This window comes from Arthrobacter sp. zg-Y895 (assembly GCF_020731025.1).
In the GTDB taxonomy this organism is placed as follows: Bacteria; Actinomycetota; Actinomycetes; order Actinomycetales; family Micrococcaceae; genus Arthrobacter_B.
In genome coordinates this window covers 1-113,977 of sequence record NZ_JAJFZY010000005.1, presented here as the reverse complement: position 1 = coordinate 113,977, position 113,977 = coordinate 1, and the positions used below count along the sequence as shown (strand labels likewise).

General features: G+C 65.7%; 107 protein-coding genes, 2 tRNA genes, 1 rRNA gene, 1 pseudogene and 2 riboswitches (1 of these 113 cut by a window edge). Of the genes and pseudogenes, 55 read left to right on the top strand and 56 right to left on the bottom strand.

Features of this window, described 5'->3' with window-relative positions; translation table 11 throughout:
• Positions 1-534 carry the start of a long-chain-fatty-acid--CoA ligase gene (locus tag LJ760_RS11475; RefSeq protein ID WP_227923071.1) on the bottom strand. Its footprint begins 1,278 nt before the window's first position, so 534 of the gene's 1,812 nt are visible here — the first part of the coding sequence; its start codon is at positions 532-534; its stop codon lies beyond the left edge, outside the window.
• Positions 535-867: 333 nt separating this feature from the next.
• On the opposite strand from LJ760_RS11475, the gene LJ760_RS11470 reads away from it, so the two are divergent.
• The 7 genes from LJ760_RS11470 to LJ760_RS11440 all read left to right on the top strand — a co-directional run bounded on the left by LJ760_RS11470 (position 868) and on the right by LJ760_RS11440 (position 10,180).
• Positions 868-1,998: a VIT1/CCC1 transporter family protein gene (locus LJ760_RS11470; protein ID WP_227923069.1), complete on the top strand. Its 1,131-nt coding sequence runs from the start codon at positions 868-870 to the stop codon at positions 1,996-1,998.
• Positions 1,999-2,154: 156 nt separating this feature from the next.
• Positions 2,155-3,444, top strand: a complete 1,290-nt coding sequence (locus tag LJ760_RS11465; protein WP_227923067.1) for a DUF6507 family protein — start codon at positions 2,155-2,157, stop codon at positions 3,442-3,444.
• Positions 3,441-5,303 (top strand): alpha/beta hydrolase, encoded by a 1,863-nt coding sequence (locus LJ760_RS17500; protein WP_227923065.1) that lies wholly within the window; start codon positions 3,441-3,443, stop codon positions 5,301-5,303. The genes LJ760_RS11465 and LJ760_RS17500 overlap by 4 nt, the downstream gene beginning before the upstream one ends.
• The gene (locus tag LJ760_RS11455) at positions 5,300-5,884 is read left to right on the top strand and encodes a hypothetical protein (protein ID WP_227923062.1); all 585 of its coding nucleotides are present in this window, start codon (positions 5,300-5,302) and stop codon (positions 5,882-5,884) included. Before LJ760_RS17500 ends, LJ760_RS11455 begins: the two co-directional genes overlap by 4 nt.
• Before the next feature lie 11 nt (positions 5,885-5,895).
• A complete protein-coding gene (locus LJ760_RS11450) occupies positions 5,896-6,078 on the top strand; it encodes a hypothetical protein (protein ID WP_227923060.1) in 183 nt (60 codons plus the stop codon).
• A gap of 368 nt (positions 6,079-6,446) precedes the next feature.
• Entirely contained in the window at positions 6,447-8,354 is a 1,908-nt protein-coding gene (locus LJ760_RS11445; protein WP_227923057.1) for a BCCT family transporter, read from the top strand.
• 263 nt (positions 8,355-8,617) lie between these two features.
• On the top strand, positions 8,618-10,180 hold the full coding sequence (locus tag LJ760_RS11440) for an alpha/beta hydrolase (RefSeq protein ID WP_227923056.1): 1,563 nt from the start codon (positions 8,618-8,620) through the stop codon (positions 10,178-10,180).
• Positions 10,181-10,245: 65 nt separating this feature from the next.
• Here LJ760_RS11440 and LJ760_RS11435 read toward each other — a convergent pair whose 3' ends face one another.
• The 5 genes from LJ760_RS11435 to LJ760_RS11415 all read right to left on the bottom strand — a co-directional run bounded on the left by LJ760_RS11435 (position 10,246) and on the right by LJ760_RS11415 (position 17,378).
• Positions 10,246-11,649 (bottom strand): sugar porter family MFS transporter, encoded by a 1,404-nt coding sequence (locus tag LJ760_RS11435; RefSeq protein ID WP_227923053.1) that lies wholly within the window; start codon positions 11,647-11,649, stop codon positions 10,246-10,248.
• 79 nt (positions 11,650-11,728) lie between these two features.
• On the bottom strand, positions 11,729-12,631 hold the full coding sequence (gene sucD / locus LJ760_RS11430) for a succinate--CoA ligase subunit alpha (protein WP_227923050.1): 903 nt from the start codon (positions 12,629-12,631) through the stop codon (positions 11,729-11,731).
• 36 nt (positions 12,632-12,667) lie between these two features.
• Positions 12,668-13,837, bottom strand: coding sequence for an ADP-forming succinate--CoA ligase subunit beta (sucC, locus tag LJ760_RS11425; RefSeq protein WP_227923048.1), 1,170 nt, complete (start codon positions 13,835-13,837; stop codon positions 12,668-12,670).
• A gap of 202 nt (positions 13,838-14,039) precedes the next feature.
• Positions 14,040-16,487 (bottom strand): DNA helicase PcrA, encoded by a 2,448-nt coding sequence (pcrA, locus tag LJ760_RS11420; RefSeq protein ID WP_227923046.1) that lies wholly within the window; start codon positions 16,485-16,487, stop codon positions 14,040-14,042.
• Between the two features lie 87 nt (positions 16,488-16,574).
• Positions 16,575-17,378: an inositol monophosphatase family protein gene (locus tag LJ760_RS11415; RefSeq protein WP_227923043.1), complete on the bottom strand. Its 804-nt coding sequence runs from the start codon at positions 17,376-17,378 to the stop codon at positions 16,575-16,577.
• 91 nt (positions 17,379-17,469) lie between these two features.
• On the opposite strand from LJ760_RS11415, the gene LJ760_RS11410 reads away from it, so the two are divergent.
• Complete coding sequence (locus LJ760_RS11410; RefSeq protein ID WP_227923041.1) at positions 17,470-18,102, top strand: hypothetical protein; 633 nt, start codon at positions 17,470-17,472, stop codon at positions 18,100-18,102.
• Positions 18,103-18,123: 21 nt separating this feature from the next.
• Here LJ760_RS11410 and LJ760_RS11405 read toward each other — a convergent pair.
• Positions 18,124-20,085: pseudogene (locus LJ760_RS11405) on the bottom strand (MMPL family transporter); the annotation flags it as partial.
• Between the two features lie 84 nt (positions 20,086-20,169).
• On the opposite strand from LJ760_RS11405, the gene LJ760_RS11400 reads away from it, so the two are divergent.
• The gene (locus LJ760_RS11400) at positions 20,170-20,706 is read left to right on the top strand and encodes a MarR family winged helix-turn-helix transcriptional regulator (RefSeq protein ID WP_227923038.1); all 537 of its coding nucleotides are present in this window, start codon (positions 20,170-20,172) and stop codon (positions 20,704-20,706) included.
• A 32-nt stretch (positions 20,707-20,738) separates the two neighbouring features.
• A tRNA-Arg gene (locus LJ760_RS11395) sits at positions 20,739-20,812 on the top strand.
• Between the two features lie 27 nt (positions 20,813-20,839).
• Here the strand turns inward: LJ760_RS11395 and LJ760_RS11390 are convergent.
• The 3 genes from LJ760_RS11390 to LJ760_RS11380 all read right to left on the bottom strand — a co-directional run bounded on the left by LJ760_RS11390 (position 20,840) and on the right by LJ760_RS11380 (position 23,972).
• A complete protein-coding gene (locus LJ760_RS11390; protein WP_227923031.1) occupies positions 20,840-21,745 on the bottom strand; it encodes a carbohydrate ABC transporter permease in 906 nt (301 codons plus the stop codon).
• Between the two features lies 1 nt (position 21,746).
• The gene (locus tag LJ760_RS11385) at positions 21,747-22,670 is read right to left on the bottom strand and encodes a carbohydrate ABC transporter permease (RefSeq protein WP_227923028.1); all 924 of its coding nucleotides are present in this window, start codon (positions 22,668-22,670) and stop codon (positions 21,747-21,749) included.
• Between the two features lie 63 nt (positions 22,671-22,733).
• Positions 22,734-23,972, bottom strand: coding sequence for an extracellular solute-binding protein (locus LJ760_RS11380; RefSeq protein WP_227923026.1), 1,239 nt, complete (start codon positions 23,970-23,972; stop codon positions 22,734-22,736).
• Positions 23,973-24,327: 355 nt separating this feature from the next.
• Here LJ760_RS11380 and LJ760_RS11375 point away from each other — a divergent pair, with 355 nt between their 5' ends.
• The 5 genes from LJ760_RS11375 to LJ760_RS11355 are packed head-to-tail and all read left to right on the top strand — an operon-like array spanning position 24,328 to position 28,815.
• Positions 24,328-25,251, top strand: a complete 924-nt coding sequence (locus LJ760_RS11375) for an SIS domain-containing protein (RefSeq protein WP_227923023.1) — start codon at positions 24,328-24,330, stop codon at positions 25,249-25,251.
• Positions 25,252-25,259: 8 nt separating this feature from the next.
• A complete protein-coding gene (locus LJ760_RS11370; protein ID WP_227923021.1) occupies positions 25,260-26,204 on the top strand; it encodes an ROK family protein in 945 nt (314 codons plus the stop codon).
• Positions 26,201-27,154, top strand: coding sequence for a 1-phosphofructokinase family hexose kinase (locus tag LJ760_RS11365; RefSeq protein ID WP_227923018.1), 954 nt, complete (start codon positions 26,201-26,203; stop codon positions 27,152-27,154). Before LJ760_RS11370 ends, LJ760_RS11365 begins: the two co-directional genes overlap by 4 nt.
• Entirely contained in the window at positions 27,151-28,005 is an 855-nt protein-coding gene (locus LJ760_RS11360) for a class II fructose-bisphosphate aldolase (protein ID WP_227923016.1), read from the top strand. The genes LJ760_RS11365 and LJ760_RS11360 overlap by 4 nt, the downstream gene beginning before the upstream one ends.
• A gap of 6 nt (positions 28,006-28,011) precedes the next feature.
• Positions 28,012-28,815: a DeoR/GlpR family DNA-binding transcription regulator gene (locus LJ760_RS11355; protein ID WP_227923014.1), complete on the top strand. Its 804-nt coding sequence runs from the start codon at positions 28,012-28,014 to the stop codon at positions 28,813-28,815.
• 3 nt (positions 28,816-28,818) lie between these two features.
• Here LJ760_RS11355 and LJ760_RS11350 read toward each other — a convergent pair whose 3' ends face one another.
• Positions 28,819-30,714 (bottom strand): ABC transporter ATP-binding protein, encoded by a 1,896-nt coding sequence (locus LJ760_RS11350; protein WP_227923011.1) that lies wholly within the window; start codon positions 30,712-30,714, stop codon positions 28,819-28,821.
• A 196-nt stretch (positions 30,715-30,910) separates the two neighbouring features.
• Here LJ760_RS11350 and LJ760_RS11345 point away from each other — a divergent pair, with 196 nt between their 5' ends.
• Positions 30,911-32,623 (top strand): ATP-binding response regulator, encoded by a 1,713-nt coding sequence (locus tag LJ760_RS11345; protein ID WP_227923009.1) that lies wholly within the window; start codon positions 30,911-30,913, stop codon positions 32,621-32,623.
• A gap of 17 nt (positions 32,624-32,640) precedes the next feature.
• Here LJ760_RS11345 and fdhD read toward each other — a convergent pair whose 3' ends face one another.
• From fdhD to LJ760_RS11300, 9 genes are all read right to left on the bottom strand, one after another.
• Complete coding sequence (gene fdhD, locus LJ760_RS11340; RefSeq protein WP_227923007.1) at positions 32,641-33,486, bottom strand: formate dehydrogenase accessory sulfurtransferase FdhD; 846 nt, start codon at positions 33,484-33,486, stop codon at positions 32,641-32,643.
• A 93-nt stretch (positions 33,487-33,579) separates the two neighbouring features.
• The gene (locus tag LJ760_RS11335; protein ID WP_227923003.1) at positions 33,580-34,875 is read right to left on the bottom strand and encodes a molybdopterin molybdotransferase MoeA; all 1,296 of its coding nucleotides are present in this window, start codon (positions 34,873-34,875) and stop codon (positions 33,580-33,582) included.
• Complete coding sequence (locus tag LJ760_RS11330; protein ID WP_227923001.1) at positions 34,872-35,156, bottom strand: DUF6457 domain-containing protein; 285 nt, start codon at positions 35,154-35,156, stop codon at positions 34,872-34,874. Before LJ760_RS11330 ends, LJ760_RS11335 begins: the two co-directional genes overlap by 4 nt.
• A 36-nt stretch (positions 35,157-35,192) precedes the next feature.
• Positions 35,193-35,882, bottom strand: a complete 690-nt coding sequence (mobA, locus tag LJ760_RS11325) for a molybdenum cofactor guanylyltransferase (protein ID WP_227922999.1) — start codon at positions 35,880-35,882, stop codon at positions 35,193-35,195.
• Positions 35,882-36,382, bottom strand: coding sequence for an HNH endonuclease (locus LJ760_RS11320; protein ID WP_227922996.1), 501 nt, complete (start codon positions 36,380-36,382; stop codon positions 35,882-35,884). Before LJ760_RS11320 ends, mobA begins: the two co-directional genes overlap by 1 nt.
• A 245-nt stretch (positions 36,383-36,627) precedes the next feature.
• Positions 36,628-37,428: an NlpC/P60 family protein gene (locus LJ760_RS11315; RefSeq protein ID WP_227922994.1), complete on the bottom strand. Its 801-nt coding sequence runs from the start codon at positions 37,426-37,428 to the stop codon at positions 36,628-36,630.
• Positions 37,429-37,454: 26 nt separating this feature from the next.
• On the bottom strand, positions 37,455-38,255 hold the full coding sequence (locus LJ760_RS17495; RefSeq protein ID WP_227922992.1) for an NlpC/P60 family protein: 801 nt from the start codon (positions 38,253-38,255) through the stop codon (positions 37,455-37,457).
• A gap of 3 nt (positions 38,256-38,258) precedes the next feature.
• A riboswitch (cyclic di-AMP (ydaO/yuaA leader) is annotated at positions 38,259-38,417 on the bottom strand.
• 148 nt (positions 38,418-38,565) lie between these two features.
• Positions 38,566-39,330, bottom strand: coding sequence for a M23 family metallopeptidase (locus tag LJ760_RS11305; protein ID WP_227922990.1), 765 nt, complete (start codon positions 39,328-39,330; stop codon positions 38,566-38,568).
• A gap of 3 nt (positions 39,331-39,333) precedes the next feature.
• A riboswitch (cyclic di-AMP (ydaO/yuaA leader) is annotated at positions 39,334-39,530 on the bottom strand.
• 90 nt (positions 39,531-39,620) lie between these two features.
• Complete coding sequence (locus LJ760_RS11300) at positions 39,621-40,319, bottom strand: metal-dependent transcriptional regulator (RefSeq protein WP_227922988.1); 699 nt, start codon at positions 40,317-40,319, stop codon at positions 39,621-39,623.
• Positions 40,320-40,536: 217 nt separating this feature from the next.
• Here LJ760_RS11300 and serC point away from each other — a divergent pair, with 217 nt between their 5' ends.
• Positions 40,537-41,664, top strand: a complete 1,128-nt coding sequence (serC, locus tag LJ760_RS11295; RefSeq protein WP_227922986.1) for a phosphoserine transaminase — start codon at positions 40,537-40,539, stop codon at positions 41,662-41,664.
• A gap of 45 nt (positions 41,665-41,709) precedes the next feature.
• On the opposite strand, the gene LJ760_RS11290 is transcribed toward serC, so the two are convergent.
• From LJ760_RS11290 to LJ760_RS11280, 3 genes are read right to left on the bottom strand one after another with little or no spacing between them, the layout of a single operon-like run.
• Positions 41,710-42,990 (bottom strand): MFS transporter, encoded by a 1,281-nt coding sequence (locus LJ760_RS11290; protein WP_227922983.1) that lies wholly within the window; start codon positions 42,988-42,990, stop codon positions 41,710-41,712.
• A 54-nt stretch (positions 42,991-43,044) separates the two neighbouring features.
• Positions 43,045-43,617 carry a DUF3027 domain-containing protein gene (locus LJ760_RS11285; protein ID WP_227923276.1) on the bottom strand — a complete coding sequence of 191 codons (573 nt, stop codon included), beginning with the start codon at positions 43,615-43,617 and terminating at the stop codon, positions 43,045-43,047.
• Positions 43,618-43,638: 21 nt separating this feature from the next.
• Positions 43,639-44,022: a cold-shock protein gene (locus LJ760_RS11280; protein ID WP_227922981.1), complete on the bottom strand. Its 384-nt coding sequence runs from the start codon at positions 44,020-44,022 to the stop codon at positions 43,639-43,641.
• Between the two features lie 211 nt (positions 44,023-44,233).
• Between LJ760_RS11280 and LJ760_RS11275 the strand changes: the two genes are divergently transcribed.
• The 11 genes from LJ760_RS11275 (at position 44,234) to LJ760_RS11225 (ending at position 55,060) form a co-directional block, all read left to right on the top strand.
• Positions 44,234-44,545, top strand: a complete 312-nt coding sequence (locus tag LJ760_RS11275; RefSeq protein WP_227922978.1) for a hypothetical protein — start codon at positions 44,234-44,236, stop codon at positions 44,543-44,545.
• A 39-nt stretch (positions 44,546-44,584) separates the two neighbouring features.
• Entirely contained in the window at positions 44,585-47,020 is a 2,436-nt protein-coding gene (locus tag LJ760_RS11270; protein WP_227922976.1) for a helicase-associated domain-containing protein, read from the top strand.
• Positions 47,013-48,659: a DNA repair helicase XPB gene (locus LJ760_RS11265; protein WP_227922974.1), complete on the top strand. Its 1,647-nt coding sequence runs from the start codon at positions 47,013-47,015 to the stop codon at positions 48,657-48,659. The genes LJ760_RS11270 and LJ760_RS11265 overlap by 8 nt, the downstream gene beginning before the upstream one ends.
• A gap of 267 nt (positions 48,660-48,926) precedes the next feature.
• The gene (locus LJ760_RS11260; RefSeq protein WP_227922967.1) at positions 48,927-49,274 is read left to right on the top strand and encodes a DUF6507 family protein; all 348 of its coding nucleotides are present in this window, start codon (positions 48,927-48,929) and stop codon (positions 49,272-49,274) included.
• Positions 49,271-50,419 carry a hypothetical protein gene (locus tag LJ760_RS11255; RefSeq protein WP_227922964.1) on the top strand — a complete coding sequence of 383 codons (1,149 nt, stop codon included), beginning with the start codon at positions 49,271-49,273 and terminating at the stop codon, positions 50,417-50,419. Before LJ760_RS11260 ends, LJ760_RS11255 begins: the two co-directional genes overlap by 4 nt.
• Positions 50,419-50,835, top strand: coding sequence for a hypothetical protein (locus LJ760_RS11250; protein ID WP_227922962.1), 417 nt, complete (start codon positions 50,419-50,421; stop codon positions 50,833-50,835). The genes LJ760_RS11255 and LJ760_RS11250 overlap by 1 nt, the downstream gene beginning before the upstream one ends.
• Before the next feature lie 19 nt (positions 50,836-50,854).
• Positions 50,855-51,295: a hypothetical protein gene (locus LJ760_RS11245; protein WP_227922960.1), complete on the top strand. Its 441-nt coding sequence runs from the start codon at positions 50,855-50,857 to the stop codon at positions 51,293-51,295.
• Entirely contained in the window at positions 51,292-52,143 is an 852-nt protein-coding gene (locus tag LJ760_RS11240; protein ID WP_227922958.1) for a hypothetical protein, read from the top strand. Before LJ760_RS11245 ends, LJ760_RS11240 begins: the two co-directional genes overlap by 4 nt.
• A 261-nt stretch (positions 52,144-52,404) precedes the next feature.
• Positions 52,405-53,118, top strand: coding sequence for a response regulator transcription factor (locus LJ760_RS11235; protein WP_227922956.1), 714 nt, complete (start codon positions 52,405-52,407; stop codon positions 53,116-53,118).
• Positions 53,119-53,197: 79 nt separating this feature from the next.
• Entirely contained in the window at positions 53,198-54,589 is a 1,392-nt protein-coding gene (locus LJ760_RS11230) for a sensor histidine kinase (RefSeq protein ID WP_308036407.1), read from the top strand.
• A 180-nt stretch (positions 54,590-54,769) separates the two neighbouring features.
• Entirely contained in the window at positions 54,770-55,060 is a 291-nt protein-coding gene (locus LJ760_RS11225) for a WXG100 family type VII secretion target (protein WP_227922954.1), read from the top strand.
• A gap of 145 nt (positions 55,061-55,205) precedes the next feature.
• Here LJ760_RS11225 and groL read toward each other — a convergent pair whose 3' ends face one another.
• From groL to LJ760_RS11205, 4 genes are all read right to left on the bottom strand, one after another.
• Positions 55,206-56,843: a chaperonin GroEL gene (groL, locus tag LJ760_RS11220; protein ID WP_227922944.1), complete on the bottom strand. Its 1,638-nt coding sequence runs from the start codon at positions 56,841-56,843 to the stop codon at positions 55,206-55,208.
• Positions 56,844-57,199: 356 nt separating this feature from the next.
• A complete protein-coding gene (locus LJ760_RS11215; protein ID WP_227922942.1) occupies positions 57,200-57,403 on the bottom strand; it encodes a cold-shock protein in 204 nt (67 codons plus the stop codon).
• Positions 57,404-57,603: 200 nt separating this feature from the next.
• Positions 57,604-58,245, bottom strand: a complete 642-nt coding sequence (locus LJ760_RS11210; protein ID WP_227922938.1) for a LytR C-terminal domain-containing protein — start codon at positions 58,243-58,245, stop codon at positions 57,604-57,606.
• A gap of 67 nt (positions 58,246-58,312) precedes the next feature.
• The gene (locus LJ760_RS11205; protein WP_227922936.1) at positions 58,313-58,621 is read right to left on the bottom strand and encodes a DUF3263 domain-containing protein; all 309 of its coding nucleotides are present in this window, start codon (positions 58,619-58,621) and stop codon (positions 58,313-58,315) included.
• A gap of 121 nt (positions 58,622-58,742) precedes the next feature.
• Here LJ760_RS11205 and LJ760_RS11200 point away from each other — a divergent pair, with 121 nt between their 5' ends.
• Positions 58,743-59,522, top strand: coding sequence for a uracil-DNA glycosylase (locus LJ760_RS11200; protein ID WP_227922934.1), 780 nt, complete (start codon positions 58,743-58,745; stop codon positions 59,520-59,522).
• Positions 59,523-59,568: 46 nt separating this feature from the next.
• A complete protein-coding gene (locus LJ760_RS11195) occupies positions 59,569-60,432 on the top strand; it encodes a siderophore-interacting protein (RefSeq protein ID WP_227922932.1) in 864 nt (287 codons plus the stop codon).
• A gap of 64 nt (positions 60,433-60,496) precedes the next feature.
• Here the strand turns inward: LJ760_RS11195 and LJ760_RS11190 are convergent, their stop codons facing one another.
• The 4 genes from LJ760_RS11190 to LJ760_RS11175 form a co-directional block, all read right to left on the bottom strand.
• Positions 60,497-62,173 (bottom strand): threonine/serine ThrE exporter family protein, encoded by a 1,677-nt coding sequence (locus tag LJ760_RS11190; protein ID WP_227922929.1) that lies wholly within the window; start codon positions 62,171-62,173, stop codon positions 60,497-60,499.
• Positions 62,174-62,506: 333 nt separating this feature from the next.
• Complete coding sequence (locus LJ760_RS11185; RefSeq protein WP_227922927.1) at positions 62,507-63,580, bottom strand: lipid II:glycine glycyltransferase FemX; 1,074 nt, start codon at positions 63,578-63,580, stop codon at positions 62,507-62,509.
• Positions 63,581-63,709: 129 nt separating this feature from the next.
• Positions 63,710-65,275, bottom strand: coding sequence for an MFS transporter (locus LJ760_RS11180; protein ID WP_227922925.1), 1,566 nt, complete (start codon positions 65,273-65,275; stop codon positions 63,710-63,712).
• A 13-nt stretch (positions 65,276-65,288) separates the two neighbouring features.
• Positions 65,289-66,806 (bottom strand): CHAD domain-containing protein, encoded by a 1,518-nt coding sequence (locus LJ760_RS11175; RefSeq protein WP_227922922.1) that lies wholly within the window; start codon positions 66,804-66,806, stop codon positions 65,289-65,291.
• 136 nt (positions 66,807-66,942) lie between these two features.
• Between LJ760_RS11175 and LJ760_RS11170 the strand changes: the two genes are divergently transcribed.
• The 3 genes from LJ760_RS11170 (at position 66,943) to LJ760_RS11160 (ending at position 69,421) form a co-directional block, all read left to right on the top strand.
• Entirely contained in the window at positions 66,943-67,920 is a 978-nt protein-coding gene (locus LJ760_RS11170; protein ID WP_227923273.1) for an aldo/keto reductase, read from the top strand.
• 155 nt (positions 67,921-68,075) lie between these two features.
• Positions 68,076-68,447, top strand: a complete 372-nt coding sequence (locus tag LJ760_RS11165; protein WP_227922920.1) for a DoxX family protein — start codon at positions 68,076-68,078, stop codon at positions 68,445-68,447.
• Positions 68,444-69,421, top strand: a complete 978-nt coding sequence (locus tag LJ760_RS11160; RefSeq protein WP_227922917.1) for a hypothetical protein — start codon at positions 68,444-68,446, stop codon at positions 69,419-69,421. The genes LJ760_RS11165 and LJ760_RS11160 overlap by 4 nt, the downstream gene beginning before the upstream one ends.
• Here LJ760_RS11160 and zapE read toward each other — a convergent pair whose 3' ends face one another.
• A complete protein-coding gene (gene zapE, locus LJ760_RS11155; protein WP_227922915.1) occupies positions 69,422-70,492 on the bottom strand; it encodes a cell division protein ZapE in 1,071 nt (356 codons plus the stop codon).
• Between the two features lie 136 nt (positions 70,493-70,628).
• On the opposite strand from zapE, the gene LJ760_RS11150 reads away from it, so the two are divergent.
• Genes LJ760_RS11150 through LJ760_RS11140 form a run of 3 tightly spaced genes read left to right on the top strand, consistent with a single transcriptional unit; the run spans position 70,629 to position 72,187 of the window.
• Positions 70,629-70,919, top strand: coding sequence for a DUF1540 domain-containing protein (locus LJ760_RS11150; RefSeq protein ID WP_227922913.1), 291 nt, complete (start codon positions 70,629-70,631; stop codon positions 70,917-70,919).
• A gap of 3 nt (positions 70,920-70,922) precedes the next feature.
• Complete coding sequence (locus tag LJ760_RS11145; protein WP_227922911.1) at positions 70,923-71,792, top strand: HNH endonuclease; 870 nt, start codon at positions 70,923-70,925, stop codon at positions 71,790-71,792.
• 14 nt (positions 71,793-71,806) lie between these two features.
• Positions 71,807-72,187, top strand: coding sequence for an RNA-binding S4 domain-containing protein (locus LJ760_RS11140; protein WP_227922909.1), 381 nt, complete (start codon positions 71,807-71,809; stop codon positions 72,185-72,187).
• Between the two features lie 22 nt (positions 72,188-72,209).
• Here the strand turns inward: LJ760_RS11140 and LJ760_RS11135 are convergent, their stop codons facing one another.
• Positions 72,210-73,736, bottom strand: a complete 1,527-nt coding sequence (locus tag LJ760_RS11135) for an acetyl-CoA hydrolase/transferase family protein (protein ID WP_227922906.1) — start codon at positions 73,734-73,736, stop codon at positions 72,210-72,212.
• A 160-nt stretch (positions 73,737-73,896) separates the two neighbouring features.
• On the opposite strand from LJ760_RS11135, the gene LJ760_RS11130 reads away from it, so the two are divergent.
• Genes LJ760_RS11130 through LJ760_RS11120 form a run of 3 tightly spaced genes read left to right on the top strand, consistent with a single transcriptional unit; the run spans position 73,897 to position 77,274 of the window.
• Complete coding sequence (locus LJ760_RS11130; RefSeq protein WP_227922904.1) at positions 73,897-74,664, top strand: tyrosine-protein phosphatase; 768 nt, start codon at positions 73,897-73,899, stop codon at positions 74,662-74,664.
• 2 nt (positions 74,665-74,666) lie between these two features.
• Positions 74,667-76,493: a Na+/H+ antiporter NhaA gene (gene nhaA / locus LJ760_RS11125; RefSeq protein ID WP_227922902.1), complete on the top strand. Its 1,827-nt coding sequence runs from the start codon at positions 74,667-74,669 to the stop codon at positions 76,491-76,493.
• Between the two features lie 22 nt (positions 76,494-76,515).
• Entirely contained in the window at positions 76,516-77,274 is a 759-nt protein-coding gene (locus tag LJ760_RS11120; RefSeq protein ID WP_227922900.1) for an SDR family NAD(P)-dependent oxidoreductase, read from the top strand.
• A gap of 33 nt (positions 77,275-77,307) precedes the next feature.
• On the opposite strand, the gene LJ760_RS11115 is transcribed toward LJ760_RS11120, so the two are convergent.
• Complete coding sequence (locus LJ760_RS11115; RefSeq protein ID WP_227922897.1) at positions 77,308-78,567, bottom strand: MFS transporter; 1,260 nt, start codon at positions 78,565-78,567, stop codon at positions 77,308-77,310.
• Between the two features lie 42 nt (positions 78,568-78,609).
• Positions 78,610-79,275 (bottom strand): peptidyl-tRNA hydrolase, encoded by a 666-nt coding sequence (locus LJ760_RS11110; protein ID WP_227922895.1) that lies wholly within the window; start codon positions 79,273-79,275, stop codon positions 78,610-78,612.
• 133 nt (positions 79,276-79,408) lie between these two features.
• On the opposite strand from LJ760_RS11110, the gene LJ760_RS11105 reads away from it, so the two are divergent.
• Positions 79,409-79,885, top strand: coding sequence for a hypothetical protein (locus LJ760_RS11105; RefSeq protein ID WP_227922893.1), 477 nt, complete (start codon positions 79,409-79,411; stop codon positions 79,883-79,885).
• A gap of 28 nt (positions 79,886-79,913) precedes the next feature.
• On the opposite strand, the gene LJ760_RS11100 is transcribed toward LJ760_RS11105, so the two are convergent.
• The 3 genes from LJ760_RS11100 to LJ760_RS11090 form a co-directional block, all read right to left on the bottom strand.
• Positions 79,914-80,333, bottom strand: a complete 420-nt coding sequence (locus LJ760_RS11100; protein WP_227922892.1) for a hypothetical protein — start codon at positions 80,331-80,333, stop codon at positions 79,914-79,916.
• A 94-nt stretch (positions 80,334-80,427) separates the two neighbouring features.
• Complete coding sequence (locus LJ760_RS11095) at positions 80,428-80,964, bottom strand: hypothetical protein (RefSeq protein WP_227922889.1); 537 nt, start codon at positions 80,962-80,964, stop codon at positions 80,428-80,430.
• Entirely contained in the window at positions 80,964-81,509 is a 546-nt protein-coding gene (locus LJ760_RS11090; protein WP_227922887.1) for a hypothetical protein, read from the bottom strand. The genes LJ760_RS11095 and LJ760_RS11090 overlap by 1 nt, the downstream gene beginning before the upstream one ends.
• Positions 81,510-81,712: 203 nt before the next feature.
• Between LJ760_RS11090 and LJ760_RS11085 the strand changes: the two genes are divergently transcribed.
• A complete protein-coding gene (locus tag LJ760_RS11085; protein WP_227922885.1) occupies positions 81,713-82,216 on the top strand; it encodes a GNAT family N-acetyltransferase in 504 nt (167 codons plus the stop codon).
• Positions 82,217-82,296: 80 nt separating this feature from the next.
• Positions 82,297-82,917, top strand: coding sequence for a GNAT family N-acetyltransferase (locus LJ760_RS11080; protein ID WP_331460719.1), 621 nt, complete (start codon positions 82,297-82,299; stop codon positions 82,915-82,917).
• Here LJ760_RS11080 and ligK read toward each other — a convergent pair.
• From ligK to LJ760_RS11060, 4 genes are all read right to left on the bottom strand, one after another.
• Complete coding sequence (ligK, locus tag LJ760_RS11075; protein ID WP_227922880.1) at positions 82,914-83,597, bottom strand: 4-carboxy-4-hydroxy-2-oxoadipate aldolase/oxaloacetate decarboxylase; 684 nt, start codon at positions 83,595-83,597, stop codon at positions 82,914-82,916. The two genes, LJ760_RS11080 and ligK, sit on opposite strands and share 4 nt — an antisense overlap.
• Complete coding sequence (locus tag LJ760_RS11070) at positions 83,590-84,645, bottom strand: amidohydrolase family protein (protein ID WP_227922878.1); 1,056 nt, start codon at positions 84,643-84,645, stop codon at positions 83,590-83,592. The genes ligK and LJ760_RS11070 overlap by 8 nt, the downstream gene beginning before the upstream one ends.
• On the bottom strand, positions 84,642-85,835 hold the full coding sequence (locus tag LJ760_RS11065) for a 4-oxalomesaconate tautomerase (RefSeq protein ID WP_227922876.1): 1,194 nt from the start codon (positions 85,833-85,835) through the stop codon (positions 84,642-84,644). The genes LJ760_RS11070 and LJ760_RS11065 overlap by 4 nt, the downstream gene beginning before the upstream one ends.
• 98 nt (positions 85,836-85,933) lie before the next feature.
• Entirely contained in the window at positions 85,934-86,599 is a 666-nt protein-coding gene (locus LJ760_RS11060) for a GntR family transcriptional regulator (protein WP_227922874.1), read from the bottom strand.
• Positions 86,600-86,760: 161 nt separating this feature from the next.
• Here LJ760_RS11060 and LJ760_RS11055 point away from each other — a divergent pair, with 161 nt between their 5' ends.
• Positions 86,761-87,543, top strand: coding sequence for an NAD(P)-binding domain-containing protein (locus LJ760_RS11055; RefSeq protein WP_227922871.1), 783 nt, complete (start codon positions 86,761-86,763; stop codon positions 87,541-87,543).
• A gap of 125 nt (positions 87,544-87,668) precedes the next feature.
• Positions 87,669-88,631 (top strand): catechol 2,3-dioxygenase, encoded by a 963-nt coding sequence (locus LJ760_RS11050; RefSeq protein ID WP_227922869.1) that lies wholly within the window; start codon positions 87,669-87,671, stop codon positions 88,629-88,631.
• Positions 88,632-88,695: 64 nt separating this feature from the next.
• On the opposite strand, the gene LJ760_RS11045 is transcribed toward LJ760_RS11050, so the two are convergent.
• The 5 genes from LJ760_RS11045 to LJ760_RS11025 all read right to left on the bottom strand — a co-directional run bounded on the left by LJ760_RS11045 (position 88,696) and on the right by LJ760_RS11025 (position 93,368).
• On the bottom strand, positions 88,696-89,571 hold the full coding sequence (locus LJ760_RS11045; protein WP_227922867.1) for an ABC transporter ATP-binding protein: 876 nt from the start codon (positions 89,569-89,571) through the stop codon (positions 88,696-88,698).
• The gene (locus LJ760_RS11040; RefSeq protein ID WP_227922864.1) at positions 89,561-90,334 is read right to left on the bottom strand and encodes an ABC transporter permease; all 774 of its coding nucleotides are present in this window, start codon (positions 90,332-90,334) and stop codon (positions 89,561-89,563) included. The genes LJ760_RS11045 and LJ760_RS11040 overlap by 11 nt, the downstream gene beginning before the upstream one ends.
• Complete coding sequence (locus LJ760_RS11035) at positions 90,331-91,170, bottom strand: ABC transporter permease (RefSeq protein ID WP_227922862.1); 840 nt, start codon at positions 91,168-91,170, stop codon at positions 90,331-90,333. The genes LJ760_RS11040 and LJ760_RS11035 overlap by 4 nt, the downstream gene beginning before the upstream one ends.
• On the bottom strand, positions 91,170-92,147 hold the full coding sequence (locus LJ760_RS11030) for an ABC transporter substrate-binding protein (RefSeq protein WP_227922860.1): 978 nt from the start codon (positions 92,145-92,147) through the stop codon (positions 91,170-91,172). The genes LJ760_RS11035 and LJ760_RS11030 overlap by 1 nt, the downstream gene beginning before the upstream one ends.
• Before the next feature lie 138 nt (positions 92,148-92,285).
• On the bottom strand, positions 92,286-93,368 hold the full coding sequence (locus LJ760_RS11025; RefSeq protein WP_227922858.1) for a PLP-dependent cysteine synthase family protein: 1,083 nt from the start codon (positions 93,366-93,368) through the stop codon (positions 92,286-92,288).
• A 377-nt stretch (positions 93,369-93,745) separates the two neighbouring features.
• Between LJ760_RS11025 and LJ760_RS11020 the strand changes: the two genes are divergently transcribed.
• The 6 genes from LJ760_RS11020 (at position 93,746) to LJ760_RS10995 (ending at position 99,831) form a co-directional block, all read left to right on the top strand.
• On the top strand, positions 93,746-93,967 hold the full coding sequence (locus LJ760_RS11020) for a hypothetical protein (protein ID WP_227922855.1): 222 nt from the start codon (positions 93,746-93,748) through the stop codon (positions 93,965-93,967).
• 416 nt (positions 93,968-94,383) lie between these two features.
• Complete coding sequence (uriH, locus tag LJ760_RS11015; RefSeq protein WP_227922853.1) at positions 94,384-95,331, top strand: uridine-preferring nucleoside hydrolase UriH; 948 nt, start codon at positions 94,384-94,386, stop codon at positions 95,329-95,331.
• Positions 95,328-96,782, top strand: a complete 1,455-nt coding sequence (gene uriT, locus LJ760_RS11010) for a uridine transporter UriT (RefSeq protein WP_260554726.1) — start codon at positions 95,328-95,330, stop codon at positions 96,780-96,782. The genes uriH and uriT (LJ760_RS11010) overlap by 4 nt, the downstream gene beginning before the upstream one ends.
• Entirely contained in the window at positions 96,779-98,212 is a 1,434-nt protein-coding gene (uriT, locus tag LJ760_RS11005; protein ID WP_331460718.1) for a uridine transporter UriT, read from the top strand. Before uriT (LJ760_RS11010) ends, uriT (LJ760_RS11005) begins: the two co-directional genes overlap by 4 nt.
• A gap of 30 nt (positions 98,213-98,242) precedes the next feature.
• Positions 98,243-99,157: a ribokinase gene (locus LJ760_RS11000; RefSeq protein ID WP_227922851.1), complete on the top strand. Its 915-nt coding sequence runs from the start codon at positions 98,243-98,245 to the stop codon at positions 99,155-99,157.
• 164 nt (positions 99,158-99,321) lie between these two features.
• Positions 99,322-99,831, top strand: a complete 510-nt coding sequence (locus tag LJ760_RS10995; RefSeq protein WP_227922849.1) for a hypothetical protein — start codon at positions 99,322-99,324, stop codon at positions 99,829-99,831.
• A gap of 89 nt (positions 99,832-99,920) precedes the next feature.
• Here the strand turns inward: LJ760_RS10995 and LJ760_RS10990 are convergent, their stop codons facing one another.
• From LJ760_RS10990 to LJ760_RS10970, 5 genes are all read right to left on the bottom strand, one after another.
• Positions 99,921-100,727, bottom strand: coding sequence for a DUF4259 domain-containing protein (locus tag LJ760_RS10990; RefSeq protein WP_227922846.1), 807 nt, complete (start codon positions 100,725-100,727; stop codon positions 99,921-99,923).
• 54 nt (positions 100,728-100,781) lie between these two features.
• Entirely contained in the window at positions 100,782-101,606 is an 825-nt protein-coding gene (locus tag LJ760_RS10985) for a histidine phosphatase family protein (protein WP_227922844.1), read from the bottom strand.
• A gap of 212 nt (positions 101,607-101,818) precedes the next feature.
• On the bottom strand, positions 101,819-102,631 hold the full coding sequence (locus LJ760_RS10980; RefSeq protein WP_227922841.1) for a hypothetical protein: 813 nt from the start codon (positions 102,629-102,631) through the stop codon (positions 101,819-101,821).
• Positions 102,632-102,740: 109 nt separating this feature from the next.
• Positions 102,741-102,814 (bottom strand) — tRNA-Thr (locus LJ760_RS10975).
• A 157-nt stretch (positions 102,815-102,971) separates the two neighbouring features.
• Positions 102,972-103,841 (bottom strand): DsbA family protein, encoded by an 870-nt coding sequence (locus LJ760_RS10970; protein ID WP_227922839.1) that lies wholly within the window; start codon positions 103,839-103,841, stop codon positions 102,972-102,974.
• Between the two features lie 169 nt (positions 103,842-104,010).
• On the opposite strand from LJ760_RS10970, the gene LJ760_RS10965 reads away from it, so the two are divergent.
• The 4 genes from LJ760_RS10965 to LJ760_RS10950 all read left to right on the top strand — a co-directional run bounded on the left by LJ760_RS10965 (position 104,011) and on the right by LJ760_RS10950 (position 109,002).
• Entirely contained in the window at positions 104,011-105,492 is a 1,482-nt protein-coding gene (locus LJ760_RS10965; RefSeq protein ID WP_227922837.1) for an alpha,alpha-trehalose-phosphate synthase (UDP-forming), read from the top strand.
• Between the two features lie 2 nt (positions 105,493-105,494).
• Positions 105,495-106,280: a trehalose-phosphatase gene (otsB, locus tag LJ760_RS10960; RefSeq protein WP_227922835.1), complete on the top strand. Its 786-nt coding sequence runs from the start codon at positions 105,495-105,497 to the stop codon at positions 106,278-106,280.
• Positions 106,281-106,446: 166 nt separating this feature from the next.
• On the top strand, positions 106,447-107,535 hold the full coding sequence (locus LJ760_RS10955; RefSeq protein WP_227922833.1) for an ABC transporter ATP-binding protein: 1,089 nt from the start codon (positions 106,447-106,449) through the stop codon (positions 107,533-107,535).
• A 105-nt stretch (positions 107,536-107,640) separates the two neighbouring features.
• Positions 107,641-109,002: a DUF4032 domain-containing protein gene (locus tag LJ760_RS10950; RefSeq protein ID WP_227922831.1), complete on the top strand. Its 1,362-nt coding sequence runs from the start codon at positions 107,641-107,643 to the stop codon at positions 109,000-109,002.
• 32 nt (positions 109,003-109,034) lie between these two features.
• On the opposite strand, the gene LJ760_RS10945 is transcribed toward LJ760_RS10950, so the two are convergent.
• The gene (locus LJ760_RS10945; protein WP_227922828.1) at positions 109,035-109,553 is read right to left on the bottom strand and encodes a DUF4190 domain-containing protein; all 519 of its coding nucleotides are present in this window, start codon (positions 109,551-109,553) and stop codon (positions 109,035-109,037) included.
• A 278-nt stretch (positions 109,554-109,831) separates the two neighbouring features.
• Between LJ760_RS10945 and LJ760_RS10940 the strand changes: the two genes are divergently transcribed.
• A complete protein-coding gene (locus tag LJ760_RS10940) occupies positions 109,832-111,541 on the top strand; it encodes a glycoside hydrolase family 13 protein (RefSeq protein ID WP_227922826.1) in 1,710 nt (569 codons plus the stop codon).
• Here the strand turns inward: LJ760_RS10940 and LJ760_RS10935 are convergent.
• The 3 genes from LJ760_RS10935 to rrf form a co-directional block, all read right to left on the bottom strand.
• Positions 111,538-112,914: an FAD-binding oxidoreductase gene (locus tag LJ760_RS10935; RefSeq protein WP_227922824.1), complete on the bottom strand. Its 1,377-nt coding sequence runs from the start codon at positions 112,912-112,914 to the stop codon at positions 111,538-111,540. The genes LJ760_RS10940 and LJ760_RS10935 overlap by 4 nt on opposite strands.
• Positions 112,915-112,923: 9 nt before the next feature.
• The gene (locus LJ760_RS10930) at positions 112,924-113,415 is read right to left on the bottom strand and encodes an SRPBCC domain-containing protein (protein ID WP_227922822.1); all 492 of its coding nucleotides are present in this window, start codon (positions 113,413-113,415) and stop codon (positions 112,924-112,926) included.
• A gap of 208 nt (positions 113,416-113,623) precedes the next feature.
• Positions 113,624-113,740 (bottom strand): 5S ribosomal RNA (rrf, locus tag LJ760_RS10925).
• Positions 113,741-113,977 lie beyond the last annotated feature (237 nt).

Below are 113,977 nucleotides of genomic sequence, written 5' to 3'. Positions count from 1 at the left end.
GAGGGCGGGAACGGGAAGCTTCAGCGCCAGCCGGTTGATCAGCGGCATGGCCGGGATCAGTTCCACTGAAACGATGCTGCGCACCGGAATATCCGCCGGCAGCTTCTGGACATTCTCCACAACCTTGTCCCAGACCACGGCCACGGTGGCACCGTGATCCTCGAACTGGTGCCGCAGCTCCCGGTCCGTATAGAGGGGGTTGTGTTCCACCACCACGGCTCCCAAACGGAGGACGGCGTAGAACGCCACCACGTGCTGCGGCGAATTGGGCAGCACAAGCGCCACCCGGTCGCCCTTGCGCACGCCGAGTTTCATCAAGCCCGTCGCCGCACGACGGATCTGGTCCCCCAGTTCCTCGTAGGAAGTGGTGGCACCGAAGAACTGCAGGGCGGTCTTGGATCGGTATTTGCGGACCGAGCTCTCCACCACGTCAACGAGGGACTCATCCGGGAGGCTGAAGCCTTCCAGGACTCCCTCGCTGTAGTGGCGGGTCCAAGGGCGGGCAGGATCCGTAAGAGGGAAGTTTTTGCTCACAATCTGACTCTAGCGCCTGCCCGACACGGACAAGAAGTCAGGGTGCTTAGGGACGAAACCGGGCTCGGGCGTATCGCGCAGTTCCGGCCGGTTCAGCCGCCGGATTCGACTACACTTGGACACGCGAAGGGGAGTAGCTCCGGTGCGGACTTGATGGGTCATTCCAGACGGTTCAGTTTCCGCCGAGGCCTGTCGACATACTGGACGCCGCGGCGTCCCGGCAGTCCACCCGCCGGCATCACGCCGCGGGCGAGCGAGACCTTCGGTCAGAAGAGTTGTCTTTTACTTTGGACTGACCGGATCCCTCCGTTTCCGGTCCCTGTCAGGAGCACCGTGAATTCCCATTCCTCGCCGGAGCCCGCGTTCAGCGAATCCAGCGTTCCTTCCAACGCCGACAAAAAGCGATGGCGGCAGTATCTGGCCGATGAACAGGCCGAAGCAGCGACCTACCGGTATCTGGCTGAACGCCGGGACGGTGAGGAACGCGACATTCTCCTGGCACTGGCCGAGGCCGAGGGCCGCCATGAAGAACACTGGCGTACGCTGCTGGGCGACGACGCCGGGCGCAGGGCGCGTGCTTCCTTCCGCAACCGGGTCCTCGGCCTGCTGGCCCGCCGTTTCGGCTCGGTGTTTGTACTGGCATTGGCGCAGCGCGCCGAGGGCCGCTCCCCCTATGCGCAGGATCCAAATGCCACCAGCGCGATGGCCGCGGATGAACAGATTCATGAGGAAGTGATCCGCGGGCTGGCCACCCGGGGGCGGACCCGGTTGTCGGGGAACTTCCGGGCGGCAGTGTTCGGCGCCAATGACGGCCTGGTCAGCAACCTTGCCCTCATCATGGGCATCGGCGCCACCGGAGTGTCCAGCACGTTTATCCTTATCAGCGGTCTGGCCGGCCTACTTGCCGGAGCGTTGTCCATGGGCGCGGGAGAGTACGTCTCGGTCCGGTCCCAGCGTGAACTCCTGGAGGCCTCCCGGCCCACCCAGATCACACTGTCGGCCGCGAAGTCACTGGACATTGACGCCAACGAGCTGGTGCTGGTCTACCGGGCACGCGGTATGACCAAGGAAGCGGCCGAACACCGTGCGGCAGAACGGATGGGCCTCTACAGCTGCGACTGCGATCCGAGTTTCTCGCTGAACCCCGAGGCTGACGCCGAAGAAAAACGCGACGAGCACGAGTCCGTAGGGACAGGGCTGGGTGCTGCTGCTTCCAGCTTCTGCTTCTTCGCATCCGGTGCGGTGATTCCGGTACTCCCCTACCTGTTTGGCCTCACCGGAATGACCGCCGTCGTCCTCTCCTGCGTCCTGGTGGGTCTGGCGCTGCTGATGACCGGCGCCGTCGTCGGCCTGCTCTCCGGCGCCTCACCCCTGAAACGGGCCCTGCGGCAGCTGGCGATCGGGCTGGGTGCCGCAGGCGCCACCTATCTGCTGGGCATGGTTTTCGGGACGACCGCCCTCTAGGACACGGAGCATGGGTAGTTCTCCCCATGTACGGATTCCTTCCGGCGGGTTATGTTCTTCCTGACATTCAGGGGGAACTGTCATAGTGCGGCTCTCCTGCCGCCTCGCGACTGCAGCATTGTTACTGCGGTCGGGGGCCCGTACAAGGGGGAGAAAATGGGCGCCTATGACATAGACGCTGCAACAGTAGGCAGGATAATCACGGACAGCGAGTCCATCCTGTTGCAGAACGAGAGTCTTTACATCGACCTTCAAGACCGGATCGACGGTGTTGAAACCGCACTCGGCAAGAGTGGGGCACTCGCGGCGTTTTCGACGTTCGCTTCAGAGACGCTGATGCCGGGCGCCAAGACGGTAATCACCCGGAGCGATAACGCCGTCCTTGCAACCCGGCGGGCCCTGAACGCCTATGTCCAGGGTGACGAGGAGATGGTGGCGAATGCGCAGCAGGCGGCAGCGAGCATCGCGCCGCTTGCCCCTTCCCCGGCACCAGCCCCGGGGCCGGCTCCCGCTCCAGAACGTCCCCTGCCCGGGTCCATCCCCATCGTCCCGTTGTTGCCTGCTCCAGGAAACGTACTCCACCCGCTGCCGGCGCCCCTCCCCGAGGCCAACCCCGGCGGAAACGTACTCCACCCGCTGCCGGCGCCCCTCCCCGAAGCCAACCCCGGCGGAAACGTACTCCACCCGCTGCCGGCGCCCCTCCCCGAAGCCAACCCCGGCGGAAACGTACTCCACCCGCTGCCGGCGCCCCTCCCCGAAGCCAACCCCGGTGGACCCATCGCCGAGCCTGCCCCCTACTACCCGGCCAACCCCGGTGGAAACGTACTCCACCCGCTGCCGTCGCCCCTCCCCGAAGCCAACCCCGGTGGACCCATCGCCGAGCCTGCCCCCTACTACCCGAGCAACCCGGGCGACCCGGGCCGCGGCGCTATGTGGCCCGGACTGGACCCTGGATTCTGGATCGACCCTTCAGGTCCGGACTTCGAGCGCCTTCCCGGCGAAATGCCGCAGGAGATCACGAAGATGCCCGAAGTCATCCCCTGGATGCCGGAATTCATCGACATCGCACCAAAACCCGAAATCATCCCCTGGATGCCGGAATTCATCGACATCACACCAAAACCCGAAATCATCCCCTGGATGCCGGAATTCATCGACTTCGCGCCAAGGCCGGAAATCACCGCGTGGATGCCGGAAGTTATCCACTTCGAGCCAATGCCGCTGCCCGAGGTCATCGATATCAAGCCGATGCCGCTGCCGGAAGTCATCCATTTCGAGCCGATGCCGGATACGGCGCCCGGTGACTTTGGGGGCGCCGGCGTCACACCCGAACCCACCCCCGTGCCGCGGGAAATCAACGGCATTCCAGTAGCGACTCCCCTACCTGACCAGACGCCGTCCGACGCGGAGCCCAACAAGACCCGCGGAAGGTGGGGTTTGACGTGAGCATCAATGTTGATCTGAGTGGTACCGACAATCTGCCCAACGAGGCGGCGCTGCTGGCTGCTGCCGCGCGGCTGGACAGACGCGTTGAACGTATGGCTGATACCTTGGACGACGCCCAGGCCAAGTGGCAGACCGTCGATTCCTTCTACCGCGCCCCGGAAGCAAACCTCGTGTACACGGCGATGGACAAACCGCGCGACGACAGCGAGGAGATCCTGCTTGCGGTGCGCTCCTCAAAACAGGCGTTGGAGGTCTTCGCGGAAGAAATCACCGCAATCAAGGCAAAGCGCGCTGAGCTCAAGGCCAAAATCGCAACTGCCCAAGCGCAAGACAAGCGCGAAGCCGAAATCATCGATGGCATCGGAGAATTCGGCTTCCTCGGAGAGGCTGTCAGCAAAATCGGGTCCGTCATGGACTCCGCGGACGCTTTCATGGATCAGTTCATGCTCCAAAGGGAAGCGGACCAATTGGCAGCCGAACTTCAAAAGGCAGAGCAGGAGTGTAGCCGGGCGCACAGGGCCTTGGTCCGTCCTACTGCTGATGTTCCGCCAATCAGCAAGGAAGCCCTGAACGAATGGGCTATCCAGGATGTCACCCAGGCCTACAACCGGGTGCAGAACTCCATCGGTGACCCGACTGTAGCCATGCAGCAGTATCTTGCGCTCTTGGCCGGGCTCAGGCCCGACCAGATGGAACAGTTCCTGGCCCGTAACCCAGAGGCCGCGCTCTCGCCGCCGGCTCTCGGATCGGATCCCCAGAAAAATAAGGAAGCCTGGGAGAAGCTCACGCCGGAGCAGCGCGCTGTCATCAGCCAGAAGGTGCCGTCCCTCGTAGGCAATCTGGAGGGCATTCCTTACTCAGACCGAATTGCTGCGAACAACGTGGCGCTGGACCTGGCACTGGCCCAGGACCCGCTTCCGGATGCACAGCGGGATGTCCTGATGGAAATAAAACATGCCGCTGACCCCGGCCGCGACAACCGGACCGTCCGCGGACTGATTTCCTTTGATCCCACGCACCCGCCGCTGGCCGCTTTGGCTATCGGAAATATGGATACTGCTGACAACGTCACGTGGAATGTCCCGGGGATGGGAACGACCGCCGGGTCCATGGATGATTGGGCCAAGGGGTCACAGAACATTTACGATGCCCAACTGAAGCTTGGCGGCGGCGACCCGGCGGTAGTTGCCTGGATCGGTTACCACACACCAGCCATGCCGCCCTCCACCGAAGTCTTGGGCAACAAACATGCCCTAGACGGAGGTGAGCGGCTCGCCTCATCGCTGAATGGCTTCAACGCTGCCAGCGACGGCCGTGATACTTACGTTTCGGTGGCAGCGCACTCCTACGGCACCACTACCACCGCTCACGGCCTGACCGGGATTGATTTTGACGTGGACTCTGTGGCGTTTTATGGCTCCGCCGGCCTGGACAACACGGCCCTGGCGGACATGCGCATTAAAGATGGTCCCGGGGGGCAACCGGCGTTGTTTGCTACCCAAGCCACCCAAGACGACGTCGCATCGCTTGGTCGGTCCTCAGGTCGCACCGACCCGCTGGGGGACGGTTTCGGGGCACATGAATTCAGTTCGGAGGGGGACGCAGAGCGGGAGCTCAAGCAGACCCTGGGACACTCCGTCATCGGGGAAGACGATGACAAATGGAATCCCCTGCACACCTACGATAAACATGGGTATCTGGACGTTGGAACGCAGAGCCTGGATTCCATCGCCAAGATTACAACCGGAAACGGTGATGTGGTCCTACAGCGCGAGGAAGAATTAGCGGATACTTCGAGAGCCTTTGAAGAGAGACGGTCTGAGATGCCTTATTACCCGCACAGTTTTGGCAGACGATGAACCGGCTGACCCTGGCGGTTGGCTCGATCGCCCTTGCCCTAGCCCTAACGGTGGCCGGCTGCGCCACCCCGTTCGATTCAGAGGACACCATGAAAAGTGAAAACGGCCAAGCCGTGGATCAGTCCAGGCCTGCCTCGGAGCTGCTCGCCAGGATGCTGGAGCTGAGCGATGAAACCACCAAGGTCCACGGTGGACAGTGGACCTATTCCAATGACGCACGTTCAGCCTGGGACGGTACGAAAACGAGCGGGTATATCGCGGATACCTGTACGAGGCTGAAGCCCGGAAGCGGCGAGAAGCGCGCGTACCGCTACAGTTCGATGATCATGGGCCCCGCGGTGGAAGACCCGGAAGCCGCCATGGACAAGTATGTCTCGCATTTCGAACAGCAGGGATTCACCGAAACCAACCGTTACGATTCCCCAGTGCCCAAGTCCCTGGGACCGGGTTACTACATCATGGTTACCCTTCAGGACGAAGAGGGAAGCACATTGGTTTACCAGGCCGGCACCCATCTCAGCAGCCTGAGCTACGAAGGACCATGTTCCTACGACCCCGAGATGGAATTCCGGACCACCTAGAAGACGACCACATGACAATTCGAAGAGCCACCGCCCTCCTTCAGCGCATGATGGAACTGACTGAAGAGACTGTTCAGCTCCACGGCGGCCGGTGGGTCCATGGCGACCCCGAGGAGACTGTTTGGGATGCCAACGACCCCAGTGCGCTCGCACCGTCTCCGTCGAAGGTCCCTGCACGGATGATCCTGCGATGAAGATTCGCCCCAGCCGCGAACCGTAACAGCTTCACCTCAGCGTCCGTGGCCCGACGCACAGTGCAGGGTGGCCTATAGCACAGCCACCAGGTACGGCGCCGGGGACCAGTGCGCAAGCGCCCGTGCGGCGTCCTCCGGGGACGCTGTCCAATTTGACTTGACGCGTTGCAGGCCGCGAGTCTGGAACTAACACTTGCGAATTATGTAAAGGGACGCAGAAGCTAGGCAGCGTTACTTTATCGATTCCGGAGGACGGCGTACCGTCCGTCACACGCTCAAATAAAGAGTGACTGCCATTCTGCCTGCCCGGGTCCTTCAACGAGGGGCTCGGGCCCTTTTGCGCTGACATGCTGACATAAGGAAGGCCTATGGCTACCACAGAAGGTCCACCGCGCGACGCCGGGAGGCATGCGGCTGACCCCGTCGCCCCGGTTCCCGCCAACACCCACTCCTCCGTTGCCCCGGAGGATCCCTCCACTTCGTCGATGCCCATCGTGGAGCAGGAACACGAACTCGTCCAGCAGCTCATCGAGGGACAGCGCGAGCAGGAAGCGGCGCTCAGTCGCGGCGTGCCGGCGAAGCTCGACAAGGTGATCTTCGCGATCACCGGCGCCCTTGCGCTGGCGTTCATCGCGTGGGGCTTCTTCGGGACAGACAGCCTCTCCGCCGTCTCCTCGACGGCACTGGACTGGGTCATCACCAACGCGGGCTGGTTCTTCGTGCTCCTGGCCTCGTTCCTCGTGGTTTACGTGATCTGGCTGGCTGTGGGACGCTACGGCAAGATTCCCTTGGGCCAGGACGGCGAGGAACCGCAGTTCAAGACGATCTCCTGGATTTCCATGATGTTCGCCGCCGGCATGGGCATCGGCCTGATGTTCTACGGCGCGGCCGAGCCCCTGTTCTACTACATCTCCCCTCCCCCCGGCACCGTTGACGGCCAGACCCCCGAGGCCCTGCAGACCGCCATGGGCACGTCCCTGTTCCACTGGGGCCTGCACCCGTGGGCCATGTACGCCGTCGTCGGCATTGCCATGGCCTACGGCACCTACCGTCTCGGCCGCCGTCAGCTGATTTCGTCGGCCTTCACCTCACTCTTCGGCGTGAAGCGCGTGGAAGGCCCGCTGGGCAAGGTGCTGAACATCTTCGCCATCTTCGCTACCCTCTTCGGCACCGCGGCATCGCTGGGCCTCGGCGCCCTGCAGATCGGCAGCGGCCTGCAGTCGGTCGGGTTCCTCGGAACCGCCGGAACCACCGTCCTGGTCGCGATCGTCGCGATCCTCACCGGTTGCTTCGTGGCGTCCGCGGTTTCCGGTATTTCCCGCGGCATCCAGTGGCTGTCCAACATCAACATGGTCCTCGCGCTGGTGCTGGCCGCCATCGTTTTTGTTGTGGGGCCGACCCTGTTTATCCTCAACGTCATTCCGGCAGCGATCGGTGACTACGCCGCCAACCTGGCATCCATGGCTTCCCGCACCGAGGTGTCCGGCGACGAATCCATGCGCGCCTGGCTCTCCAGCTGGACCATCTTCTACTGGGCCTGGTGGCTGTCCTGGACGCCGTTCGTCGGTATGTTCATTGCCCGCATCAGCCGCGGCCGCACCATCCGCCAGTTCGTCACCGGCGTGCTGGTGGTTCCTTTCGTTGTCAGCGTGGCCTGGTTCTCCATTTTCGGCGGCGCCGCGATCGGTACGCAGCAGGAAGCGGCAGCCAACGGCACACCGGGGCTCACCACCATGGTCGACGGTGAACCCACCATTGATTTCGACGGCTCGCTGTTCGACCTGATTGCAGCCCTCCCCATGCCGAACCTCCTGGCCGCTGCGGTGGGTATCCTCGCCATGGTCCTGGTGGCCATCTTCTTCGTCACCGGAGCGGATTCGGCCTCCATCATCATGGCGTCGCTAAGCTCCAACGGAGCCGAGCACCCGTCCCGCGGCGTCGTTATCTTCTGGGGCGTCCTTACCGGCGCCGTGGGGGCGGTGATGCTGCTGGCCGGCGGCGATGACCCTGCCGAGGCGCTGGACGGCTTGCAGCGGATCACCATTGTGGCCGCGCTGCCCTTCGCCGTGGTTATGCTGCTGATGACCATCGCCTTGGCCAAGGACCTGGCCAAGGACCCGCTCTCACTGCGGCGCCGACTTGCCGTTTCCGTGGTGGACCGGGCCATCCAGGCCGGCGTGGACGAACATGGCTCCTCCTTCGATCTGCACACTACCGAGCACGACGACGGCCCGGACGCCGGCGCCCCGGTGAGCGCCGCGCCGGAACGCAAGTAGCCGACCCGCTCGCTACGTAATACGGAAGGTCCCCTAACATTTTCTGTGCGGGGACCTTCCGTTTTTTGAACCAATCCAACCTCATCCCGGGTCCACCGGGTGCATAAACCACAACACCGCACCGCACAATAGATGCCGCCGAAACAGGGCTCCCAACGGGTGAATTTGCCTGCTGGCCTTGTGCCCTCTTCCTCCTCCTCATAGTCTGCGGAAAGTTACCGCCCGGTAACCACTCGTGCTTTCCCGCAGACAATGAGGTCACTATGAGGAAACATCTGGGCATCTTGGCGGTGTCCGCCGCGCTTCTGGGTTCATCCCTGGCCGCCGCGCCCGCCGTCGCAGCGCCGGGGGCACCGGCTGTAGCTGCACCCGCGCCTGCCAGCCGCACCGACGTCGTTATTACCAGCTTCGACGGCACCCCGATCCACACGAACTTCTTCCCGGCCACCGGCCTGGCCGCCGGACAACAGGCACCCACCGTGATGGTGGGACCCGGATTCGGGCTGCCCGGCGGGCGCATCCCGTTGAGTACCACCAGCACGCTGATCGGCTCCATCGGTATCGCTCCCCTGCGGGACGCCGGCTACAACGTGGTGACCTGGGATCCACGCGGTTTCGGGCTCAGCGGCGGTGAGGCCTACGTCAACAACCCTGCCTATGAGGGCAGGGACGGTTCCGCGATCATCGACTACATTGCCACCCAGCCCGAAGCGCAACTGGAGTCCCCGGGAGATCCCGTCCTCGGCATGGCCGGCGCGTCCTACGGCGGCGGCATCCAGTTTGTCCTCGCCTCCCAGGACCAGCGCGTGGACGCCATCACCCCCACCATCGCCTGGAATGACCTGACCACCAGCCTGTACAAGGCCGGTTCCTTCAAGACCGGCTGGGGTGCCCTGCTCTGCGCCGAGGGGACGGCACTGGGACAGCTGGGCTCCCTCGTCGGCAACCAGGGCGCCCTCGCGGCCCCGGTCCGCAAGGCCTGCCAGGAAGGCCTGACCTACCCCAACCAGCTCAGCGCCGAGTCCATTGCATACTTCGAATCCCTGACCCCGGACTCCCTGTTCACCTCAATCACTGCCCCTACCCTGATCATCCAGGGCACCGCCGATACCCTTTTCACGCTGGACGAGGCCCGGCGCAACTATGACCTCATCCGCGGCACCGGCACGCCAACCAAGATGCTGCAGTTCTGCGGCGGCCACGGGTTGTGCAATTCCACTGCCGGACCGGACCGGATCACTCCCGCGGTGTTGAACTGGTTTGCCCGTTACCTCCGGAACGAACCCGTGGATACCGGCGCGGCCTTCCAGTTCATCGACCAGGCCGGCGTGACCCGCGGAGCGCCCGGATACCCGCAGGCCACCGGCGCGCTGACCGGTACCGGAAAGGGGTCGATCGTCCTCTCCCCCGCTGCCATCAGCGGGGCAGTCGTGGCGGCCGCCGTCGCTCCGGTGGCAGTCAACGTCCCCATCAGCGCCCCCACGGTGACGACGTCGGTCTTCGGCGCACCGCAGCTGACGCTGACCTACCGCGGCTCTGCCCGGCAGGTCAACACCCATGTCTACGCCCAGATCATTGACCGGTCCCGGTCCTCCCTCGTGCTGGGCAACCAGGTCACACCGATTCCGCTGATCCTGGACGGGAAGGAACACACCCTGACCATCCCCTTGGAAGAGGTTTCCTACACTGCCGATCCAAGCACCCGGCTGGTCCTGCAGGTCACGCCCGCCACCTCCGTCTACGCGCTGCCGAAGGCGACGGCGCTGACCAGCTTCAAGGCGTCAGTCACCGTGCCCACCGTGGCCGCCTACCCGGCGATCCCCTAGGGTCGACTAACGAAAAAGAAGGGAACCTGCCGGCGGCAGGTTCCCTTCTTTTTGCGCACGGGTTCCTATTTGGTACCGGCAATCCGGAGCTGTTCTTCCACCTGCTCCAGGCTCTGTCCCCGGGTCTCCGGGACGAAGCGGCGGACAAACATCAGCGCCAGCAGGCCCAGCACCACGAAGATGAAGAATGTCTTCGAGATGCCGATGGCGTCCATCAGGATCGGGAAGGAGAAGCCGACGGCGAAGTTGGTCATCCACTGCACGAAGACCGACAGGCCGATGCCCAGGCCGCGGACCTTCAACGGGAAGATTTCCGAGAGCATCAGCCACGTCACCGGCGAAACGGCGCCCTGCTGGAAGGCCAGGAACGTGACCGTCAGGGCCAGGATGATGTAACCGCGGACGCTGCCTTCCGTGACGAAGATGGATACCAGCCCGATCAGCAGCAGCGAGGACCCGGTACCGATCAGTCCGGTCATCAGCATTTGCCGACGGCGGACCCGGCCCAGCAGCCAGATGCCGAAGATAGCCGCTGCCACGGACACCACACCGTTGGCAATGTTGGCGGTGAGTGCCGCCTCGGTACCGAAACCGGCGTCGGCAAGGATCTGCGTGCCGTAGTACATAATCGCGTTCACGCCGGTGATCTGCTGAACGATGGACAGTCCCATACCGATCAGCAGCACCCGCAGCAGCCAAGGTTCCGCAAAGTCCCGCAGCGTGCCTGCCTGTGCCGATTCCTTCTCCGCCAGGCCACGCACTTCGTCGTGTTCGGCCAGCGCATCTTCCTCGCTGCGGATGCGGCGAAGGGCCGCTAGTGTTTCGGCGAAGCGCCCCTTGGACGCGAGCCAGCGCGGGCTTTCCGGAACAAAGCTGATTCCGATCCACAAGGCGATGGCCGGCAGCGTGGCCACCACGAGCATCCAGCGCCAGACGCCCTGGTCTTCGCCCCAGATGTTGCCGATCACCGCGTTGGCAACAAATGCGACCAGCTGTCCGGTGACAATCATCAGCTGGTCGCGGGTGACCATCTGGCCGCGGCGTTCCGCCGGTGCCAGTTCGGCCAGGAATACGGGCACCAGCGCCGAGGCGCCGCCCACGGCCAGGCCGAGCACAACCCGGGACAGCACCATCACGGCGATCGTTGGCGCCAGGGAGGTGCCGAGGGTTCCAATCAGGAAGACGACGGCGAGACCCATCAGGATCCGGCGCCGGCCGAACCGATCAGTCAGCTTCCCGGAGATAGCCCCGCCGAACGCCGCGCCAAAGAGCAGGCTGGAGGTGATCAGGCCTTCGGTGAAGGGGGTCAGGCCCAGATCGTCTTCCATGTAGGGCAGGGCGCCGTTGATGACGCCGGTGTCGTAGCCGAACAGGAATCCGCCAAGGGTGACGATCCAGGACGCACGGCGAAGCGCCCGTCTATGCGGGGAAGGAGCCCGGTCGGGACCGGCTGTTACTGTGGTGGACATTTGCGACTTTCTTGGCTGCGACGCACAAAACCCCCGTCCCGCGGAAAAATCCGTTGGACGGGGGCGTGCAGTTACTGAACTAGAGGGCTGCGTAGACTTCGCGCAGCAGCGTAGCGGTCTCGGACGGCGTCTTGCCGACCTTCACGCCCGCGGCCTCGAGGGCTTCCTTCTTGGCCTGTGCCGTTCCGGCGGAACCGGAAACGATGGCACCGGCGTGGCCCATGGTCTTACCTTCGGGAGCCGTGAAGCCGGCCACGTAGCCGACAACCGGCTTCGTGACGTTGGCCTTGATGAACTCAGCGGCACGCTCTTCGGCGTCGCCGCCGATTTCGCCGATCATCACGATGGCCTTGGTTTCGGGATCCGCTTCGAAGGCAGCGAGTGCATCGATGTGGGTGGTGCCGATGACCGGGTCGCCGCCGATGCCGATGGCGGTGGAGAAGCCAAGGTCACGCAGCTCGTACATCATCTGGTAGGTCAGGGTGCCGGACTTGGAGACCAGGCCGATGGGGCCCTTACCGGTGATGTTGGCGGGCGTGATGCCGACCAGTGCTTCGCCGGGGGTGATGATGCCGGGGCAGTTCGGGCCGATGATGCGGGTGACCTGGTTGCCGTCGGCGTCCACCTTGGACTGGGCGTGGGCCCAGAACTCGGCGGAATCCTGTACCGGAACACCTTCGGTGATGACGACGACGAGGCTGATGCCGGCGTCGATCGCTTCCATGACGGCGTCCTTGGTGAAGGCCGGCGGCACGAAGACGATGGAGACATCGGCGTCGGTCTTGTCGATGGCCTCGGCTACGGTGCCGAAGACGGGCAGTTCAACGTCGCCGTGGGTGACGGTGGTGCCGGCCTTGCGGGCGTTCACGCCGCCGACAACCTGGGTGCCGGCCTTGAGCATCAGGGCGGTGTGCTTGGTGCCTTCGCCGCCGGTGATGCCCTGAACGATGACCTTGGAGTCCTTGTTCAAGTAGATAGACATAGGTGGGTTCTCTCTTCTAGGTTTCGACAGGCTCAGTTAGCGAGCAGCGTGAGCGAGCTCGGCGGCCTTGTCGGCGCCTTCGTCCATGGTGGTGGCCAGGGTGACCAGCGGGTGGTTGGCCTCGGCAAGGATGCGGCGGCCTTCCTCGACGTTGTTGCCGTCGAGACGGACGACCAGCGGCTTGTTGGCTTCGTCGCCCAGGATTTCCAGGGCCTTGACGATGCCGTTGGCCACGGCGTCACAGGCGGTGATTCCGCCGAAGACATTCACGAACACGGACTTGACCTGGGAGTCATTCAGGATGACGTCCAGGCCGGCGGCCATGACGGAGGCAGAGGCGCCGCCGCCGATGTCCAGGAAGTTGGCCGGCTTCACGTTGCCGTGCTTTTCGCCGGCGTAGGCGACGACGTCGAGCGTGGACATAACCAGGCCTGCACCGTTGCCGATGATGCCCACTGCGCCGTCCAGCTTGACGTAGTTGAGGTCGTTTTCCTTGGCCTTGGCCTCGAGCGGATCCGCGGCGTCCTTGTCTTCCAGCGCGGCGTGGCCGGGCTGGCGGAAGTCGGCGTTTTCGTCGAGGGTGACCTTGCCGTCGAGGGCGAGGATCTCACCGTTGCCGGTCTTCACCAGCGGGTTGACCTCAACGAGGGTGGCGTCTTCCTTGGTGAAGACATCCCACAGCTTGATGATGGCGTTCATAACGCCCTCGCGCAGCTCGGGGGCGAACCCGGCGGCGTCGACGATCTCTGCGGCCTTGGTGGAGTCAATGCCGACGGCGGGATCAACGGCAATGCGGGCGAGTACGTCGGGACGCTCCACGGCCAGCTGCTCGATCTCCATGCCGCCTTCAACCGAGCACATGGCCAGGTAGTTGCGGTTTGCGCGGTCCAGCAGGACCGAGAAGTAGTATTCCTCGGCAATGTCGGCACCCTGGGCAATCATCACCGTGTTAACGGTGTGGCCCTTGATGTCCATGCCGAGGATGTTGGATGCGTGCTCGAAAGCTTCATCGGCGGTCTTGGCAACCTTCACGCCGCCGGCCTTGCCTCGGCCACCAACCTTGACCTGCGCCTTGACGACTACAACGCCGCCGATCTTCTCAGCAGCAGCTTTGGCTTCTTCAGGGGTGTGCGCCACGATTCCGGCGAGCACGGGTACTCCGTGCGCCTCAAACATATCGCGCGCCTGATATTCAAACAGGTCCACGGGCTAGTGTCCTTCTACGTCGAAGTAGGGGTTTACATGCGATCTGGCGATCGCAGAGCAGATGCATCCGGCCGGTCTGCCCCATCAGGAACTTTAGTCCCTTGGGGCAGAACGCCGATCCCAGACTACCCCTTTAGTGATAAAGCACACAGTTCTATCGTTTGTAGAAAATGCCTGGTCTGGGTTATGAAAAACTCCCCGCTCAACTCTCTTTGGTCAGCGGCGCGTAACGCAGCAGCAGGCGTTTTTCGCCGACGTCGAACTTCACCTTCGCTACCGTCTTGTCCCCTGCTCCTTCCACCGCGAGCACGGTGCCGGAACCGAAGGAGGTGTGGTTGACCCTGTCTCCGGCCGCCACGGACACGACTTCCTTCTGCGGCTGCACGCGGCCGATGGCCTTGGCCACCGGTGAATTGGCGGTGCTGCCGCCGGTCCCGCTCGGCGCTCCGGCGCCCCAGGACGATCCGCCGTAGCGGCTTGAGGTGATGCTGCCGCCGCCCCAGGTGGGACGGTCCATACCCTCCCGCTTCCACTCGATCAGCTCGGCCGGGACTTCGCTGACAAACTGGCTGGCGGGGTTGTACTGGCTCTGGCCCCACATGCTGCGGACCTCGGACCGGGTCAGGTACAGGCGCTGGCGTGCACGGGTCAGGCCCACGTAGGCCAGGCGCCGTTCCTCGGCCAGTTCGGCCGGATCCGTGGCCGAACGCTGGTGCGGGAACAGGCCCTGTTCCATCCCGGTGAGGAAGACGACCGGGAATTCCAGTCCCTTGGCGGTGTGCAGGGTCATCAGGGTCACCACGCCCTGCCGGCGGGATTCCTCGACGGCGGCCGCGACTTCCTCCGCCGAGCCGCCGGGGGCATCGGGGATGGAATCGGCGTCGGCCACCAGGGAGACCTGTTCCAGGAACTCGCCGAGGGAACCTTCGGGATTGTCCCGCTCATATTCGCGGACCACGGCCACCAGTTCGGCCAGGTTCTCCACCCGGGATTCGTCCTGCGGGTCATTGCTGGAGCGCAGCTGCGCCAGGTAGCCGGTCTGTTCCAGGACGGCTTCCAGGGCTGCGGACGCGCCGGAGCCGCTGGCCACCTCGGCGAGGTCGTCGATCAGCTTGACGAAGCCGTTGATGGAATTGAGTGACCGGGTGGCCAGGCCCGGAGCCTCCTCGGCACGCCGCAGGGCGGCCATGAAGGAGATCCGTTCGCGTTCGGCGAGGGCGGCTACTGAATACTCGGCGCGGTCGCCGATGCCCCGCTTGGGTTCGTTGAGGATCCGGCGCAGGTTCACGACGTCGTCCGAATTCACCAGCACGCGAAGGTAGGCCAGCGCGTCCTTGATTTCCTTGCGCTCGTAGAACCGCGTGCCGCCGACCACCTTGTAGGGCAGGCCCACCCGCACCAGGACGTCTTCCAAGGAACGGGACTGGGCGTTGGTCCGGTAGAAGACGGCGACGTCGCCGGGGCGCAGGTTTTCCTCATCCTGCAGGCGGTCGATCTCCTCGGCGATGAAGCGGGCTTCCTCGTGCTCGTTTTCGCCCACGTAGCCGATGATCTTTTCGCCGTCGCCCTCCGCGGTCCACAGCCGTTTCTCGGGGCGGTTGGGGTTGCGGGAGATGACTGCGTTGGCGGCGTTGAGGATGGTCTGCGTGGAGCGGTAGTTCTGTTCGAGCAGGATGGTCCGCGCGCTCGGGTAGTCCTTTTCGAAGTCATTGATGTTGCGGACATCGGCGCCGCGGAAGGCGTAAATGGACTGGTCGGAGTCGCCCACCACGGTGAGTTCGGCCGGCGGTACGTCCAGCGCGTCGTCGTCGCTGCCCACCAGTTCGCGGACCAGGGCGTACTGCGCGTGGTTGGTGTCCTGGTACTCGTCCACCAGGATGTGCCGGAAACGCCGCCGGTAGTACTCGGCGACGCCGGGGAACGCGCGGAACATAAACACGGTCTGCGCGATCAGGTCATCGAAGTCCATGGCGTTGGCCTGGCGCATCCGCTGCGCGTAGCCCTTGTAGACGTCTGCGACGGCCTGCTCGAAGGGATCGGAGTAGTTGGCCGATTCCGCATAGGACTCTTCGTCAATGAGTTCGTTCTTCAGGGCGGAGATCTTGTTCATGATCGACTTGGGCGTGAAACGCTTCGGGTCGAGGTCCAGCCCCTTGGCCACCAGCGTGATCAGGCGCAGCGAATCCGCTGAGTCATAGATGGAGAAGTTCGAGTTCATCCCCACGGTCTTGGCTTCCCGCCGCAGGATCCGCACGCACGAGGAGTGGAAGGTGGAGATCCACATGGTCTTCGCGACGCCGCCCACCAGGTTTTCGATCCGCTCGCGCATTTCGGCGGCTGCCTTGTTGGTGAAGGTGATGGCGAGGATCTGGCCGGGGTTGGACCGGCCGGTGGCGAGCAGGTAGGCGATCCGGTGGCTGAGCACCCGGGTCTTGCCCGAGCCGGCGCCGGCCACGATCAGCAGCGGGGAGCCGGCATGCTTCACCGCTTCCTCCTGCTGCGAATTCAACCCCTGCAGCAGGTCCGCGGCCCGGCTTTCATCCGCGTAGGAGGAGCCCCTTCGCTCGGTGCCGGAATGCGGCGCCTTTGTGGCAGGCGCCGGTTCAGCTTTGCGGGGTGCGGGAAAGAGTGGATCAAAGAGATAGTCCATGATGGCTTTAAGTCTAGGCGCTGCGGCCGACATTCCGGTGAGCACCCAAACCGCCCGCTGCGGCGGGAGCGTGCCGGGCCGAACCGGTCAGCCGGAGGTCAGGGCTGCGTGGATCTCGCGGACGGCGGTGGCGGTGCCGGCGATGTGCCACCGGAAGCCGTGGACTTCGACGACGGCGGTGCTGCCGCCGGCGGCTCGGACTATGGCCTTGCCCGGCAGCCAGTCCCATTCCGGGCAGCTGTGCTGGAACCAGGCGCCGGACTGGCCGGTGGCCACACGGGCGAGGTCGCAGGAGCCGGATCCCATCATCCGGATGGTCGCCGCCCGCGAGGCCGCCGCCGTCCAGGGACCGGTGACCTCGGGGCGCAGCAGCCAGGTGGGGTGGATGTAGGTTCCTGCGGACAGGCGGTCCAGCGGTTCGTCGTCGGGTGGAGCAATAACGGATCCGTTGAGCGTGGCCGGGACGCCCTTGCCGCCGATCCACAGCCGGTCTTCCTGCGGCTGGTAGATGGCGCCGAGCAGGACATCCGGATCTCCGGGAGATTCGTGCGGTCCGGGTTCGGACCGAAGCGCGATGGCCGAGCACCAGTAAGTGGAGCCGGCGAAGAAGTTGTAGGTTCCGTCCACCGGGTCGATGACCCAGGACCGGCCGGAGGTGCCCTGGTGGCTGGCGCCCTCCTCCCCCACAATCCCGTCATCCGGGCGCAGCTGCCGCAGCCGGTTTACCACCAGGGCCTCGGCCTCGCGGTCCGCGGCGGTTACGACGTCGGACACCGAGGTCTTCTCGCTGGCGGTCAGCCCTTCCGAGCGCATACGCAGGGCAAGCTGCCCGGCTTCCTGCACCAGCTCGGCGGCGAGGTCGAAGTCTTCGGGGGATGCAACGGCACTCATAGCCCCCAGCGTAGCCGTCCACCGGCGCTCCGGACAGGCGCACACGGGGCGGCTCATCATGGTGTGGGACCGGTGCGGCCATACTGTACCTATGGGAAAAACAGCCGCGCAGCGCGCCGCCAAACACGGACTCCAAGCCGGACAGCCCCGCCCGGGCGGCCCGGGACCAATACCCGCGGGGCCGCAGGGCAAGAGCAGTCCGGGACTGCTTGTCATTGCGGGCGTGGTGGCCACACTGTTCCTGTTCTGGTACCTGCACCTCATGGTGCCGGGCCAGTTGTCCCAGCTCGCAAACGGTCTGTCCATGCCCGATTCCATGGTCTTCGGCTACGGCGAAGACCACCTGGCGGCCCTGCGCAGTGCCATGGACGAGGAGGCGCTCGGCCGGCTCAGTTACGTGCACAAGACGGCCGGGACGCTCTTTCCCCTGATCTTCGGCCTGACCTGGCTGCTGATCATCGGCCTGAACACCCAGCGCCGGGCGTTGCGCTGGGTGCTCTTCAGTGCGCCGATCCTCTTTGTGGTGGCCGACCTGTGGGAGAACATTGCCATTGACAATGCCCTCGGGGCCGTCGAACTATCGAGCGGAGATGCCGCTCTGGCCGGCACGCTGACCGTCGCCCGCTGGATCCTGCTGGGGCTCAGCCTCGTGGCGTCCGTGGTGTCCGTCTTTACCCGCGGGGTTGGACGGCCACCAGAACTTGTCGCCCAGGACAAAGGCTAGGGCCGGGACCACGACGGTCCGCACCAGCAGCGTGTCGAACAGGACGCCGATGGCCACGATGATGCCCACCTGGGTCAGGGTCACCAGCGGCAGGACGCCGAGGACCGCGAAGACGGCCGCCAGCAGGATGCCGGCGCTGGTGATCACGCCGCCGGTGGAGCGCAGTGCCGCCAGCATGCCCTGCTTGGTGCCCATGGTCGCTGCGTTCTCCCGGGCACGGGTGGTCAGGAAGATGTTGTAGTCCACACCCAGGGCCACCAGGAACAGGAACGAGTAGAGCAGTGTCTGCACGTCCATGGCCGGGAAGTCCAGCACATTCTCGAACAGCAGCCAGCTGAGACCGGTTGCGGCCAGGAACGTCAGCAGCACGGAGGCAACCAGCAGGACCGGCGCCACCAGGGAACGCAGCAGGATCATCAGCACAAGGAACACCAGGGCAATCACGGAGGTGCCCACCAGGACGGTGTCGTGCTGGTTCGCAGCCAGCTGGTCCACCCGTTCGGCCGCCTCGCCGCCTACCAGTGCCTCGTAGTCCTCAGCAGCCAGGTCACTCCGCAGGTCGGTGATGAAGGTGTTGGCTTCGTCGGTGCCGGCCTCGTATCCGGTGACCAGTTCCACCCGGGTACGTCCGTCATGCTCGGTGCCGGGGGTGGCTGCGGTGACGCCTTCGATGCCGGAGAGCTGGGCGACGGCGTCGTCCGCTGAGTCGGTGTCCACCAGGACAGTGACGGGTGAGGATGAGCCGGCGGGGAAGCCTTCGGAAAGTGTCTCCGCGGCGGTGACCGCCTGGGGCTTCTCCCGGAACTGCTCGTTTTCGCTCAGGCCGATCTGCAGGGTGAACAGGGCGCTGCCCAGGGCCAGCAGTACCAGGACGGCGGTGCCGGCAATGGTTTTGGGCCGGCGTGCGGTGGCTTCACCGAGGCGGCCCCAGAACTTGCCCTCCTTGGCCTGGTCCCCCACCGTGGGTACAAAGGGCCAGAACAGTTTGCGGCCAAGCAGCACCAGGGCCACAGGCAGCAGGAACAGTGCGCTGAAGATGGCCAGGACAATGCCGATGGCCGCCGAGAACCCGAGGCCGCGGTAGCTCTGGGTATCGGCAAACAGCAGGGTGAGCAGGGCCAGGATGACGGTGCCGCCGCTGGCAATGATGGCTTCACGGGTGCGGGTCAGGGCCTTGTGCATGGCCTCGTACACCGAGTCGTGGACACGCAGCTCCTCCCGGTACCGGGCAATGAGCAGCAGGGCATAGTTGGTGGCGGCACCGAAGACCAGGACGCTGGTAATGCCTACGGCAGACGGATCCACGGTGATTCCCGTGGCCGGGGCCAGCAGGTCCACTACCTTGGCGGCCAGCTGTTCGATGGCGCCGACGATCGCCAGCGGCACGATCCAGAGCCACGGCGAACGGTAGGTGATCAGCAGCAGCACGGCGACGACGCCGGCGGTGACGGTCAGGAGCACAAAGTTGGCTCCGGAGAACACTCCGGCCAGATCGGCACTGAAGGCAGCCCCGCCGGTCAGCTCTGCCTTGACGCCCTCCGGGGCGGCATCGGAAACGGCCGTCCGGAGCTCTTCGACCTCGGCAGAGACGGCGTCGCCGTCGTCGGCGGCTGCCTGCAGCGTCAGCGGAACAATCGCGACCAGCCGGTTCTCCGAAACCACCGGCGGAACCTGCGGCGGCGGGCCTGAGGCCCCGACCTCCGTGGCCGCTGCGTTGATCCCGGCAATGCCGGCAGTATCCGCATCCGTCAGCGGACCGCCGTCCTCGCGGGAAACCACCACAATGGCGGAGGATTCCTGCGCGTCAGGGAACTCCTGGAGCAGATCGGCGACCTGTGCGGACTGGTACTTGTCATTCAGCCCGCCCACGTCGGTGGTGTCGTTTTCCTGTGCCGGCAGGGCGAACAGGCCGATGATGACGGCCACCCCGATCAGCAGCGTGACCCACGCCGTCTTGGCGTTCTTCACTATCCCTGCATACATGCGCTTCTCCAAGCCTTCTAAAGTATCTCCATTCGAAAGTATCTTAGATATAGAGATACTTCAATTCCCAGTTACTATTAGTTTGTGGAGGATAAAGAGCTACGGCGGGAGATCGTCGATGCACTCCGCGGCATGAGCCTGGACGGACAACGTGTCGCGGACGCTTTCGCGCACTCGAACGGCCTGAATGCCACCGACATGCGCGCCCTTGTGCTCATCATGGAGGCGGAGATGCGGCATGAGGCACTAACCGCCGGGCAGCTCAGCGCCCGGCTGGGCACCTCCTCCGGAGCCACCACTGCGGTGATCGACCGGTTGGAGCGCATCGGCCACATCCACCGCAACCGCAGCCATGCGGACAGGCGGAAGGTCACCCTGCACTTCGAACCCCTGGCCATGCAGCTTGCCGGCGCCTACTTCGGTCCTCTGGGCGCACTCACCGACGAGGTCATGTCGCGGTACACGGAAACGGAGCTGCGCACCATCCTGGGCTTTATGCAGGCCATACGTGAGACCTATGACCGCCACATTAAAGACCGGCAGTCCGACGGCGCCGGCGCCGCCCCCGTCAGCGGCGGCGCTCCGGACGGGCTGCAAACACGCAGCGGGAGAAACGGGTAAGCTGGTACCGCCCGCCGGGAAGCCGGCGGTCCGCCCTCGTAGCTCAGTAGGATAGAGCGGCCCTCTCCTAAAGGGCAGGTCGTCGGTTCGATTCCGGCCGGGGGCACATTTTTCTTTAAGGGCCCGTTCCCGGCTATTTAACGGCGCCGGCCGTGAGCCCGCCGATCAGGCGCTTCTCGATGACCGCGAACAGGATAATCACCGGCACGATCGCCACGATCGAAACCCCAAACACGTATTGCCAGCTGGTGGCGTACTGGCCGATGAATTTCGTCAGCGCCACTGACAGCGGCTGGTTCTCCGCCGTGGACATGATGACCAGGCTCGCTGCGAATTCGTTCCAGGACGAAACGAAGGTGAAGATCACTGCCGTAACGATCCCCGGCCAGACCAGCGGCAGGTTGATCCGGAAAAGCACCTTGAGCCGCCCGGCGCCGTCGATCTGCGCCGCCTCGTCAATCTCGCGGGGAACTGCGGCAAAAAAACTATGCATGATCCACAACGCGAAGGAAAGATTGAAAGCCGCGTTGATCAGGATCATGGCCAGCCACGTGTCGTTGAGGTCCAGCCACAGCATCTGGCGGAAAAGCCCCGCGGTCAGCACCGCCGGCTGCAGCATCTGCGTCACGATCACCAGAAACAGGAATGCCAAACGGCCTGGGAAACGGAACCGGGCCGTGTAATAGGCAGCAGGCGTGGCCACAAGCAGCACCAGAACCGTGGCAAACACGGCAATGATGACGGTTGAAACCAGGTTGTAGGTCAGAGGCGTTTCCGGTGTGTCCCACATGGACTGGTAGTTGCCGAACTGCAGGCCCTCCTGCGGAAGATACTCAGGCGGAACCGACAGGATTTCCGGGCGGGTCTTCAACGAGCCGACGAACATCACCAGGTAGGGCGTCAGGAACAGCAGAGCGATAACGGCACCGGCAGCGGTACGTCCCCACATCCGCCGGGCACTGACGTTATCGGCATACCGGCGGGGGCGCGCGGGTGCCGGGACAGCAGTGCGGATAGGGGCCGGGGCGGTGATGGCCACTTCATGCCTCCTTCATCGGTTTGACGATCTTCACGTACGCGGCCACGATCACCAGCACGACGGCGAAGTTCACCACGCTGAGCGCGCTCGCCACGTCCAGGCGCCGGTCAAACTGAAGCACTTTGAAGATGTACGTCATCAGGGTGTCCGCACTGTAGCCGGGAATGGATCCCGTCATGATCCGCAGGATCGGGAGGTTATTGAAGACATTGATGATGTTGATCAGCACGGCGACTGCGAGCGCGCCGCGCAGCTGGGGCAGCACCACGCTGAAGTAAGTGCGCACCGGTCCCGCGCCGTCCATTTTGGCTGCCTCAAGGGCATCCCCGGGAATGGCCTGCATCCCGGCAAGCAAGGTATAGGTGGTGAACGGAAGGGACACGAACACCCCCACCACGATGGCCGCCCCGAGGGCGGTGGCAACATTCTTGGTGAAACCGTAGGAGGCGTCCAGCAGCCCGACGTCGACCATGAACTTGTTCATGATCCCGTAGTCCCGGTCCAACCCGTAGTAAAACACCGTTGTGGTCATGACTACGCTGGCCGCCCAAGGGACCACAACTGCCATCCGGACGAGCGTTCGGCCCGGGAACGGCTTGTTCAGGAAGTTCGCCAGGGCCAGTGAAATGACAACGGTCAGGGCAACCACAACCGTTACCCACACCACGGTATTGAGGAGGACACGGGGCAGGTTGGGGTCTTCGAAGACCGTCCGGTAGTTTGCCAGCCCCACACCTTCCACGTTCGTACCGGCCTGGCTGATGCGGCGGGTCGAACTGTAGATCATGTAGCCGGCAGGAAAGATCACAACTCCGAACACCAGGGCCAGCACCGGAGCGATCCAGGGCAAGGCAGCCCATCCGCTTTCACTGTTTCGGAGCTTCTGCCGGCGAACCCTCACACCCGGGTGGCGGACTGTACTCATAGGCTCAAACCGTTCTGGACCGGGAGGGGCCGCATCGGTAGACACGGCCCCTCGGGACGGGTGTCAGGCTGCGTCGGCCTTGGACTGGATCTGCTCCAGTACTGTCTGTGCGTCCTGGTCCTCCAGTTGGCCCATAAGGGACTTGAACGCTCCGTCGGCCGCGTTCCAGGCGGGGTTGGTGGTCGGATAGAACTCGGCGGTCGGCAGCATGTCCAGGAACGGCTTCAAGCTTTCATCCGAGCCCATCGCCTCGGATCCACTCTTGGTGGTGGGCAGGAAACCTTCGGTCTCCACCCAGTCCACGTAGTTGTCTTCCGCGTAGAAGAAGTCCATGAACGCCTTAATGGCCTCCTGCTTGTCCTCATCGTTCTTGAAGGCCATCAAGCGGTCCGCGACCCCGAGGGTGGAAGGTTCGCCGCTGTTGGTGGGGACGCTGGCAATCCCATAGTTCAGGTCCGGGTTCTCTTCCTTAATCTGGCCAACGGTCTGCGGCAAGGCGTAGACCATCCCGATCTGCCCCTGCGCGAAGACGTTGATCATAGGAGTGCGCTGGGTGGCGCCCGGATCCGGCTGGGTGACGCCGTCGGAGATCATTTTCTTCATAAACTCTGCTGCCTCGAGGTTCTCGGGCGTATTCACCGTGATCTCCGATTCGTCCCCAAAGCCGCCGCCGTTGCCGGCGAACCAGATGAGGCTTTCGCCCTGCGCCTCTTCCGATCCGAGCGGCATTCCGTACCCGGGAACGCCGGTGGCCGAAATCTCCTGGGCGGCTGCATGGAGTTCGTCCCAGGTGGTGGGAGGGGCCTGGATGCCTGCAGCATCGAACAGATCCTGGTTGTAGAACAGGGCACGTACCGAAGCGATCAACGGCAAGCCGTACTGGGTGCCGTCGAGCATCTCGTTTTCTGCGAACGACTCTTGGAAGTCGGCGATGGTCTCCTCTGAGGCCACCTCGTTCGCCGGATAGAGCAGCCCCTCATCCGCAAAAGCAGAAAATGCACCGCCGTTGTAAATGTCGGGCGCCTCTCCGGCCTGGATTTTCGTCTGCAGCACCGATTCCAGGTTTTCCCAGGACTCCACCTGCAGGTTCACGCTGATGTCCTCGTTGGCGGCTTCGAAATCTTCGATGACCCCTTCCCAGAGGGCCTTGGTGCCGTCGGAATAGCTGGGAACAAGCAGGTCCAGGGTGCTGGCCCCGCCTTCCTCGCCCGAGTCCCCGCTTCCCCCGAAACCGCAGGAAGACACCGTAAGCGCTCCCGCCGCGGCTAGGGCCATCATGCCGGTTCGAAGTTTGCTCTTCATTGGATCCTCTTTCAGACAGTCACGGCCGGGCCGCGAATCCGAGCCACGACGCCGAGGCCGCCGGACGGCCTGAGCACCCTTGGCTGATGATGGAACTTGATAGCAAAAGGGGATATTCGATCAGCGAACATCAGTTGATGGAAGATACTGGCCCTCCTGCCCCGGTCCGTCAAGGGGTCCGGCGCCGCCCGTCTAAAGAAAGGCCCGCAACCCGCACACCGTCGTGCGGGTTCATCCCTGGATGTGTTCGGATCATTTGCTTGATTATTTCTGATCTATAGACAGCAACTTCAATCAGAGCGCATCATTGACCAACTCTCGTCCGATCCGGAGGGCCAGCCCAGAGGAGCCGAGCATGCCTGAATCCTTTACCGCTCCCCAGGCACCTGCTGCCGGGAGCATGATGCGCAAAGAACTGCACTCGCAGCCGGACGTTTGGGAGCGTGCCATTGCCCAGGCGCATGCCGAGGACCTCCTTCCGGCCCCCGGCAAGCGCGTGGCAGTGATCGGCTGCGGCACGTCATGGTTCATGGCCCAGTCTTATGCTGCGGTCCGGGAGGCCTCCGGCGGCGGGGAGACAGACGCATTCGCAGCATCGGAAGCCGCGGCGGTGAGCGCCCGGGGATACGACGCCGTCGTCGCCATCAGCCGTTCCGGCACTACTACGGAGGTTCTGGAATTACTGGACCTCGTCGGGGAGGCGATGCCCTCTACCGCGGTCCTGGCCGACGCCGGTTCACCCGCCGCGGGGCTGGCCCGGGGTGTGGTTGCCCTCCCCTATGCTGACGAATCATCCGTTGTGCAGACCCGCTTTGCCACCTCTGCCCTGGCCTACCTGTTGACGGCCACGGGCATGGATCTGGGCAGCGCCGTGGAGGATGCGCGGAACGTCCTGGCGGAACCGATCCCTGCCGAGCTCCTTGGGGCTGAACAGTTCAGCTTCCTGGGCCGGGGGTGGACGGTCGGTCTGGCCCACGAGGCAGCGTTGAAAATGCGCGAGGCGGTCCAGGACTGGACGGAGTCCTACCCGGCAATGGAATACCGGCATGGACCAATCGCCATTGCCGGGCCGCGCAGGGTCACTTGGATGGTTGGTAAAGAACCGCGGGGGCTGCGTGCGGATGTGGTTGCGGCAGGTGCGCACTATCAGCACTCCCTCCGCCATCCGCTGGCGGAGCTCGTGCGAGTCCACAGGACAACACTGGACCGGGCATTGGCGCGGGGGTTGGATCCCGACCACCCCCGCCACCTCACCCGGTCAGTGGTCCTGGAAGGCTAGCGGCGCAAATGGTTGGTGCAGGTTCTCCTACGGTAGACGGGGATTCCGTCCTTGCCTTCGATGTTGGCGGGACGGATATCAAGGCCGCGTTATCCGGTCCCGACGGCGCGTTGCATTCCCTCCAACGCGTGCCCACTCCGCGTGCCCGGGCAGGGACGGGGGAAGCCATAGTGAAACGGGTTGCCGAGCTGACGCACGGTCTTGTCAGGGACTATCCGGCTGCCTCGGTGAAGGCCATGGGATTTGTGGTTCCCGGGTTGGTTGATGAACGCGGCGGGGTCGGCATCCTGGCCGCGAACCTGGGGTGGAGTAACTATCCGTTTGGGCGTCGCCTCCGCGAAGAGACAGGTTTGCCGGTTGCCTTCGGCCACGACGTCGGCGCGGCCGGTGAGGCCGAAATGCGGCTCGGCGCCGGACAGGGACTGCGGAACGCGGTAGTGCTGGTTATCGGCACGGGAATAGCCGGTGCAATTTTCTGTGACGGTGCCCGGGTAGCCGGGGACGGGTTTGCCGGGGAAATCGGGCACACCCCCGTTCCTGGCGGCTTCGCCTGTGCCTGCGGGGCACACGGGTGCCTCGAAACGATCAGTTCCGCCGGGGCCATCGTGCGCCGGTACAACGAAAGGACGGGCCGGAAAGCCGTGGGGGCGGACGAGGTAGTCCGGGCGGCCCGCAGCGGGGATGTCCGGGCGGGTGAAGTCTGGGATGCCGCCGTGGACGGCCTCGCAGCAGGCATCTGCCAGCTCGCGGCGCTGCTTGGCACCGAGGCCGTGATCCTTGGCGGCGGATTGTCCCAGGCCGGGGAGTTCCTCACCGCTCCCCTGACCCGAGCCGTTGATGCCAGACTGTCCTTCCACCGCCGGCCCGGGATCCGGATCTCAATGCTGGGACAGGACGCGGGATTGATCGGAGCGGCACTGCATGCCCGCGGCCTGACGGCGGTGCCGCTGTGACGGGCTCGCTCCTGACCGTCACGGCCAATCCTGCCCTGGACAAAACCTATGTCGTGGAGCAGCTCAACCCGGGGGACAGCCACCGCGTTCCACCGCCGGTGGTTCGGGCCGGAGGCAAGGGTATGAACGTCGCGCGCGTGGCCCACCAGCTCGGCGCTTCCGTCCTGGCCGTGGCCACCTGCGGCGGCTCCTCCGGACGTGCCTACCGGGAGGACCTCGATCGCTCCGGCATCCCCCACCGCCTGGTGCCGGTGGAACCGGCCACCCGGCACAGCCTCGCCTTTGTGGACCGGTCTACCGGCGCCACCAGCATTTTCAACGAAACCGGCAGCGCGCTCTCGTCGTCGGAGTGGCGTGCGCTGGAGCAACAGACCGGCGAGCACCTTCGCGCGGCCGACTGCCTGGTGGGGTCGGGCAGCCTTCCCCCGCAGTCCCCCGCAGACTTCTACCCGGGGCTGGTCCGTGCTGCCTCTCGACGAGGCGTTCCCTGCATCATCGATACCTCGGGACCCGATCTCATCCGCGCGGCGGAAGCGGGTGTCTTCGCCGTTAAACCGAACCACCGGGAGCTGTTGGAAGCCACGGGTGAAGCAAATCCCCAGACGGCTGCACGCGTCTTAATTGCCAGAGGAGCCGGCGTTGTCTTCCTCAGCTGCGGGGAGGACGGGATGCTGGCGTTTACGTCCGCAGACCCCGGCCACTTCCTGCAGGCACGGCTCGGTCACGCCCTGAAAGGAAACCCCACCGGAGCGGGTGACGCCGCAGTCGCCGCCATAGCCGTACTACTGGCGGCCGGCTGCCGGGATGTCACACTGATGCTGCGCACCGCAGCGGCGTGGTCCTCGGCGGCTGTCCTGATGCCGGCCGCCGGTGAAATCTCGCCGGAGCACCGGTCCCTGATACGCCGGATTACGGTGACCCGACACCGCGACGGGGAGGAACTCCGATGACCCTCACCTCCACACGTGCACTGATGGACCGGGCCGCTGCGGCTGGAACGGGCCTCGGGAGTTTCAACGTGCTGCATCTGGAAACCGCAGAAGCGATCATCCAAGGGGCTGAAGCCGTGGGATTGCCGGTAATCCTGCAGATTTCGCAGAACTGCGTTGCGTACCACGGTTCACTCGAACCGCTGGGGGTTGCCTGCCTGGCTGTAGCCGCCGGAGCCCGCGTTCCCGTGGCACTGCATCTGGACCATGCCGATGATGAAGAGCTGGTCTATGAAGCGGTCCGGCTTGGGTTCAGTTCGGTGATGTACGACGGCGCGCACCTTCCCTACGGGGAGAATGTGGCGGCAACCAGCCGGGTCGTGAAACACGCGGAACCGTACGGCGTCTATGTCGAGGCGGAGCTGGGCAGGGTGGGCGGCAAGAACGGGGCACACTACCCCGGCGTGCGGACGGATCCATTCGAAGCTGCAGACTTTGCGCTGTCCACCGGCGTTGATGCATTGGCGGTAGCCGTGGGTTCATCCCATGCGATGACCACGCGCAGCGCCCGGCTCGATCTGGGATTGATCCGGGAACTCCGAGGTGCGTTGGACATCCCGCTGGTCCTGCACGGCTCCTCAGGCGTTCCGGATGCAATGCTCGTAGCTGCCATTACTGCTGGGCTGACGAAAATAAATGTTTCCACGCATCTGAACGGCTTTTTTACCCGTGCAGTGCGCCAGGTGCTCGGGAACGATCAGGATCTCGTCGATTCCAGGACGTACCTTTCCGCAGGCCGGAGCGCGCTTGCCTCCGAGGCCGGCCGCTTGTTATCCCTCTTCGCCCGGGCCGTCCCTGCGGACCTGGACTGAAACCCGATGGAGAAGACAGCGCGGCTCAACGCGATCCTCGACCTCCTTGCCGCCCGCGGGCACGTGCAGGTTGAGGAAATAGTAGTGTCCCTCAAAGTGTCCCCGGCCACTGCCCGTCGGGACTTGGACAGCCTCGCTGCACAGCGGCTCTTGAGCCGGACCCGGGGCGGGGCAACCATGGAAGCAGTCGCCTATGATCTGCCCACGCGCTACTCGCGCGACGAGCACACCGCTGAAAAGCAGGCCATAGCCCGGGCTGCGAGCTCCTTGGTGCCCAAGGGTGCCGTGATCGGCTTGTGCGGGGGAACCACCAGCACCGCCATCGCGCAGGCGCTGGGCATGCGGCGGGACCTCATGGAACCGTCAAACAGGCCGACCCTTACCGTGGTCACGAACGCCATCAACATCGCTGTCCAACTGGTAGTCCGCCCCAATATCCGGGTCATGGTGACCGGCGGGGTCGTGAATCCGCGCTCCTATGAACTGGTTGGGCCCTATACCGATGTCATCCTGCAGCGCGTGGCCCTGGATTTCGCGTTTGTAGGGGTCAACGGACTGGATGCCGAAGTAGGTCCCACGGTCAGCGATGAAGGGGAAGCAGCCGTCAACTCGCTGATGTCCCGGAGGGCATCGGAAACCTACATCGTCGCCGATTCCTCCAAAATCGGAAACCGGAGCTTTGCCACGCTCAGCGGATACGTCTTTAGCAACCTGATCACGGACAGCGGCATCTCCGACAGCGACAAGGCTGCCTTCGAGAGCCGCGGCACCCGGGTCCTCGTAGCACCGATGGAAGGCAGCATCAGCTAGGCCTCAGGACAGGTCCGCGGAGTTCCGTTCCTCGTCCCGGGCCACGGCGAACTGGGTGTTGTACAGCTCCGCGTAGCGTCCCTCCCGCGCCAGCAGTTCCGCGTGCGTTCCCTGTTCCGCGATCCGTCCGCCCTCAATGACCAGGATCCGGTCGGCGTTGCGGATGGTAGAGAGCCGGTGGGCAATCACGACGGCGGTCCGCCCCAGCAGCGCCTCGCCCAGGGCGGCCTGCACGGCGGCCTCGGAAGTGGAATCCAAAGCGGCGGTGGCCTCGTCCAGGATCACGATCCGCGGCTGGGCCAGCAGCAGCCGCGCGATGGTCATCCGCTGGCGCTCCCCGCCGGAAAGCCGGTAGCCGCGCTCCCCCACCATCGTTTCCAGCCCGTCCGGCAGGGACCGCACCATGTCCTCCAGCCGCGCCCGGCGCAGCGCATCCCAGACTTCCTCTTCACTGGCGTCGGGGTTAGCCAGCAGCAGGTTGGCCCGGATGGTCTCGTGGAACAGGTGCCCGTCCTGGGTCACCATGCCCAGTGCCTGCCGGATGCCGGCGAAACTCACGTCCCGCACATCCGTACCGGAGAAGCGCACGGCACCCGAATCGACGTCGTACAGCCGTGCCAGCAGCTGCGCAATGGTCGATTTGCCCGCCCCCGAGGTTCCAACCAGGGCGACGGTCTGCCCCGGTTCAACGCGGAAAGACACTCCGTGCAGGACTTCCTCCCCGCCGCGGGTGTCCAGGACAGCCACCTCTTCCAGCGACGCGAGGGACACTTTGTCCGCGGTGGGATAGGCAAACCGGACGTCGTCGAACTCCACGCTCAGCGGTCCGGCCGGCACCGGTGCCGGGGATTCCTTCTCCCGGATCAAGGGACGAAGGTCCAGGATTTCGAAGACCCGCTCGAAGCTCACTACCGCGCTCATGATCTCCACGCGGGCGTTGGCCAGGGAGGTCAGCGGCGCATAAAGCCGGGTCAGCAGCAGCGCCAGCGTGACGACGTCGCCCGTGTTCAGGCTGCCCTGCAGCGCCAGGTAACCGCCCAGCCCGTAGACCAGGGCCAGGGCCAGGGCGGATACCAGGGTCAGGGCCGTCACGAAGACGGCCTGCATCATTGCCATCTTCACGCCGATGTCCCGCACCCGGGAGGCACGGAGCGCAAACTCGCGGGATTCGGCGTCGGGCCGTCCGAACAGTTTGACCAGGGTGGCACCGGGTGCGGAGAACCGCTCGGTCATCTGCGTACCCATGGACGCGTTGTGGTTGGCAGCCTCCCGGCGGAGCGCGGCAAGCCGGCCGCCCATCCGGCGTGCCGGCAGCAGGAACACCGGCAGCAGCAACATGGCCAATACGGTCACCTGCCAAGAGGTACCGAGCATCACGATGAGGGTCAGTACCAGTGCGACGACGTTGCTCACCACACCGGAAAGGGTCCCGCTGAAGGCCTGCTGGGCGCCGATGACGTCATTGTTGAGCCGGCTGACCAGCGCACCCGTACGCGTGCGGGTAAAGAAGGCAATGGGCATTTTCTGGACGTGGTCGAACACCGCGGTGCGCAGGTCCAGGATGACGCTTTCGCCGATGCGCGAGGAAAACCAGCGCGTAGCCAGGGAGACTGCCGCGTCCGCCACCGCGACGGCGGCAATCAGCAGGGCCAGCCGGATCACCACGCCCGGCGCTGTGCCGGCCACAATGGAGTTGACCACCTGCCCGGCCAGGACCGGCGTCGCCACGGCCAGGAACGCGCCCACCACGGACAGTAAAACGAACCCCAGGAGCCGGGTCCGGTAGGGAGCGGCAAAGCGGACAATCCGCTTCAGGGTTTCCCGCGAAATCTTGCCGTCTACGCCCTTGGCGCGGGAGATCTGCATCAGCGAACCCCACGCTGCGCCTTCCATGCTCATGTCTGTTCCTCCGATATCCGCACGTTCCAGCTTAAGCCCGTCCGAAGGCCGTTCCCGGCCGATCGCTAGTGGCTGAAACTCCGCCGGAATCTGTTCCTGAGGGCACAGTGAACCAAGTCACTAGTTTGGCTCCGGGCGCTGGTACACTTCGAATCGCTGCCCCTGGAGCTGAACCGGGCACCGACGAAAGGCCGTAATGCCCCCGGCACTCAAACCCTTAGCCGCCCCCACGGGCGGCGCCTCTTCGGAGGGCAACACTCCCGGCGCGCAACCGCGTCCCACGGCACTGGTTGCCGTTGAACAACCCGAGGTCTTCTCCGTTGTGGCCGGAATTCTCGCCGATGCGGGCTTGGAAGCAGTCCCCGTGCTGGACCTCGACGAGGCCATGGAAGCTGCACGTGCCGGCTCGCCGGTGTTGGCGGTGGTGGATTCCACCATCCGCCAGGTCGCCGGAATGGACATGCTCAAGCGCCTCCGGCACGAACCGGCCATGACCAAGCTGCCGGTCATCCTCGTGGCAGGCGAAGCCGGGCTGGACATGGACTTCATGGTTGACCTGGGCATCGCCGACTTCGTGGCCAGCCCGGTGGACCCCGAGGATCTGGCACGCCGGATCAACCTCATCCTGGCCACCGCCCGGGCGCGCAGGGACCGGCGGGCGGCCACATCGCGGCTCCGGGCGGACACGCGCCGTATTTCCGCCGCCATCCGGGCCACGAATGATCCGCAGCAGATGGCCGAGGTAGTGGTTCACGGACTCGGAGCCACCTTCGAAGCGGACCATGCACTGCTGGTGACCTTCCCGGATGAGCGCGTTCCGGAACTGGCCCTGGCGTGGAGCCGCGAGGAAACCTCCGGTGGCATTCCCGCGTTGAACGCCCATACCGCGGGTGAGCTGGCCGAAACGCTGTGGGAGCGGGGCCGGGGAATGGCGGTGGAAGACCACGGTCAGCCCGCCGATGAGCCGGTACCGATAAGCACGGAATCCCGGGCTGCCGGGCTGCGCACCTCCGTGATTGTGCCGCTCGGCCACGGGGACAAGGCTTTCGGGCTGCTCTGGCTTGCCGGCGAGGGTGCCCCGCGGGACTGGACGAGCACGGAGATCTCCCTGATCCAGCATGTCAGTGGAAACCTGGCGCACGGCCTCGTGCAGGGCAACCTCATTACCGCGCAGCGGATGGTACTCAAACGCCAGCGTGACCTGGACCAGGCCAAGACCGACTTCGTGGCCACGGTCAACCACGAGCTGCGGACACCGCTGACCTCGATCACCGGCTATCTGGACCTCATCCTGGACGGCTCCGGCGGGGACATCCCGGACGACGTCGCGCAGATGCTCAAGATCGTTGGCCGCAATGCCGTTCGTCTCAACCAGCTGATCAGCGATCTGCTGACCATCTCCCGGCAGGATGCGGACGAGATCAACCTCGAGGTGGAGGAAGTGGACCTGGAAGAACTCCTGCGCGCCGTTGCCGCCTCACTGGCACCGGCAGCCGGGGCCAGCAGCCTGGACCTGCGGTTGGACCTGGGGACCGATCCCTTGCTGGTTGACGGAGACCGCGCCCAGCTGGAGCAGGTCTTCACCAATCTCTGCTCCAACGCCGTGAAGTTCACGCCGGCCGGCGGAACCGTGCAGGTCAGTGCCGCGCTGGTCCATCCGGACGGCGCCGGACCCGGTGTGCGGGTACAGATCCGGGACACCGGAATCGGCATCCCGGAAGGTGACCTGCCCAATCTGTTCCGGCGTTTCTTCCGTGCCTCCAACGCCACCTCCGCTGCCATCCCCGGTACCGGCCTGGGCCTGGCCATCGTCCAGGACATTGTGCTCCAGCACGGCGGAGAACTGGGGATTGCTTCCAAGGTGGGCGAGGGCACCACGGCAACGGTCCAGCTTCCGGCCACCCGCTAGGGTCCGGACGGCTGCGGCTAGACGGGGGCGGGGGCGGCAGCCAGGATCCGCTCCGGCGCGGAATAGCAGTTCAGGGACGTACCGCGGCTGAAACCGATCAGCGTCATTCCGGCGTCCTTGGCCAGATCCACGGAAAGCGCGGACGGTGCACTGACGGCGGCTAGTACCGGGATACCCGCCAGTTGGGCCTTCTGGACCAGCTCGAAGGACGCCCGTCCGGATACCTGCAGCACCATGCCGCGCAGCGGAAGCATCCCGGCGCGCAGGGCCCACCCCACCACCTTGTCCACCGCGTTGTGCCGGCCCACGTCCTCGCGCAGGCACAGCAGCTCGCCGTCGGCGTTGAAAAGACCCGCCGCATGGACGCCCCCGGTCCGGTCGAAGACCTTCTGGCCTTCGCGCAGCCGGTCCGGCAGGGCCGCCAGCATGTCCAGCGGGAGCCTCACGCCGTCGGAGGACGGATCGAAGTGCGAGGACTTCCGGACCGCCTCGATGGAAGCCGTTCCGCAGATGCCGCAGGAGCTGGACGTATAGACGTGCCGTTCCATCCCGGTGTCAGGGAGCGGGGTGCCGGGCCGGAGCTGGACATCCACCACGTTGAAGGTCTGTTTGCCTTCGTCATCCACTCCGGCGCAGTACCGCAGGCTGATGAGCTGGGCCGGATCCCAGATCACCCCTTCGGAGACCAGGAATCCGGCCACCAGGTCAAAGTCATCGCCGGGGGTCCGCATGGTGACGGTGAAGGACTTACCCATCACCCGGATTTCCAGCGGTTCCTCCCCCGCCAATACGTCATCCCGCCGGCTGACGTTCCCGTCCAACCGGAAGCGCGTGACCCGCCCTCGCTGGGTAACCCGTCCCATGGTGTCTCCCTGTCTTTAGTGCATTGACTCTGGCTCCGGGTGGCCGGGGGTCCCCCGGATTGTCCCGCTCTCCGGCCTTCCCGGTGTCCGGGCTTATCCGGACGGTGCGCGGTTGACCTGCCACGGCAGGGGCAGTGCCATCACGGCCTGGTCCCTGATGCAGCCTTCCGGCGGCACCACCATAACGGCGTCCGCCTCTGCCAGTCCGCGGAGCATTCCGGAGCGGAAATACGGCGAAGGCATGGCCCGGTCTTCCTGGATGCTGCAGGGAACCAGCCTGGTCCGTCCGGGCAATGGTTCCAGATCCACCCCGGCCAGGACATGCCGTTCACGGGAAATCGGTGCCCCGCGGAGTCCGTCCAGCAGCGGTTGGACGATGGTGAAGACCGCCATCATCGCGGCCAGCGGGTTGCCGGGCAGCGCTACCAGCAGGCGGCCGTCCTGCAACCGGGCCAGCATGGTGGGATGGCCCGGACGCATCGCGATTCCGTCAATGAGGAGTTCAGCCTCGACCTCTTCCAAGGCACGGCGCAGGTGGTCCGCGTCGGAACGTCCGGTGCCGCCGGTAGTGACGAGGACGTCGCCGGAAGACATTGCGATGGAGAGTTCATCCGTGGCTTCGCTGCTCAGCGCCGCCACCACTTCCTCCAGCCGGTCCGGCAGGCGCCGGACGACGTCGATGCGTCCCCCCAGCATCGTGATCAGTTGCGGCAGCTGGGGTCCGAAGGTGTCTCGGACCTGTCCCGGCTCGGGCAGGCCGGCTTCGATGACTTCGTCCCCGGTCAGCAGCAGGGACACTCGCGGGGAGCGCAGCACCGGCAGGGTGTCATGTCCGCACACGGCAGCCAGTGCAATATGGGCCGGGTTGAGCATCTTGCCCGCCGGGATGGTGGTCTCCCCCGCTGCCGCCTCTTCTCCGGCCGGGCGGATATGTTCGCCGGTGCGCGGTTCGGATTCCTTCGCGCGGTCGCTGAGCGTCAGCTGCGGCGGCGTTGTGGCCGACACGTTGCCGCTTTCGGAGCGCAGCACGGCTTCGGCGCCTTCGGGGATAAGCCCGCCGGTGAGGATTTCCACGGCCTCGCCCGGCTGGAGTGCGCGGCGTCCCGATTCGCGGTGAATCTGCCAGCGTTCCACCTCGGGTTCCTCATGGGTAATGACAGTCCACGGCGGCGGTCCTGCAACAACCCATCCGTCCATCGCGGCGGAGGCGTAATGCGGTACCGGTTGCAGGGCAGTGGTTTCGAGGGCCAGGATCCGGCCGAGTGCCTCGTCCAGGGGCACCGTCTCATACGGCAGCGGGCGGGCCGCTGCATAGGCGGCGTGGCGGGCCTGCGCCCAGGAGGCATTGGGCTGGGCCGGCAGGATGACGGGTGCGGGATGTTCGCTCATTGGGCGTCTCCTTCCGTTGCGGCGTTCCGGCACTGTTCCGCGGCTACCGCCATGGCCGAACGCATGGCGACGGCGTCGTCGGCCTGGCCGCTGCCGGCGGCGAGTCCAGCCGCGTACCCGACAATGAAGGTGGTCAGCGGGGCGGCAGGCCGCACCACGCTGTGCGCGGCAGCTGCAGCCAGATCGAGGACAGCGGAGACATCCACCGGTGTGCCCTCGAGTTCCAGTGCCTGCAGCAGCCTGCCGCTCCACGCCTCGAGTTGTTCCTGCTGGCTTGCCATTCGTGCTCCTTCGTTTCGCTTGGGGACCGCCCGGTGCTACGACAGGTCCCCGGCGCTCACACCCAGGGTTTGTGCATCGTTCCAGGTGTCAACATCGGCTGTACTCGTCGGGGGAACATCAACACCCCTCCATTGCACCCTAGCAAGCAACGCCTTCATGGACTTGTTCGCTAAACCCTCCGCGGCCAGGGAAGCAACAGCGGCGCGCAGGTCAGCTGTGCGGTAAAGCGCCGCCAGCGGCTGGCGGTTACCGCTGGAATCCACTGCCAGCAGGCTCTCGGCGGGCGGCACGGCGGCCGCATCCAGCAGGGCCCGGACGGCGGAGGCGATCTGCGGCATGTCGCAGGCCAGGACCATCGTCCAGGGGCTCCCTCCCCGGCCCTTGAGGCCGCCGTCATTGAGGCTGCCGCTGGCGCTGTCCCTGTTCTCGAGGTCGGCGAGGGCGGCGACGGCGGCTCCGACTGCTGCTGCGGGACCGGCGTAGGCCGGCTCCTCCCGGACCAGCAGAGGCGTCACCGGGGACCCGCCCAGTGCGGATGAGCTCAGCAGGTTCGACAGGTCCGGCGGCCCCGCGACGGCGATGCTGCGTGCATCCTGCACTGCGGCAAGGGTGGTTTCCAACAGGGTTCTGTCCCCTGCCAGGAGCAGCGCCTTGGGCGTGCCTCCAAGGCGCGTGGAACGGCCGCCGGCCAGGACGACTGCATCATAAGGAGCGGCAGCGGACATCAGGCAGCCGTGTCATTCTGCAGGAACGGATCCCACTGCGGTGAGGGACGTTCAAGCTCGCGGATCTGCCAGCGCGCACCCCGGGGCGCTTTGGGGGAAATCCGCAGCTCCCAGCCAAGTTGCGCCAGTGTCCTGTCCCCTTTGGTGTTATTGCAGCGCAGGCAGCAGGCAACCAGGTTCTCCCAGCTGTCATCGCCGCCGCGGGACCGCGGGACCACGTGGTCCACGGTAGCCGCCGCCTTCCCGCAATAGGCGCATTCATGGTTATCCCGGCGCAGGACGCCCCGTCGGGTGGCTACGGTGCCCTCCCGGTAGGGAATTTTCACGTACCGGTGAAGCAGGATCACCGAAGGCCTGGGGAGGATTTCGTTGGGGCCGACCACCGGCTCGCCGTTTTCCGCCACCACACTCGCCTTTCCATTCAGGACCAGCACCAAGGCGCGGCGGAAGGTGATCACGGCCAACGGTTCATATCCAGCATTCAGAACGAGAGTGCGCATGCACATACCTCTTCGCCTGCCGCCCGCGAACCGGTGAGTACAAGACACCGCTTTCGCCAACGGCACATCGGATTGTCTATGCAAGAGTAGAACGCGATCGCGTTCTTGGCCATTTATGCCGGTGGTGCAGGGGCTCGGCCCCGGCCCGCAGCACCCCGCCTGGCTCCGTGCCCGGGCTGCGGCTTAACCAGGCAAGGCCCCTCCCGAAGGAGGGGCCTTGCCATGGATGCTGTACCGGGAGCTGCCTAGCCGCCTACGCGGATGTAGACGCCGCCGGAGCCGAGCTCAGCCGGAGCCACAACGGTGGATCCACCGTTGAAACCGCCGTGCACTGCCTGTCCGCCGCCCACGTACACGGCGATGTGGGCCATGCCCATCCCGCCGTCTGCGTAGTAGATAAGGTCACCGGGGATGGCCTCAGCTGCGCTCACCGTCCGTCCAAGGGTGAGGTAGCTTGCGGGCCAGCCGTGGTGGTTGATTCCGGCCGCGGCCAGCGCGTTGGTGACCAACCGGGTGCAGTCCTGGCCGATGCCCAGCTGCGCGTAGGCAGCGGCTGCAATGGTGGATGCTACGCCGGAAGGGGCGCTCTGCGCGGGCTGCGCAGGTGCCGGCGTGCTGAGGGTGGTGGCCTGAGCAGCAGGAACCGTGTTGGCAGCAGCACGCGTGCCGGCAGCGACGGCAGCCGGTTTCGGAGCCGCAGCGGCAGCAGGCACTTCGGCAACCGGGGCTACAGGTTCCGCCACGGGTGCCGGGGTGGTGCCGGCGATGCTGTCGCGTTCGAACGAAACCGTCGCGTTTTCGGAGACCTGGAGGATCTTGACCGAGGAAAGATCCAGGGTGCTCGTCTGGACGTCGCGCATGGCGTCCGCCCCGGAGGCATTGGCCGCGACACCGGTGGTCAGTACCAGCCCGGAGGCTGCCGCGATCACGGCGGCCTGGCGGCCCACCGTTCCGGCGTTGGCACTGACGGCGCCGGCAAGGGCGTTCAGCGTAGTGGTGCGTTCCACCGGCGCCCGGTGGCGGGCGCGCTCAATTGTCGAGGTCATGATTTTCTCCGCGTCTCGTATTCCGGTTAGCTGACGCGGACGAAGCTGACGCCGCCCAGGTCCGAGAGGGCATGCAGGCCGGTGTTCAGGCCGTTCAGACCGCCGCTGATGACCTGGCCGTTGCCGACGTAGATCGCAACGTGGCCGCCGTTGACCACAAGGTCACCGGGAGCCGGAGTGGAAACCTGGGGACCGAACTGCAGGAACTGCATCGGGCCAAGGTCGCCGACGGCCTTGCCGACGGAGCGCAGGGCGTTCTCGACCATGGCGGTGCAATCCTGTGCCACACCGATCTGGCCGTAGGCGGAAGCAACCAGGCCAGCTGCGATGTTGCCGGAAGCCGGTGCTTCGACCGGAGCCGACATGGAGGAGGCTGGCTTTACGGCGGCACCGGAGGCTGCCGGGGCGGCCGTGCGGGCAGCTGCGGCATTCTTGGTGGCTGCTGCCTGGGTTGCTGCTGCGGCCTGCGAGGCTGCGAGCTCTTCTGCTGCCTGGGCTGCGGCCTCTTCGGCTGCAACCTGTGCGCGGTATTCGGCGCCGGAAGTGGAGCTGGGGGCAACCAGGGGAAGCTCGAACGGTGCGTTGGCGGGGGCGGTAACGCTGCCGGCCACGATGTTCAGGGGGGTTGCTGCGAGTGCCTGGCGGTCCGTGCTTACGGAAGCCTGTGCAGGAAGTCCGGCAGCCAGCACGAGGCCGGATGCTGCAACTACGACGGCGGCCTGGCGGCCTACGGTTCCGGCGTTGCTGCTGACTGCCTTGGAAAGTGCAGTGATCGGGTTGGTCTGTACGGTGGCAGCGCGACGGCGGCCATGAGCGTTTGATGACACAAGTTTGCCTCTCCCAATTGCCTACGAGGTGAGCTGTCGGATTCGGATGGGAGTCACCCGGTTGCCCGGCCAATGGCCTTTTGCAACTTAACCCCAAGGGTTTCTTTCGAAACCCGAAATTGGTTCCCCCGCCTCTGCCATGCGATTCTGCGAACGGACTTCAAACAGTGGCAGAGCTAGGCGATCTGTTCGAAGGTGCCCCACCTTTGGCGAATCGGGCACGAGGATGAGCGTACAGCAACATTTGAGGTATGTCACGTTCCGATCACGAAACGATATTCAACTGGTTACAACCAATTGATTTAAGCGCTTACAACCAATTCAGCGGGTCCACTACTTCGCCGTTAACCATGACCTCGAAATGCAGGTGGCAGCCGGTTGAGGAACCGGTTGTACCGCTCGCGCCGACCAGGAATCCGCGCTCGACTTCAGCGCCCACGGTGACGGCAATATTGGAAAGGTGGTTGTACGTGGTCTGGACTCCGTTGCCGTGGTCAATCACCACGCGGTTGCCGCCGCCGTAGGGATGCCAGCCGGCGAAGACCACGGTGCCGGATGCAGCGGCATTGACCGCCGTACCGCAGGCGGCGGCGAAGTCCTGTCCGTTATGCATCTCGCCGTGCTGCCCGGTGATGGGGCTGACCCGGTGGCCGAACCCGGAGGTCTGCACCAAAGATGAGTCCAGGGGCGTGGACAGCGTGCCCTTGGCTGCAGCAGGGACCGCATGCGAGCCGGCGGCAACCGTGATGGCGGCCAGCTTGGCGTCCGGGTCGTATTTGCTGCTCAGCCCGGCCCGGGCGAATCCGATATCAGCGTTCGGGTCGGCCGAGACCGGCGCGTCGACCGCCACCGGCTCGTGCTGGACCGGATCGTCCGCTGCCGCATGCGTGGGCATGGCGGCCGTAAGGATCAGGCCCGACGTGGCAGCGGTAATAGCCACCTTCTGGGCGGCACCGCCCACGGACACGGACTTTGTTTCGGCGCGCCGGCGGCCTGACGGTGAGGCGTTGCGCGGGCGCTCAGGTGCAATAGGAGCTGACGCGCGGCGCCGGCCCGAAGCAGCATGCTTCGACAAGTTTTTCCCTCTCATGGATCGCCTGCGAAGTTAGCTGTCGGATTCGAGTAGAGAAACTCGGCCTTTCCGGAAAAGGCGGGCATCACCTGCAACTATGCAGGAAATGCAGCCGGCTCCCGAAAGGCTTCACCCCAAGGCAGCAATGCTGCCGGAAAGTGGGTCCTCCGCCCCTGCCTGGACGAGTTTAGTGCTCCGGTCCGCTGGCAGGGCTCGGCGGACGGACCGGATAACGATGGTGTTTCAGCGTCGGAACTCACTATAGGGTAAATGTCACAAAAGTGACCATTCCGTTACCCAACTGGGGAAACAAAGACGTGGGATGCCACTTCCGTAGGCAGTTCCAAGGCACCCTCGATGCCCGGAACACGCACGGAAATATAACCGCCTACAACTTCTGCAGTGATCTGCGCTCCGGGCCGCAGCCCCGCTTCGTCCAGCTGGGTAAGCAGTTCGGGTTCCACCTGGATGGGTTCCGCCAGCCGGACCAGCCGAAGCTTGGTCCCCGGCTCGGCCGACGCGACAGTGGACACCAGGTCGACGACGCCGGCGATGAACACTTCCGCCGCCACCCCGCCGATCCCCTCGAGGCCGGGAATGGGATTGCCGTAGGGCGATTCCGTGGGGCGGCCCAGCAGCTCATACAGGCGCCGTTCCACACGCTCACTCATCACGTGTTCCCAGCGGCAGGCTTCGTCATGGACGTAGGCCCAGTCAAGTCCAATGACGTCCGCAAGGAGCCGTTCGGCCAGGCGGTGCTTGCGCATGACCTCGGTGGCCCGGCGCCGGCCCAGTTCCGTCAGTTCCAGCCGACGCGTCCCGGCAACCACCACGAGCCCGTCACGTTCCATTCGCCCGATGGTCTGGGAAACCGTGGGCCCGGAGTGGCGCAGCCGTTCGGCAATGCGTGCACGGAGGGCAACGATGTTCTCTTCTTCCAGTTCCAGGATGGTCCTGAGATACATCTCAGTGGTGTCAATGAGATCCGTCATGACGGGCCGCTCCTAGCAAGGGAGGAAGAGAGGCAGCGCACCGCTGCCCCGGGGGTGTACGCCAACACGTTAGCCTATCCGCCGGACCGCCCGATAATTGCGCGGCACCGGGCACAGTCTCTGGTGGCGGGCGTCATACATCGCGGGCTCCCGAGCCTGTACGGCAGAATGGAAGTGCATATCCGCCACTGTCGAAACCCGCTTGGAGCGTCACACCATGGGCGATACCGCCGCACTGAAAATTCCCGCTGGGCTCCTCCCGAAGGACGGCCGATTTGGTGCCGGTCCTTCCAAGGTACGCCCGGAACAGATGTCCGCACTCGCAGCAGCGGGAGCCAACCTGCTCGGCACCTCCCACCGGCAGGCTCCGGTACGGAACCTCGTGGGCAGCGTCCGTGAAGGCCTCATGGAGTTGTTCTCGGCGCCCGAGGGTTACGAGGTTGTCCTGGGCGTGGGCGGTTCCACCGCGTTCTGGGACATCGCGGCCTTCGGCCTGGTCCAGGAGAAGGCCCAGCACCTTTCCTTCGGTGAATTCGGCTCAAAGTTTGCGGCAGCCACCAACAAGGCTCCGTTCCTCGCGGCATCCAGCATCATCACCTCCAACCCCGGCACGCGCCCCGAGCCTGCGGCGGAGGCCGGCGTCGACGTTTATGCCTGGCCCCAGAATGAGACCTCCACTGGCGTGGCTGCCCCCGTCCGGCGGGTGGAAGGCGCCGACGCCGGCTCCTTGGTCCTGATCGATGCCACCTCTGCTGCGGGCGGCCTGGATGTGGACCTGGCGCAGGCCGATGTCTATTACTTTGCACCGCAGAAGAACTTCGCTTCCGACGGCGGACTGTGGCTGGGCATGTTCTCTCCGGCTGCGCTGGAACGGGCGGCCCGGATCAATGCCGGGGACCGCTGGATCCCGGATTTCCTGAACCTGCAGACCGCCATCGACAACTCGAGGCTGAACCAGACCTACAACACGCCGTCGTTGTCTACGCTGGTGACCCTTAACGCGCAGATCGAATGGCTCAACGCCAACGGCGGACTTGCCTTCGCCGCGGGCCGGACCGCGGAGTCGGCGGGGCGGATCTATTCGTGGGCCGAGAAGTCCTCCGTGGCCACTCCGTTCGTAACCCGCGCCGAGGACCGCTCCAATGTGATTGCCACGATCGATTTCGACGCGGGCATCGACGCCGCGGCAATAGCCAAGACCCTGCGCGCCAACGGCGTTGTGGACGTGGAGCCCTACCGCAAGCTCGGCCGCAACCAGCTGCGGATTGCCACCTTCGTGGCCATCGAGCCCGACGACGTCAGCGCCCTGCTGGAGTGCATCGATTTTGTGATCGAGAATTCCTGACCCGCAAGGCCGCCCTACGATAGGGGCCGCGGCAGGACCCGGACGCTAGGCGTTGTCCGGGTCCTGCTGCTTTTCCGGAGTGTCCGTGGTCATGCTCAGCCGGCGCGGCAGGCTCCGGTCATAGTGGAAACGCATGCCGTAGGTGCGCCAGGCCCAGACGAAACCGATCGCGGCGGCCAGCAGACCGGAAGCTGCGGCAACGCCCAGGCTCCAGCGGGGACCGAAGGAGTTCGAGACCCAACCCACCACCGGGGCGCCCAGCGGCGTGCCGCCCATAAAGATGGCGAAGTACAAGGCCATGACCCGCCCGCGCATGATCTGGGCCGTGGTGGTCTGGACATACGCGTTGGCGCTGGTCATCAGGGTCAGGGCAAACAGGCCCACGGGGACCAGCGAGACGGCGAACAGGATCAGGCTGGGTGCCATGGCGGACAGGATGCAGGCCAGGCCAAAGGCTCCGGCCGCACCGAAGACAAAGCGCAGGCGGGGCCGGTCCCGCCGCGCGGACAGCAGGGCGCCGGCGACGGATCCGATGGCCATCACCGAATTCAGGACGCCGAAAATGCCGGCGTCCCGGCCGAACTCGGTGCGTGCCATGGCTGCTATATAGATAGCGAAATTCATGCCGAAGGTCCCCACGATGAAGATCGCGAGCATCACCATGATCAGGTCCGGCCGGTGCCGCACGTAGGCAAGTCCGGCCCGGATGCGGCCCTTCCCCGGCGGCGCCTTGGGCAACACGCGCAGCTCGCCGGCACGCATTTTCAGCAGCGCAATCACCATGGCGCCGAACGTCACGGCGTTGAGGACGAAGACCAGGCCCGGGCCCACGGCCACGGTCAGGAGACCGGCGACGGCGGGGCCAATCATCCGCGCCCCGTTAAAGGAGGCACTGTTGAGGGCGACGGCGTTGGGCAGGTCCCGCTCGGAAACCACCTCAGAGACGAAGGCCTGGCGTGCCGGCCCGTCGACGGCCGACACCACACCCAGCGCCAGCGCGAAGGCGTAGACGTGCCACAGCTCCGCATGCCCGGAGAGCACCAGGAGCCCCAGTGCCAGGCCCAGGCCGCCCATGCTGACCTGCGTGAGCAGGAGGACCTTGCGGCGGTTGTACGTGTCGGCGATCAGGCCTGACCACGGGGCCAGGAGCAGCTGCGGGCCCAGCTGCAGCGCCATAACGATTCCCATGGCCGCCGCGTCCTGATCGGTCAGGATGTCGTAGACAAGCCAGTCCTGCGCGGTGCGCTGCATCCAGGTGCCGATGTTCGACACCAGGGCGCCGATAAACCAGATGCGGTAGTTGAAAATGCGAAGGGAACGGAACATCAGTCCAGCGCCCCCTTGGGGATAGTGAACCTTGTTGCCGCAACCGTCACGGGATTATTCGTCCTCCTGGGCACCTGTCGCTTCGGCGTGCTGTTCGCCGGCCTGGTTCTCGCCAGCCTCGTCCTGCTGCCCGTTATCGTCCCGGCCAGCCTGTTCGGCCTCGGCCTGTTCCTGATCAGCCTGTTCCTGCGCCCGCTGTTCCTGGGCCTGCTGTTCCTGTTCGGCAGCAATGTCTTCCGGACGCAGCCGGTCGGACCAGGGCACCCACTCGGGAGCCAGCAGGGCTTCGTCCGAGGGGAGCAGGCCCACTTCGGACACCGTTACCTTCTTGCTCCGGGGCATACGGGCAACCGTGGCGTACCAGTACCACCCGCGGTAGCCGGGACGGAGGGAAGAGAACCGGTGCGTCACCACCCGTTCGGCGTCGGCCGCAGCACCCAGGTAGTTGCCTACTTCGTCTTCGGATACCACTTCCAGCAGTCCGGCGCGGGCTTCGGCCACGGCGGCCGCGAGCACGGCGTCGGGCTTTCCCGGCCGCCGCGGGGCGCGCTTGCGAACCGCCGGAGCAGCAGCGGCGTCGGTGTCGGGTTCAGGGGACGAGTCGGGAGAGGGAATTTCCGGTCTCATAGTCAATTCAGTGCACTTACCTTATATATCCAGATCATCGGCAACGGCCCGCAGGACGGCAGCTACCTTGGATGCGTGCTTCTTATCCGGGTAGCGGCCGCGCCGCAGTCCGTTGGAAATACCGTCCAGCAGCTTGATCAGGTCCTCGGTGATCACGGCCATGTCTTCGGCATCCTTGCGGGTTGCCCTGGCTACCGACGGCGGGGCCTCGAGAATGCGGGCGGATAGGGCCTGCGGTCCGCGACGTCCGTCCGCAACACCGAATTCCATGCGGGTGCCGGGCTTGACCTCGCTGACTCCCGCAGGCAGGGCCGAAGCATGCAGGAAGACTTCCTGCCCATCGTCCGTGGCCAGAAACCCAAAACCCTTACCAGTGTCGAACCATTTGACCTTGCCGATGGGCACTTCGGTTACCTCGTTCTTAGTTTAATTGCAGCAGGACACCTGCCGCAGGAATAGTCGTGACCCGCGTTGGCCAGCCAGGCCCGAAGCGGCGCCGGAGTACCTTTGGAGATACTACGGGGAAGTCTGTTCCCTTTAGAATATCCCGACACGGGAATGGGGCACCAAGGTCTCCCCTTTGTCCCGCAGTTTTCCGCTGTTAGCGTTAATTACCATGAGCAACACCCCACCGGAGAAGGTCCGGGTCCCCGCGGCACGCGCAGAGAAGCAGTTTCCGGCACCCCACACCCCGCCGGATCCCCAAGTCCCTCCCCGCAACTCTCCGCTCCGCCGGTTTGCCGCCGTCCTTGCGGCCCTGCTGGCCCTGTTCGGACTGGGCACGCTCGCCGCGGTACTGGCCCTCTACCTCGGGAGCCAGGCAGTGGCGCCTTGGCTCATTGCCGCATCCCTCTACGCACTCCCCCTCGCGTTCCTGCTTATGGCGGGCTTGGTGATCGACGGAATCAGGCGGCGGCGCCGGGGCTGATCGGTCCGTTTTTCTCCCCACTCAGGTAACGTGGTTTTGATGTCCGCGATTCGAGCCCTGGCCGAAGATTTAGCAGCACGCAGTGATGACCAACTGCGTGAATTGCTCGCGGCCCGGCCCGATTTGGCGCTCCCCGCCGTCCCGGATTTCCAGGCTCTGGCTGCGCGTGCTTCCACACGCGTCAGCGTCCAGCGGATCCTCGAAAAACTGACGGCACCGCAGCTGCAGGTCCTGGAAGCGGTGGACCTGACCACCAACGAAGATTCCCAGCTCAGCACCACCGCCTCATGGTTGAAAACAACAATCTCGGGCTCAACCATCAAGTCCCTCGATGCGATCCTGGGCCACCTGCATTCCCTGGCCCTGCTGCGGCGGGCCAAGCCGCACCCCGGAGCGCCGAAAGCTGATGCCTCCCGCCGGTTCTATCTACCCGTCTCGGTCCTTGGGGAGGCGCTGGGGGCCTACCCCGCCGGGCTGGGCAGGCCGTATTCCACCCTGGCGGCGCAGCATCCGGAGTTCGGGCAACGCCTGGTCGGCATCGTCGAGGGGCTGCGCAGCAGCGGACTGCCCATAGAGAAGGCCGACACCCCCGCCACCGCCGCCCATTCCCTGCATCATCTGGTCTCTGATCCTGCAGGCTGGGCGACGCTCATGGAGGGCGCTCCGCCGCAGACAGCAGACCTGCTTCGCCGGTTCAAGTATTCACCGGTGGGCACCATCCCCAAGAAAGCCGCCCTGGGACGGGCCGTTCTGGACAACCCCTCCCCCACCCCGGTGGAGTGGCTCGTGGCCCGCGGCCTCCTGGTCCCCCTGGATGCGCTTCACGTGGAACTTCCGCGGCCGGTGGGCCAGGCCTCCCGCGGCCATGTAATCGTCGCGGACTTCCAGTTGGAAGCACCCCGGCCGGTTCCCCGCAACGTCGCCCGCAACCTGCGGGACAACGCCGCGTTTGGAGCGGTGGCCGAAACCCTGCGGCTGGTAACGGAACTGCTGGCGCTTGCGGCCGAAAATCCGATCGGGACGCTCCGCTCCGGAGGCGTTGGCGTGCGAGAAGTGCGCCGTCTCTCCGAATCGCTGCGGCTGGACAGTGCCGCTACGTCCTGGCTGCTGGAACTGGCGGCCCTGGCCGGGCTGATCACCTTGGATGCCGCAACCTCACGCTGGGGCACCACAGAGGGAACCTGGCTTACCCAGAACCGTGAAGATCAGTGGCGCCGGTTGGTCGAAGCCTGGCTGGATGCGGACCGCGCACCGTCCCTGGTGGGTGCACCCCTGCCGGCAGGCGGAGCAGTGAACGCGCTGGCCGCAGAAGTTTCCCGCCCGGACGCCCCAGTGGTCCGCCGTCGGGCACTGGAAATGCTTGCGCTGCTATCCGACGTCGAGGGTGCGGGCGAAAACGAGACTGTCGGTGCCTTCGAAACCGAGGACCTCATCAGTGCCCTGACCTGGCACCAGCCGCGGCTGCAGCGGCGTTTTGCCCGGCTGGTTCCGGGCATCCTGAAGGAGGCAGCCCATCTGGGGCTGCTCGGTTCAGGGGCGTTGACCGTGCTGGGGTCGGCCGTTGCCGGCAGCGACTATGCCCGTGCCACCTCCGTGCTGCGCGACGCCCTGCCTGCGCCCTTGAACTCCTTCCTGCTGCAGGCTGACCTCACGGCGGTGGCGCCCGGGTACCTGGAGCCCGACGTCGCCCGGGAGCTGGCCCTGATTTCCACGGCGGAAGGCCAGGGCCCGGCAACGATCTACCGGTTCTCGGCCGAGTCCATCCGGCGGGCCCTGGATGAAGGGCTCGACGCCGACGGCATCCTCGCCTTCCTGCACCAGCATTCCGCAACGGATGTCCCCCAGCCGCTGCGCTACTTGGTGGAGGACACGGCAGCCCGGTACGGCCGGCTGCGGGTGGGCGCGGCGGGATCTTATCTGCGCAGTGATGACGAGGCCGGGTTGAACGCCCTGTTGGCGGACCCGCGGACCGCTTCACTGGGCCTGGTGCGGCTGGCCCCGACAGTGGTCGCAGCCAACGTGCCGGCCAAGGAACTCACCTTTTCCCTCCGGGAGCTCGGCTATCCCCCGGCGCTGGAAGGACCGGCACGCAAGCCGGTCGGCTCCCACCGGATGATCCCTGTGCCGGCGCCGTCCTCCTCCAGGGCCCGGCTGAATCCGTGGGAACTTACGGACGAGGACCTGGACCGGCAGCTGGCCGCGCTGCGCGGCGGAGGGCCCGTCCCGCATACCGGCGGCGAGAGCCAGTCCCTGGTCAGCCTGGAAACCCTGCGCAAGGCCATCCGGACCAAGAGTTCGGTGCGCATGGGCGTGGTGGATGCCCAGGGGAATCAGCGGCAGGAAATTTTCGTTCCCCTCTCAGTGAGCGACGGCAGGGTCCGGGTCTACGACCCGCGCCACGACGTCGAACGCACAGTGTCAGTACATCGGATTATGGACGTGGAAATAGTGGAGGGTAGCCCGGCACATGGTTGACGGACCGTTGATTGTCCAGAGCGATAAGACGATTCTTCTGGAGGTCGATCATGAACAGGCAACCGAGGCCCGGCACGCCATCGCGGCTTTCGCCGAACTCGAGCGTGCCCCCGAGCACATCCACAGTTACCGGCTGACGCCGCTGGGCCTGTGGAATGCGCGGGCCGCGGGGCTCGACGCCGAACAGGTCCTGAACACGCTGCTTATGTACTCCCGTTTCCCGGTGCCGCACTCGCTGCTGATCGACATTGAAGAAACTATGTCGCGGTACGGGCGGCTGCGGCTGGAGAAGGATCCCCAGCACGGGCTGGTGCTTCGCACCAACGACTATCCGGTGCTCGAAGAAGTAATGCATGCCAAGAAGATCCAGCCGCTGCTCGGCCCGCGGATCGACGGCGAAACCGTCGTGGTGCAGTCCGCCATGCGCGGCCAGCTCAAGCAGCTGCTGCTGAAGCTGGGCTGGCCCGCCGAAGACCTGGCCGGTTATGTGGACGGCACGCCGCATCCGATCCTGCTCAATGAGGACGGCTGGGCGCTGCGCCCCTACCAGAAGCTCGCCACTGAGAACTTCTGGGCCGGCGGCTCCGGCGTGGTGGTGCTGCCCTGCGGTGCGGGCAAAACCCTGGTCGGGGCGGCGGCCATGGCCACCAGCTCCACCACCACCCTCATCCTGGTGACCAACACCGTCTCCGCCCGGCAGTGGAAGGACGAGCTGCTGAAGCGTACCTCCCTGACCGAGGACGAGATCGGCGAATACTCCGGCGCAGTGAAGGAAGTCCGCCCGGTCACCATCGCCACCTACCAGGTCCTGACGCTCAAGCGGGGCGGGCTGTATCCGCACCTGGAACTGCTGGACGCCAATGACTGGGGCCTGATCATCTACGACGAGGTCCATCTGCTGCCGGCACCCATTTTCCGGATGACCGCGGACCTGCAGGCCCGGCGCAGGCTGGGCCTGACCGCCACCCTGGTCCGCGAGGACGGCCGCGAGGGCGAGGTCTTCTCCCTGATCGGTCCCAAGCGGTACGACGCCCCGTGGAAGGACATCGAGGCGCAGGGCTACATTGCGCCCGCCGAGTGCATCGAGGTCCGGGTGGACCTGCCGCGGGATGAGCGGGTGGCCTACGCCATGGCCGAAGACGGGGACAAGTACCGGCTGTGCTCGACGTCGGAAACCAAGACCGGCGTCGTCGAACAGCTGGTGAAGCGCCATGCCGGCGAGCAGACCCTGGTGATCGGACAGTACCTGGACCAGCTGGACGAACTGGCCGAACGGCTGGACGCACCCGTGATCAAGGGCGACACCCCGGTCAAGGAACGCCAGCGGCTCTTCAACGAATTCCGCGAAGGCGCCCTTAGCACCCTCGTGGTGTCCAAGGTGGCCAACTTCTCCATCGACCTGCCCGAGGCCTCCGTGGCCATCCAGGTCTCCGGTTCCTTTGGCTCCCGGCAGGAAGAGGCCCAGCGGCTGGGCCGGCTCCTGCGCCCCAAGGCGGACGGCAAGGCGGCGCACTTCTACACCGTCGTTGCCCGCGACACCCTGGACCAGGACTTCGCCGCCAAGCGGCAGCGGTTCCTCGCCGAGCAGGGCTACGCCTACTCCATCCTGGACGCCACGGACATCGAAAAGCCGGTGTAGCCCCGGGCACGGCTTCGGCGAGGGACCTTCCCCCCTGCGCCCATAACGCGGTATCGCCAAAAGACCGATGCCGCTTTCCCTCCGAGCGGCATATCCGCCTATCTGGCAAACTGCTTATTGCAAAAGGCCTGGAACGCATATTGGGCGCTTTGGCAATTGCGTTGATGTCCATGGGTAGTTCTCCCCATGGACATGCGCTTGTCCAAGGACATACGGTAAACCGGTGTCGCTGGCGGAGCTTTTTTGCAGGGGGAAGGATAATGGGGGATGTCACTTAATGGGTGGGATATCGACGTCGCGGGAACCCGGGGCGTGATAGTTCAAGCCAGAACAGAACACCGAGAACTTGGAACAGAAGGAAACGTTCTTCGGAATGCCCTGACGGGCGCTGCGGAAAGTGTCAACAGCGGACTTATCACCGGCGCATTGATGGAAGTCTATGAGGGCTACCTGGGCCCGCTGGTAGCCAGTGCAGTACAGCGCGCCGATAAAGTTCTTGATGAAACCGCAAATGCTATCCATGCGTACATCGACGGCGACCAGGTTATGGCGGAGACCGCCAATCAGCAGGCATCCATCGCTGCTCCCAGCGTATCTCCGGAGGCGGACAAATGAGTGCGGATGCGCTGCCGGTCCTTCCGGACCCGGACCTGATTATTTCCGATGCCGCGCTGATCGCGGCCTCCGGCACCCGTGCCGCCCAGTCCGGAAACGAGCTTGTTACTATCTGGAACGGCGTTCAGCCGCATTATCAGGCCCCGGAACAGTCGCTGGTGTACGAAGCGATGAAGCCGGTAACCGTCTTCACTGACGAAGCACAGATTGTGACCCTCCTGATCGAATCTGCGTTGAACACCTTCGCGGAGGCGGTCCGCGGCATGCAGGCCCGGCACAGGGAGCTCGTTTCGGCGGCCGGCACCTCCTATCCCGAATCAACTGATGACGATCCTGACTACGGCAAGAACAAGGAAGCGGAAGTGGCCGCCGGCATCTCCGCCCTGGCGCAGGAGTACGCTGCGGCGGAGGAAGCCTGCGCCGCAGCCATCCGGCAGGCCGACCCGGCCAAGCTCCCCGATTCTCCCGGCTTTACGGACACCCCTGCTTGGGACATAGCCAATGATGCGGCCGACAATGTTCTGACCAGGATCCATCAGGAAAGGGTGCGGGTAACTGTTTCCAGCACCGTCCACGTCCAGACCCTCGACATCAGCCGGGTATTTATTACCTATGCAGACGGCACCGTGGTTCCGGCCACTCGGGCCACGCTAACCACCACCGTGGAACTGCGCATACAACAGCACGAATACGAGCGCACCGTTCTAGTGGCCAATGATGAACTGGCCAATATGCCCCCGTGGGCGAAACGGGCGGGTAATGCGCTGGGCGCACTGGACATCGGCCTCTCCATTTATGACAACGTGACCGAAGAGTGGAACCAGGACCTGATAGACCATCCCGAATATGACACGGGCGAGCGGGTAGCGAGTGCGGCCAAAAACGCAGCTTTCGAAACCACGGGATCTGTCTTGGGCGGGGCAGGGGGCGCTTGGGCGGGTGCGGCAGCGGGAGCCGCCATCGGGTCCGTTTTCCCGGGCCCGGGGACCCTGATCGGCGGCATCGTCGGCGGCTTTGTCGGCGGATTCTTCGGCGGAGCAGCCGGCGAGGCTGCGGGCAGCTACGCCCAGGACAAGACCGAAGGTAAAAGCCATGAGGACTCATGGAATGGCGCAGTCAAGGAGTTCTGGGGTTCACTATGGTAATGCAGGAATACTTGGTCTGGATCGGTATATATACGGTTGGCGCAGCAATGCTCGTATCCGGAATTGCTGCTTACCGCGGTAAGTGGCGGCGGTGGGTCCGCCACATGATGGCATATGAAATGGGGAAACATCCGCAGTTCGGTTTCTTGATGCTTTATGCCGGGCTTGCCGTGGTTTTCGGAGCATCAGCAGGAGTGGCGGGAAGCCTACGTGCGCCTGATTTCCTGGGTATTGGCTTTCAGGCGCTGGCCGGACTGTCAGTCCTCCTGTGCATCGCCGCCGTGACCCGGTTACCCAGGCCCCTTCTTCCGGCTTGGTACCGCCGGTGGATCGATAACGGCGCCGTGAAGGAAGACATATTGCATACCGGCGGCGACCCGGTCACCACGTGGGTGCGTAAGCGTGCCGGAAGGTAAGGGAATGTTGGAACCACTATTGCGTGAAGAATCCCGGTTTTGTTCCATTGGCAGGCCGCATGACTGGGAAATCGGCGGTCTAACGGATTCCGCTGATCTGGTCCTGGCCGCACCCGTGGCTGCTGAAGGGGCCTTCCGTCCGAGCGTTGTCGTCAACAGCTTTCCCTACACGGGCAGCATGGAGAAACTGAGCACACTGGTCCTCTCCTACGCCCACGCCATGCTGCAGGACGTCTACTTTATTTCCGTGGACAGGTTCCCTCCCGCCCGCGGGGAGGGCCGCATCATCGAGTACACGTATTCCAGCGGCGGACTCGCCGTGCACTGCCGGGTGGATGTGCATCAGACCGCCGGCCACGGAGTCCTGGTTACCACCTCGTGCGCGTCCGCGGAGCTAGGTGCCTACGATGCCGTCCTTGAGCTGATGTGCTCGTCTGCGCAGATTAAGGAGCCGGCGTGACCGAGATGTACGTTCCCACCCGCGAACCTTCCCTCGAAGAGGTTGCAAGCCGCCTGGCAGGTGTCCCTCTCGAGCGTTTAAGCGGCCTTCGGGCGAAGCAACCGTTTGCCTCCGACGGACCATGGCTCGATCCGGCGGCGGCGTCCATGCTGCACCGGGTCGCCCAGAACGGCCGGATAGGACGGCTGGAGCGATCGGGCAACGGACCGTCTATCAAGGTCCTGGCCGACGCGGGGCTTCTGGACAGCGCCGGACGGCTTACCGCCGGCGGCAGGGTCATTACGCGGCCGCTCGACCAGCCAGCAGCGGTCCTTCACTTCAGGGCGTCCTCCCTGGGACAAGCGACCGAGCTGCAGGTCTGGCTGGACGGAACCAACGCACTCATGCTCGCCGGCCCCTCGGCGGGCGTGTTGGCAAGCCCGTCCGAAAAACCCGCGGACACCGCCGGAAAGCTGCAGTTGAAGTTCGTGAGCCTCCATGAGCTCTTCCCTGTTCTCGCGGCATGGCTGGGGATTTCGCCGGCATGGAACCTGCCTGTCTCTCCCGCTGCCTTTCCTGTGGAGATCCTCAACGAGAGGCACCGGGACTCCGGGGCCCCGCTGCCTGAGGGGGCGGACGAAGCCTTGGCGTATGCCTGGTCCCAGCCGTGGTTCCTCTGGCATCTCGTGATGGACCCGGCCACCGGCGAGGGTGTGGGGTATCTGAATGCCGGCGGCGCCGGCCACTATCGCGTGGTGGCCGACGAGGACCAGGCAACCCTGGCTTCCATCCCCTCAGCCAACGTCTACCGCCATTTAGTTGACCTCGTCGAGTCCGTACGTTTCCAGCGTCCTCCGCGGTTTGCCTAGCGATTCACCGGACATTTCCAGAATCCGTCCTGCCGGTCTCGGCAGGGTTGCAAAGGGAATTTCGTCGAAGGCAAGGACCGGGGCCAATCACTCAAGAACGGCACCAAGAAGTTTTGGGAGTCATCGGGGTAATTCCGGCGGAAACGCCTAGCTGTTCTGCGGGCTATGCCGTTCAGCTTCCGGCACCGCTCACCGGACCCTCCCAGATTTTGTTCTGCCCACCTACAGACAACGTCCAGCTAAATGTAAGAAACTGGGCGGGTGAACAAATCGTCTGCACCCGAAGCACGCCTCCTTGTTGTCGATGATGAGCCCAACATCCGCGAGCTGCTGTCCACCTCGCTGCGGTTCGCCGGGTTCGACGTCGTCGCTGCCGCGAACGGCCGTGAGGCCCTCGCCGCCGTCGACTCCCACAACCCGGACCTCGCGGTCCTGGACGTGATGCTTCCGGACATGGACGGCTTCACGCTCACCCGCCGGCTGCGCGCTGCCGGACAGCACTTCCCCGTGGTCTTCCTGACCGCCCGCGACGACACCGAGGACAAGGTCACCGGACTGACCGTGGGCGGCGACGACTATGTCACCAAGCCCTTCAGCCTCGACGAGGTGGTGGCGCGGATCCGCGCCGTACTGCGCCGCACCCAGCCGCTCGAGGACGACGACGCCGTCATCCGCGTGGATGACCTGGAGCTCGACGACGACGCCCACGAGGTGCGCCGCGGCGGTATCACGATCGATCTCTCCCCCACCGAGTTCAAGCTGCTGCGCTACCTGATGCTGAACCCGAACCGTGTCCTGTCCAAGGCGCAGATCCTGGACCACGTCTGGGAATACGACTTCAACGGAGACGCCTCCATCGTGGAGTCCTACATCTCCTACCTGCGCCGCAAGATCGACCGCAGTCCGGACGCGCCGGCGCTGATCCAGACCAAGCGCGGCGTGGGTTACCTGCTGCGGTCCTCGGAGAAGCGCTAGGACCTTGATAAGGCGCTGGAAATCCGCTTCACTTCGGTCGCAGCTGCTCGCCATCATGGCGGTGCTCATGGTGGTTACGGTGACTATCACCGGCTTCGCCACCATTACCCTGCTGCGCCAGATACTCGTGGACCGGCTGGACGCGGACATCGACGCAAATGCGTCCAAGGTGTCGCGCTACCTGCTGGTCAACGAGCCGAGTACTGATGCCTCCCTGTTCCGGTACTACGGGCTGTACCTGAACGAAGACGGCAGCCATGGTCCGGCAACGCATTCCGAGTCGGCAACGGACATCCCGAACCTCGAGAACTACACCTCCGACCAAGTGGAGGCGATGGGTACCGAGGGCTTCGATGTCCGCGGCACCGAGCCGACGTCCAAGGGCTGGCGGGTACGCATCTACGATTTCGAGAACCTGCCCGGGTCCGTCGCCGTTGCGATCCCGCTGGACTCGGTCGCCGCGACCGTGGACGAAGCGGCGTCGCTGGTGTTTTCGGTCGGGCTGCTGGGAACCCTGGGCGCCACGGGGATCGCCTACTGGGCGGTCACCCGGCAGTTCCGACCGCTGAGCCAGGTCGAAAAAACCGCTGCCGCGATTGCCGCCGGCGACCTGTCCCGCCGAGTGGAGGTGGGCAACCCGGCCACGGAAATCGGCCGCCTGTCCCGCTCGCTCAATGCCATGCTGGCCCATATCGAAACGGCGTTTGCCGCCCGCACCCAGTCTGAACGCAAGATGCGCCGCTTCGTGCAGGATGCCTCCCACGAGCTGCGGACCCCGCTGGTGACCATCCGCGGGTTCTCGGAGCTGTACCGCCACGGCGCCCTCCAGAAACCCGAGGAGATCTCCGCTGCCATGGGCCGGATCGAGAGCGAAGCCAAGCGTATGGGACAACTGGTCGAGGACCTCCTGACCCTGGCCCGGGTGGACGAGCAGCGCCCGCTCGAATACGAGCCGGTGGACCTGATGATCCTGGGCAACGACGCCGCACTGGACGCGCGGGCCAGCGCCCCCGATCGGAATATACGGGTGGTGGGGCTGGACGGCCACGCACCGCAGAGCGCACCCACCATGGGAGACGAGGCCCGGCTGCGGCAGGTCGTGGCGAACCTCATGACCAACGCCCTGCGCTACACACCGGCCGGTTCCCCCATCGAAGTGGCAGTCGGAGTTGCACCCGTTATCCATGACCGGATGGATGCGGTGCTGGAGGTACGGGACCACGGGCCCGGGATTTCCGAGGACGACGCCGCACGGGTGTTCGAACGCTTCTACCGCGCCGATTCCTCCCGCTACCGGGAGACCGGCGGCACCGGCCTCGGACTGGCCATTGTGGCGGCCCTGGTGGCCCAGCACGACGGGACGGTGCGGCTGGCCGAGACGGAAGGCGGAGGCGCCACCCTATCCATCCGCCTGCCCTACCGCGCTCCGGAGCAGTTCCCCGAGCGTCCGGACGAGGCTGACGACAACTGACCCTCCCCGGGCGCATACGGGGGCTCCAGACGGGCAGGAGGGACCGTGCTGCCCTCCACAACGCCCGCCCCGAGGCAGACCCGCCGTGGCACTCCACATCCATTGGTCCTTCGCGCGTTGACGGCCGTCTGCCGGCCTAGCCTTCCGGTATCGGTCCCAAGACACTACCAGGAGGAAATCATGCCTTTATTTGCCGTGGACAGCGAGGCGCTGGCTGCCAAGAGTGCCGAAGTGCAGGGAACCATCGAACGCCTGCGGGCAGACGTGAATGGAATGCAGGCCGGACTGGCCTCGTTGAGCGAGATCTGGCGGGGATCGGCGTCGTCCAATTTCCAGCTGCTGGTTACCGACTGGCGGGCCACCCAGGCCCGGGTGGAGGAATCACTGGACAGCATCAACCAGGCGCTGGCCTTCGCCTCGGCGCAGTACGCCGAGACGGAGGCGGCGAACACTTCGCTCTTTATGCACTGACGGCGCCCGCCGGTGCCGGGAGCTGTACCGGCGCTTTGCACGGCGGTGCGCGCATAAATGCGGCGGTGCGCGCATAAATGCAAGAAGGCGCGGCACCCGGTCCGGGTGCCGCGCCTTCTTACGCTTTAGCTAAGAGCTGCGGGGCTTAGAAGCCGCCCATGCCGCCCATGCCGGCCATCTCGTCAGCGCCGCCCATGGCGGGGGCCGACTTCTCCGGCTTGTCCGCAACCACTGCTTCGGTGGTCAGGAACAGGCCGGCGATGGAAGCTGCGTTCTGCAGGGCAGAGCGCGTTACCTTTACCGGGTCGTTGATGCCGGCAGCCAGCAGGTCTTCGTACTCGCCGGTTGCTGCGTTCAGGCCGAAGCCTTCGGGCAGGCCGCGGACCTTGTCCACAACAACGCCCGGCTCCATGCCGGCGTTGAAGGCGATCTGCTTCAGCGGAGCGTCGATGGCAACGCGGACGATGTTGGCGCCCGTTGCTTCGTCGCCCTCGAGGGACAGGTTGGCGAAGGCCTTGAGGCCGGCCTGGATGAGGGCCACGCCGCCACCGGCGACGATGCCTTCTTCAACGGCAGCCTTTGCGTTGCGGACAGCGTCCTCAATGCGGTGCTTGCGTTCCTTCAGCTCAACCTCGGTTGCCGCACCGGCCTTGATGACTGCAACGCCGCCGGCCAGCTTGGCCAGGCGTTCCTGCAGCTTCTCGCGGTCGTAATCCGAATCGGAGTTCTCGATTTCGGCACGGATCTGGTTGACGCGGCCGGCGATCTCTTCAGCGTCGCCTGCGCCTTCCACGATGGTGGTTTCGTCCTTGGTGACAACAACCTTGCGGGCCTTGCCCAGCAGGTCCAGCGTGGCGTTTTCCAGCTTCAGGCCAACCTCTTCGGCGATGACCTGGCCACCGGTGAGGATGGCAATGTCGGCCAGCTGTGCCTTGCGGCGGTCGCCGAAGCCCGGTGCCTTGACGGCTACGGACTTGAAGGTGCCGCGGATCTTGTTGACCACCAGGGTTGCCAGGGCTTCGCCCTCAACATCTTCGGCGATGATCAGCAGCGGCTTGCCGGACTGCATGACCTTCTCGAGGACGGCAACGAGATCCTTGACGTTGGAGATCTTCGAGTTGACGATCAGGATGTACGGATCCTCAAGGACCGTTTCCTGGCGCTCGGCGTCGGTGACGAAGTAACCGGAGATGTAACCCTTGTCGAAGCGCATGCCTTCGGTGAGTTCCAGTTCCAGGCCGAAGGTGTTGGACTCCTCGACCGTGATGACGCCTTCCTTGCCCACCTTGTCCAGTGCTTCGGCAATCAGGTCGCCGATCTGCTGGTCACCGGCGGAGATGGAAGCCGTAGCGGCGATCTGCTCCTTGGTTTCGATCTCCTTGGCAGATGCAATCAGTTCGGCGGTAACGGCGGCAACAGCCTTCTCGATGCCGCGCTTCAGGCTCAGCGGATCGGCGCCGGCGGCAACGTTGCGCAGGCCTTCCCTGACCAGTGCCTGGGCGAGGACAGTTGCCGTGGTGGTGCCGTCACCGGCAACATCGTCAGTCTTCTTGGCAACTTCCTTGACCAGCTCTGCGCCGATCTTCTCGTAGGGATCGTCCAGCTCGATCTCCTTGGCGATGGAAACGCCGTCATTGGTGATCGTGGGGGCGCCCCACTTCTTTTCGAGGACCACGTTGCGGCCACGCGGGCCGAGGGTCACCTTGACGGCGTCGGCGAGGATGTTCAACCCGCGCTCGAGGCCGCGGCGTGCCTCTTCTTCAAATGCAATGATCTTGGCCATAACGGCTATCGTCCTTCCGGAACAGTCATGCTTGGAGCAAAATGTTGCATTCCTGGCTGGAGTGCCCGCGACGGACGGATCGGCTCGCGCGATCTCTTTACGCGCTCCCCGTTCCTCACTCCAGTGGGTTGCTTGTTCACTCAACACCGTCGGACATTTAGCAGTCATCCGGCAAGAGTGCTAAGTCAATAATTAGCACTCCCACACACTGAGTGCAAGCGATCACGCTGACATGCCACGCGGTTCACTTTCGTTCCCGACCGCTGCCGGCGGGTGAATGCAAAAGCAGCGGCCGAGCCGAAGCTCCGCCGCTGCCGATCCCGCCCCCAAGCCGGGAGGATGTTACTTAGAGTGGCCTACAGTGCCCGGACTTCCTCGGCCTGCGGACCTTTCTGGCCCTGGCCGATTTCGAACTCCACTCGTTGTCCTTCTTCCAGCGTCCGGTAACCCGATGCCTGGATGGCGGACCAGTGGACGAACACATCCGTTTCTGCTTCGTCGAGGGTAATAAAGCCGTACCCTTTTTCACCGTTGAACCACTTGACGATCCCCTGCGCCATGATCTTTCTCCAACCTAGATTCCGATGCCGCCCTCCGGCGGCATGCTTGGACGCCGGAGGCGCCGGATCCGTCCCTCTGTCGGTCCCCGAGGGAGGCCGAGGTCAGCGGCGCAAACCGGCTGGCATCACTCTAACTACGGTGATCCCGATCACATACAGGGGTATTGATAACGTTATGGTCTTTTTACCCGAGGCCCCGGTTACCGGTATCCGGGGCCCAGGATCACGGTGACGCTGGCGAAGCCGGGCGTTTCCAAAGCAGGAATTCCCAGCTGCGCACCGATTTCCTGCGCGTTGGCTGCCAGCTCCGGGGAGCTGTAGTAGACGCCGGATCCCTGCTGGGGCGCTCCGGCCCAGTTGGCGACCGTTCCAACTGCCCATCCTGCAGCGGACATCCGTCCGGAAACACCTGCACCAAGTCCGGTCACGCCGCTGGCATTGAACACTGCAACCGGCTGGGTACGGTCAATCGCCGGCGCAGTCGGCGTCGGCGTTGGAGTCGGCGTCGGCGTCGGCGTCGGAGCCGGCGTGGATGCCGGAGCAGGACTCGGCGAGGCGTCGTCGGCCTTCGCCTCGGGAGTCGGAGTGGCTGCAGCTGAGGCGGACGCGGAAGCAGGCGCCGAAGCCTGGGCCTCCGGGGACGGAGCAGCGGAACCCGCACCGATCCCCAGCCGCGGCAGGACCAAGTAGGCTGCCAAGCCGATCAGCAGAGCGAGCACACCCACGGTGATCAGCAGGCCCAGCCCGTTGGAACGCGTGGGAATGAGGCGTTCGCGGTGCACGCCCTGCCGCGCGGACGTTTCGGGGACCTTGTCGAACTCGTCCCGAGGGTATTGGCTCATTGTGGAGTTTCAATCCTTGTTCTGATGGCGCCGCGTACTGGGCGGCCAACATTGGAGGGAACCGGCGCTAGACGCCGGTGCCCAGGCGGCGGGCGGTACGGGCACGCTGGCGGGTCGTACGTAGTCTACGCAATCGCTTGACCAGCATCGGATCATGGGCGAGGGCTTCCTCGGTATCAATCAGGGCATTCAGGACCTGGTAGTACCTCGTGGCCGACATCCCGAAGAGGTCCTTGATGGCCTGTTCCTTGGCACCGGCGTATTTCCACCACGCCCGTTCCAACGCGAGCATCTGCTGTTCCTGGGCACCCAACGGGCTGTCCGGGTCCACTGCGTCATCGAGGGAAAACCGCTCGGCTTCGGCCGATTCCGCCACATTCACTCCCAAAAAGATCCCTGTACATATCTACCGCCCATGCTAATTGGGAATAACAGGCTTGTCATTTACGGCAGGCGCCGGCAAGACACCGCAAACGCACCGGTGACAAAATGGACCAGTGAGCACTGACGAACCCCAGCTTTTTTCCTACACCGGCGAAACCGCACCGGGGGAAAACACCCCTTTTCCTTTCGCTGCACCCACACGCCTTGAGGACCTCATGGCTCCCGATTGGGCCCATGTGCTGGCCCCGGTGAAGACGCGCCTCGAAGAAATAGCCGCCGAACTGGAAGCGGAGCGCCGCGCCGGGCAGCGCATTCTGCCCGCACCGGGCGACATCCTGCGCGTCTTCCAACGTCCGTTGGCGAGTGCCCGCGTGCTGATCGTAGGCCAGGATCCCTACCCCACCCCCGGGCATGCCGTCGGCCTGTCCTTCTCAGTAGGAAAGGGCGTACGTCCGCTTCCCCGAAGCCTGAACAACATCTTTACCGAGCTGAAAGCCGATATGGGAATCACCCCCTCCCCCTCCGGGGACCTCAGTGCCTGGGCGGATCAGGGTGTGGTCCTGATGAACCGCGTACTCACGGTGCGTGCCGGGGAAGCAGGCTCACACCGGAAGCGGGGATGGGAGGAAATCACTGAACTTGCTGTGCGCGCACTGGCTGCCCGCCGCCGCCCCGACGGAACACGCGTTCCCCTGGTTGCCGTCCTGTGGGGCCGCGATGCCCAGGGCATCGTCCCGTTCCTCGGCGGAACGCCCACCGTCGAATCCGCGCATCCCAGTCCCCTGTCGGCCTCACGCGGGTTCTTCGGTTCCCGGCCGTTCAGCCGGGTTAACGAACTGCTGGCGCAGCAGGGCGCCGAACCCGTGGACTGGCGGCTTCGCGGGGAGCGGTAAGGGCGGCGCGATACGGTAGTTACAGGCCCTTTCCTAGGAGACACCCATGCCCGAACCAATGACTTCCCCGCGCCCGCAGGAGCCGGAGTCCCCGGCTCCCCGCCGCCAGCGCCCCCTGCTGACCCTTGAGGTTCTCCGCCGCGAACAGATCAGCGAGCATATGGTCCGGGTGGTTGCCGGCGGACCCGGTTTCGACAAGTTCCAGCCGAACAGCTGCGCCGATGCCTACTGCAAAATCTGGTTTGGCCCGCAGGGCCGCCCCATTGACGGCACCGAGGACCTGGACACCATCCGGGCGCGGAGCGAACGGGAGCACTGGCCGGTGTCCCGCACCTACACGGTCCGGGACGTGGATCTTGAAGCACGCGAAATCAGCATCGACTTCGTAGTCCACGGAGACGAAGGCCTGGCCGGGCCGTGGGCAGCCTCGGCACAGCCGGGGGAACCACTGACCTTCTCCGGCCCCGGAGGCGCCTTCAACCCCGATCCCGACGCCGACTGGTACCTGCTGGCTGCCGATGAATCAGCCCTCCCCGCAGCTGCCACCGTGCTCCGTGCGCTGCCGCAGGACGCCGTCGGGCAGGCGTTCATCGAAGTCGCCGGCCCCGCTGACCGCCAGCCGGTGCCGAAACCTGCGGGAGTGGAGCTGACCTGGCTGTACCGCGGGGACATCCCCGCGGGGCGCAGCCGGATGTTGACCGACGCCGTTTCGGCGACGCCCTGGCGGGATGGAACCGTGCAGGTCTTTGCACACGGTGAGCGGGAGGCAATGAAGTCCCTGCGCGACGTCTTGTTCAGCCACCGGGGGCTGGAGCGCCGGCAGGTCTCACTTTCCGGCTACTGGGCTGCGGGACGCACCGAAGACGTCTTCCAGGCCGAAAAGCGCACGCCGGTCGGCAAGATTCTCTAGCCCGGACAGCAAGGAGCCCGGCCCGCTGCAGCAGCGGGCCGGGCTCTTGTCTTTTTTGGTGCAGCTAACGCCGCCGGTTACGGCGGTCGTTGCCGTTGAGGTTGCGGGTGAAGGGCCGGCCCAGGTTATCGCCGAGCACCACGCCGCCGGAGATGGCCAGAATGACGGTGAGCGCGTCAAACAGGCCCACCACGCCCTGGTACATCTCGTCGGTGCCGATGCTCAGGCCGTACATGGACCGGAAGATCGCCAGCCCCGGGAACAGGAACAGAACGGCCGGCACCGCCACGATCAGCTGCGGGGCACCCATCCGCAGGGCGACAATGCGGGCCACCATGCCGATGAAGATGGCAGCCACCGCCGGGGTGAGGCGCGGCCCCATGCCGCCTGCCTCCACCAGCTGGTAGACTAGGAACCCGGCAGTGCCGATCAGCACCGTAGGCAACACCAGCCGGCGCGGGGACTGTTCGACAATGCAGATGGCTCCCAGCGCAATCGCCAGCAGGAGCAGGGTCACGGCGAAGGAATACTGCGACGAGGCCACGTCGGTAACATTCAGCCGGCCCATCCCCATCAGGGCACCCAAAACGAGCGCGACGGCGATGCCTGCCACCAGGGCGCCGAAGGTCAGGAACGCGGACAGGAACCGGCCGGACGCCGTGACCGGGAACCCGTTGATCGCATCCTGCACGGCCGAAACCAGACGGCCGGTGGGCAGCATCACCAGGATGCCGCCGGCAACGACGATGCCCGGGGAAATGGGCACCTCCATGGACCAGAACAGCATGGCCATGGCCGTGACCACAAAGCCGCTGGCCGCCGTCGTGAAGAAGTCCGGGACCCGCCACCTGCCGAGCACGCGCTGGAGCAGGCTGACCATCACCGTGCCGGCGAATCCCACCAGTGACGCGAGCGGACCGCCGCCGATAAACCCGACGATGGCCGCTGCGAACACCCCGGCGGATACCGTCACTGCCCAGCGCGGGAACGGCTTGGGCTGGTGCGTGATCTCGTTGAGCCGGTTGGCCGCCTCGGCGCGGGAGAGCCCGCCGTCGATGATGTCGGTGACCAGCTGGTGGACCAGGCCAAGCCCGGCATAGTTGTTCGTCCAGGAACGGACCACGCGCATCACCGTGATGGGGGTCTGGTCCTTCGGAGAGTAGTTGAGCAGCACCGACTGGTTGGTGATGTCCACTTCGATGCTTTCCAGCCCGAATGCGGCGGTCACGGCAATGATGGCGGTTTCCACCTCCAGCGCGCCGGCACCGTAGCGGAACATGGATTCGGCCATGCCGAGGGCCAGGTCCAGGGTCTTGCGGGCATTCGCGTCCGGCCCGGCGGTGCGCACGAGCGGATTGGCATAGGGGCTGCCTGCCAGCCGTTCCACAATGGACATCGCCTGGGTGGGCGGATTCTCCCCCTGGACCAGCTTGCGCAGCATGCGCCGCGCCGCAGCGGATGAGCGGTCGGCGCGGACGGCGCTGGAGGCCAGCGGCACCGTTCCCGGCGGAACGGTTTTACGCGTACGGGTAGGGCGTTTCTCGCGCGGGTCGGCAGTCGTCCGCATCCGGCCCGTCTGCGGCCGAAGCACCTTGGACCCAGCCGGGCGGATTACGGAGGTGGTGGGAGGAGGCGGTTTGGGCCGGGTGCTGCGCAGGGCAGCGGTGGGCATGTCCATGCCGGTGGCCGGCTGACCCGGAGCCTTCGACGGCGGGTTCGGCGCCTTGGCGGCCGGCCGCATAGGCCGCCCGGAGGCGCCTTGCCCCGGCCGGGGTCCCTTGCCGGACTTTGCCCTCTGGGCCTGTGGCTTCCCTGCCTGGCCGCTGCCGGGCTGAGGGGGCTCCGGCCGTGCCTTCCCCGACTCAGGGGTCTCCGGCTGCGCCTTTGCTGGCTCTGCCCGCCGGCGCGCCGGCATGCTGATCAACGGAATGGGCCCCGCAACCGGGTCCGGATTCGGTGCCGAATCCGGATTCGATCCGGGCTTGCGCCCACCCGGATCGGCTGTGTTCTCCAAGGATTCACCCTTTCGCCTGTTCCGGGACCCGCCCGGGTTATTGCCTGGTGGAACTGCTGCTTAGTAGAACGGCTGCTGGTGGCGGCGCCAGTAAATCTGCCGCGCCACGCGTTCGCCAATGGTGTTCCAGATGCGATAGCGGATCGGATCCACAATGAAGTCGTAGCAACCGACGAAATCCGTGACCGTCTTGGAGAAACTGGTCTTGAACAGGCCCAGCCCGTGATGCGGGTGGCTCTTGTCCTTGAGCTGGTTACTCGGCGGTGTGCCGCAGAAGTCGTACTGGACAATGCCGCACTCCTTCTTGAGTTCGGTGATCGCGGTCCACTGGACCAGGTGCGAATCCCCGTACTGGGAGCGCCGTGGCTTGGACCCGCCGTCCTTGTACGTGCCCTTGTTACCGTAGGCAATCACGAAGGCACCCACTGTGGGTTCCCCGTCCTCGAATGCGAAGTAGAAGCGTCCCTGCCCGGCAGCAACGAAGTTGGACCAGAACCGGTGGTAGTACTCGTAGGAGCGCAGCCGCGCCGCAGAGCGGTCCTCGATGTGGGCCATCAGGCGGTACATGGTCCGCATGTTCTCTTCGGTCGGCTCGACCCGGCGGACATCGGCGCCTTCGCGGATCGCCCGGCGGACCGCGTTCCGGCCCCGGGAGGAGAGGTTCTTGAGCAGCTGCTCCTCGTCCGGTGTGGTGTCCAGCAGGGCCGTGGAGTCATTGGGCTGCAGGTTGAAGGTCTTGATGAATCCGGCCCCGGTGAACAGGGCCTGGACCTCTTCGCTGTCCACGATGTCCGGCTCAACCTTGATCGCGAAAACCTTGCGGCGGGTCTCCTTGATGAACCGTGCCAGCGCGTTCACCACCAGCGGCACATCTTCGGGGGCGGCGACGTCGGGGCCCTTGATGAGGTACCAGAGGCTGCCGAGGGCCGGGACCTTCTTCTCGATCGCCAACGTGTAGGTCACGTAATCGGGTCCGGTGAAGGCCAGGTAGACGGGATTCCAGCCGTGGTGTGACTTCACTTCCGCGAAGGACGCTGACTGGAGGACATTGCCGCCGCCGGGGTTGGCCAGCACGTGCTTGTCCCAGTTGGCGATCTCCTCGGCAGTGGCCAGGCGTGCACTAAAATCTCGCAAAATACCTCAACTAATGGTTTGTTCACTGCATCGTTTTCAGCGCATCGCTACCAACGCGCCGGCCCGCCGCGGAAACGGCCTTCGAACCGGGTCCCAGTCTATCCGTTGCACTGCCGCCGGGCCGAACGCTCAAGTGGACGCGGGGAGGAACCAGCGGACCCGCGGTTCCACTTCGGCCAGGTCCCATGCGGCCTGGATGATCCGGCGGTCCTCCCCCGTGGTCCGCGTCTGTTCCTGCCGCACGTACTCCCGCCAGGTGGGCACATCGTAGATTTCCCGGAACTGGTCCTGGTCAGTGACCGAGTGCACCAGTTCCCAGTCCGTGGCACCGGTGCGCATGCGCGATAGCCGGACGTTGTGCATGGCCGTCACGAACTCGTCCTTCCGGTCCGCAGGCACCTCATAGGAGACAAGGACCGTCACCGGTCCGGCGCCGGGATTCGGTTCCTGACCGGCAGGAAGCTGCAGTTCCGTGCCGGCTACGCTGCGGTCCAGGCGTCCGGTACCCGGCAGCAGCGGAAGCACCAGGACGCTGGCCCCGGCCAGCAACAGTACGCCGGCGGCAAAAGCCAGGGTGGGAGCGTAGCCGGCACCGGTTGCACCCGATCCCCAGAAAACAGCGCCCACGGCCTGCGTGCCGGCGGCGACCATCAGATACACGGACAGGCCGCGGGCACGCACCCATTCGGGCAGGGTCAGTTGCATCGCGGCGTTCAAGGTGGAGAACGTGGAGATCCAGGCGAACCCCGCGAAGACCAACAGAACGGCAACGGCCCACGCGGGCAGGTATCCCGAGGCGAAGGCCCCGGCCGCGAAGACCACGGCGCTGATGCCCAGCAGTGTGTTGTCCTTCAGGACGGTCCGGAGCCGCGGCAGGAGCAGGACACCCAGCACGGCACCGATACCCAGCGCCCCGAGGAGCAGCCCGTATCCTGCCGAGCCCAGGCCGAGATGGCCGTTGGCGGCAACGGGCAGCAGCGCATAGAGGGCGCTGGCGGGGAAAATGAACAGACCGGACCGCAGGAGAATCCGGCGGATGAGTGGTGCAGCGCGGATGTAGCGGATACCTGCGGCGAGCGCCTCCCCCATGTGTTCCCGTTCGACGGGATCCCGCTGGGGAGCCCGCCAACTGTAGATGGCAATGGCGGTGCCCACGAAGGACAGTGCGTTCAGGCCGAACACAAAGGCCGGACCGGTCAGGGCCACCAGCAGACCGGCAATCGCGGGACCAACGGCACGGGCCGTGTTCATTGCCACGCTGCCGAGCGCCGCGGCGGCCTGGATCTCTTCCCGGGGCACCAGTGCAGGGGTGATGGCCTGCCAGGCGGGGGCGCTCAGTGCCATGCCGCAGCCGATGAGGAAGGTGTACAGCAGCAGCGAATCCGGGTCCAGCAGGCCCAGCGCAGCCACGACCGTCAGCACGGTGGCAGCGCCGGCGGCGAAGATGTTGGCACCCAGGATCAGCCGGCGCCGGTTGAAGGCGTCCGCCAGTACCCCGGCCATAAGGCCCAGCAGAAGGGAAGGCGTGAGGTTCGCAGTCTGGACCAGGGACACAAGGGCGGGGTTTTCGCTGGATTCCACCAGGAACCACTGGGCCCCGACGGTCTGCATCCAGGTGCCGATATTGGAACCCAACTGGGCAAGCCACAGAATGAGGAACATCCGCCGGCGCAGCGGCGCCCAGGGCGATTCCATTCGATTCCCTCTCTCAGGGGCTGGACGGGAAGCCTTTCCAAACGCGGGCAAAGCGCTCCTGGGCCGACTGGGCAGAGGCCTGCTCCAAAGCGTGCAGCCGCCCGTAGGTAAAGCCGTTCTCGCCGGCGGCCAACGCCGTGGCCCCCATCCGCCGCAGATAGGCCTGCGTCACCACGCTGTCCTGGTGCTCACCGAGGACTTTCTGCACATGCTCGGCGGCGTCCACCATTTCCTTCGCTTCCTTGGGCTGGACGGGTGCCCAGACCTCGGCCGCGTAGCGCAGCTGTTTCGCATCCTTGCGCGCGTCATGGAGCGCTTCCGCGTAGTCTTCGCCCGCCAGTGTCCGTGTGGCCCTTATCCGGCGGTGCAGCCTTTTCCGGTCCCGCCGGATGATGCGGGCAGCGGCGGGACCCGCCGGTTGCCTGGCTGTTTCCGTCCAGAACGGGCGGTCCAGCAGCGCTTCGAGTCCGTCCAATGCCTGGAAGTACCGCTGGGAGTGCAGTGCTTCGCGGACGTGCCCGTAGGCCTGCCGATAGTCATGGAGCAGTTCCTCGTCCACGCGGGCGGCAACCGGCCCCATCACCAGGTCAGCGGGTTCAGCGGCAATCAGCTGCTGGAGGTGGTGCCGCATCACCTGCGCATCCCGGGCCTCCCCCAACACCCGGGCGATCCACCGCAGTTCCCTCCGCAGCGAGCGCCCCGGCTCGGGGTCCATGGTGCTGCGGTAACTGGAGAGGGCCGAGCGCAGCCTCCTGGTGGCAACCCTCATCTTATGGATCCCGTCGGCGTCCCCCCGCCGTACGCGTGGATCGTGGCGCAGCAACTCCTCGAACTGTTCGCGCAGATACTCCAGCAGCAGCAGCGCCACCGGGCTGCCGGCGTCCAGGAGGCCGGCCTCTGTTCCGTCCGGCGCACCCCCGGTGCCCGCACCGGCCTTCTCCGGGTGCCGGACCGCATCCCGTCCCGCAGCTGCCTCCGGGCCGGCCGGCACGGCACCGGCAGCGAGGAACATGGTTTCCGCCTCCGCGCCCAGCGCACCGTCGTCGGACGCGATGGACCAGACCCGGCGGTCCGGCCCGCCGGGCTCCGCTTCAGCGTCACTTGTCCTAGTGCTTTCATCGGTGACCCGGGCAAGCACCGTGCCCGCACTGTCCAGCAGATCGTACTCCAGATAACGCGTGACCAGCGTCTGCACAGGCACCAGTTCCCGCCCCCGAACCACGGCTTGGACGTCCTCCACCAATTCCGCCGGAATCCCTGCACCGGATTCGGCAGTGTGGCTGGTCCGGACAGCAGGTTCCAGTGAGGGGGCGGTGCGCTCCCAGCGCGTGCCGCCGTCGTCGTCCGTATGGCGGGAGAGGCTGAACCGGCGCCTGCGGAGGGAACCGTCCGGGGTGTCATACCGGACTTCCGTGCGGCGGCCTTCCCTGGGCTGCGCCACTTTGGCGACACCCGACAGCTCATGCAGCGGCGGCAGCACCAATGCAACATGTACCAAGAAGGGGCTTGCGGTACCTGTTCCGGCGACCATGTGCGCCAGTATAGGACCGCAACGGCCGCTGCCGGGAGTCCTTGGGCCTCCTGCCTACCGGAGCCGGGGCGCTTCCCGGTACCATCGGGCGGTAATGAACCGGCACTGCAGCAGCGGAGGCCAGCGGATGAACTCGATGACGTACGCCAAGCTCGGCAAGTCAGGGGCAACTGTCTCGGTCCTTGGGCTGGGCTGCCTGGGATTCGGCGATCCGGACCGCGGCGCGCACGGATGGACCATCCGCGAGGATGAGGCCAAGTCCCTGCTGCGGCACGCGGTGGAGCTGGGCATCAATTTCTTCGACACCGCCAACGTGTATTCCGCCGGCCACAGCGAGGAAATCCTCGGAGCTGCGGTCGCGGAATACTGCCGGCGGGAAGAGGTGGTCATCGCCAGCAAGGTCCACGGCGAAATGGGACCGGGCCCGAACGGGTGGGGATTGTCCCGCAAACACATCCTGTGGCAGGTGGAGCAGAGCCTGCGGCGCCTGGGCACGGACTATATCGACCTTTACCAGGTGCACCGCTGGGACGGCACCACGCCGCTCGAAGAAACGCTGGAGACCCTGGACCTGCTCGTCCGGGACGGCAAGGTCCGGTACCTGGGCGCCTCGAGCATGCACGCCTGGCAGTTCTCGAAAGCCCTCTTCCTGCAGGAACAGCACGGCTGGGCGCAGTTCATCACTATGCAGGATCACTACAACCTCCTCTACCGCGAAGAGGAACGGGAAATGTACCCGCTATGCGCGGACCGCGGCATCGGGGCACTGCCCTATTCCCCGCTCGCCCGCGGGCGTCTGGCCCGCCCCTGGGGAACGAGGACGGTCCGGCAGGACTACGACGAGCAGGGCCACATGCTCTATCGGGGCAACGAGGAAGTGGACCGCAGCATCACCGATGCAGTGGGGAACGTGGCCGAGGGGCTCGGCGCCACCCGGGCGCAGGTTGCCCTGGCCTGGGTTCTGGCCAACCCGGTGGTCACGGCTCCGTTGATCGGTGCCACGGCCGCTTCCCACTTGGATGAAAACATCCAGGCATTGGAAATCCAGCTCACCGAAGAGGAATTCAATGCGCTCGAGGAGTTCTACCGTCCCCGTCCCGTGGCCGGGTTCTGAGCGACCAGCGCTACGCCACGCCCGTTGTTGCGCAGTTCCCGGACGGCAGACCATGCTTGGGTTGTGATGGTTCCAGTGGTTCCAGTGGTTCCACTGGTTCCACCGTGTTGTATGTGCTGACTCCTGCCCGTATACAGAAAGTCGCTTAGGTACCCATGCTGTCTCTGGTCTTGTGGCTTGTTCAACTGCTGTTGGCACTTCTATTTGCCGGAGTCGGCTTCGTAAAGATCTTCCAGGGCTATGCCCGCCTTCGGGAGAACCTTCGCTGGCCCGAGGACTTTTCCCCCGTCACCGTGAAACTGATCGGCATCCTCGAAGTCCTTGGAGCGGCCGGGCTGGTCATCCCCGAGGCGACCGGCATCCTGCCCGTACTGACGCCGATAGCTGCCTCTGCGCTGACGATCCTGATGGCCCTGGCGGTCCTGATCCACGCGCGGCGCGGTGAACGCAACCGGATCGCCCTGGGTGTCATTCTGATGGTGCTTTCGCTGGTGGTGGCACTGGGCCGGTTTGGCGTCTTCGGGTGAGCAGTGCGGATCCGCAATCCCCGCCGTCGCTCGCTGCAACCGTCGTCGGGCTGTACGCGCTGCTGCCGTCTGAATTCACCGCCGCCCGCAACGCCCGCGCCGCCGACGCCGGGCGGGCCGGGGACAAGGATCTGGCCAAACGCATCAAGGCACTGCCAAAGCCCTCGACGGCGGCCTGGCTCGTGAATCTGCTGGCGCACCAGCGGCGGGAGGACCTGGAAGAGGTGCTGGAGCTGGGAGCGGCGCTGCGCGAAGCCCAGGAGGACCTAGACCAGAAGCAGCTGCGCCGCTTAAGCACCGAACGCCAGCGCCTGCTGCGCGCGATTGTCCGCCAGGCCCGGGACCTGGCTTCCGAACTGGACCACCCGGTGAGCGAATCGTTGGCGGCGGAAGCCGAACAAACGCTCTGGGCCGCGATGACCGACCCGTCGGCGGCCGACGCCGTGGCCAGCGGCCAGCTGGTCCGTTCCCTCACCGCCAGCGGTTGGGAAGAGGTGGACCTGGACGGTGCCGTTGCCGACCCGGACTCGATCTCCCACGGTGCCGGAGGCGGGGCGGGGTCCGGGACGGCGGCGGGCCGGGCCGGGACCGCGAAGGAGAAGGGCGGGAGCTCGGACAGCGCGGCAGTACGACGGCGGCAGGCCGAGGCCCGGCGGGCGGTCCGGAAAGCGGAGACGGACCTGGAGGAAGCGGCAGGCGCCGAACGCCGCGCGCAGGAAGCACTGGACACGGCCCAGCAGGAAGTGGATGAGTCTGCCGGCCGCCGGGACGAGCTCACGGATGAAATCGACGAACTGCGTGAGCGGATCCGGCAGCTCGAGCGGGAGGTCGCAACCGTGGACCGGCGCTCCGGGAAGCTGGAACGCGAGCGGGACAATGCCCGGCGCGCGGCCCGTGCCGCCCGCCGGACGGCGGAGAAGGCCCGGCAGAAACTCGCGGACGCCCAGGATCTGGCCGACGGCGGGACGCCGTAACTAGCTTCCGTTTCCGGTCAGCCGCTGCAGCATCCCGAACCGGCTGCGGATCCGCGCCAGATCGGTGGGGTGGGCTATCCCGGGGAACACGCCGTCGTAATCCGGCATCCCGATGACGTCCAGGCGGCAGCCGGCGTCGTAGAGCACATCCACTACGTTGCCAAAGCGCTGCCAGCCGTAAGGATTCGACCCCTCGGTCGGGGGCACGCCGCTGATCACCCAGTGCCGGTGCGTCTGCGCCAAGTGCAGGTAATCGGAGGTGGCCGACTGCGCGTGGCACAGATCCTCGAAATCGAACCACAGCTGCCCGCCGTCCGCCCGCAGCGCGTCCAACGTCCGGGTGCCCGGCGTCAGCTGCAGCGCTTCTTCTGCGCCGGGCGGGGTCAACCCGGCGGAGGCCAGCAGCACGTCGTCGTTGCTGCGCAGGTGATACCCGGCGGCGAAACCCGACGCGTTCCGAGGCCCTGCGACGGCGCGGTAATCCGTGTCCCCGTCCAACTCCAGGACCTGCAGGTGTTCGGTAATCAGTGCAATGCCGGGTTCGAAGAGATGGTGGAACATCTCATCCGGAAGCAGCTCCTGCGGCGCATAGTTGGACGTCGCCACCAGCACGATGCCGCGGTCCAGCACGGTGCGGAGCAGCCGCGTAATGAAGGCGGCATCTGCCGGGTCCTTGACATGGAATTCGTCAAAGCACAGCAGCCGGACGTGGCCCAGCATTTGGTCCAGGGCTGCGGCGAAGGCCGAATCCCGCCGGTAGCCGGGGTTTCCGTAACCGGCGAACACGAGTGCATGCAGTTCCCGGAAGAAATCATGGAAATGCAGCCGCCGTTTCTCCGGAATATCCACGGAGTCGAACAATGTGTCCAGCAACCAGGTCTTTCCCCGCCCCGGCGGACCCCAGAGGTAGACGGAGGTGTGGTCCGGCACAGGCTGCGGAGACTGGGCCGCTGCTGCTGCCCGTGCCAGCGCCGGAAGGACGGCCCGCTGGGCCGCATCCAGGGCCAGGCCCTGCCCTTCTGCTGCGAGCTGGAATTCGTCGGCGGCGCCCGGGGCCTGCATTGCGGTCATCCCTCCGTTCTACCCAACCAGGGGGCACGGGCCAAACCGGTCGAATAGGGCAGGGAAATTCGCGCTAATTATTCCCGCGCCGCGGTGGTACGTTCGAAGCCAGGCACGGAACGAATGACCGCCTTTTGGAGGAACCATGACCGATCATGTTGCCCAGGTGCAGGACTGCACGGTATCCAGCTGCGACTTCAACCATGAGGGATGCACCGCCTACGCGATCACGGTGGGCGGCTCACCTGATCACGCCAGCTGCGCCACCTTCATCGACACATCTGCCACCGGCGGGCTGCCCAAGGTCCTCGCCCAGGTGGGTGCGTGCCAGCGCAATGAGTGCCGGTTCAATAGCCACCTGATGTGCGACGCCCATGATGTGCGGGTAGGCCCCGGCGCGGAACTCGCTGACTGCCTTACCTATCAGCCCCGCTGACCGGTGCCATCAGTCCTTCTTGAATGGAATCCGGACCTGCCGGACCCCTGGCCCGGCGGTTACGGTCCGGCGGTAGCAGCAGTGGACGACGGCGGAACTTTCCGCCGGCGCATCCCGCTGATCGCCGGCTTCCCGCCGGTTGCTGGAACCGAAGTATGGCTCGTGCTGCGCGGCAGTATGCGGGGGCTGCGGGGCCTGGTGGGCCACGGCGTCGTTGTCCCGCCCGGATCAGGGGACACTGCAGACGCCGTGACGGTGGACTTCGACCGGCTGCTGCCCCTGGGTGAGCAAGTGCCGGCGTCACTGCTCGAGGAAGATGTGCCCAACCTGCCCCGGGTCGACGGTGCCGCGTCCGTACCGTCAGCTTCCGTGCCGGCACTGCGGCGGCTCTGGTCGGGATTCCTCGGCGCCGACCCGGATCCGCTGAGTCCTCCGCCGGGCACGATTGCGGCCGAAGCATCGGGCCTGCAGCGCGTCAACGCCTACGAGCATAACGCCGAGGCCCGCCGGCTGTGCCTGGCCTTCCACGGCAATTGCTGTGCGGCCTGCGGGCTGGTCCCTGCGCAGCGGTACGGTCCGGGGACGGAAGCGCTGATGCAGGTGCATCATCTGGTGCCGGGCACGGACCTGCCCGCCGACTACGCCCTGGATCCAGCCTCGGACCTGGTGCCGCTGTGTCCCACCTGCCACGCCGTGGCACATACCCGGGTTCCGGTCCCCTACACCCCCGCCGAGGTGCGCGGCCTGCTTGCCGCCGCACCGGATGCAGCGTCACGGGCAGTGGGCGCGGACGCCGTCGTCGTCGGGTCCCTGGTGAGCGCGGAGCAGCAGCAGTCGTTGGACGACGCCGCCCGGCTGCGCGGACTTCGCTAGACTCTAGAACTCCCATGAGTATTCCAGCGAGCACTTCCAAAACCGTCCGGGTGGACGCCTGGCTGTGGGCGGTCCGCGCCTATAAAACCCGGTCCGCGGCCACAGCCGCGTGCCGCGCCGGCCATGTCCGGTTGAACGGCAATCCGGCCAAGGCCGCGCAGCCGGTGCAGCCCGGGGACACCGTCCGGATCCGGCAGCCCGGCTTCGAACGGATCCTCGAGGTGCGGCAGCTGATCAACAAACGCGTGGGTGCCGAGGCGGCGTCGCACTGCTTTATCGACGCCACGCCTGCCCGTCCCGCAGCTCCGGCTCTGGGTATTCCGGTGCGGGACCGGGGCGCCGGCCGGCCCACCAAGAAGGACCGCCGCGAGCTGGACCGGCTGCGCGGGAGCTAGACCGGCACCCCTCGGTTTCCGCCTAGAGAACCGCTGGCTCCGGCAGGCTGGTTCCCGTTTCCACGTACCGCTGGTGGAAGGACAGGGACTCGTCCAGCAGATGCGGGGTGTGCTTGCCGAGGCTGTCCCGGCTGGCGCGCTCGAAGTAGTCCTGCAGCAGCGGCTGGTAGTCCGGGTGGGCGCACTTCTCGATGATGACGCGGGCGCGCTGCTTGGGGGAAAGGCCGCGCAGATCCGCCAGGCCCCGCTCGGTGATGATGAGCATGGTGTCGTGTTCGGTGTGATCCACGTGGGCCGCCATGGGTACGATCCCGGAAATCTTTCCGCCCTTGGCCGTGCTCGGGGACATAAAGGCGGAGAGGAAGCCGTTGCGGGCAAAGTCCCCGGAGCCGCCGATGCCGTTCATCATGGCCGTACCGGCAACGTGGGTGGAGTTCACGTTGCCGTAAATATCAGCTTCGATCATGCCGTTCATGGCAATGCAGCCCAGCCGGCGGATCAGTTCGGGGTGGTTGGAGATCTCCTGGGTCCGCAGGATGATGCGCTTGCGGTAGAAGTCGATGTTGGAGTTGAATTCCTCGATGCCCGCCGGGCTGAGCGAGAACGACGTCGCGGAGGCCACCCGGATCACCCCGTCACGGATCAGGTGCAGCATGCCGTCCTGGATCACCTCGGTGTAGGCCGTGAGCCCGGTGTACCCGGCGGTGGAGAGCCCGGCGAGCACGGCGTTGGCAATGTTGCCCACCCCGGACTGCAGCGGCAGGAGCTTGTTGGTCAGCCGGCCGGCCTTGATTTCGGAGTCGAAGAAGTCCAGCAGGTGCCCGGCGATCTGCTGCGAGGTTTCGTCCGGGGCTGCAAACGGAGTCATGCGGTCCGGCGCGTCGGTTTCGACGACGGCAATGACCTTCTCCGGGTCCAGGCGCAGGTAGGGCTCGCCGATGCGGTCATCCGGGTTCACCAGCATGATGGGCTTGCGGTGCGGGGGCAGTGCGGTCCCGTAGTAGACGTCATGCATGCCATCCATGGCTTCCGGCTGCTGGCGGTTCACCTCGATGATGACTTTGTCTGCCTGCTCAATCCAGGTCTTGTTGTTACCCACGGAGGAGGACGGGATGAGGCTGCCGTCCTCCTTGATACCGACTACCTCGATCACGGCCAGGTCCACATGCCCGTAAAAACCGAACCAGGTGTACTGGGCCACGTGCCCGAGGTGGATGTCGATGTACTCGAGTTCGCCGTCGTTGATCCGCTTCCGGAGCGTGGGATCGGACTGGTAGGGCAGGCGCAGTTCCATGCCGTCTGCCTTGGCCAGCACACCGTCGAGTTCCGGGGCCGTCGAGGCGCCGGTGAGGACCTTGATCTGGAAGTCCTCGCCCTTTGCGTGCGCGGCTTCCATCTGGACTGCGAGCGCCTGCGGAACGGCCTTGGGATAGCCGGCGCCGGTGAAACCGCTCATCGCCACGGTCATTCCCGGGCGAATCATGGCCGCTGCCTGTTCGGCGGTCATAACGAGTTTCTGGAGTCCGGGATGGGAAATGCGACGGTGCATGGAGAGGCCTTTCAGAGAACGAGATCGAATTCACCCTATCGCCCTGTGAGCCGTGCCTCATAGTCGGGTGTCGCGGCACACGTAGCCGATCGTGCCTAAGATGGTGGCCACAAGCGCCGCCGGCCATGCCCGGCGGATGGCACCCGGGAGGAAACCTGTCATGCCGAACCCCATCATTCCTGCCCCGACGCCGCTGGCGAACCTGCGGGATCTGGGCGGGATTCCAGTGGACGGAGGGAAGATCCGCGCGGGCCTGGTGCTCAGGGCCGACGACGTCGCGACCACCACCGCGGAGCAGGTAGCCGAACTCGTGGAGGCGGGCCTGCGCACCATCATTGAACTGCGCTCGGCCGACGAAGCGGAACGCACCGGACGCGGTCCGTCCGCAGACCATCCGGTGCAGTATCTGGCCCTGCCCCTGACCGATTCCATGGACGCCCCGCCTGAACTGGCGGGGCAACTCCTGAAGTCGGTCCGTTCCCCCGAGCAGGTGGGCCAGTGGTACGCGAAGATCTTCGTCTCCCAGAAAGAGGCCCTGGTGCGGGGGCTGCAGGCCGTGGCCGATTCCCCCGGTGCGGTCCTGTTCCACTGTGCCGCCGGCAAGGACCGAACGGGCCTGTTCGCCGCAGCGCTGCTGACCGTGCTGGGTGCGGAACCGGAGGCCGTCGTCGAGGACTACGCCCGGACCCAGGCCCGGCTCCCGGAGGTCTACCGTCGGATGGGACTGGCTGAGCTCAGCGGCGGTTATGACATCCCTGCGGATCATCCCGTACTGGCCGCCCATCCGGCCGCGATGCGGTCCATGCTGGCAACCCTTGACGGCAGGGCGGGCGGCGTTGCCGCGGTGCTGCGGTCCGGCGGCCTCACGTCCGAACTGATCGGCGGCCTGCGCAGCAAGCTGGTGCAGCCGGTACCCGCCCAGGTGTAGCCTTGCCGGCCCGCCCGCACCGCATTGCCACCACCGCTGCAACCGGCAGCGGCGGCGCGGAAAAGCGTCCCGCGGCCCTGCTGCTGCTGGCAACTATTCTGGCGGTGCTTTGGGCCAATGCACCGTTTGCCGCCTCCTACGAGGAGTTCTGGGAATCCACCGTCGAGGTGCGTGCAGGGAGCATGGATCTGGAGCTGACCACCCGGGAGCTGGTCAACGATGCACTCATGGCCGTGTTCTTCTTCGTTGTGGGACTTGAGGTGCGGCGGGAGTTTGCCCTCGGGGAGTTGACCAACCGGTCCCGGGCGGTGATTCCGGTGGTCGCCTCGGCCGCGGGGATTGCCGTGCCCGCCGTAGTCTTCCTGCTGTTCACGGCCGGCACGGAAGATGCAGGTGCGTGGGGCGTGGTCATCTCCACCGACACCGCGTTCCTGCTGGGCGCGCTGGCCGTCGCAGGACCCCGGGTTCCCGGCAGGCTGCGGATCTTCCTGCTGACCCTCGCGGTGGTCGACGACGTTGCCGCGCTCAGCATCATTGCCCTGGTCTACACCGACCATCTGGAACCCGTTCCGCTGCTGCTGGCCTTCGCCGGGCTGGCTGCCGTTGCGCTGACCCGGTACCTGCCGTACGGGCGCGGCGCCGTATACGCGGTGCTGGCGGTGCTGGTCTGGCTGGCCTTCTACGCCTCGGGCGTGCATCCGACCCTGGCGGGCGTGGGCATTGCCCTGCTGGTCCCCGTGTTTCCGCCCGCCCGCAGGGACGTGGAGCACGCGTTGGAGCAGACCCGTGTCTTCCGTCAGTCCCCCAATTCCCGGTACGCCCGGGCGGCTGTGCACAGCGTGCGGGAGTCCCTTTCCATCAACGAACGCCTGCACAGCGCCTACACCCCGTACGTGGATTACCTGATCCTGCCCGTATTCGCCCTCGCCAACGCCGGAGTGCGGCTGGACGGGCCAACGTTGGAACTAGCCCTGCGCTCCCCGCTGGCCTGGGGCATTGTCTGCGGCCTGGTACTGGGAAAATTCACCGGCATCTTCGGGGCTGCGGCAGTGCTGCACCGGCTGCGGATCGGCGAGTTCGGCCCCGGCCTGACGCTGGGCCGCATTGCCGGCGGCGCCGCCCTGTCCGGCATCGGATTCACCATCTCCCTGTTCATTATCGGCCTCGCCATCGAAGACCCCGCGGTGCAGAACGAAGCACGGGTGGCGGTCCTGGCCGGATCACTTCTGGCGTTCGCGGCGGGAAGCGCCATCTTCCGGGCCGTGGAGGGACGGCGCCCTGCCGTTCCCCCGGGTGAGGTGCTGGCCCGGCCGGTGGATCCGGCACGGGACCATGTAGTGGGCCCTGCAGATGCTCCGTTGACCCTTGTGGAATACGGGGATTACGAGTGCCCGTTCTGCAGCCGGGCCACGGGAACCATCATGGAAGTGCGCGAGCATTTCGGTGCCGAGCTGCGCTATGTCTGGCGCCATCTGCCGCTGTCCAGGGTCCATCCCAATGCCGTTGCGGCTGCCGAAGCTGCAGAGGCCGCGGACCGGCAGGGGCGCTTCCGGGAATACAGCGCGCACCTTTTCGAGAACCAGGACAATCTGCTCCCGGAAGACCTGCTGGGCGCGGCGGAGAGCCTGGGCCTGGACATGGACCGGTTCGAAGCGGACCTGCGCTCGGCAGAGGTCAGCAACCGCGTGCTGGACGATGCCCTGGACGCCGAGTCAATGGACCTGCACGGAACACCCACCTTCTTCATCGGGCACCGCAGGCACCACGGCCCCTACGACTCCGCCACCCTGATCCGAGCCCTGGAGGCATCACGTTCCGCCGAACCGTAGCGCCTGCCGGTACGCTCGGGCGATGAGTACAAATACCTTGGTCACCGGTGCAGGCCGGGGCATCGGCGCAGCAATCGCAGCCGCCCTCGCGGTGGCCGGCCACACCGTGGCGGTGCACGCCGGGCACGACGCCGACGCCGCCCGCCGGGTTGCCGCTACGCTGCCCGGAACGGGCCACGCCGTCGTCGTCGGGGACCTGTCCTCCCCCGCGGAGTGCGAGCGGGTCTTCGCCGAGGCCGTGGATCAGCTCGGCGGCCTGGACGTCCTGGTGAACAACGCGGGCATCTTCCGGGCCCAGCCGGTGTTGTCCGGGTCTTTTGCCGATTGGCACGAGGCGTGGCGGCAGACCCTTGACGTCAACCTGTTGGCACCGGCGAACCTCTGCCGGCTGATGGCCGAGCATCTGGTCCAGCGGCCCGAGGGTCCGGCGGGCGGGCGGCTGGTGAATGTGGGATCGCGCGGCGCCTACCGCGGCGAGCCGGAGAACGCCGCCTACGGTGCCAGCAAGGCCGGGCTGCACTCCCTCACCCAGTCCCTTGCCGTGGCCCTGGCGCCGCATGGGATCTTCTCCGCCGCCGTCGCACCGGGATTCGTGGACACCCGGATGGGCCGCCCCGCCTTGGAGGGGGCCAGCGGCGCAGCCATCCGGGCGCAGAGTCCGTTCAACCGGGTCGCGGAGCCGGAGGAAGTCGCTGCGACCGTAGCCTGGCTCGCCACGGCGGCTCCGGAGTGGGTCAGCGGCACGGTGATCGACGTCAACGGCGCCTCGCACCTGCGCTGACGTCCGAGGACGTCCAGGCGCCCGTGCCCGTCCTTACGAACCTCTCACCGGGCGCTTCGGCACCGCGGCCAGTTCATCGTCCACGAACAGCGGTGCGGCGGCGCGGATGCCGGCCCCGACCATCACGGCGGCGGAGGCAATCAGGAGCGCCAACGGCAGGGTCCAGCTGCCGGAGACATCGTGCAGGGCGCCGATGGCGAACGGCCCCATGGCGGCCAGCAAATAGCCGACGGGCTGAATGAAGCCCGAGAGCTGGGCGGTGACCCGCGGTTCCCGGGAGCGGGCGGTGATCAGTGCCAGCGCGGTGGGGAAGGCGAACCCGCCCACTCCCAGAAACAGCGCCCAGAGCCAGGACAGCGTGTCCGCTGCCAGCAGCAGCCCGCTGTAGCCGGCCACCATGCAGACACCGAGGCCAACAATGTAGGTCCGCAGGCGCGGCGAGCGTGCCACCAGCACCGGCATGATCAGGCCGCCCGGGATGCCAAGCCCGGCAATGATCGCGGCCATCAGTCCGGCGTGCGCCTGTTCCAGTCCGGCGTCGCGGTAGATCTGCGCAGCCCAGCCGAACTGGACGTAAGCGTGCATGGACTGAACGCCGAAGAAGATGCTCAGGGCGACGGCGGTGCGTGACGAGCGCATCCGGACGCCCTTCGTCCGGCGCGGCTCGCCGGCCGCCACCGGATCACGTCCTGCCCGCAGCGCCACGAGCATCCACGGGATAAACGCCGCCGCGGCCGCTGCGCCCCATACCCCCAGGCTCAGCCGCCAGCCGGCCGGATCACTTCCGGCCAGCACGCCGCCCAGCAGCAGCGGCAGGCTGGCGCCCAGGGCCAGCGTGGTGCCGTAGACGGAGTTGAGCAGGGCCAGTCGCGACCCGCCGTGGCGCTTGATGAAGGCAGGGACGAGGATGTTGCCCACCGCCATGCCGGCGAAGGCGAGCACGGTAAGCGCCAGGAAGAGCACGGCGGAGCCTGCCAGCGCCCGCGCCAACAGGCCTGCTGCCACCGCCCCCAGCGCCAGGACAACGGCGCCGTTGATGCCGGTTTTGCGCGAAAGTGCGACGGCGAGCGCCCCCACCATGGCAAAGGTCAGTCCCGGCAGCGCGGTCAGCACGCCGGCGGCGGTGGCGTCCAGGTCCAGTGCGGCCTGCAGCTCGGCCAGGACCGGCCCTATGGAGGACGCACCCGGGCGCAGATTGACGGCGACCAGAACCACGGCGATGCCGACCAGCCAGATCGGCAGGGTGCGGCCGCCTGCGGTGGTGTTTGCCGGTGTCCCCTTGGTCTCGCTCACCCGAGTCTTTCTATCATGGCGCCGGCAACCGGGACCTATGTGTCAGACCGGCAGCCCGGCGGCCGGGCTGAAGCTGGCCGACTCCACGAACGCCGTCGCGGTATCCGGGGCAATCTCCGTCATTCCGGCGTCGACAATCAACGGCCCGGTTCCCGGGCGGGCGGCGAACTCGGCGAAAAGCTTCCCGGCCGTGAAGCGGACTCCCGCAGGTTCCCCTGCATCCTGCCACGCCTGCCGGGCGGTCGGGCCCAGCTGCAGGTACCAGGACAGCAGCGCGTGCGCTGCCTGGGCGGAAGCCTTGCCGGTCGACATGTCCAGGTCTGCGTTCAGGACGATCACCGGGGAGTTTCCCGGCCAGGGCGCCGGCGCCTCATCCGGCAGCTGGGTGCCGGAAACCTGCAGCTTCGCGAGGTTCTTGGGCATCTGGTCGTAGGTGACCGGTTCGAAGGCGATGGCCTGCGCCCGGCCCACGGTCACCGCCCCCGACGGCGCTTCAGCGGCCAGCCGCCCGAAGGTGCTGGGATTCGCCCGGCGGACGGTCTTCGTGAACCGGCCGTACAACCAGTTCTCCCACGCTTCGCTGTCCTCGGTGGACGTGTAGGCCCGAACGCTGGCGACGGCGGCAGCGGCCACGGCGTCGCGGTGGGCGGCGGGATCGGTCTTGTCCACAAGCAGGACGATGGGCTGGACTTTGTCGAACGGCTGCATACTTCCAGTTTTCCATGTTCCGCCGGGCCGCTCTGTGCGGGTGTGCACCGCTCCGCAGACCGGCTCGCCGTCGACCCCTTGGATGTCATCGCTACTCTGCCCCTGCTCCTGCCGCCGCGGTAGCGTGCGCGGCATGAGCGATCGCGAAACCCAGAGACACAGTTCCCTTCCCCCGCGGCAGGCACCCGGTTCTTCCCCGAACCTTGGTTCTTCCCGCAGCCCGGGCACGGCCGAGACGGCGGGACCGGAGGCGCAGTGGCAGTCGATGGAACGGGAGGACGGCCTGTACACCGTGGCCCAGATAGCCCAACAGCTGGGCTTCGGCGGCGGCCCCAATTCGATGGCCCGCCAGCTCACCGGGAAGGGGAGGATCCTGGTGGTAAAGCGGGGAGAGCAGTTCCTGTATCCGGGTTTCCAGTTCGACTGGAATAGTGAGCGGGTGCTTCCCACGGTTAAGGACGTGGTCCGGATGGGCCGCCAAGCCGGCTGGCCGGATGAGCGGATTGCCCTGTGGTTCTACACCTCCAACGGGGGCCTTAAACGCCCGGTGGACGTGAGGTCCAATGAGGAAGAACTGATCACTCTCGCCGGGGAAGAGTTCGGGCAGTAACTGATCGCCGGCTTGGGTAGTTCTCGGGTTAGAGGCGGATGGCCGCAGCCATCTCATTGACGAAGTCCTCGGTCTCGGCCGCGTTCCGGAATCCGTAGGAGACCTCCCGGACCGCTTCCTGCCGCGAACCGGGCACGGCGTGGTATTTCACGGCGGCAAAGTTACCCGGTTCACTGACCGGTTCCACCAGCGGACGGCCATTCAGCCGGGCGAACTGGCGCAGGGTCGGGTCGATGCGCCACTGATCCGTCTCCACCCAGAAGTGATCGCCCATGCCCGAGCTTCCGCTGGCCACCCGCACGCCCTCCAGCCCGGCGGAGGCCATCAGCCAGGCAAGCGTGAAGGAAGCGGGGGCACCCAGCCCGGAGCCATAGGGAATATGGGCCTCGGCTACGGCTGCTGCCTGTTCTGCGAGGGCGGTGGCTTCCTTGAGGCTGAGTGTCTGCATACTTCTATGTTCTCAGCCGCTGGGCACAAACCTTGCCGCCGCCCCCGGCACCCCGCACGGCCACCCCGACAGGACACGCCGGACCGGTACCGGTTCAGGCAGCCGCCCCGGTGCCCGGACGGCGCATCCGGTCAGTTGCACGCCGGACCGGCGGATCGTTTTCGGCGTTCTGCAGCAGCCGGTCGAAGTCCATGAGCCCCACGTCGCCGCACTTGAAGGACAGCCTGGCCTCGGGCCTGCTGCCGGCCGCCGTAGGTTTCCGCCGCCCGGTAAGCGCCAGGCGCAGCTGCCCGCCGCCGTCGTCGTTGACCTGCAGCTGCCGCTTCGCTACCAGTTCACGGACGCCTTTCGCGTCCACCGCGGGTGCGTTGTAGAAGTACTCGCGGACCACTCCGGTGAGGGCTTCTGCGTCCGCACGGTCCTGCCGCGGCCACCGGATGAGTTTGTCGGTGACGGCTTGGACGGGCTGAACAATAAAGCCGAATGCGATCAGCAGTGCAATCAGGTCACCGCCGCCCATCACGAGGAACAGCATCGCGGCCACGCTCAGGCCCACAATGGTTCGCACTGAGTGGGGATGCCGTGGACTGAGCGGCACGGTGACCAGTATCGGTTGGATCTGCGCGGCCATCAGGACCAGCCTCCCTTTAGCCCGGCCAATGCCTCTGCTTCGCGGGCGAGCCTGGCCGCCTCGTGGAGCTCGTGGTCGGAGCGGCTTTTGTTATAAGTCATCGGGTCCTGCTCGACGGCCGCTTCGAGGGAACGCAGCCGGTTTCGGTGGTTCTCCGCCGTTTGTGCCAGCTTCAGCTGCGACTTCGAACTTGTCAGTTTTTGCATCAATTCCTCCACACGGGATTCCTTCGCACGGACAACCTCAAAATGGTGGCGCGCCGTGGCTTCAACGCGTACCGCAAGGTCATACATGCGGCGCGCGGTCGCGGCGAGGCTGACGGCTTGGCCTGCGGTCAGCCGTTCCTCGGCAACAACGGCTTCCAACGCCTTCAACCGGGTTTCGTAGGACCGCGCGACCGCACCGTAGTGCCGCGCCACTTCCCAAGCCGCGCGGACCTGGTTCCGCAGCACGTCCTGGCGCGCCGCGGTGACGGCAATCGCCGCATCGAGCCGGGCGCAGGTCTCGGCGTAGCTGTCCGGGGGCTCGGGAACCCCGAACTGCACCTGCACTATCCTTTGGACCCGCCTCAGGTTTTCGCCCACAGCTGCCTCTCTACAGTCTGACCGCGAAAGAGTGCCGCATCGGATTCGAAGCAGAAACGGGTCCTGACGGCGGCAACGGTCATCCGGTCCATTAACCCTGCCCGCGCCCGGCCCGCCCGGTCAATGGATGGAGCCGGTTTGCCACCGTGTGGAAGACTGCGGGCATGGAAATCCGTCCCGCCGCGTTGCTCGGCGGCTCCTACCATGTGCGCAGGGCAGAGCGCGACGACGTCGGTCCGATCGTTCGGCTGCTGCTGGCCGACACGCCGTCGCCGCCCCCGGCCGATGCGCCGGGCGCCCATCCCCTGGAGCCGTATCTGCGTGCTTATGCTGCCATTGCCGCGGATCCGGCCAATTTCCTGGCCGCGGTCGAGGATCCGGGAGGGCAGATTGCCGGGACACTGCAGTTGACCCTGATCCCCTGCCTGGCTGTCGGCGGGGCAACCCGGTTACAGGTTGAAGCCGTCCATGTGCGGGCTGATCTCCGGTCCAACGGGCTTGGTGCGGCCATGATGGACTGGGCGGTTGCCGAAGGCCGGCGGAACGGTGCCACGTTGGTCCAACTCACCTCCAATGCGCGGCGGGTGTCCGCGCACCGCTTTTATTCACGGCTCGGCTTTGAAGCCTCGCACCTCGGATTCAAGCGTGCCCTGCCGCCGCTGCCGTAACGCGCGTTGACTACCGGTTCCCTGCACTGGCACTGTCGTGCCCAAGAGTTGGAGGGCACCATGCCGGAAATCACCTGCCATTGCGGATCAGTTCACCGTTTGTTCCTGCCAATCAGGCCTCGTGTGCAGACCTTGACGCAGTATTCGGGGCACGCGGGGAACCGCACCGCTGCCAGTGCCAGTGGTTCAAGACCAGCGCGGACCAGTGGCGGAGCATACCGCTGGAGGAACGCGCGCGCCGGTTGGAGGAGCAAACGGGCTGCGGGGATCCGGATTCCCCAACCACGGGCCTGGTGGCCTACCTGGGCGAGGAGCCCGTGGGATGGTGCGCCGTCGAACCCCGCACCGGTTACCCGCGCCTCCTGCGCTCCCGGGTGCCATGGACAGGACGCGAGGAGAACCGGGCTGACGCCGGCGTCTGGTCGGTGAGCTGTTTCGTGACCCGCACGGGCTACCGTCGCCGCGGGGTGAGCTACGCGCTGGCCGCAGCCGCGGTGGATTTTGCCCGCGAGCGCGGCGCCTCGGCCCTGGAGGGCTACCCGATGATTACCGAACCTGGCCGGACCGTGACGTGGGACGAATTATTCGTGGGCAGCCGCAGCGTTTTCGCCGCAGCGGGATTTGAACAGGTCAGCCATCCCACGCCGCGCCGGGTGGTGATGCGGATCGATTTCCAACCCGCACCACCCTCCAGCGGCTAATCGATGTAGCGCAGTCCCGCCGCTTCAAGCGGTCCCCGCATCGAGTACATGTCCAGTCCGAGTTCCCCGGCGGCGAGGCGTTCGCGTTTGGCCGCCTCGTTGTCCTCCCGCTTCCGGGACGCCTCGGCAACTTCTCCGGCACGGTCGGCAGGAACGACGACGACGCCGTCCACATCTGCAACCACCACGTCGCCGGGGTTCACCAGGGCGTTGGCGCACACTATCGGAACGTTGACCGAACCCAGGGTCGCCTTGACCGTCCCCTTGGAGTTGATGGCACGCGAGAACACGGGAAAGTCCATCTCCTCCAAAGCCGCGGCGTCACGGCAGCCGCCGTCGATCACCAGGCCAACACCGCCGCGTGCACGTACCGATGTAGCCAGCAGCTCGCCGAAGAAGCCGTCTTCGCTCTCCGTGGTGCAGGCCGCCACCAGCACGTCGCCGGGCTGGAGTTGTTCAACGGCCACGTGCAGCATCCAGTTGTCCCCCGGCTGCAGCAGCACGGTCACCGCCGGGCCGCAGAGTTTGGCGCCGGGGTAGACGGGGCGCATGTAGGGGCGCATCAGCCCCAACCGGCCCATGGCCTCGTGCACGGTACTGGTCCCGTACGGGGCCAGAGCCTCGACGTCGGGCTGCGGGGCACGGGTGATGCTGCGGTGGACCACTCCGAGTTCATGCATGGGTGCTGCTCCTTTGGGGTTCACGGCCCTGCCGGGTCAACAGCGCATCCAGGCGCGGATAGACGGCACGGGCATTGTTCTCGCGGATATCGGCAAGTTCCTCGCCGGTCAGGCCGGCTGCAGCCAGGTACCGCCCGGTGTCATCGAAGTTGAACCCGGTGCCCGGGTCGACGTCGCGCACCGCTCCGATCATCTCGGAGGCGAAGAGGATGTTCCGGGTGGGCATCACCTCCAACAGCAGGTCGATGCCGGGCTGGTGGTAGACGCAGGTGTCGAAAAAGACGTTGTTGAGCAGGTGCTCCTCCAGCGGCGGCTTCTTCAGTGCCATGGCCAGCCCGCGGAACCGCCCCCAGTGGTAGGGCGCGGCGCCGCCGCCGTGCGGAATAACGAACTTCAGCTCCGGGAAGTCCCTAAACAGGTCCCCCTGGATCAGCTGCATCACCGCGGTGGTGTCCGCATTGAGGTAGTGGGCGCCCGTGGTGTGGAAGGCAGGATTCACGCTGGTGCTCACGTGGATCATCGCCGGCAGGCCGTACTCAACCATCTTTTCGTAGATCGGGTACCAGGAGCGGTCCGTCAGCGGAGGGGCGGTCCAGTAGCCGCCGGAAGGGTCCGGGTTGAGGTTCAGCGCCACGGCACCGTATTCGTTGACGCAGCGTTCCAGTTCCGGGATGCAGGACGCCGGGTCCACTCCGGGTGACTGCGGCAGCATGGCGGCCGGAGCAAAACGGTCCGGGAAGAGTTGACTGACCCTGAAGCACAGCTCGTTGCAGATGGCCGCCCACGCGGCAGACGTGGTGAAGTCCCCTACGTGGTGTGCCATGAAGGAGGCCCGCGGCGAAAAGACGGTCAGGTCGATACCGCGTTCGTCCATCAGGCGCAGCTGGTTCGCGGAGATGCTTTCCCGCAGTTCATCGTCGCTGATGACCAGGTCCGCCGGGTTCGGAGCAGCCGTTCCGGGGTCGGCGAGCGCCGCGATCTGCCGGTCCCGCCAGTCGCCCAGGGCCGGCGGTGCGGTGGTGTAGTGGCCGTGGCAATCGATGATCATCGGGTGTTCTCCTCTGTTGCTGCCGCCTGTTGGAGACGGCGCGGGACAAAAACTTCGCCGGCCATGATCAGCCGGGCGGTGCGCAGCAGCGCGGATTTGGTGACGTGCTGGGGGTCCTGCGGGTCGAGCCCGAGTGCCACAGTGAATTCGCCGGAGGGATGCTCCACCGAAACCGTCAGGCCCGCTCCGATACCGGCATCCGCAACGGTGCTGATTTCCCGTGCCACCGTGCCGTCAATGACGCATGCGGTGGCAGCGGTGACGGCGGCCAGCACGCCAATGGATTCGTGGCAGACATGCGGGATGAAGCTGCGGGTGGTGATGGTGCCGCCGTGTGCCGGCGGGGCTATCAGCGTCATCTTCGGGTAGTTCTTGGCGGTGACGTCTCCCAGTCCCATCAGATGCCCGCACTGGAGCCGCAGTGCTTCAAGGCTTCGTTTCAGCTCTTCGTCTTGGTTCAACTCGGCGGCGGATTCGTAGCCGGTGCGGCCCAGGTCCGCTGCCTGGACCATCACCAGCGGTTGGCCGTTGTCGATGCAGGTGACGCGGACCGGGCCCGCGCCGTCGAGAACCACCGTGTCGCTGGCGTTGCCGGTGGGAAGCAGGGAGGCACAGACGGAACCGGCCGTGTCCAGGAAGTTGATGGTGACGGCCGCCGCCGTACCGGGAACACCGTCGATCCGTGTCTCCCCGCCGTACTCGACAAACCGGCCCTGGTCCCCTGCCGGCGTCGGGATGCTGATCTCGGCCACCATGCCCGTGTTCAGCGTCAGGACCCGGGCAGTGGTGGTATCCCCGCCGGGCAGGAGGAGGCCGGACTCCACCGCGAACGGCACGACGGCGGCGAGCATGTTTCCGCAGTTGGCCGTGGTATCCACGGTGTCGGAAGTCGGTTGCAGCTGCGCGAACTGGAATTCCAGGTCCACCCCGTCCCGGCTGCTGACGTCCACGATCCCCACCTTGCTGGTGAGCGGATTGCCGCCGCCCAGCCCGTCAATCTGCAGCGGGTGGGGAGACCCGAGGGCGGCAAGCAGCACCTCGTCCCGGCTTTCACCATGCAGGTCAGCCGGCAGGTCGGTGCGGCGGAAGAACGGTCCGCGGGAGGTTCCTCCCCGCATGAACCAGCAGGGGATGCCGAACTGACTGCCGCGGACGGAACCCGGCAACAAGGACTCTTCTGTGGTCTGCACCACAAGAATGTACCTCGTCAACCAGATTGTTGACAATAACGGTGACAACCTCAGGCGCAGGAGCCACAGGGCGTTTGTCCCCTAGGCGTACTACAGGCTTAGTGCGCGGACGCAGAGCCTGTCCGGCGGATGGCATCGGCAATGCTCGCCATATGGGTTTCCATCATGCGGGCAGCCTGCTCGCCCTGCCCGGCGCAGATGGCCTCAATGATTTCCACGTGTTCCGGCAGCGAAACGTTGGCACGTCCAGGCTGGACCGCCAGCCGGAACTGGTGGCGCACATTCTGCGCCCGCAGCCTTTCGATAGTGGCTCCGGCGGTTCGCTGGCCGCTGATTTCCACGATCCGCCGATGGAGCCTGGAGTTGATCTCCGAGTAGCGCATCAGTTCTCCGGCCTTTACGGCGGACGCCATGTCCTCGGCCATCTGCCGGAGTTCGGAGACCTGCCCGGCGTCAATCCGCTCCGCTGCCTTGCGGGCACACAGCGCCTCCAGCACGCCGCGGACCTCAATGATCTCCACGGCTTCTTCCACGGGCACCGACCGCACGCGGGCTCCCCGGTTCTGCACCCGCTCCACCACGCCCTCGACGGCGAGTTCGGCAAGGGCGGAGCGGACCGCGCTGCGGCTCGCCTTGAACTGCGTGCACAGGTCCGCCTCCACGAGCCGCTGGGACGGCACCAGCTCGCCGTCAAGAATTGCCGTGCGGATTGCGTCCGCCACCTCCGCAGCGTTACTCGTGGTCGCTGCTGCATCTGCTGTCATTCGAAGCTCCTCGGCGAAACGGCACCCCGCCCGCCCTCATTTTCAGTGTCACGCCAAGTTATCACTGCATCACCGTCTCCCAGCCCCCGCCGGGCGGCCGCAGCTTGGAATTGTTGACAATCATGGCAATAATCGGCGGACAGCTACGAGAGGACACAACCATGACTGCGGTGACCGTACTGGGCCTGGGCGAAGCCGGACGCCTGTACGCCCTCGGCCTGGCGGAGGCCGGGGCGGACGTACGCGGCTATGACCCGTATACCGATGCACGCGATGCAGGCATCCGCCAGTTCGGCTCGCTCGCCGATTCCGTTGACGGAACCGATCTGGTCATCAGCCTGGTCGGCGCCGCCGCTGCCCGCAGCGTCGCGGAGCAGGCACTGCCGCTGCTTCCAGCCAACGCAGTGTTCGCGGATTTCAACACCGCCGGCCCGGAGGACAAAGCCGGACTCGCCGAACTCGCCGCAGGCTACGGGGTGGACCTGGTGGACGTGGCCGTCATGGCACCGGTCCCCCGCGCCGGCAGCCGCACCCCGCTCCTCGTCAGCGGCACCGCGGCGGACAGGTTTGCCACCCTGCTGGAAGGCTTCGGCACCCCCGTGGAAACGATCCCCGGCGCCCCCGGGGCTGCGGCAGGCCGCAAACTGCTGCGCAGCGTCTTCATGAAGGGGCTGGCCGGCCTGGTGCTGGAGTGCCGGGCCGCAGGGAAGGCGGCCGGCGCGGAGGAGTGGCTCCTGGCGGAAATCGCCGGGGAGCTGGGCCCGGACGGGCCGGACCTGGTGGCCCGCCTCCTTCAGGGCTCGGAAACACACGCCGTGCGGCGTGCCCACGAGGTCGCAGACTCATTGGCATACCTCCGCGGACTGGGCACGCCCGCCTGGATGACGGAAGGTACGTTCAGCTGGCTGTCCGCATTGGCGGCGGACGGCACCGGCCCGACCTGACCGGGTATTGTCTGCGAAATTGTTGACAATACCCGGGGCCGCTGATTGACTCTCAGCACTGCTTCGGGACCGGCAGGCCGGCAACGAAGCCCGTGCCGTTTGAGCAGACCGCAAAGGAAACCGCAATGCCTGATGCTTTTCGCGACGTGGCCCATTTGGGCTTCGTGGAACTCTATACCCCGGATTTCGACAAGAGCCTCTGGTTCTTCACCGAACTGCTGGCCATGCGCGAAGTCGCTCGAGAGGGCGATTCCGCCTACCTGCATGCGTGGGATGACTACGAACACCACACCATCAAACTCACCGCCCATGAGACCTCCGGCGTCGGACGACTGGGCCTGCGTGCCGCCAGCGAAGAGGCGCTGCAGCGCCGCGTCGCGGCCATCGAGGCGGCAGGACGCGGAGTCGGCTGGCACGACGGCGGTCCGGGCATGGGCAAGACCTACGCCTTCACGGATCCGGACGGGCATCCGATGGACATCTATTTCGAGAGCCAATGGCACGTCCCCACCGAGGAGTCCCGGCCGGCCCTGAAGAACCAGGCGGACCGCTTCCCGGGCCGCGGCGTGAACGCCCGCCGGCTGGACCACGTCAACTTCCTCGGCGCAGACGTTGCCGAGAACGGCCGGTTTGTGGAAGAGGTGCTGGGCGGCAAGCCCACCGAACAGATCCGGCTGGACAACGGCCGGCTTTCCGGCCAGTGGTTTACCTTCTCCAACAAGTCCTACGACCTGGTGTACAGCGGTGACTGGACCGGCAGCAGCGGCCGGCTGCACCACGTCGCGTTCGCCACCGACACCCGCGAAGACATCCTCAAGGCTGCGGACATCTTCCTGGAAAACGGCATCCACATCGAAACCGGGCCGCACAAGCACGCCATCCAGCAGACCTTTTTCCTGTACGTGTATGAGCCCGGCGGCAACCGGATCGAATTCTGCAACGCCGGTGCCCGCCTGATCCTGGCGCCGGACTGGAAGACCATCGAATGGACCGAGGCCGAGCGTGCCAAGGGCCAGGCCTGGGGCATGAAGACCATCGACACCTTCCATACCCACGGCACTCCCCCGGTGGAGCTTCCCGCCGACTGACCCCGGTATAACGACGGCGGCCCCTCCTTCGCGGGAGGGGCCGCCGTCGTTCATTCTGCCGGAATCAGCGCGCCGCGTCCGGCCGGTGGCCCTTCTTGGCGAGCTGGATCTGCTCGTAGACGTGGTGGCGCAGCTCGGTGAAGCGCGGCATCCCACGGGTCTCCAGCTGGTCGCGGTCCTCCGGGAGATCGATCAGGATGTCCTCCTGCACCACGGTGGGCGAGGAGGACAGGATGATGACGCGTTCACCGAGGTACACGGATTCGTCGATGTCGTGCGTGACGAACAGGATGGTCATGCCCAGGTCCTTCCACAGCCGCCGGGTAAGGTCCTCCAGATCGGCACGGGTCTGGGCGTCGACGGCGGCAAACGGCTCGTCCATCAGCAGCACCTCCGGCTGGTACGCCACGGCACGGGCGATGGCCACGCGCTGCTGCATGCCTCCCGACAGCTGCCAGGGGTAGGACTTGGGCACGTGCTCCAGTCCCACCGCTTCCAGCGCGTCGGCAACCCGCTGCCGGCGTTCCGCCTTGGGCACGCCGGCGTTTTTCAGGGGCAGCTCCACGTTGTCCGCGACCCGCAGCCAGGGAAACAGGGAGCGGCCGTACTCCTGGAACACCACAGCCATTTTCTTGGGCGGCGCCGTCACCTTCTTACCGTCGAGCAGCACTTCGCCCTCGGTGGCTCCGAGCAGCCCCGCAATGCACTTGAGCAGAGTGGTCTTGCCGGAACCGGAGGGACCGACCAGGCAGGCCAGCTCGCCGTGGCCCAGGTCGAAGGTGAGGTTGCGGACGGCTTCGATGGGGCCGCCGTCGGTGGAGTAGACCTTTTTCAGCCCGCGGACCGAAAGCAGCGCCTCCCCCTCGGGCAGGGTGCGCCCGGACGGTGCGGTGCCCTCCGGCGCCGGAGTGGTTTTTGCGGAGATGGCGTCAGGCTGCATTTTCTACCTCTTTAAGGCCGTGGTACCAGCGCAGCACGCGCCGTTCGCACCATTGGAAGATCAGGGACAGGGCCAGGCCGATCAGGCCGAGCACCAGGATGCCGGACCACATTTCCGGGATGGCGAAGGACCGCTGGAACTGCAGGATAGTGAAGCCCAGCCCCGAGGAGGAACCGAACATTTCCGAAATGACCATAAGGATCAGGCCAATGGACAGCGACTGCCGGATACCGGCCATGATCGTCGGTGCGGCAGAGGGCAGCACCTGGTAGCGGATCCGGTTCAACCCGGAGATGCCGTAGGAACGGGTCGTTTCGTTCTGTACCGGATCAATGGAGCGCACCCCTTCGATGGTGTTCAACAGCACCGGCCAGATGCAGCCGACCACAATCACGGCAACCTTCATGCCGTCATTCAGGCCCACCAGCAGGATCAGCACCGGAACCAGCACCGGAGGCGGCAGGGCACGGAAGAACTCGAACACGGGTTCGGTGAGCGCCCGCAGCGTCCGGTTCAGGCCCACCAGCAGCCCGACGACGATGCCCAGGATGATCGCGATGGCGAGCCCGGCGAGCAGCCTTCCCAGCGACGGCAGGACATCCCCGGTGATCCGTCCCTCAAACCAGGTGGGACCGAAGACATCCACCAGGGCGGAGGGGGTGGGCACGAAGAAGTTCGGTTCGCCGCGGGTGGAAGCCCACCACAGGAGCACCAGCAGCAGGGGCAGCGCAACCACGTAGGCAAGGCTCTTGAGCGTCTTCACAGCACCACCTCTCCGCGGACGGACGGGTGCCAGGACAACAGTCGCTGCTCCGCCTGGCGCATCACGATATTGATCGCCACGCCCAGCAGGCCGGTGGCCAGCACCAGGGCATACATGCCGGAGATGGCACCGCCGGATTGGGCGTCCGCAATTTCACGCCCGAGCCCGGGAGAGCCGATGATCAGCTCGGCGGTGATGGCCAGGATCAGCGCCACGGAGGCCGCCAGGCGGATGCCCGTCATCAGGTACGGCAGCACGGTGGGAAACACCACGTGCCGGATCCGCTGCAGCTTGGAGAAGCCGTAGGACTGTGCCGTCTGCGTTGCCACATTGTCGACGTCGGCCACCCCGTAAAGCACCTGGATCAGCACCTGCCAGAAGCAGGCATAGATGATCAGCATCAAAGAAGATTCGATTTTGACGCCGAACAGCAGCACGGCCAGCGGGATCAGCGCCACCGACGGAACCGGGCGCAGGAACTCGATGGTGGAGTTGGTAAAGCGGCGCAGGAACGGACTCATGCCGATCACCAGGCCCAGGATGCCGGCGGCGACGACGGCGGCTGCCAGGCCGATGGCCCAGGCCATCAGGGTGTGCCCCACGGCCACCCAGAAGGCAGTCAGCCCGAAGTCCCGGGCGAGGGCGAGGATGACTTCCGAGGCAGGGGGCAGGAAGCGGGGCTGGACCAGGCCAAGCCTTGGAACCAGTTCCCAGATCAGCAGGAAGCCAAGGACCCCGGCCAGGCCCAGCACCGGCTTCGGCACGGGGCGGCGCGCACCCGGCCGGGCTGCGCGTGGCTGCGCAGCCCGGCCGGGTTTCAGCACGTCAGTACTCATTACGGCAGCAACTCATCCAGCTTCGGCTCTTCACTGATCAAACCGTCACTGAGCGAAAGCTCCGCAAGCGTTTCCACGCCGGCACGGTTGATCTCCGTGGTGAAGCTGGGCAGGGTGAGTGCCTTCGCCGTCTCTGCGTCGATCTTCGTGTAGGTGAGCAGGACCTCGCGGACAGCGTCCGGGTTCTCCTCCGCGTATTCCAGGGACTTGTTCATGGCCGCCGTGAATTTCTCCACTGTTTCGGCATCATCCTCAGCCTTCGCCGACGTCGTGAAGTAGCCGGCGACGGTCAGGTCCTCCGCGGTATCCACGTAGTTGGAAGCGATCGGAGTGGACCCGGCATTCTGCCCGCCCGTCAGGAAGGGCTCCACCACCTGGATGGCGTCCACCTGGCCGCGTTCCAGGGCAGCCTGCATATCGGGGAAGGCCAGCTCAACGAACTCGATGCCCGACGGGTCGCCGCCTGCCTTGCGCACGGCCGCGCGGACGGTGGTGTCATTGATGTTGTTGAGCGTGTTCACGGCCACCTTCTTGCCCGCAAGGTCCGCCGCCGTCTCGATCCCGGCATCCGGGTTAACCAGGATGCCGCCGAAATCGGCGCCGTCCTCGCCTGTCGACGCCGCTCCGGCGGTCACCACCTGCACATCCAGGCCCTTGGACTTGGCCACCAGCATCGAGGAAATGTTGCTGAAGCCGAAGTCCATGCTCCCGCTCATGACGCCCGGAACAATGGCCGCGCCGCCCTGGGCCGGCTGCAGTTCCAGCTCCAGGCCTTCCTCTTCGAAGAAGCCCTCCTGGACGCCGAGGTAGATCGGTGCCACGTCGACGATGGGAATGACTCCGACCGTCACCTGGGTGAGATCCCCGCCACCGGCCTCGCCGGTATCTTCGGCCTCCCCGCTGGGCGACCCCGAGCCGCAGGCGGCAAGAGCCAGGACCGCGGTGGAGGCGGCGAGCATCCTAAGAATTGGCTTCATTGTCATTCCCCGGTTTCCGTGTAAAAAGTTAGCTAGGTCACACACACGGTATTTTTGGTAAACATGATTGTCAACAATTCTTAGTAACGATCGAGGAGCGGTGCCTGCCGCTCCCCGGCGGGGCCGGCGTGCAGCGGATCAGCCTTCAGGCCACCGTCCGGTCCGGAACAGTTCCTCAAGCACTGCTGTGGCCCGGGCCGGGTTCAGGCCGCGGGACTCCAGCCAGGCGTCGTCGCCGTAGGATGCGGTGTACCGGTCCCCCGAGTCGCACACAAGCGAGACGATGCTTCCGGAACGGCCGTCCGCTTCCATGGCGGCGGCCAACTGCCAGACACCCCAGAGATTGGTGCCGGTGGAGGGGCCGGCATGCAGCCCGGTGAGCCGCCTCAGGTGCCGCGAGGCAGCCACGGATGCGGCATCCGGGACCTGGATCATGTGGTCGATTACCGCCGGGACGAAGCTGGGTTCCGGCCGGGGCCGGCCAATACCTTCAATCCGGGAAGGCCTTCCGGCCGCGGGCTCCCCCGGGTTCTGCCAGGCGGGGAAAAACGCGGAGTTCTCCGGATCCACCACGGCCAGGCGGGTGGGATACCGGTGATAACGGATATAGCGGCCGATCGTTGCACTTGTCCCGCCGGTACCGGCACCCACCACTATCCAGTCCGGCAGCGGGTGGTCCTCCTGGGCCATCTGGGAAAAGATCGACTCGGCAATATTGTTGTTGCCCCGCCAGTCAGTGGCGCGTTCTGCGTACGTGAACTGGTCCATGTAGTGCCCGCCGGTGCTGGCCGCGACGGCCTCCGCGGCGGCGTATACCTCGGAAGGCTCCTCGACGAAGTGGCAGCGCCCGCCGTAGTGCTCGATCAGCCGGATCTTCTCCGCACTGGTGCTCTGCGGCATCACGGCCACAAACGGCAGTCCCAGTAGTTGGGCGAAGTAAGCCTCCGAGACAGCGGTGGAACCGCTGGAAGCCTCCACGATGGTGGTGCCCTCGGTGATCCAGCCGTTGACCAGGCCGAAGAGGAAGAGGGAGCGGGCCAGCCGGTGCTTGAGGCTGCCGGTGCGGTGGGTGGACTCGTCCTTCAGGTAGATCTGCACGGACCAGCCGGCCGGGACCGGAACCTGGAACAGGTGCGTGTCCGCCGAGCGTGCCCCCTCGGCCTCGATGCGGCGGATGGCGGTCTCGGCCCAAGTGCGGTCCGGAAGCGTAAGAGTGTTCACGGTTCAAGCCTACGTTCGGTTGCGCACCTGCTGGATTGTCCGCCCCGGCACCAGCCCCCTTCGCTCAACCGCGCGGCGGCGGCACCGGCTCCAGGTGCCGTCGTCGTTAATGCGTCAGAATGCATCGGGTTCTTAGGGAAAGGGCTATCCCCCGGACGGGCGCACTGTTATGGTCTCCGCATGGGAACACTGATATTCGAGTAGCGCTGCGCGCTCGAAACCCACCGCAGACACCATCCATTAGAGCTTGTTGAGGCGCTGCCTCCGAGCCCGTCCGTCTGCCCCGCAAAGCCTCCCGGTAGAACCGGTGTGCGTTCCGCATGCCCGGACGGTTTCCCTGACATAACCTCAACGGCCAAGAGCCATTGGAGAACACCATGCGTGCACCTAAAAAGCCCGAACCCGAACAGCCCGTACTGCCGCCGGTCCAAATCCATCTCGCTCCGGCGGCCGAAGCGCGGCTGAGCGAGGCGAGCGCACAGCAGCTTGCCTCCGCTCCGGAGACCGCCCTGCCCGGCTGGCAGAGTCTCGGCAAGGGCCACAAGCCCACCCGCGCGACCACGAAGCAAGGCCCTCGGGAGCGAAAGGTCCGGTGGTAAGAACGCACGGCCGCCCCGCCCTTCGCGGGCGGGGCGGCTGCCCCAACTTCCCGCATGGGGTCCGCGGATAGGCGGCGCATGCAACCCGAATCGCTGCACCTGTCTGGCGGGTACCGTGCCGTTCGGGCAAGCTGAATGGGGAGGCGGGAGCCCACCGCCCCGCCTCGCCCGCGAAAGAGCGGCGGAAAGCATAATTTCCAGGCGGGCAGATGGCAAATTGGGCCGGCGCTCCGCCAGGGGCGTGGCAGAAGCCACGGCGGAGTGGTCCGCAATACGTCGATATCGTTAATTCCGGTGCCTGATGGGCACTCCCCCATGTCCGCACCGCCGCGGGCCGCTGCAGGAGTACCGGAAGTGGGCGCCGAAATGCCGGAACCGCGGTCCCGGAGCTAGAACCTCAACGAAGCGGAGACGTAATGCCCCACAAAATCATCCTGGATTGCGATCCCGGGCATGATGATGCGGTCGCCCTGCTGCTGGCACACGGCAGCCCGGAGATCGACCTTCTGGCGGTGACCACCGTCGTCGGAAACCAGACCCTGGAGAAGGTGACACGTAACGCACTGGCAATTGCCCGTGTCGCAAATATCACAGGCATTCCCTTCGCCGCCGGCTGCGACCGGCCCCTGGTCCGAACCATCGAAAACGCCCCGGACATCCACGGCGACTCCGGCATGGACGGCCCCGAGTTGCCCGAGCCGACCCTCGAACTGGATCCCCGCCACGCGGTGGACCTGATCATCGACACGGTCATGGCACATGAGCCGAACACCGTCACCCTTGTCCCCACCGCAGGCCTGACCAACATCGCCATGGCCGTGCGCAAGGAACCGCGCATCGCCGAACGGGTCAAGGAAGTTGTCCTGATGGGCGGCGGCTACCACGTGGGCAACTGGTCCGCCGTGGCCGAGTTCAATATCAAGATCGACCCCGAAGCTGCACACATCGTCTTCAACGAGAAGTGGCCGCTGACCATGGTCGGCCTGGACCTCACCCACCAGGCACTGGCCACCGACGAAGTGGCCGAGCGCATCGCCGCCGTCGGCACCAAGCCGGCCAAGTTCGTCGGCGAACTGCTCGAGTTCTTCGGCGAGGCGTACAAGGACGCCCAGGGCTTCGACTTCCCGCCCGTGCATGACCCGTGCGCCGTCGCCTACGTCATCGATCCCTCCGTCATGACCACCCGGCGCGTGCCGCTGGACGTGGAACTGACCGGCACCCTGACGCTGGGCATGACTGTGGCGGACTTCCGCGCACCGGCTCCCGCTGACTGCAACACATCCGTAGCCGTCGACCTGGACCACCGGAAATTCTGGGACCTGGTTGTCGACGCACTTCAGCGCATTGGCGAGGTTGACCTGTGAGTGAAACCGCCCGCCGGCGGGTAAGCGTCGGCGCACTAATGGCGGCACTGCTGGCCGCCTGCGTGGCGTTCCAGCTCAACGCCTCCATGCTCTCCCCCGCCCTGTTCACCATCGAGCAGGAGCTGGACACCACTCCGGCTGCCGTCGCCCTGACCCAGACCGCATTCTTCACCGCAGCCGCCTTGTTCTCCCTGTTCCTGCCCCGACTCGGCGACATCGTCGGCCGCAAGAAGGTCCTCACCGGCATGCTGGTGGTCCTGACCATCGGCTCCGTGATCGCCGCCCTCGCACCGAGCATCGAGGTACTGTTCCTGGCCCGCCTGATCCAGGGCGTCTCCGGACCCACCGTTGCGCTGTCCATGATCATGCTGCGCGTGGAGATCCGCGACCCCAAGCTTTACGGCACCCTGATGGGTGTCATTGCCGCAGTCAACGGCGGCATCGCCGGCGTTGATGCCATTGCCGGCGGCTATCTGGCGCAGAACCACGGCTTCGCGTCAATCTTCTGGTCCATGGCCGTCGTCGGCGTCATCGCCGCCGCCCTCGTCATCGCCGTCGTACCGGAGTCCCGGGCCGAGAAGAAGGAAAAGATGGACTGGGTGGGCGTTGTGCCGCTGGTCATCTCGGTCGGCACCCTGCTGACCGCCTTCAACGAGGCAGGCAAGTTGGCGGAGGCCAACTGGCCGCTGGTCATCGGCCTGATCGTCATTGCCGTCATCGCGTTCACGGTGTTCTGGAAGGTCGAAAACCGCACCGAACAGCCGCTGATCGCCACCTACCTGTTGAAGCAGCGCTCCACCTGGGCCCTGCTCCTGACCACCGTGCTGACCATGACCGGCGTCTTCGCCGTCATGAACGGCATCATCCCGGCCCTGGCACAGGACGGTGCCGTGGGCTTCGGGATGGGCGCCGAAGAGTCCGCCTGGTGGACCATCACTCCGTACGCCCTCGCGGGCCTCGTCGTGGGCCCGTTTGCCGGGCGGCTGGCAGGCAGCTGGGGTTACGCCAAGGTGCTGCGGATCGGCACTATCGGCTCGGTCATCGCCCTGGCCCTGATGCTCCCTGTTGTCGGCAGCGATTCCCGGCTGGGACTGCTGGCCATTTCCATCCTGGTTGGCATCACCTACGCCGGCATCGGCAACGTCATGCTCAGCGGCCTGGGCGTCATGCTTTCCCCCAAGGAAAACCCCGGCTTCCTGCCCGGCCTCAACGCCGGCGCGTTCAACCTGGGCGCCGGCCTGAGCTTCGCCGTGATCTACGCGGCCAAGACCGCCACCACCGTTACGGACGGATCCGGGACCGAAGGCTACTACGGCGGCATCATTGCCGGCGCGGTCATTCTGGGCTTGGCCCTGGCCTCGTCTTTCCTGATCCCGAAGCCTGCTGTCACCGCTGATCCGGCGGCTGCTGAACCGACCGCCGGCCGAGCCAAAATCGAGGTGCACTCGTGACTGAAACCGCCCGCCGGCGGGTAAACGTCGGCGCACTAATGGCCGCCCTGCTGGCCGCCTGCGTGGCGTTCCAGCTCAACGCCTCCATGCTCTCCCCCGCATTGGTCAGCATCGAGGAGGAACTGGAAACCACCTCGGCGGCAGTCGGACTGACGCAGACCGCGTTCTTCACCGCCGCCGCGCTGTTCTCCCTGTTCCTGCCTCGCTTGGGCGACATCATCGGCCGCAAGAAGGTCCTGACCGGCATGCTGGTGGTCCTGACCATCGGCTCCGTGGTCGCCGCCCTGGCCCCGAGCATTGAGGTTCTCTTCATCGCCCGACTGATCCAGGGCGTTTCGGGACCGGTTGTTCCGCTGACGCTGATCATGCTGCGCGTGGAGATCCGCGACCCCAAGCTGTACGGCACCCTGATGGGCGTCATCACCGCCGTCAACGGCGGCATTGCCGGGGTCGACGCCGTCGCCGGCGGCTACCTCGCGGAAAACCACGGGTTCGCCTCAGTCTTCTGGGCCATGGCCATTGTCGGTGCGGTCGCCACGGCCCTGCTCTTCTTCCTGGCCCCCGAATCCCGGGCCGAGAAGAAGGAAAAGATGGACTGGGTGGGCGTTGTTCCGCTGGTCATCTCCGTGGGCACGCTGCTGACCGCGTTCAACGAAGCGGGCAAGCTGGCGGACGCCAACTGGCCGCTGGTAATCGCCCTGATCGTCATCGGCATTCTCGCCTTCGTGGCGTTCTGGAAGGTGGAGAACCGCACCGAGCAACCGCTCGTGGCAACCTACCTGCTGAAGCAGCGCTCCACCTGGGCCCTGCTCCTGACCACACTGCTGACCATGACCGGAGTGTTTGCCGTCATCAACGGCATCATCCCGGCCCTGGCGCAGGACGGCGTCGTCGGTTTCGGCATGGGCGCCGAGGAGTCCGCCTGGTGGACCCTTACGCCGTACGCCCTTGCGGGCCTGCTCCTGGGCCCCCTCGCCGGCCGGCTGGCCGCCAGCTGGGGTTACGGCAAGGTGCTGCGGATCGGCCTGGTCGGTTCCGTCATCACCCTGGCCCTGATGCTCCTGATGGTCGGCAGCGACTCCCGGCTGGGGCTGCTGGGCGTGTCCGTGCTGATCGGCATCACCTATGCCGGCATCAGCAACATCATGCTCAACGGACTGGGTATCGTGCTCTCCCCTCGGGAGAACCCCGGCTTCCTGCCCGGCCTCAACGCCGGTGCCTTCAATCTGGGCGCGGGCCTGAGCTTCGCCGTGATCTACGCGGTGAAGACGGCGGCCACCCCGGCCGACGGCGCCGGCTCCACCGGGTACTACGCCGGTATCATTGCCGGTCTGGTCATCCTGGCGCTGGCCCTGGCCACGTCCTTCCTCATCCCGAGGCCCGCCGACGCCGAGGTTGACGCCGCCGAGGCCGAGACCGACCACCGCTGACCCCGCACGCCACCCAAGGAGAATCCCTGCATGTCCGCCGGAAAAGTTGTAGTTGTCGGCTCGCTTAATGCCGACCTGACCGTCCGCACCGACCGTTTCCCCTCCCCCGGGGAAACCCTGACCGGTTCGGAACTGGTCATTGTCCCGGGCGGCAAGAGTGCCAACCAGGCCGCTGCCGCTGCCCTGCTGGGTGCCGAGGTGCGGCTCTTCGGCGCCGTGGGGGCCGACGGGCACGGGGATCTGCTGCTCGAGGCGGCTGCGGGAGCCGGCGTAGACGCCTCCCGCGTCCTGCGCCGCACCGGCACCGCGACGGGCACAGCCATGATCGTGGTGGATGCAGCCGGGGAGAACACCATCATCGTCTCCCCCGGTGCCAACGGCACGGTCACCGGCGCCGAGCTCCCGGCGGACCTGTTCGACGACGCCGCAGTGCTCTGCCTGAGCCTGGAGGTGCCGCTCGAAGCGGCGACCGCCGCGGCACAGGTCGGGCACGACGCCGGTGCGCAGGTGCTGCTGAATCTCTCGCCGTACCGGGAGGTTCCCGCCGAACTGCTGGCCCTGACCGATGTCCTGCTGCTCAATGCCCACGAAGCGGCGCTGGTCACGGGACTGGCCGATCCGGCGTCGGACTGGGAACGGGTCATCGCTTCCCTGGCCCGCCTGGGTGTGCGCCGTACCATCATCACCCTCGGCGGCGAGGGCGCCGTCGTACTGGACGGCACCGCTGCCGGTGCGGACCGTGTTGTTGCAGTCGCTCCCACCCGGGTAACCGCGGTGGACACCACCGGGTGCGGGGATGCGTTCACCGCCGGCACTGCTGCGCGGCTTGCCGCCGGCGATTCGCTGGTCCAGGCCGCCGAGTTTGCGGCGCGCGCCGGCGCCCTGGCAGCTACCCGCGAGGGTGCGCAGTCCTCGTATTCGGCGCTGGCGGAAATGGTGGGCTGACCACTTACCCCGTCCGTCCAAGGGCCCTGCGTCTGAGCCATTTGCCAGATGCAGGGCCCTTTCCCGTTCATCCTTCGGCGAGTTCGTTCGCCGCCGACGTCAGACTATGCTGGCAGGTACTGCGGCGCATCCGCCGCGGACTCAGCCGGCTTTATGGGGGAAGCATGTCCGAACAAGTGCCGCAGGGCACCAACAACGCCAACAGTTACAATTCCTATGCCTATCCCGGAGCCCCGGGCGTGCCCGGGCCTGCAGCAGCGGGGGTCGCGCCGAAGCGGCCGAAGCAGGTTGATTCAGCTTTCGTGCTGCTGATGGTCACTGTGGCCCTGACCGTGCTGAGTGTCCCCGCGGGCATCTTCATAGCGAACGCGGACGGCAACACGGTCACTGCCGAAGGCGTCGTCTTGTTGGTGGCGCTGGGCGTCATCTGCCTCGCTTTCACTCTGGTAGCCGCCATCTTCATCCGCAAGGGCCATAACTGGGCGCGGATCCTGCTTGCCGTCTACACCGGTCTTTCAGTGCTGTCCCTGTTCACTGGAACAAACCTGCTGGGCTGGTGGGGAATCCTGGCACTGGTCGTGGCCACGGTGATGGTGTACCGCAAGCCGTCGCCGGCGTATTTCAAAGAAATGAGCCAGTACCGGCAGCATAAAGCGCTCAACCAGGCCTACTAGCCACCTCTGCAGTGCAGTGAAGGCGGTGCCTCCCCGATGGGAGGCGCCGCCTTTTTGCGCTGGTGCTAGGGCAGCATCCGGAGGACGGGTTATCGGAGCGGGCCCGGTATTTGGCCCGCCTGCTCCCTGCCGGCCAAATGGTTCTCTGCGCTCAGGCTCAGCGCGCTCCAGCCGGAGTAGAACGTCGCGTAGGCCATGTCGTTGGCCGGCCAGTTCGGCAGGCATGTCACGTGGGCGAAGCCGCAGGCCCGCCAGTCAGGGTCCTTTTTCTGGAACCGGGTCACGTGGTAAATGACGGGGACTTGGGGCATACCGTGATGCGCGGGGGCCTGGATCGGTTTCAACCGGGCAAGCCCCCAGGTACCGGGCGCGCTTCGCCCGGTCCAGTCCAGCCATTCGAGGCACGGCATGTCGCCGACTCTTGCCCGCCGAATTCCGGCAACGCGGAACAGTGCCATGCGCCCCTCTGCGTCCGTGTAGCTCAGGATGTCGCCGGCCACGAGTTCGGTTTCCTCATGGCGCCACGGCCGGCGGAGCTTCATTCGGGCCGGTTGCGGCCCGGTGAGCTGGTCCCGCAGTTCCTGGAGGGCCGCCACACGTTCGGCCAGTTCGTCCGGACCCGCTTCCTCCCACTCCTCGAGGCGGCTGCCCTGATCGATCACATCAAGCGCGGCGGCTTTCACCTCGTCGTCGAGCCTGCCCACCTGGGACTGCGCCGCCGCGAGCGCCACCCACAACTCGGCAGCGTTGTCCTCTCGCAGCAGATAACCGAACGATTCGATGACTAGGCGCGTCGCTTCCTCGTCCGGAATCTGGTCCTCGAGATGTTCGCGGTACTCCCCGCGAATGTCCGCCGCCGTGTCATTGGCAAAAATGCCGCTCCCCCATGCACCCATGCGGCGAGTATTGCAGATAAATGAATTTACGGGGCGGAAGCCGGTTGGACCTGCTCAGCTCCCGAAAGCTCCCTCAAGGAAATGCCGGTTTGCTTCGGCCCGCTCCAGGAGATCCTCCCTGGTGAAGTACTTCCGGTCGAACTCTTCCCAGTCGCCGACGAACATGGTCCATTCGCCGTCGACCTGAACCGGCCAGCAGCGGCGGACCCAGTTGAGCTTTTCGCGGATGTTGTTCCGGTTGGCCGGATCGGTGCTGGTGTACTGCAGGACGGTGCAGTTGTGGATCATCTGCTCTTTGTCCGCGTCCCGTTCCAGGAACTCTTCGTCGCTCCAGCGCTCCAGCACCAGGCGCGTGGCCCACATGAATTCACCGTGGGTCACCAGGAGGACGTTGTCGCGGGCGTTTTCGCGGTGCAGGGTGCTCAGGATGTTCCGCACCCGGTTTTCGGCGACATTGGCAATGGATTCACCGGCGGGCGGAGCCCAGTACAGCGGATCGCTTTCGCGGTAGGCGGCGTTCTGCGAGTACTTCTGCGCGAAGTCCTGCTTCGACATGGATCCAATCTCGCCCCAGGAACGCTCGCGGATGACCCGGTTCTCTTCCCAGCGCACATCCAGCCCGAGGTGCGCGGCGGTCTCGCGGGTCCGGGTGTAGACGGAGACCATGGCACGGTCGAATTCGATATTCTGCCGGGCGATCCATGCGCCGGCGACCTTGGCCTGCTGGACCCCGAGTTCCGTGAGCCGCCACGAACGGTCCGGGACGGTCATCGTCTCTTCGGTGTAGAGGCTCGGGTCCCCGGCCTTGGCTGCCCTTTGCATTACGTTCGCTTCACTTTGTCCGTGACGGACGAGGAACAGGTTCCGGGGCATGACCATTGGAGACTCCTAACGCGTGCGCACTGACTCTGCTTTTTATCTTATGGGTGGTCGGCGAGGTGGCCTGACCAGGGTCTGACCGGGCCAGGCCACCGCTGACGACGACGGCCCTTCCCCATCACCACGGCATGGGCGCCACCCACGAACCGGATCGGCTTTTGACTACCTGATCGACAAGGTCAACAGCCCGCTGCGGCGTAGGCCCGAATTCGCTATGCCGTTACTCTCGGCGTTTGGACGGGGTTCTTTGAGGGAGTTGCCTTCGCCTTCCGCTTCCTCTTTCGCCGCCGCTTGGTTTTGCCGGCGAACGGAGGGCGCGGCGCGCCGAATCGCGGACCCCACCAGTACCTGCCGCCGATCAGCCTGCCTGCAAGGAAGCCGAACAGCCCGGTGAATACGGCGTCTCCGTAGCCAAAGGATCCGGCCAGGATCAGTGCAGGTATGAGGGCGAAGAACATGGCGATGAGGGTTATGAACTGGGCCTGGGACGACTTCACAAAGCGGACCAACGCCCACCCGCCGAGGAAACCGATGACCAGGGACACGGCGAGGATCTGCACCGTGACACCGTCAAGGAGCATGGCTGTAGGCGCACCGAGCAGCACGGCTGCGGAGGCTGCGTTGATCAGCGCCAGCTGCCACCCGCCCGTGTAGCCGCCGTCGGCGGTACGCTCCCGCTTGCGCCTGATTACGGTTCCGGACCTCTTCCCGGACCACCAGTGTCCGCCGGCGATGGCGCCGGCCGTGAAGCCCATGAGTCCCGGGCCCGCCATGGGCATGCCAAGGGTATCTTCCACGGAGAGCATCATGATGAAGATCAGGTTAAAGGCTACGCGCATCACCATATCGGCGCGTACGGACAGCGAAACCACCCTGAACAGAAGGACCCCGTAGACCGCACCCAGCGCAAAGAAACCGGCGGCCGGGCCAGGCGCCCCGCCGAAGAACCAGACGGTCATGGCGACAGGCGCGACGATTGTCAGGACCCGCGTGAACCGCCAGTCATTGAGCCATTTCCTGAGCACTTCTGATTCCCCCGTAGCAAAGCCGCTGCCAGAGCGTCCTCGGCTGCAACCGCTGCATAAAAAACCCCTCCTGATCAGGCGTAATGCCTGATCAGGAGGGGTTTGTCGGAGCCCCCTGCCGGATTCGAACCGGCGACCCCCTGTTTACAAGACAGGTGCTCTGGCCAACTGAGCTAAGGGGGCGTGGCCGGCGGGCTAGAAAGTCCCAGCCGGTCACGCCGCCGTCGTCCGCCCGAACAAACGGGTGCGAACAACAGCGCTAGACAAGATTAGCCCAGAGCGCCCGCCCCCGTGAAACCGGAAAGGTTTCACGGGGAACAGGCGCCGGACTCGCCCCGGCTTACTTGTTGGCGTCGATGGCGCCTTGGACCGTTTCCACGAAGGTGTTCAGGTCCGCTTCCTCGCCGTTGACGAAGGCCGTCGGGGTGCCGTTGATGCCGTCCACCCGGGCCAGCTGGTCCGCGTACTTCACGAACGGACGGTAGGTTCCGTCGTCGATGCAGTCTTCCATGCCCTCGGTATCGGCGCCCACGGACTCAGCCATGTCCACCAGTTCTGCGTTCTTCACTTCACCGGAGGCGTGCTGGGCGAAGATGGCCTTCATGAAGTCCCAGTAGGACTCGGGGCTCTGGTCTGCCACGCACGCCGCCGCGTTGGCGCCGCGGGAGGAGTAGTTGGAGGTGGAGTTGCGGTCCAGGAATGCCACGGTGCGGTATTCGTATGTGATTTCGCCCGCATCCAGCCACTGGGAGATCTGATCGTCGTAGGTAGCGGCGAAGTCTGCGCAGTGCACGCAGTTGATGTCCACGTACTCCACCACCTGGACCGGCTCACCCTCTGGCGCAGCTTCAACCCCCGGCGGAATCGGCGTCTCCTCGGCGGCTTCCTCCGGTGCGGCCGGCAGCGTTTCCGTGTCGAAGTCGAAGGTTTCCGTGGGCTCCAGCGCGGTGGTCGAGGTCAGCGTAAACCCGCCGTACTCATTGGCATTGGCCGGCGAAGTACCGGTGTTCGCAATGTCCTTGCCCATGCTGTTCACCACAATTACGGCCACAATCGCGATCACCGCAACGATGGCCACCACAACACCCCAGATCACCAGGAGACGGTTGCGCCGTTCCTTCTTCTGCTGGGCCTCGCGCAGTGCGCGGGCCTGCTCGCGGGCAGCAGCAGTGCGTTCCGCCTTGGTCGGCTTGGGGTTCCGGTCAGTCATAATTCCTCATGTCTCTCAACGCCGGCTCCGTTTCCGGGGCCGCTCAGCTCATCACCAGTGTAGGGGGAACGGCGCCCACCACCCTTCGACCAACGCCCGCGGGCGGTACAAAGTTTCCCCGCTTCGCTAGAGTGGCAATATACGACCAATCTAAAAAGGGGTGCCATTCGTGAACGCTGACGCGGATCCGAGTTCCAAGGAAGACGCTCCGGACAGCTACGGCGACTTCGATTTCATCGTCGTGTCCAACCGGCTTCCGGTTGACCGCGTTAGTGGACCCGACGGCGAAACCTGGCGGCGCTCACCCGGCGGGCTGGTCACGGCCCTCGCTCCCGTGATGGCAAAGGCCGACGGCGCGTGGGTGGGCTGGCCCGGTTCCCCGGACGAAGAAGTGGAACCCTTCGACCACGACAACATGTATCTGAAGCCGGTGCCGCTGAGCACCGACGAAGTGGAACTGTATTACGAGGGCTTCTCCAACGCGACGCTGTGGCCGCTCTATCACGATGTGATTGCCGCCCCGGAATTCCACCGCACCTGGTGGGATGCCTACCGCACCGTGAACCGCCGGTTCGCCGACGCCGCCGCTTCCGTGGCCGCGAAGGGCGCCACGGTCTGGGTCCAGGACTACCAGCTGCAGCTGGTCCCCCAGCTGCTGCGCCAGGCCCGGCCCGACCTGAAGATCGGTTTCTTCAACCACATTCCCTTCCCGCCGCTGGAAATCTTCGCCCAGCTGCCCTGGCGCCGGAACATCATCGAGGGTCTGCTCGGGGCGGACCTGATCGGGTTCCAGCGCCCGTCCGATGCAAGCAACTTCCTGCGCTGCGTACGCCGCTTCGCCGGCTACACCATCCGCCAGCAGCAGGTGAACGTCACCACGGAAGACGGACTGTCCTACGTTTCCCGCGCCGAGGCGTTCCCCATCTCCATCGATGCCAGCCAGATCGCCGAGCTGGCGCAGCGCGAAGACGTCATTGAACGCTCCAAGCAAATCCGCCGCGAACTGGGCAATCCGGACACGGTGCTGCTGGGCGTTGACCGGCTGGACTACACCAAGGGCATCAGCCACCGGCTCAAGGCCTACGGCGAACTCCTCGAAGACGGCCGCATCACGGTGGAAAACGCCGCCATGATCCAGGTGGCCAGCCCCTCCCGCGAGCGCGTGGAACAGTACCGGCTGCTGCGCGAAGAAGTGGAAGGCACCGTCGGCCGGATCAGCGGCAGCTTCGACACCATTTCCAACACCGCGCTGCGCTACCTGCACCACAGCTATCCGGTGGAGGAAATGGTGGCGCTCTACCTTGCCGCTGACGTTATGCTCGTGACCGCGCTGCGCGACGGCATGAACCTGGTTGCGAAGGAATACGTCGCCGCCCGGACCGGCAATACGGGCACCCTGGTGCTCTCCGAGTTCACCGGCGCCGCGGACCAGCTGCGCCAGGCCGTGCTGGTCAACCCGCATGACATCGACGGGCTGAAGGCCGCCATCCTCACCGCGGTAAACATGCCGGCCCGGGAAGCCAGCCGGCGTATGCGCCTGATGCGCCGGCAGGTGCTGCAGAACGACGTCGAACGGTGGTCCCAGAACTTCCTCGAGGCACTCGAACAGGACCAGGACCGGGAACAGACCGAGAATCAGGACCGGGAGTAGTCATGAGTTCACTGGACGCTGAGCTGCAGGCGGCGCTGGAGTCCGTGGCCGGCACTGGGAAACTCCTGGTGGCGCTGGACTTCGACGGTGTGCTCGCCCCGTTGGTGGAACATGCCGAGGATGCCCGCCCGCTGGACGGATCGGTGGCCGCTGTCCGGGCCCTCGCTTCCCTCCGGGACACCGTCACCGCGTTCATCTCCGGGCGGGCGCTCGACAGCCTGCGCACCGTCGCCTCCCCGGATCCCGAAACCCTGCTGATCGGCAGCCACGGCGCCGAGACCTGGACCGGTCCCAATCAGGAGCCGCTGCAGCTGACCCCCGAGCAGGCCCAGCTGCTGGCCAGCGCCCGCACAGCGGTGGAATCCGTGGTCGCCCGGCACCCGGGCTGCCGGCTGGAACACAAGCCGGCCGGCGTCGTCCTCCACACCCGCAGCGTCTCCGAACCGGCCACTGCTGCCGCCGCCACTGAGGAGGCACGGAGGGAACTGAGCCTGCTCGACGGCGTTCAGGTCACCGACGGCAAATCCGTCCTGGAGGCCTCCGTCGTCCACACCAACAAGGGCGAAGGCATCCGCGCCCTGCGGGAACTGACAGGCGCAACGGCGGTGCTGTTCGCCGGCGACGATGTCACCGACGAACGCGGTTTCGCGGCTTTGCAGGCCGGCGACGTCTCGATCAAGGTCGGCGACGGGAGCACGGCTGCCGCATACCGGGTCGCCTCCCCCGAGGAATTCACTGCGGTACTCGCAGAACTTGCAAGGCTGCGCGCCACCGCCGTCGCCGGATAACAACCCGCACGGGCCGGACGTTCGCAGCTGGACAACGTGTGCAATACTGTCCCCGTGAGCTGCGTCACAGGTCGGAGAAGGCCTGCCAACAGCAATCAACTCAACTACATAGCTCTCCATTCACTACGGATCGTCGGGCACGTACCTGCCCGTGAAGGGAAACACCATGGCAACGGTAACGTTTGACCAGGCAACACGCGTCTACCCGGGGACGGAACGCCCAGCGGTAGACAATCTCAGCCTCGAAATCGCCGACGGCGAATTCCTGGTTCTCGTCGGCCCCTCGGGCTGCGGAAAATCCACCTCGCTGCGGATGCTCGCAGGGCTTGAAGACGTCAATTCCGGACGGATCCTCATCGGTGACCGCGACGTCACCGACGTTCCGCCCAAGGACCGCGACATCGCCATGGTTTTCCAGAACTACGCGCTGTACCCGCACATGTCCGTGGCGGACAACATGGGCTTCGCCCTGAAGATCGCCGGCATCGGCAAGGAAGAGCGCATGGAACGCGTCCGCGAGGCCGCGAAGCTGCTGGACCTCGAAGACTTCCTGGACCGGAAGCCGAAGGCACTCTCCGGCGGTCAGCGCCAGCGCGTTGCCATGGGCCGCGCAATTGTGCGTAACCCGCAGGTCTTCCTGATGGATGAACCGCTCTCCAACCTGGACGCCAAGCTGCGTGTGCAGACCCGTACCCAGATTGCGTCACTGACCCGGCGGCTCGGCGTCACCACGGTGTACGTCACCCACGACCAGGTGGAAGCCATGACCATGGGTGACCGCGTGGCCGTACTCAAGGACGGCGTCCTGCAGCAGGTCGATACCCCGCGCAACCTCTATGACCACCCCCGGAACGTTTTCGTCGCCGGATTCATCGGTTCCCCGGCGATGAACCTGCTCGAGCTCCCGGTGGTGGACGGAGGCGTAGCCTTCGGCGGGTCCGTGTACCCGGTGGAGAATTCGGTGCTGGGCGCCGCCGCGGGCAACACCGTGACTCTGGGTGTCCGCCCGGAAGACATGGAAACCGTCCCGGAGGGCGAGGGCCTGCGCGTTGAGGTGGACGTGGTCGAGGAACTGGGAGCCGATGCCTACGTTTACGGCCACAGCACCATCGACGGCAAGGACCATGACATGGTGGTCCGCGTTGACGGCCGGCGTCCTCCATTGAAGGGCGATACTCTCCACGTCCGCCCGCAGAAGGGCCACGTGCACCTCTTCGATACCTCCAACGGGGAACGGCTGGCCGAACAGGCTTAACCCGGCCGGAACGACATGCGGTGGCTCCCCTGCTCAACTAAACTCTTGAGGTGGGGAGCCACCGCTTTTTCGTTAATGCATGCTGAGACGTAAGGGCTTTCGCCTATGACAGATTCCGTACCTGCCAACTGGCAGAACGAACCCACGGACTGGGAGCAGACCGGCAAGCTGCCCCGCACCACACGCTCCTCGACCAACCGGATCAACACGCTGGGGTCGCTGAACATCACGGCTGCGTCCATGGACCCGGCCCTGTTGGACCTGCCCTGGCACATTCCGCTGGAGGAATGGCCCAAGGAGAACCTGGCGGCACTCCCCCGCGGAATTTCCCGTCACGTTGTCCGCTTCGCACGGCTGGGCGATTCCCTCATTGCCATCAAGGAAACCAGCGAACACGTGGCGCGGCAGGAATACCACATGCTGCGCAAGCTTCGTCGCCTGAACGTCCCCGCGGTGGCTCCGGTGGCGGTCATCACCGGCCGCATGGATCCAGCCGGGGAAGAGCTGCAGCCGGTACTGGTCACCCGGCACCTGCGCTTCTCCCTTCCCTACCGTGCCGTCTTCTCCCAGACCCTGCGTGAAGTCACGCTGACGCGGCTGATCGATGCCCAGGCGCTCTTGTTGGTCCGCCTGCACCTGGCCGGCTTCTACTGGGGCGATGTCTCCCTTTCCAACACACTCTTCCGCCGCGATGCCGGGGCCTTCGCCGCCTACCTGGTGGATGCGGAAACCGGGGAGCTCTACCCCGAATTGTCCAACGGGCAGCGCGAATACGATCTGGAGATCGCCCGGGTCAACATCGCCGGGGAACTGATGGATCTGGCCGAGGGCGGCCTGGTCGAAGAGTCCGTGGATCCGCTGGCCACCAGCGAACGCATCATGGACAGTTACCGCCGGCTCTGGGCCGAGCTGACCGAACGGGAGTCCTTCGGCATGGCTGATCGCTGGCGTGTGGATGCACGCATCCGGCGCCTTAATGACCTGGGCTTCGACGTCGACGAGCTCAGCATCAGCACCACCCCCGACGGGACGCAGGTCCAGTTGCAGCCCAAGGTGGTCGACGCCGGCCATCACCAACGCCGGCTGCTGCGCCTGACCGGCATCGATGCCCAGGAAAACCAGGCCCGCCGGCTGCTTAATGACTTGGACTCCTACCGGGTGACGAACCATCCGGAACTCGACGAAGAGCTCAGCGCCCATCTGTGGGTCACGCAGGTCTTCGAACCGATAGTCAAGGCCGTGCCGCGGGATCTGGGCAGCAAGCTCGAGGCTGCCGAGGTGGTGCACGAAGTCCTGGAGCACCGCTGGTACATGTCTGAAAATGCCAACCGCAACGTGCCCATGGCCGAGGCGGTGCAGTCGTACATGGATACCATCCTTCGCCACCGGCGTGACGAAGCTGCGATCCTGCTCAGCACCGATACCCGGACTATGGAGATCCTGGACGCAGGAGGAGCCCCGGCCTAGGGCCGGGGCTCCTCGGAGGTGCGTGGTGCGGGTCAGTAGCTGGAGCCGCTGTCGGCCGCGATCCCGACCATGATGAGAATGAAGAAAAGGATCCCGAAGAGGGTCCCCAGCCCGCCGACAATAATGCCGATTACAGCGGGAGTGTTGCCCATCCCTACCTTGCGTGACTGGTTCAGCCCCACAATGCTCAGCACCAGGCCCACCACGGAGAAGAAGAAGGACGTGATGAGGCCGGCAATGCCCATGGCCTGGCCGGGGTTCGGCCGCGGCTGGGGGTAGGCATCCTGCCCGTACGCCAGGTAACCAGGCTGCTGGCTGTAGGCCGGCGCTTCCTGGCCGGAACCCGGGTAGGCAGGCTGCTGGCCGTACGCAGGCACTTCCGGCTGCTGGCCGTAGGACGGATACGCGGTGTTTCCGGTTTCACTCTGCTGGGACCCGGGGTAGGCGGACGGCGCCGACGGGGGCGGGGCATACTGGCCGCTATCCGAAGCACTATCGTTTCCTGCTGCCGGGTCGCCGCCGGGCTGCCATTCTGGTCGGTTCTCTGACACGCGGTATTCCCCCTGAAGATGAAGTGGTTAGCGTGGTCGCAACGGCGTCCATTCGACATCCATCCGACTACGCAAAGTCTGTGTGACCTACGCCAATCCTATACATTCAAGCTGAGACGTACCATCCATTCCCGGAACGGACAGCAGGCGCCCCCGCCTACTGAAAAGCGTGTCGTAGATCTCCTGTGATCTGCACGACCATTGCTAACTCAGCGGAAGCCGGAGTCGTTAAATGGAACTGTAACGTCAAAAAATCTGCGCGAAGGATGACGCCCTGAATGGTTGAACAGCTGACTACCGCTTCCAGCCTGACTCGGCTGGTCCCCGTCCATGAGCCTCCCGCCGGCCGTGAGTGGTGGCGGTCATCGGTGATCTACCAGATCTACCCGCGTTCGTTCCGCGACCTGCGTGGAGACGGAGTGGGGGACCTGCCCGGCATCACCGCCGAGATCCCCGCCCTGTCCGAACTCGACATCGACGCCATTTGGCTCTCCCCCTTCTACCGCTCCCCGCAGAAAGACGCCGGCTACGACGTCGCCGACTACTGCTCCGTGGATCCCCTCTTCGGCACCATGGAGGACTTCGACGCCCTCGTCGCCGAAGCCTCCCGCCACAACATCCGCATCATCGTGGACCTGGTCCCCAACCACTGCTCCGACCAGCACCCCCTCTTCCAAAAAGCCTTGGCCTCCCCCGCCGGTTCCCCGGAGCGGGACCTCTTCATCTTCCGCGACGGCACCGGAGACCACGGGCAAAATCCGCCCAACAACTGGCAGTCCCACTTTGGCGGCCCCGCCTGGACCCGCATCACCGAACCCGACGGCACCCCCGGACAGTGGTACCTGCACCTCTTCGACACCTCCCAGCCGGACTTCAACTGGGACAGCCCCGCCGTGCACGCCGAATTCGAGAAGATCCTGCGGTTCTGGCTGGACCGCGGCGTCGGCGGGTTCCGCGTGGATGTCGCCCACGCACTGATCAAGAAATCCGGGCTCCCGGATTGGGGCGGACGCGCGGACGGTTCCTCCTCCGACGGATACCCCGGATCCGACGCACCCATGTTCGGCCAGCCCGGCATCCACGACATCTTCCGGTCCTGGCGGAAAATCCTGGACTCCTACGACGGTGACCGGGTGCTCTGCGCCGAAGCGACCATCGACCCGATCGAGCGGCTCAGCGACTGGGTCCGGCCCGACGAAATGCACCAGACGTTCAACTTCGCCTACCTTCACCACCCCTGGCATGCGCCGGCACTGCGGCACGTCATCGAGTCCTCCCTGCAGGCCTTCGACCGCGTCGGGGCACCCACAACCTGGGTGCTGTCCAACCACGACGTCGTCCGGCACACCAGCCGCTTCGGCCTGACCGGAGCCGGTCCCCGCTCCGGGGACGGCCTCGGGCCGCGGGACGAGCAGCCTGACCTTGAACTTGGACTCGCGCGGGCCCGCGCCGCCACCTTGCTGATGCTGGCCCTGCCCGGCGGCGTCTACCTCTACCAGGGCGAGGAGCTCGGCCTGCCGGACCATACGCTGCTTCCGGATGAATTCCGCCAAGACCCCACCTTCCACCGCACCGCAGGCGTCCGGGTGGGCCGGGACGGCAACCGGGTTCCCCTGCCGTGGAAGGCGAACCTGCCCAGCTACGGATTCAGTTCCACCGGAGAGAGCTGGCTGCCGCAGCCGCCTATTTGGGGCAAGTGTTCCCGGGATATCGAGCAGCGCAACCCCGACTCCACGCTGAACCTCTACCGCAATGCCCTCGCCCTTCGCCGGGAACTGCGTCTGGGCGATGGTTCGCTGGCGTGGTGGCCGGAGCACGACGACGACGGGCTGGTCGCCTTTGTTAATGACGGCGTGCTGGTGGCCATGAACATGGGGGATGCACCGGTCCAGCTGCCCGATCTGCCGCTGCTGATGGGTAGCGCTCCGGACGCTCTCGAGGGTCCGCGGCTCCGGCCTAACCGCACCGTCTGGATGCGCTTGGACTAGTCCGGCTCACCGGGGATGGCCTTCCCGGGGTTGAGGATGCCTGCTGGATCGAACACTGCTTTCACCCTTCGCTGCAGCTCGAGCACCTCTGCCCGCTGCTCCTGCGGCAGCCAGTGAAGCTTGAACTGGCCCACTCCGTGTTCCCCGGTGATGGTTCCGCCCATTGCCAGCGCAACGGTGATGGATTCCTCCAGTGCGGCGTCCAACCGGTCGCGTCCGCCGACGTCGTCAGCCTGCACCCAGAAGGTGGGGTGCAGGTTGCCGTCTCCGGCATGGGCCACCACCTTGAGGTTGACCCGGTACTGTCCAGCCATCCGTTCCAGCTCCGCGACATACCGGACCAGCGCGGAGCGGGGGACGGCGACGTCCTCCCCTACCCGCACCTGATCCAGCACCGCGTCTCCCCGGCTGTGCCTGCGCAGTTCCACCAGCCGTTCGGCCTCCGCTGCCCCTTCCGTGCTTACCGTTCCACCCAGATCGCTGAGCACTCCTCGCACGACGTCGGCCTCGGCGTCGGCCCCGAAGCCATCCGTCTGGATCAATAACAGCGCGTCGCCCCGGGCGCGAAGGGCGCTGCCGTGGGCTTCATCCAAAGCGGTCAGGGTGGCACCGTCCAGCAGCTCCATGATGGCCGGTTGCACCCGGGCGGTGCCCACCGCCAAAACGCCGGCGGCCGCCGTCGGGAAATCAGGGAAGAAGGCGGCAATGGTTCGGATTTCGAGCGGAAGGTACCGCAGCCGCACAGTGATGCCGACAATAATGCCCAGTGTGCCTTCCGACCCGGTGAAGAGGCTGGTGAGGTCGTAGCCGGCGACTCCCTTGAAGGTCCGCTGGCCAGTGCTGATGAGCGTTCCGTCGGCCATAACGACGTCGAGGGCCAGGACGGAGTCACGGGTAACCCCGTACTTCGCGCAGCGGAGACCGCCGGCGTTAGTGGCCACATTCCCGCCAATGGTTGAGGTCAGGTAACTGGCCGGATCCGGCGCGTACATCAGCCCGTGGGCCGCCGCCGCCGCATTCAGGTCCGCGTTGATCACGCCGGGCTCGACGATGGCCACTTCATCCTGGGGATTGAGTTCCAAGATGCGGTCCATTCGGTCCAGGCAGAGGATGATGCATCCGCCTGTGGCATGTGCTCCGCCTGAGACTCCGGTACCGGCGCCGCGAGGTACCACGGCGGTGCCCGTTGCAGCGGCCCAGCGCAGCACCTCCTGCACGCCCTCCACACTGGTGGGCCAGACGACGGCCAACGGCTCTACGTAGGCCAGTACCGGACCGCAGTCGGTGGCATAGGCCGCGAGCACCTCCGGCGATGTTTCAACCAGCAGGTCCGGGCCATTGAGGGTGAGGCCGTGCAGGGCATCCAGGGACATGCCAGCAGACTACCGCGCCCCCATAAAGCGCGAGTAGCGATCCAGGATCTCCGACCATTCCCTTTGCAGCCGCTCATATTCCTGAGCCCCGTCGGGTAGCCGGTCAATGCCCGAGTGGCGGAGCGTCACCACCGTGGAACCGTCAGCCGCCGGAGCGAAGTCGACGCGTACATCCGTAGGGATCCGCGGGTCCTGGCCAGCCACCCAGTCCAATTCCAGCAACGTGTCCGGCTCCCGGGTACGTACCGTGGCCCATACCGCGGTTTCGCCGTCCGGTCCTGTCTCGGTAAGTACTCCCCCTTCAAACTCAGCGTGTGTACCTTCACCGAAGTCCGTAAGGTCCTCCGGCCACCATAAGTGAAGGTAATCCGTGAATCCGTTGAACGCTTCTTCTGCGTCTCGGGGAATCTGCCGCACCGACACTACGTCCGGAACGGACGCGCCTTGCTCCGCGTCCTTCGGATCAGGGTCGGCGGCGTGGGAAAACAGGGATGGGCTCATGCTTTCCAGCCTACCGGGGCCCGGCCTGCTGCCTAGGCTCGGGCGGCCGCAGCGGGCGGCCCAAACTGCCTGGCGGCGCTCAACAGGTTCGGCGGGTTAAACAGGTCAGGCCGGTTAAACAGGTCAGGCCGGTTAAACAGGTCAGGCCGGTTAAACAGGTCAGGCCCCGCACCAATGGTGCGGGACCTGACCCTCTGTACTAAATATTGTCCGGCGGTGACCTACTCTCCCACATCCTCCCGGATGCAGTACCATCGGCGCTGTGGGTCTTAGCTTCCGGGTTCGGAATGGGACCGGGCGTTTCCCCCACGCTATGACCGCCGTAACCCTTCTACCCGCACCCACCAAGGGTGGGAGGGGAAAACAATGGTTACAACACGTCCCGAAACCACCTCGCGTGAGGGGTGCCGGCAGTGCGGTAAATTGTGAACCCGCCCCCTGGACAAGGGGCAAGGATTCGGTGTTCCAGGGCAGCAACCAACGGTTGTTGTCCGGGAACCACATAGTGGACGCAAGCAGCATGATCTAACAACACCCTTTATACTTTGACGGACCGTTTGAA

Bases quoted from the DNA above. Each gene is read 5' to 3' on its own strand.
- LJ760_RS11465 (WP_227923067.1), top strand. From the start codon at position 2,155: ATGGGCGCCTATGACATAGACGCTGCAACAGTAGGCAGGATAATCACG.
- LJ760_RS11455 (WP_227923062.1), top strand. From the start codon at position 5,300: ATGAACCGGCTGACCCTGGCGGTTGGCTCGATCGCCCTTGCCCTAGCC.
- LJ760_RS11450 (WP_227923060.1), top strand. From the start codon at position 5,896: ATGACAATTCGAAGAGCCACCGCCCTCCTTCAGCGCATGATGGAACTG.
- LJ760_RS11445 (WP_227923057.1), top strand. From the start codon at position 6,447: ATGGCTACCACAGAAGGTCCACCGCGCGACGCCGGGAGGCATGCGGCT.
- LJ760_RS11440 (WP_227923056.1), top strand. From the start codon at position 8,618: ATGAGGAAACATCTGGGCATCTTGGCGGTGTCCGCCGCGCTTCTGGGT.
- LJ760_RS11435 (WP_227923053.1), bottom strand. From the start codon at position 11,649: ATGTCCACCACAGTAACAGCCGGTCCCGACCGGGCTCCTTCCCCGCAT.
- sucD (WP_227923050.1), bottom strand. From the start codon at position 12,631: ATGTCTATCTACTTGAACAAGGACTCCAAGGTCATCGTTCAGGGCATC.
- pcrA (WP_227923046.1), bottom strand. From the start codon at position 16,487: ATGGACTATCTCTTTGATCCACTCTTTCCCGCACCCCGCAAAGCTGAA.
- LJ760_RS11415 (WP_227923043.1), bottom strand. From the start codon at position 17,378: ATGAGTGCCGTTGCATCCCCCGAAGACTTCGACCTCGCCGCCGAGCTG.
- LJ760_RS11410 (WP_227923041.1), top strand. From the start codon at position 17,470: ATGGGAAAAACAGCCGCGCAGCGCGCCGCCAAACACGGACTCCAAGCC.
- LJ760_RS11385 (WP_227923028.1), bottom strand. From the start codon at position 22,670: ATGAGTACAGTCCGCCACCCGGGTGTGAGGGTTCGCCGGCAGAAGCTC.
- LJ760_RS11380 (WP_227923026.1), bottom strand. From the start codon at position 23,972: ATGAAGAGCAAACTTCGAACCGGCATGATGGCCCTAGCCGCGGCGGGA.
- LJ760_RS11375 (WP_227923023.1), top strand. From the start codon at position 24,328: ATGCCTGAATCCTTTACCGCTCCCCAGGCACCTGCTGCCGGGAGCATG.
- LJ760_RS11370 (WP_227923021.1), top strand. From the start codon at position 25,260: ATGGTTGGTGCAGGTTCTCCTACGGTAGACGGGGATTCCGTCCTTGCC.
- LJ760_RS11360 (WP_227923016.1), top strand. From the start codon at position 27,151: ATGACCCTCACCTCCACACGTGCACTGATGGACCGGGCCGCTGCGGCT.
- LJ760_RS11355 (WP_227923014.1), top strand. From the start codon at position 28,012: ATGGAGAAGACAGCGCGGCTCAACGCGATCCTCGACCTCCTTGCCGCC.
- LJ760_RS11350 (WP_227923011.1), bottom strand. From the start codon at position 30,714: ATGAGCATGGAAGGCGCAGCGTGGGGTTCGCTGATGCAGATCTCCCGC.
- LJ760_RS11345 (WP_227923009.1), top strand. From the start codon at position 30,911: ATGCCCCCGGCACTCAAACCCTTAGCCGCCCCCACGGGCGGCGCCTCT.
- fdhD (WP_227923007.1), bottom strand. From the start codon at position 33,486: ATGGGACGGGTTACCCAGCGAGGGCGGGTCACGCGCTTCCGGTTGGAC.
- LJ760_RS11335 (WP_227923003.1), bottom strand. From the start codon at position 34,875: ATGAGCGAACATCCCGCACCCGTCATCCTGCCGGCCCAGCCCAATGCC.
- LJ760_RS11330 (WP_227923001.1), bottom strand. From the start codon at position 35,156: ATGGCAAGCCAGCAGGAACAACTCGAGGCGTGGAGCGGCAGGCTGCTG.
- mobA (WP_227922999.1), bottom strand. From the start codon at position 35,882: ATGTCCGCTGCCGCTCCTTATGATGCAGTCGTCCTGGCCGGCGGCCGT.
- LJ760_RS11320 (WP_227922996.1), bottom strand. From the start codon at position 36,382: ATGCGCACTCTCGTTCTGAATGCTGGATATGAACCGTTGGCCGTGATC.
- LJ760_RS11315 (WP_227922994.1), bottom strand. From the start codon at position 37,428: ATGACCTCGACAATTGAGCGCGCCCGCCACCGGGCGCCGGTGGAACGC.
- LJ760_RS11300 (WP_227922988.1), bottom strand. From the start codon at position 40,319: ATGACGGATCTCATTGACACCACTGAGATGTATCTCAGGACCATCCTG.
- serC (WP_227922986.1), top strand. From the start codon at position 40,537: ATGGGCGATACCGCCGCACTGAAAATTCCCGCTGGGCTCCTCCCGAAG.
- LJ760_RS11290 (WP_227922983.1), bottom strand. From the start codon at position 42,990: ATGTTCCGTTCCCTTCGCATTTTCAACTACCGCATCTGGTTTATCGGC.
- LJ760_RS11285 (WP_227923276.1), bottom strand. From the start codon at position 43,617: ATGAGACCGGAAATTCCCTCTCCCGACTCGTCCCCTGAACCCGACACC.
- LJ760_RS11275 (WP_227922978.1), top strand. From the start codon at position 44,234: ATGAGCAACACCCCACCGGAGAAGGTCCGGGTCCCCGCGGCACGCGCA.
- LJ760_RS11270 (WP_227922976.1), top strand. From the start codon at position 44,585: ATGTCCGCGATTCGAGCCCTGGCCGAAGATTTAGCAGCACGCAGTGAT.
- LJ760_RS11265 (WP_227922974.1), top strand. From the start codon at position 47,013: ATGGTTGACGGACCGTTGATTGTCCAGAGCGATAAGACGATTCTTCTG.
- LJ760_RS11260 (WP_227922967.1), top strand. From the start codon at position 48,927: ATGTCACTTAATGGGTGGGATATCGACGTCGCGGGAACCCGGGGCGTG.
- LJ760_RS11255 (WP_227922964.1), top strand. From the start codon at position 49,271: ATGAGTGCGGATGCGCTGCCGGTCCTTCCGGACCCGGACCTGATTATT.
- LJ760_RS11250 (WP_227922962.1), top strand. From the start codon at position 50,419: ATGCAGGAATACTTGGTCTGGATCGGTATATATACGGTTGGCGCAGCA.
- LJ760_RS11225 (WP_227922954.1), top strand. From the start codon at position 54,770: ATGCCTTTATTTGCCGTGGACAGCGAGGCGCTGGCTGCCAAGAGTGCC.
- groL (WP_227922944.1), bottom strand. From the start codon at position 56,843: ATGGCCAAGATCATTGCATTTGAAGAAGAGGCACGCCGCGGCCTCGAG.
- LJ760_RS11215 (WP_227922942.1), bottom strand. From the start codon at position 57,403: ATGGCGCAGGGGATCGTCAAGTGGTTCAACGGTGAAAAAGGGTACGGC.
- LJ760_RS11210 (WP_227922938.1), bottom strand. From the start codon at position 58,245: ATGAGCCAATACCCTCGGGACGAGTTCGACAAGGTCCCCGAAACGTCC.
- LJ760_RS11195 (WP_227922932.1), top strand. From the start codon at position 59,569: ATGCCCGAACCAATGACTTCCCCGCGCCCGCAGGAGCCGGAGTCCCCG.
- LJ760_RS11190 (WP_227922929.1), bottom strand. From the start codon at position 62,173: ATGCGGCCGGCCGCCAAGGCGCCGAACCCGCCGTCGAAGGCTCCGGGT.
- LJ760_RS11180 (WP_227922925.1), bottom strand. From the start codon at position 65,275: ATGGAATCGCCCTGGGCGCCGCTGCGCCGGCGGATGTTCCTCATTCTG.
- LJ760_RS11175 (WP_227922922.1), bottom strand. From the start codon at position 66,806: ATGGTCGCCGGAACAGGTACCGCAAGCCCCTTCTTGGTACATGTTGCA.
- LJ760_RS11170 (WP_227923273.1), top strand. From the start codon at position 66,943: ATGACGTACGCCAAGCTCGGCAAGTCAGGGGCAACTGTCTCGGTCCTT.
- LJ760_RS11165 (WP_227922920.1), top strand. From the start codon at position 68,076: ATGCTGTCTCTGGTCTTGTGGCTTGTTCAACTGCTGTTGGCACTTCTA.
- zapE (WP_227922915.1), bottom strand. From the start codon at position 70,492: ATGACCGCAATGCAGGCCCCGGGCGCCGCCGACGAATTCCAGCTCGCA.
- LJ760_RS11150 (WP_227922913.1), top strand. From the start codon at position 70,629: ATGACCGATCATGTTGCCCAGGTGCAGGACTGCACGGTATCCAGCTGC.
- LJ760_RS11140 (WP_227922909.1), top strand. From the start codon at position 71,807: ATGAGTATTCCAGCGAGCACTTCCAAAACCGTCCGGGTGGACGCCTGG.
- LJ760_RS11135 (WP_227922906.1), bottom strand. From the start codon at position 73,736: ATGCACCGTCGCATTTCCCATCCCGGACTCCAGAAACTCGTTATGACC.
- LJ760_RS11130 (WP_227922904.1), top strand. From the start codon at position 73,897: ATGCCGAACCCCATCATTCCTGCCCCGACGCCGCTGGCGAACCTGCGG.
- LJ760_RS11120 (WP_227922900.1), top strand. From the start codon at position 76,516: ATGAGTACAAATACCTTGGTCACCGGTGCAGGCCGGGGCATCGGCGCA.
- LJ760_RS11110 (WP_227922895.1), bottom strand. From the start codon at position 79,275: ATGCAGCCGTTCGACAAAGTCCAGCCCATCGTCCTGCTTGTGGACAAG.
- LJ760_RS11105 (WP_227922893.1), top strand. From the start codon at position 79,409: ATGAGCGATCGCGAAACCCAGAGACACAGTTCCCTTCCCCCGCGGCAG.
- LJ760_RS11100 (WP_227922892.1), bottom strand. From the start codon at position 80,333: ATGCAGACACTCAGCCTCAAGGAAGCCACCGCCCTCGCAGAACAGGCA.
- LJ760_RS11095 (WP_227922889.1), bottom strand. From the start codon at position 80,964: ATGGCCGCGCAGATCCAACCGATACTGGTCACCGTGCCGCTCAGTCCA.
- LJ760_RS11085 (WP_227922885.1), top strand. From the start codon at position 81,713: ATGGAAATCCGTCCCGCCGCGTTGCTCGGCGGCTCCTACCATGTGCGC.
- ligK (WP_227922880.1), bottom strand. From the start codon at position 83,597: ATGCATGAACTCGGAGTGGTCCACCGCAGCATCACCCGTGCCCCGCAG.
- LJ760_RS11070 (WP_227922878.1), bottom strand. From the start codon at position 84,645: ATGATCATCGATTGCCACGGCCACTACACCACCGCACCGCCGGCCCTG.
- LJ760_RS11060 (WP_227922874.1), bottom strand. From the start codon at position 86,599: ATGACAGCAGATGCAGCAGCGACCACGAGTAACGCTGCGGAGGTGGCG.
- LJ760_RS11055 (WP_227922871.1), top strand. From the start codon at position 86,761: ATGACTGCGGTGACCGTACTGGGCCTGGGCGAAGCCGGACGCCTGTAC.
- LJ760_RS11050 (WP_227922869.1), top strand. From the start codon at position 87,669: ATGCCTGATGCTTTTCGCGACGTGGCCCATTTGGGCTTCGTGGAACTC.
- LJ760_RS11045 (WP_227922867.1), bottom strand. From the start codon at position 89,571: ATGCAGCCTGACGCCATCTCCGCAAAAACCACTCCGGCGCCGGAGGGC.
- LJ760_RS11035 (WP_227922862.1), bottom strand. From the start codon at position 91,170: ATGAGTACTGACGTGCTGAAACCCGGCCGGGCTGCGCAGCCACGCGCA.
- LJ760_RS11030 (WP_227922860.1), bottom strand. From the start codon at position 92,147: ATGAAGCCAATTCTTAGGATGCTCGCCGCCTCCACCGCGGTCCTGGCT.
- LJ760_RS11020 (WP_227922855.1), top strand. From the start codon at position 93,746: ATGCGTGCACCTAAAAAGCCCGAACCCGAACAGCCCGTACTGCCGCCG.
- uriH (WP_227922853.1), top strand. From the start codon at position 94,384: ATGCCCCACAAAATCATCCTGGATTGCGATCCCGGGCATGATGATGCG.
- LJ760_RS11000 (WP_227922851.1), top strand. From the start codon at position 98,243: ATGTCCGCCGGAAAAGTTGTAGTTGTCGGCTCGCTTAATGCCGACCTG.
- LJ760_RS10995 (WP_227922849.1), top strand. From the start codon at position 99,322: ATGTCCGAACAAGTGCCGCAGGGCACCAACAACGCCAACAGTTACAAT.
- LJ760_RS10990 (WP_227922846.1), bottom strand. From the start codon at position 100,727: ATGGGTGCATGGGGGAGCGGCATTTTTGCCAATGACACGGCGGCGGAC.
- LJ760_RS10985 (WP_227922844.1), bottom strand. From the start codon at position 101,606: ATGGTCATGCCCCGGAACCTGTTCCTCGTCCGTCACGGACAAAGTGAA.
- LJ760_RS10970 (WP_227922839.1), bottom strand. From the start codon at position 103,841: ATGACTGACCGGAACCCCAAGCCGACCAAGGCGGAACGCACTGCTGCT.
- otsB (WP_227922835.1), top strand. From the start codon at position 105,495: ATGAGTTCACTGGACGCTGAGCTGCAGGCGGCGCTGGAGTCCGTGGCC.
- LJ760_RS10955 (WP_227922833.1), top strand. From the start codon at position 106,447: ATGGCAACGGTAACGTTTGACCAGGCAACACGCGTCTACCCGGGGACG.
- LJ760_RS10950 (WP_227922831.1), top strand. From the start codon at position 107,641: ATGACAGATTCCGTACCTGCCAACTGGCAGAACGAACCCACGGACTGG.
- LJ760_RS10940 (WP_227922826.1), top strand. From the start codon at position 109,832: ATGGTTGAACAGCTGACTACCGCTTCCAGCCTGACTCGGCTGGTCCCC.
- LJ760_RS10935 (WP_227922824.1), bottom strand. From the start codon at position 112,914: ATGTCCCTGGATGCCCTGCACGGCCTCACCCTCAATGGCCCGGACCTG.
- LJ760_RS10930 (WP_227922822.1), bottom strand. From the start codon at position 113,415: ATGAGCCCATCCCTGTTTTCCCACGCCGCCGACCCTGATCCGAAGGAC.